General features: G+C 32.5%; 121 protein-coding genes and 3 tRNA genes (2 of these 124 running past the window's edge). 44 read left to right on the forward strand and 80 right to left on the reverse strand.

What is annotated here, in order from left to right; all coding sequences use genetic code 11:
• The 3 genes from OIU80_RS03300 to OIU80_RS03310 all read right to left on the reverse strand — a co-directional run.
• Window positions 1-118, reverse strand: the start of a protein-coding gene (locus OIU80_RS03300; RefSeq protein WP_264285662.1) for a polysaccharide biosynthesis/export family protein. The gene continues 680 nt to the left of window position 1, outside the view; the window shows 118 of its 798 coding nt (coding positions 1-118); it begins with the start codon at window positions 116-118; its stop codon lies off the left edge, out of view.
• Window positions 119-191: 73 nt separating this feature from the next.
• A complete protein-coding gene (recR, locus tag OIU80_RS03305; protein ID WP_264285663.1) occupies window positions 192-812 on the reverse strand; it encodes a recombination mediator RecR in 621 nt (206 codons plus the stop codon).
• A gap of 282 nt (window positions 813-1,094) precedes the next feature.
• Window positions 1,095-1,460, reverse strand: a complete 366-nt coding sequence (locus OIU80_RS03310) for a CoA-binding protein (RefSeq protein ID WP_264285664.1) — start codon at window positions 1,458-1,460, stop codon at window positions 1,095-1,097.
• Between the two features lie 154 nt (window positions 1,461-1,614).
• Between OIU80_RS03310 and OIU80_RS03315 the strand changes: the two genes are divergently transcribed.
• Window positions 1,615-2,244 carry a MarC family NAAT transporter gene (locus OIU80_RS03315; protein ID WP_264285665.1) on the forward strand — a complete coding sequence of 210 codons (630 nt, stop codon included), beginning with the start codon at window positions 1,615-1,617 and terminating at the stop codon, window positions 2,242-2,244.
• A gap of 73 nt (window positions 2,245-2,317) precedes the next feature.
• On the opposite strand, the gene ctlX is transcribed toward OIU80_RS03315, so the two are convergent.
• From ctlX to rpsL, 37 genes are all read right to left on the reverse strand, one after another.
• The gene (ctlX, locus tag OIU80_RS03320; protein WP_264285886.1) at window positions 2,318-3,253 is read right to left on the reverse strand and encodes a citrulline utilization hydrolase CtlX; all 936 of its coding nucleotides are present in this window, start codon (window positions 3,251-3,253) and stop codon (window positions 2,318-2,320) included.
• Between the two features lie 15 nt (window positions 3,254-3,268).
• Window positions 3,269-4,183, reverse strand: coding sequence for a dimethylarginine dimethylaminohydrolase family protein (locus tag OIU80_RS03325; RefSeq protein WP_264285666.1), 915 nt, complete (start codon window positions 4,181-4,183; stop codon window positions 3,269-3,271).
• A gap of 68 nt (window positions 4,184-4,251) precedes the next feature.
• Window positions 4,252-5,529 (reverse strand): citrate synthase, encoded by a 1,278-nt coding sequence (locus tag OIU80_RS03330; RefSeq protein WP_264285667.1) that lies wholly within the window; start codon window positions 5,527-5,529, stop codon window positions 4,252-4,254.
• Between the two features lie 154 nt (window positions 5,530-5,683).
• Window positions 5,684-6,976 carry a phosphopyruvate hydratase gene (gene eno / locus OIU80_RS03335; protein ID WP_264285668.1) on the reverse strand — a complete coding sequence of 431 codons (1,293 nt, stop codon included), beginning with the start codon at window positions 6,974-6,976 and terminating at the stop codon, window positions 5,684-5,686.
• Between the two features lie 116 nt (window positions 6,977-7,092).
• Entirely contained in the window at window positions 7,093-8,196 is a 1,104-nt protein-coding gene (gene carA, locus OIU80_RS03340; protein WP_264285669.1) for a glutamine-hydrolyzing carbamoyl-phosphate synthase small subunit, read from the reverse strand.
• A 196-nt stretch (window positions 8,197-8,392) separates the two neighbouring features.
• Window positions 8,393-8,881, reverse strand: a complete 489-nt coding sequence (gene rplQ, locus OIU80_RS03345) for a 50S ribosomal protein L17 (protein WP_035619618.1) — start codon at window positions 8,879-8,881, stop codon at window positions 8,393-8,395.
• Window positions 8,882-8,917: 36 nt separating this feature from the next.
• Window positions 8,918-9,910, reverse strand: coding sequence for a DNA-directed RNA polymerase subunit alpha (locus OIU80_RS03350; RefSeq protein ID WP_026109818.1), 993 nt, complete (start codon window positions 9,908-9,910; stop codon window positions 8,918-8,920).
• Between the two features lie 21 nt (window positions 9,911-9,931).
• Window positions 9,932-10,537, reverse strand: coding sequence for a 30S ribosomal protein S4 (gene rpsD, locus OIU80_RS03355; protein ID WP_035619621.1), 606 nt, complete (start codon window positions 10,535-10,537; stop codon window positions 9,932-9,934).
• A gap of 89 nt (window positions 10,538-10,626) precedes the next feature.
• Complete coding sequence (rpsK, locus tag OIU80_RS03360; protein ID WP_007803677.1) at window positions 10,627-11,010, reverse strand: 30S ribosomal protein S11; 384 nt, start codon at window positions 11,008-11,010, stop codon at window positions 10,627-10,629.
• Between the two features lie 8 nt (window positions 11,011-11,018).
• Window positions 11,019-11,393: a 30S ribosomal protein S13 gene (gene rpsM / locus OIU80_RS03365; RefSeq protein WP_229988490.1), complete on the reverse strand. Its 375-nt coding sequence runs from the start codon at window positions 11,391-11,393 to the stop codon at window positions 11,019-11,021.
• A gap of 2 nt (window positions 11,394-11,395) precedes the next feature.
• Complete coding sequence (gene ykgO / locus OIU80_RS03370; RefSeq protein WP_072945378.1) at window positions 11,396-11,512, reverse strand: type B 50S ribosomal protein L36; 117 nt, start codon at window positions 11,510-11,512, stop codon at window positions 11,396-11,398.
• Window positions 11,513-11,524: 12 nt separating this feature from the next.
• Complete coding sequence (gene infA, locus OIU80_RS03375) at window positions 11,525-11,740, reverse strand: translation initiation factor IF-1 (RefSeq protein WP_007136545.1); 216 nt, start codon at window positions 11,738-11,740, stop codon at window positions 11,525-11,527.
• 7 nt (window positions 11,741-11,747) lie between these two features.
• Complete coding sequence (gene secY, locus OIU80_RS03380; RefSeq protein WP_229988491.1) at window positions 11,748-13,094, reverse strand: preprotein translocase subunit SecY; 1,347 nt, start codon at window positions 13,092-13,094, stop codon at window positions 11,748-11,750.
• Between the two features lie 12 nt (window positions 13,095-13,106).
• On the reverse strand, window positions 13,107-13,559 hold the full coding sequence (gene rplO, locus OIU80_RS03385) for a 50S ribosomal protein L15 (RefSeq protein WP_264285670.1): 453 nt from the start codon (window positions 13,557-13,559) through the stop codon (window positions 13,107-13,109).
• An 11-nt stretch (window positions 13,560-13,570) separates the two neighbouring features.
• A complete protein-coding gene (gene rpmD / locus OIU80_RS03390; RefSeq protein WP_017495010.1) occupies window positions 13,571-13,753 on the reverse strand; it encodes a 50S ribosomal protein L30 in 183 nt (60 codons plus the stop codon).
• A gap of 12 nt (window positions 13,754-13,765) precedes the next feature.
• Window positions 13,766-14,290 (reverse strand): 30S ribosomal protein S5, encoded by a 525-nt coding sequence (gene rpsE, locus OIU80_RS03395; RefSeq protein WP_085950271.1) that lies wholly within the window; start codon window positions 14,288-14,290, stop codon window positions 13,766-13,768.
• Between the two features lie 3 nt (window positions 14,291-14,293).
• Window positions 14,294-14,644 (reverse strand): 50S ribosomal protein L18, encoded by a 351-nt coding sequence (gene rplR / locus OIU80_RS03400; protein ID WP_229988493.1) that lies wholly within the window; start codon window positions 14,642-14,644, stop codon window positions 14,294-14,296.
• A gap of 11 nt (window positions 14,645-14,655) precedes the next feature.
• Window positions 14,656-15,198: a 50S ribosomal protein L6 gene (gene rplF, locus OIU80_RS03405; protein WP_195735571.1), complete on the reverse strand. Its 543-nt coding sequence runs from the start codon at window positions 15,196-15,198 to the stop codon at window positions 14,656-14,658.
• 18 nt (window positions 15,199-15,216) lie between these two features.
• Complete coding sequence (rpsH, locus tag OIU80_RS03410) at window positions 15,217-15,615, reverse strand: 30S ribosomal protein S8 (RefSeq protein WP_195735572.1); 399 nt, start codon at window positions 15,613-15,615, stop codon at window positions 15,217-15,219.
• A gap of 104 nt (window positions 15,616-15,719) precedes the next feature.
• Window positions 15,720-15,989: a 30S ribosomal protein S14 gene (gene rpsN / locus OIU80_RS03415; protein WP_007803655.1), complete on the reverse strand. Its 270-nt coding sequence runs from the start codon at window positions 15,987-15,989 to the stop codon at window positions 15,720-15,722.
• A gap of 3 nt (window positions 15,990-15,992) precedes the next feature.
• Window positions 15,993-16,544, reverse strand: a complete 552-nt coding sequence (rplE, locus tag OIU80_RS03420) for a 50S ribosomal protein L5 (protein ID WP_035619635.1) — start codon at window positions 16,542-16,544, stop codon at window positions 15,993-15,995.
• 2 nt (window positions 16,545-16,546) lie between these two features.
• Complete coding sequence (rplX, locus tag OIU80_RS03425; protein ID WP_195735573.1) at window positions 16,547-16,861, reverse strand: 50S ribosomal protein L24; 315 nt, start codon at window positions 16,859-16,861, stop codon at window positions 16,547-16,549.
• 11 nt (window positions 16,862-16,872) lie between these two features.
• Window positions 16,873-17,241, reverse strand: a complete 369-nt coding sequence (gene rplN / locus OIU80_RS03430) for a 50S ribosomal protein L14 (protein WP_007803649.1) — start codon at window positions 17,239-17,241, stop codon at window positions 16,873-16,875.
• A 2-nt stretch (window positions 17,242-17,243) separates the two neighbouring features.
• Entirely contained in the window at window positions 17,244-17,504 is a 261-nt protein-coding gene (gene rpsQ, locus OIU80_RS03435; RefSeq protein ID WP_129539790.1) for a 30S ribosomal protein S17, read from the reverse strand.
• A 17-nt stretch (window positions 17,505-17,521) separates the two neighbouring features.
• On the reverse strand, window positions 17,522-17,713 hold the full coding sequence (rpmC, locus tag OIU80_RS03440; protein ID WP_007803639.1) for a 50S ribosomal protein L29: 192 nt from the start codon (window positions 17,711-17,713) through the stop codon (window positions 17,522-17,524).
• A 13-nt stretch (window positions 17,714-17,726) separates the two neighbouring features.
• On the reverse strand, window positions 17,727-18,152 hold the full coding sequence (gene rplP, locus OIU80_RS03445) for a 50S ribosomal protein L16 (RefSeq protein ID WP_039111738.1): 426 nt from the start codon (window positions 18,150-18,152) through the stop codon (window positions 17,727-17,729).
• Window positions 18,153-18,171: 19 nt separating this feature from the next.
• Window positions 18,172-18,924, reverse strand: coding sequence for a 30S ribosomal protein S3 (gene rpsC / locus OIU80_RS03450; protein ID WP_035619639.1), 753 nt, complete (start codon window positions 18,922-18,924; stop codon window positions 18,172-18,174).
• Window positions 18,925-18,929: 5 nt separating this feature from the next.
• Complete coding sequence (gene rplV, locus OIU80_RS03455) at window positions 18,930-19,343, reverse strand: 50S ribosomal protein L22 (RefSeq protein ID WP_007803631.1); 414 nt, start codon at window positions 19,341-19,343, stop codon at window positions 18,930-18,932.
• Between the two features lie 6 nt (window positions 19,344-19,349).
• Window positions 19,350-19,628, reverse strand: coding sequence for a 30S ribosomal protein S19 (gene rpsS / locus OIU80_RS03460; protein WP_008464288.1), 279 nt, complete (start codon window positions 19,626-19,628; stop codon window positions 19,350-19,352).
• 7 nt (window positions 19,629-19,635) lie between these two features.
• Complete coding sequence (rplB, locus tag OIU80_RS03465; protein ID WP_007136563.1) at window positions 19,636-20,460, reverse strand: 50S ribosomal protein L2; 825 nt, start codon at window positions 20,458-20,460, stop codon at window positions 19,636-19,638.
• A 9-nt stretch (window positions 20,461-20,469) separates the two neighbouring features.
• A complete protein-coding gene (gene rplW / locus OIU80_RS03470; RefSeq protein WP_039111739.1) occupies window positions 20,470-20,760 on the reverse strand; it encodes a 50S ribosomal protein L23 in 291 nt (96 codons plus the stop codon).
• Window positions 20,761-20,767: 7 nt separating this feature from the next.
• Window positions 20,768-21,397: a 50S ribosomal protein L4 gene (gene rplD, locus OIU80_RS03475; RefSeq protein WP_035619641.1), complete on the reverse strand. Its 630-nt coding sequence runs from the start codon at window positions 21,395-21,397 to the stop codon at window positions 20,768-20,770.
• The gene (gene rplC / locus OIU80_RS03480; RefSeq protein WP_035619642.1) at window positions 21,397-22,014 is read right to left on the reverse strand and encodes a 50S ribosomal protein L3; all 618 of its coding nucleotides are present in this window, start codon (window positions 22,012-22,014) and stop codon (window positions 21,397-21,399) included. Before rplC ends, rplD begins: the two co-directional genes overlap by 1 nt.
• 154 nt (window positions 22,015-22,168) lie before the next feature.
• Window positions 22,169-22,474 carry a 30S ribosomal protein S10 gene (gene rpsJ, locus OIU80_RS03485; protein WP_011963470.1) on the reverse strand — a complete coding sequence of 102 codons (306 nt, stop codon included), beginning with the start codon at window positions 22,472-22,474 and terminating at the stop codon, window positions 22,169-22,171.
• An 11-nt stretch (window positions 22,475-22,485) separates the two neighbouring features.
• Complete coding sequence (fusA, locus tag OIU80_RS03490) at window positions 22,486-24,642, reverse strand: elongation factor G (RefSeq protein WP_264285671.1); 2,157 nt, start codon at window positions 24,640-24,642, stop codon at window positions 22,486-22,488.
• A 10-nt stretch (window positions 24,643-24,652) separates the two neighbouring features.
• A complete protein-coding gene (rpsG, locus tag OIU80_RS03495; protein ID WP_007803600.1) occupies window positions 24,653-25,129 on the reverse strand; it encodes a 30S ribosomal protein S7 in 477 nt (158 codons plus the stop codon).
• Window positions 25,130-25,151: 22 nt separating this feature from the next.
• Window positions 25,152-25,535: a 30S ribosomal protein S12 gene (rpsL, locus tag OIU80_RS03500; protein ID WP_022828353.1), complete on the reverse strand. Its 384-nt coding sequence runs from the start codon at window positions 25,533-25,535 to the stop codon at window positions 25,152-25,154.
• A 427-nt stretch (window positions 25,536-25,962) separates the two neighbouring features.
• On the opposite strand from rpsL, the gene OIU80_RS03505 reads away from it, so the two are divergent.
• The 4 genes from OIU80_RS03505 to rlmB all read left to right on the forward strand — a co-directional run bounded on the left by OIU80_RS03505 (window position 25,963) and on the right by rlmB (window position 33,373).
• On the forward strand, window positions 25,963-27,675 hold the full coding sequence (locus OIU80_RS03505; protein WP_264285672.1) for a BamA/TamA family outer membrane protein: 1,713 nt from the start codon (window positions 25,963-25,965) through the stop codon (window positions 27,673-27,675).
• A gap of 206 nt (window positions 27,676-27,881) precedes the next feature.
• Window positions 27,882-31,082, forward strand: coding sequence for a SusC/RagA family TonB-linked outer membrane protein (locus OIU80_RS03510; protein ID WP_264285673.1), 3,201 nt, complete (start codon window positions 27,882-27,884; stop codon window positions 31,080-31,082).
• 12 nt (window positions 31,083-31,094) lie between these two features.
• Window positions 31,095-32,552 carry a SusD/RagB family nutrient-binding outer membrane lipoprotein gene (locus OIU80_RS03515; RefSeq protein ID WP_264285674.1) on the forward strand — a complete coding sequence of 486 codons (1,458 nt, stop codon included), beginning with the start codon at window positions 31,095-31,097 and terminating at the stop codon, window positions 32,550-32,552.
• A gap of 86 nt (window positions 32,553-32,638) precedes the next feature.
• The gene (gene rlmB / locus OIU80_RS03520; RefSeq protein WP_264285675.1) at window positions 32,639-33,373 is read left to right on the forward strand and encodes a 23S rRNA (guanosine(2251)-2'-O)-methyltransferase RlmB; all 735 of its coding nucleotides are present in this window, start codon (window positions 32,639-32,641) and stop codon (window positions 33,371-33,373) included.
• Window positions 33,374-33,403: 30 nt separating this feature from the next.
• On the opposite strand, the gene OIU80_RS03525 is transcribed toward rlmB, so the two are convergent.
• Window positions 33,404-34,189: a rhomboid family intramembrane serine protease gene (locus OIU80_RS03525; protein ID WP_404827351.1), complete on the reverse strand. Its 786-nt coding sequence runs from the start codon at window positions 34,187-34,189 to the stop codon at window positions 33,404-33,406.
• 204 nt (window positions 34,190-34,393) lie between these two features.
• On the opposite strand from OIU80_RS03525, the gene OIU80_RS03530 reads away from it, so the two are divergent.
• Window positions 34,394-35,671 carry a replication-associated recombination protein A gene (locus OIU80_RS03530; RefSeq protein WP_264285676.1) on the forward strand — a complete coding sequence of 426 codons (1,278 nt, stop codon included), beginning with the start codon at window positions 34,394-34,396 and terminating at the stop codon, window positions 35,669-35,671.
• A 16-nt stretch (window positions 35,672-35,687) separates the two neighbouring features.
• Here the strand turns inward: OIU80_RS03530 and OIU80_RS03535 are convergent, their stop codons facing one another.
• Genes OIU80_RS03535 through radC form a run of 3 tightly spaced genes read right to left on the reverse strand, consistent with a single transcriptional unit; the run spans window position 35,688 to window position 37,813 of the window.
• On the reverse strand, window positions 35,688-36,428 hold the full coding sequence (locus OIU80_RS03535) for a hypothetical protein (protein WP_264285677.1): 741 nt from the start codon (window positions 36,426-36,428) through the stop codon (window positions 35,688-35,690).
• 3 nt (window positions 36,429-36,431) lie between these two features.
• Window positions 36,432-37,118 (reverse strand): YjjG family noncanonical pyrimidine nucleotidase, encoded by a 687-nt coding sequence (locus OIU80_RS03540; protein WP_264285678.1) that lies wholly within the window; start codon window positions 37,116-37,118, stop codon window positions 36,432-36,434.
• Window positions 37,115-37,813 (reverse strand): RadC family protein, encoded by a 699-nt coding sequence (gene radC, locus OIU80_RS03545; RefSeq protein ID WP_264285679.1) that lies wholly within the window; start codon window positions 37,811-37,813, stop codon window positions 37,115-37,117. The genes OIU80_RS03540 and radC overlap by 4 nt, the downstream gene beginning before the upstream one ends.
• Before the next feature lie 181 nt (window positions 37,814-37,994).
• Here radC and OIU80_RS03550 point away from each other — a divergent pair, with 181 nt between their 5' ends.
• The gene (locus OIU80_RS03550) at window positions 37,995-38,618 is read left to right on the forward strand and encodes a DUF1287 domain-containing protein (RefSeq protein WP_264285680.1); all 624 of its coding nucleotides are present in this window, start codon (window positions 37,995-37,997) and stop codon (window positions 38,616-38,618) included.
• Between the two features lie 57 nt (window positions 38,619-38,675).
• Here the strand turns inward: OIU80_RS03550 and OIU80_RS03555 are convergent, their stop codons facing one another.
• The 3 genes from OIU80_RS03555 to OIU80_RS03565 form a co-directional block, all read right to left on the reverse strand.
• Entirely contained in the window at window positions 38,676-40,031 is a 1,356-nt protein-coding gene (locus tag OIU80_RS03555) for a UDP-N-acetylmuramate--L-alanine ligase (RefSeq protein ID WP_264285888.1), read from the reverse strand.
• Between the two features lie 40 nt (window positions 40,032-40,071).
• Entirely contained in the window at window positions 40,072-40,785 is a 714-nt protein-coding gene (locus OIU80_RS03560) for a tetratricopeptide repeat protein (RefSeq protein ID WP_264285681.1), read from the reverse strand.
• Window positions 40,786-40,966: 181 nt separating this feature from the next.
• The gene (locus tag OIU80_RS03565; RefSeq protein WP_264285682.1) at window positions 40,967-43,111 is read right to left on the reverse strand and encodes a S46 family peptidase; all 2,145 of its coding nucleotides are present in this window, start codon (window positions 43,109-43,111) and stop codon (window positions 40,967-40,969) included.
• Window positions 43,112-43,370: 259 nt separating this feature from the next.
• On the opposite strand from OIU80_RS03565, the gene OIU80_RS03570 reads away from it, so the two are divergent.
• A complete protein-coding gene (locus tag OIU80_RS03570) occupies window positions 43,371-43,901 on the forward strand; it encodes a BamA/TamA family outer membrane protein (RefSeq protein ID WP_264285683.1) in 531 nt (176 codons plus the stop codon).
• A 76-nt stretch (window positions 43,902-43,977) separates the two neighbouring features.
• On the opposite strand, the gene obgE is transcribed toward OIU80_RS03570, so the two are convergent.
• The 4 genes from obgE to hpt form a co-directional block, all read right to left on the reverse strand.
• Window positions 43,978-44,979 carry a GTPase ObgE gene (obgE, locus tag OIU80_RS03575; RefSeq protein WP_264285684.1) on the reverse strand — a complete coding sequence of 334 codons (1,002 nt, stop codon included), beginning with the start codon at window positions 44,977-44,979 and terminating at the stop codon, window positions 43,978-43,980.
• Window positions 44,980-45,056: 77 nt separating this feature from the next.
• Complete coding sequence (locus tag OIU80_RS03580) at window positions 45,057-46,331, reverse strand: hemolysin family protein (RefSeq protein WP_264285685.1); 1,275 nt, start codon at window positions 46,329-46,331, stop codon at window positions 45,057-45,059.
• Window positions 46,332-46,430: 99 nt separating this feature from the next.
• On the reverse strand, window positions 46,431-47,003 hold the full coding sequence (locus tag OIU80_RS03585) for an adenylate kinase (protein ID WP_264285686.1): 573 nt from the start codon (window positions 47,001-47,003) through the stop codon (window positions 46,431-46,433).
• A gap of 89 nt (window positions 47,004-47,092) precedes the next feature.
• Window positions 47,093-47,623 carry a hypoxanthine phosphoribosyltransferase gene (hpt, locus tag OIU80_RS03590; RefSeq protein ID WP_264285687.1) on the reverse strand — a complete coding sequence of 177 codons (531 nt, stop codon included), beginning with the start codon at window positions 47,621-47,623 and terminating at the stop codon, window positions 47,093-47,095.
• Window positions 47,624-47,722: 99 nt separating this feature from the next.
• Here hpt and OIU80_RS03595 point away from each other — a divergent pair, with 99 nt between their 5' ends.
• From OIU80_RS03595 to purE, 3 genes are all read left to right on the forward strand, one after another.
• On the forward strand, window positions 47,723-48,274 hold the full coding sequence (locus OIU80_RS03595; protein WP_264285688.1) for a hypothetical protein: 552 nt from the start codon (window positions 47,723-47,725) through the stop codon (window positions 48,272-48,274).
• Between the two features lie 54 nt (window positions 48,275-48,328).
• Window positions 48,329-49,486: a 5-(carboxyamino)imidazole ribonucleotide synthase gene (locus OIU80_RS03600; protein ID WP_264285689.1), complete on the forward strand. Its 1,158-nt coding sequence runs from the start codon at window positions 48,329-48,331 to the stop codon at window positions 49,484-49,486.
• A gap of 104 nt (window positions 49,487-49,590) precedes the next feature.
• Window positions 49,591-50,073, forward strand: a complete 483-nt coding sequence (gene purE, locus OIU80_RS03605) for a 5-(carboxyamino)imidazole ribonucleotide mutase (RefSeq protein ID WP_264285690.1) — start codon at window positions 49,591-49,593, stop codon at window positions 50,071-50,073.
• A 52-nt stretch (window positions 50,074-50,125) separates the two neighbouring features.
• Here the strand turns inward: purE and OIU80_RS03610 are convergent, their stop codons facing one another.
• Entirely contained in the window at window positions 50,126-50,797 is a 672-nt protein-coding gene (locus tag OIU80_RS03610; protein ID WP_264285691.1) for a hypothetical protein, read from the reverse strand.
• A gap of 218 nt (window positions 50,798-51,015) precedes the next feature.
• Between OIU80_RS03610 and OIU80_RS03615 the strand changes: the two genes are divergently transcribed.
• Window positions 51,016-53,043 (forward strand): M3 family metallopeptidase, encoded by a 2,028-nt coding sequence (locus OIU80_RS03615; protein ID WP_264285692.1) that lies wholly within the window; start codon window positions 51,016-51,018, stop codon window positions 53,041-53,043.
• A gap of 62 nt (window positions 53,044-53,105) precedes the next feature.
• On the opposite strand, the gene OIU80_RS03620 is transcribed toward OIU80_RS03615, so the two are convergent.
• Both OIU80_RS03620 and OIU80_RS03625 read right to left on the reverse strand, forming a co-directional pair.
• Window positions 53,106-54,920, reverse strand: a complete 1,815-nt coding sequence (locus OIU80_RS03620) for a hypothetical protein (RefSeq protein ID WP_264285693.1) — start codon at window positions 54,918-54,920, stop codon at window positions 53,106-53,108.
• 182 nt (window positions 54,921-55,102) lie between these two features.
• Window positions 55,103-55,339 (reverse strand): hypothetical protein, encoded by a 237-nt coding sequence (locus OIU80_RS03625; protein WP_264285694.1) that lies wholly within the window; start codon window positions 55,337-55,339, stop codon window positions 55,103-55,105.
• Between the two features lie 219 nt (window positions 55,340-55,558).
• On the opposite strand from OIU80_RS03625, the gene OIU80_RS03630 reads away from it, so the two are divergent.
• The 7 genes from OIU80_RS03630 (at window position 55,559) to OIU80_RS03660 (ending at window position 59,809) form a co-directional block, all read left to right on the forward strand.
• Window positions 55,559-56,062: a GbsR/MarR family transcriptional regulator gene (locus OIU80_RS03630; RefSeq protein ID WP_264285695.1), complete on the forward strand. Its 504-nt coding sequence runs from the start codon at window positions 55,559-55,561 to the stop codon at window positions 56,060-56,062.
• Between the two features lie 68 nt (window positions 56,063-56,130).
• Entirely contained in the window at window positions 56,131-57,177 is a 1,047-nt protein-coding gene (locus OIU80_RS03635; protein WP_319004954.1) for a YqjF family protein, read from the forward strand.
• Window positions 57,174-57,530, forward strand: a complete 357-nt coding sequence (locus OIU80_RS03640) for a hypothetical protein (protein ID WP_264285696.1) — start codon at window positions 57,174-57,176, stop codon at window positions 57,528-57,530. The genes OIU80_RS03635 and OIU80_RS03640 overlap by 4 nt, the downstream gene beginning before the upstream one ends.
• Before the next feature lie 13 nt (window positions 57,531-57,543).
• A complete protein-coding gene (locus OIU80_RS03645) occupies window positions 57,544-57,915 on the forward strand; it encodes a hypothetical protein (RefSeq protein ID WP_264285697.1) in 372 nt (123 codons plus the stop codon).
• A 40-nt stretch (window positions 57,916-57,955) separates the two neighbouring features.
• The gene (locus OIU80_RS03650; protein ID WP_264285698.1) at window positions 57,956-58,867 is read left to right on the forward strand and encodes a TIGR01777 family oxidoreductase; all 912 of its coding nucleotides are present in this window, start codon (window positions 57,956-57,958) and stop codon (window positions 58,865-58,867) included.
• Window positions 58,868-58,897: 30 nt separating this feature from the next.
• Window positions 58,898-59,374 (forward strand): SRPBCC family protein, encoded by a 477-nt coding sequence (locus tag OIU80_RS03655; protein WP_264285699.1) that lies wholly within the window; start codon window positions 58,898-58,900, stop codon window positions 59,372-59,374.
• A gap of 36 nt (window positions 59,375-59,410) precedes the next feature.
• Window positions 59,411-59,809 carry a DUF1090 domain-containing protein gene (locus OIU80_RS03660; RefSeq protein WP_264285700.1) on the forward strand — a complete coding sequence of 133 codons (399 nt, stop codon included), beginning with the start codon at window positions 59,411-59,413 and terminating at the stop codon, window positions 59,807-59,809.
• A 63-nt stretch (window positions 59,810-59,872) separates the two neighbouring features.
• Here the strand turns inward: OIU80_RS03660 and OIU80_RS03665 are convergent, their stop codons facing one another.
• A complete protein-coding gene (locus OIU80_RS03665; protein WP_264285701.1) occupies window positions 59,873-60,688 on the reverse strand; it encodes a hypothetical protein in 816 nt (271 codons plus the stop codon).
• Between the two features lie 135 nt (window positions 60,689-60,823).
• On the opposite strand from OIU80_RS03665, the gene gcvP reads away from it, so the two are divergent.
• From gcvP to OIU80_RS03700, 7 genes are all read left to right on the forward strand, one after another.
• The gene (gene gcvP / locus OIU80_RS03670; protein ID WP_264285702.1) at window positions 60,824-63,673 is read left to right on the forward strand and encodes an aminomethyl-transferring glycine dehydrogenase; all 2,850 of its coding nucleotides are present in this window, start codon (window positions 60,824-60,826) and stop codon (window positions 63,671-63,673) included.
• A gap of 168 nt (window positions 63,674-63,841) precedes the next feature.
• The gene (locus OIU80_RS03675) at window positions 63,842-65,146 is read left to right on the forward strand and encodes a hypothetical protein (RefSeq protein ID WP_264285703.1); all 1,305 of its coding nucleotides are present in this window, start codon (window positions 63,842-63,844) and stop codon (window positions 65,144-65,146) included.
• A 287-nt stretch (window positions 65,147-65,433) separates the two neighbouring features.
• A complete protein-coding gene (locus OIU80_RS03680; protein WP_264285704.1) occupies window positions 65,434-66,492 on the forward strand; it encodes a 3-oxoacyl-ACP synthase III family protein in 1,059 nt (352 codons plus the stop codon).
• A 160-nt stretch (window positions 66,493-66,652) separates the two neighbouring features.
• Window positions 66,653-67,174, forward strand: coding sequence for a class I SAM-dependent methyltransferase (locus OIU80_RS03685; protein ID WP_264285705.1), 522 nt, complete (start codon window positions 66,653-66,655; stop codon window positions 67,172-67,174).
• 30 nt (window positions 67,175-67,204) lie between these two features.
• Window positions 67,205-68,053, forward strand: a complete 849-nt coding sequence (locus OIU80_RS03690) for a glycosyltransferase (protein WP_264285706.1) — start codon at window positions 67,205-67,207, stop codon at window positions 68,051-68,053.
• An 81-nt stretch (window positions 68,054-68,134) separates the two neighbouring features.
• Complete coding sequence (locus tag OIU80_RS03695; RefSeq protein ID WP_035619715.1) at window positions 68,135-68,884, forward strand: MlaE family ABC transporter permease; 750 nt, start codon at window positions 68,135-68,137, stop codon at window positions 68,882-68,884.
• A complete protein-coding gene (locus OIU80_RS03700) occupies window positions 68,881-69,642 on the forward strand; it encodes an ABC transporter ATP-binding protein (RefSeq protein ID WP_264285707.1) in 762 nt (253 codons plus the stop codon). The genes OIU80_RS03695 and OIU80_RS03700 overlap by 4 nt, the downstream gene beginning before the upstream one ends.
• 89 nt (window positions 69,643-69,731) lie before the next feature.
• On the opposite strand, the gene OIU80_RS03705 is transcribed toward OIU80_RS03700, so the two are convergent.
• The 5 genes from OIU80_RS03705 to OIU80_RS03725 form a co-directional block, all read right to left on the reverse strand.
• Complete coding sequence (locus OIU80_RS03705) at window positions 69,732-70,337, reverse strand: SprT-like domain-containing protein (RefSeq protein WP_264285708.1); 606 nt, start codon at window positions 70,335-70,337, stop codon at window positions 69,732-69,734.
• Between the two features lie 26 nt (window positions 70,338-70,363).
• Complete coding sequence (locus OIU80_RS03710; protein WP_264285709.1) at window positions 70,364-70,657, reverse strand: four helix bundle protein; 294 nt, start codon at window positions 70,655-70,657, stop codon at window positions 70,364-70,366.
• A gap of 31 nt (window positions 70,658-70,688) precedes the next feature.
• Complete coding sequence (locus OIU80_RS03715) at window positions 70,689-71,366, reverse strand: SDR family NAD(P)-dependent oxidoreductase (RefSeq protein ID WP_264285710.1); 678 nt, start codon at window positions 71,364-71,366, stop codon at window positions 70,689-70,691.
• A gap of 37 nt (window positions 71,367-71,403) precedes the next feature.
• Complete coding sequence (locus OIU80_RS03720) at window positions 71,404-72,384, reverse strand: M20/M25/M40 family metallo-hydrolase (protein ID WP_264285711.1); 981 nt, start codon at window positions 72,382-72,384, stop codon at window positions 71,404-71,406.
• A gap of 181 nt (window positions 72,385-72,565) precedes the next feature.
• Entirely contained in the window at window positions 72,566-73,708 is a 1,143-nt protein-coding gene (locus OIU80_RS03725) for an acyl-CoA dehydrogenase family protein (protein WP_195735617.1), read from the reverse strand.
• 654 nt (window positions 73,709-74,362) lie between these two features.
• Here OIU80_RS03725 and OIU80_RS03730 point away from each other — a divergent pair.
• From OIU80_RS03730 to OIU80_RS03750, 5 genes are all read left to right on the forward strand, one after another.
• On the forward strand, window positions 74,363-74,938 hold the full coding sequence (locus OIU80_RS03730; RefSeq protein ID WP_264285712.1) for a chalcone isomerase family protein: 576 nt from the start codon (window positions 74,363-74,365) through the stop codon (window positions 74,936-74,938).
• Window positions 74,939-75,589: 651 nt separating this feature from the next.
• Window positions 75,590-76,165, forward strand: coding sequence for a chalcone isomerase family protein (locus OIU80_RS03735; RefSeq protein ID WP_264285713.1), 576 nt, complete (start codon window positions 75,590-75,592; stop codon window positions 76,163-76,165).
• Between the two features lie 267 nt (window positions 76,166-76,432).
• On the forward strand, window positions 76,433-77,008 hold the full coding sequence (locus tag OIU80_RS03740) for a chalcone isomerase family protein (RefSeq protein WP_264285714.1): 576 nt from the start codon (window positions 76,433-76,435) through the stop codon (window positions 77,006-77,008).
• A gap of 123 nt (window positions 77,009-77,131) precedes the next feature.
• Complete coding sequence (locus tag OIU80_RS03745) at window positions 77,132-78,358, forward strand: Glu/Leu/Phe/Val dehydrogenase dimerization domain-containing protein (protein WP_264285715.1); 1,227 nt, start codon at window positions 77,132-77,134, stop codon at window positions 78,356-78,358.
• Between the two features lie 261 nt (window positions 78,359-78,619).
• Window positions 78,620-79,576 (forward strand): energy transducer TonB, encoded by a 957-nt coding sequence (locus tag OIU80_RS03750; RefSeq protein WP_264285716.1) that lies wholly within the window; start codon window positions 78,620-78,622, stop codon window positions 79,574-79,576.
• Window positions 79,577-79,650: 74 nt separating this feature from the next.
• Here the strand turns inward: OIU80_RS03750 and OIU80_RS03755 are convergent, their stop codons facing one another.
• Both OIU80_RS03755 and OIU80_RS03760 read right to left on the reverse strand, forming a co-directional pair.
• A complete protein-coding gene (locus OIU80_RS03755) occupies window positions 79,651-80,046 on the reverse strand; it encodes an ExbD/TolR family protein (protein WP_264285717.1) in 396 nt (131 codons plus the stop codon).
• Between the two features lie 3 nt (window positions 80,047-80,049).
• Window positions 80,050-80,745 (reverse strand): MotA/TolQ/ExbB proton channel family protein, encoded by a 696-nt coding sequence (locus OIU80_RS03760; protein ID WP_264285718.1) that lies wholly within the window; start codon window positions 80,743-80,745, stop codon window positions 80,050-80,052.
• A gap of 131 nt (window positions 80,746-80,876) precedes the next feature.
• Between OIU80_RS03760 and OIU80_RS03765 the strand changes: the two genes are divergently transcribed.
• The 3 genes from OIU80_RS03765 to OIU80_RS03775 all read left to right on the forward strand — a co-directional run bounded on the left by OIU80_RS03765 (window position 80,877) and on the right by OIU80_RS03775 (window position 83,708).
• A complete protein-coding gene (locus OIU80_RS03765; protein WP_264285719.1) occupies window positions 80,877-82,115 on the forward strand; it encodes a bifunctional folylpolyglutamate synthase/dihydrofolate synthase in 1,239 nt (412 codons plus the stop codon).
• Window positions 82,116-82,326: 211 nt separating this feature from the next.
• Window positions 82,327-82,404, forward strand: a tRNA-Val gene (locus tag OIU80_RS03770).
• Between the two features lie 263 nt (window positions 82,405-82,667).
• Entirely contained in the window at window positions 82,668-83,708 is a 1,041-nt protein-coding gene (locus OIU80_RS03775; RefSeq protein ID WP_264285720.1) for a ligand-binding sensor domain-containing protein, read from the forward strand.
• A gap of 203 nt (window positions 83,709-83,911) precedes the next feature.
• Here the strand turns inward: OIU80_RS03775 and OIU80_RS03780 are convergent, their stop codons facing one another.
• Window positions 83,912-84,352, reverse strand: coding sequence for a hypothetical protein (locus tag OIU80_RS03780; protein WP_264285721.1), 441 nt, complete (start codon window positions 84,350-84,352; stop codon window positions 83,912-83,914).
• A gap of 388 nt (window positions 84,353-84,740) precedes the next feature.
• Here OIU80_RS03780 and OIU80_RS03785 point away from each other — a divergent pair.
• Both OIU80_RS03785 and OIU80_RS03790 read left to right on the forward strand, forming a co-directional pair.
• Window positions 84,741-84,815, forward strand: a tRNA-Val gene (locus OIU80_RS03785).
• A gap of 79 nt (window positions 84,816-84,894) precedes the next feature.
• Window positions 84,895-84,975, forward strand: a tRNA-Tyr gene (locus tag OIU80_RS03790).
• 538 nt (window positions 84,976-85,513) lie between these two features.
• Here OIU80_RS03790 and OIU80_RS03795 read toward each other — a convergent pair.
• From OIU80_RS03795 to OIU80_RS03815, 5 genes are all read right to left on the reverse strand, one after another.
• The gene (locus tag OIU80_RS03795) at window positions 85,514-86,341 is read right to left on the reverse strand and encodes a hypothetical protein (protein ID WP_264285722.1); all 828 of its coding nucleotides are present in this window, start codon (window positions 86,339-86,341) and stop codon (window positions 85,514-85,516) included.
• 9 nt (window positions 86,342-86,350) lie between these two features.
• A complete protein-coding gene (locus OIU80_RS03800) occupies window positions 86,351-87,193 on the reverse strand; it encodes a hypothetical protein (RefSeq protein ID WP_264285723.1) in 843 nt (280 codons plus the stop codon).
• A gap of 1 nt (window position 87,194) precedes the next feature.
• A complete protein-coding gene (locus OIU80_RS03805) occupies window positions 87,195-88,037 on the reverse strand; it encodes a hypothetical protein (protein WP_264285724.1) in 843 nt (280 codons plus the stop codon).
• A gap of 607 nt (window positions 88,038-88,644) precedes the next feature.
• Window positions 88,645-89,634, reverse strand: coding sequence for a helix-turn-helix domain-containing protein (locus tag OIU80_RS03810; RefSeq protein ID WP_264285725.1), 990 nt, complete (start codon window positions 89,632-89,634; stop codon window positions 88,645-88,647).
• Between the two features lie 7 nt (window positions 89,635-89,641).
• Window positions 89,642-90,622, reverse strand: coding sequence for a helix-turn-helix transcriptional regulator (locus OIU80_RS03815; RefSeq protein ID WP_264285726.1), 981 nt, complete (start codon window positions 90,620-90,622; stop codon window positions 89,642-89,644).
• 1,181 nt (window positions 90,623-91,803) lie between these two features.
• Between OIU80_RS03815 and OIU80_RS03820 the strand changes: the two genes are divergently transcribed.
• A complete protein-coding gene (locus OIU80_RS03820; RefSeq protein ID WP_264285727.1) occupies window positions 91,804-92,940 on the forward strand; it encodes a helix-turn-helix domain-containing protein in 1,137 nt (378 codons plus the stop codon).
• A 142-nt stretch (window positions 92,941-93,082) separates the two neighbouring features.
• Here OIU80_RS03820 and OIU80_RS03825 read toward each other — a convergent pair whose 3' ends face one another.
• Window positions 93,083-94,882 carry a glycoside hydrolase family 10 protein gene (locus OIU80_RS03825; RefSeq protein ID WP_264285728.1) on the reverse strand — a complete coding sequence of 600 codons (1,800 nt, stop codon included), beginning with the start codon at window positions 94,880-94,882 and terminating at the stop codon, window positions 93,083-93,085.
• A 466-nt stretch (window positions 94,883-95,348) separates the two neighbouring features.
• Between OIU80_RS03825 and OIU80_RS03830 the strand changes: the two genes are divergently transcribed.
• Entirely contained in the window at window positions 95,349-95,903 is a 555-nt protein-coding gene (locus OIU80_RS03830) for a porin family protein (protein ID WP_264285729.1), read from the forward strand.
• Window positions 95,904-96,302: 399 nt separating this feature from the next.
• Here OIU80_RS03830 and OIU80_RS03835 read toward each other — a convergent pair whose 3' ends face one another.
• From OIU80_RS03835 to OIU80_RS03845, 3 genes are all read right to left on the reverse strand, one after another.
• Window positions 96,303-96,794, reverse strand: a complete 492-nt coding sequence (locus OIU80_RS03835; RefSeq protein ID WP_264285730.1) for a hypothetical protein — start codon at window positions 96,792-96,794, stop codon at window positions 96,303-96,305.
• Window positions 96,779-98,584, reverse strand: coding sequence for a T6SS effector amidase Tae4 family protein (locus OIU80_RS03840; protein ID WP_264285731.1), 1,806 nt, complete (start codon window positions 98,582-98,584; stop codon window positions 96,779-96,781). The genes OIU80_RS03835 and OIU80_RS03840 overlap by 16 nt, the downstream gene beginning before the upstream one ends.
• Window positions 98,585-98,839: 255 nt before the next feature.
• Window positions 98,840-99,181, reverse strand: a complete 342-nt coding sequence (locus OIU80_RS03845; RefSeq protein WP_264285732.1) for a hypothetical protein — start codon at window positions 99,179-99,181, stop codon at window positions 98,840-98,842.
• A 172-nt stretch (window positions 99,182-99,353) separates the two neighbouring features.
• On the opposite strand from OIU80_RS03845, the gene OIU80_RS03850 reads away from it, so the two are divergent.
• Window positions 99,354-99,749: a helix-turn-helix domain-containing protein gene (locus OIU80_RS03850; protein ID WP_264285733.1), complete on the forward strand. Its 396-nt coding sequence runs from the start codon at window positions 99,354-99,356 to the stop codon at window positions 99,747-99,749.
• A 61-nt stretch (window positions 99,750-99,810) separates the two neighbouring features.
• On the opposite strand, the gene OIU80_RS03855 is transcribed toward OIU80_RS03850, so the two are convergent.
• Window positions 99,811-100,968, reverse strand: a complete 1,158-nt coding sequence (locus tag OIU80_RS03855) for a sensor histidine kinase (protein WP_319004955.1) — start codon at window positions 100,966-100,968, stop codon at window positions 99,811-99,813.
• Between the two features lie 178 nt (window positions 100,969-101,146).
• Window positions 101,147-102,496 carry a sigma-54-dependent transcriptional regulator gene (locus OIU80_RS03860; protein ID WP_264285735.1) on the reverse strand — a complete coding sequence of 450 codons (1,350 nt, stop codon included), beginning with the start codon at window positions 102,494-102,496 and terminating at the stop codon, window positions 101,147-101,149.
• Window positions 102,497-102,770: 274 nt separating this feature from the next.
• Here OIU80_RS03860 and OIU80_RS03865 point away from each other — a divergent pair, with 274 nt between their 5' ends.
• Window positions 102,771-103,496 carry an ABC transporter ATP-binding protein gene (locus OIU80_RS03865; RefSeq protein WP_264285736.1) on the forward strand — a complete coding sequence of 242 codons (726 nt, stop codon included), beginning with the start codon at window positions 102,771-102,773 and terminating at the stop codon, window positions 103,494-103,496.
• On the forward strand, window positions 103,490-105,901 hold the full coding sequence (locus tag OIU80_RS03870; protein WP_264285737.1) for an ABC transporter permease: 2,412 nt from the start codon (window positions 103,490-103,492) through the stop codon (window positions 105,899-105,901). Before OIU80_RS03865 ends, OIU80_RS03870 begins: the two co-directional genes overlap by 7 nt.
• Window positions 105,902-105,996: 95 nt before the next feature.
• On the opposite strand, the gene OIU80_RS03875 is transcribed toward OIU80_RS03870, so the two are convergent.
• Together OIU80_RS03875 and OIU80_RS03880 are read right to left on the reverse strand one after the other, a co-directional pair.
• Window positions 105,997-106,986 carry a phosphotransferase gene (locus OIU80_RS03875; RefSeq protein ID WP_264285738.1) on the reverse strand — a complete coding sequence of 330 codons (990 nt, stop codon included), beginning with the start codon at window positions 106,984-106,986 and terminating at the stop codon, window positions 105,997-105,999.
• A 188-nt stretch (window positions 106,987-107,174) separates the two neighbouring features.
• Window positions 107,175-108,251 (reverse strand): calcium:proton antiporter, encoded by a 1,077-nt coding sequence (locus tag OIU80_RS03880; RefSeq protein WP_264285739.1) that lies wholly within the window; start codon window positions 108,249-108,251, stop codon window positions 107,175-107,177.
• A gap of 405 nt (window positions 108,252-108,656) precedes the next feature.
• Here OIU80_RS03880 and OIU80_RS03885 point away from each other — a divergent pair, with 405 nt between their 5' ends.
• Window positions 108,657-109,205, forward strand: coding sequence for an AAA family ATPase (locus OIU80_RS03885; protein WP_264285740.1), 549 nt, complete (start codon window positions 108,657-108,659; stop codon window positions 109,203-109,205).
• A 32-nt stretch (window positions 109,206-109,237) separates the two neighbouring features.
• Here the strand turns inward: OIU80_RS03885 and OIU80_RS03890 are convergent, their stop codons facing one another.
• From OIU80_RS03890 to rplU, 3 genes are all read right to left on the reverse strand, one after another.
• The gene (locus tag OIU80_RS03890) at window positions 109,238-110,536 is read right to left on the reverse strand and encodes a hypothetical protein (RefSeq protein ID WP_264285741.1); all 1,299 of its coding nucleotides are present in this window, start codon (window positions 110,534-110,536) and stop codon (window positions 109,238-109,240) included.
• A gap of 175 nt (window positions 110,537-110,711) precedes the next feature.
• Window positions 110,712-110,972 carry a 50S ribosomal protein L27 gene (gene rpmA, locus OIU80_RS03895; protein ID WP_007805051.1) on the reverse strand — a complete coding sequence of 87 codons (261 nt, stop codon included), beginning with the start codon at window positions 110,970-110,972 and terminating at the stop codon, window positions 110,712-110,714.
• A 24-nt stretch (window positions 110,973-110,996) separates the two neighbouring features.
• Window positions 110,997-111,434, reverse strand: a complete 438-nt coding sequence (gene rplU / locus OIU80_RS03900) for a 50S ribosomal protein L21 (protein ID WP_264285742.1) — start codon at window positions 111,432-111,434, stop codon at window positions 110,997-110,999.
• Between the two features lie 272 nt (window positions 111,435-111,706).
• Between rplU and OIU80_RS03905 the strand changes: the two genes are divergently transcribed.
• Together OIU80_RS03905 and OIU80_RS03910 are read left to right on the forward strand one after the other, a co-directional pair.
• Window positions 111,707-113,029, forward strand: coding sequence for a M16 family metallopeptidase (locus OIU80_RS03905; protein ID WP_264285743.1), 1,323 nt, complete (start codon window positions 111,707-111,709; stop codon window positions 113,027-113,029).
• Window positions 113,030-113,042: 13 nt separating this feature from the next.
• Window positions 113,043-115,091 carry an insulinase family protein gene (locus OIU80_RS03910; protein WP_404827352.1) on the forward strand — a complete coding sequence of 683 codons (2,049 nt, stop codon included), beginning with the start codon at window positions 113,043-113,045 and terminating at the stop codon, window positions 115,089-115,091.
• 134 nt (window positions 115,092-115,225) lie between these two features.
• Here OIU80_RS03910 and OIU80_RS03915 read toward each other — a convergent pair whose 3' ends face one another.
• Window positions 115,226-115,343 carry the 3' end of a DMT family transporter gene (locus tag OIU80_RS03915; protein ID WP_264285744.1) on the reverse strand. The gene runs 749 nt beyond the window's last position, so 118 of the gene's 867 nt are visible here — the last part of the coding sequence; its start codon lies off the right edge, out of view; it ends in the stop codon at window positions 115,226-115,228.

Below are 115,343 nucleotides of genomic sequence, written 5' to 3' on the forward strand. Positions count from 1 at the left end.
TATTACTTTCCGTACCTGTTGCTCCTTTATCTTGTAAATAAACCAAATCATTTAATGGAATACAAGATGTAAAAAGGATGCCAATAAGTAGCAACAGATAAAAAGAGTTTTTGTTCATTTGTAGAATTTTAACAGCAAATATAGCTTTTCATTTATTATTTAGAAAATATCGATTCTTATTATAGACTCAGTTAATTATTCTTGAACGTTTTCTCAAACGGAACTCTGTGCAATATACTTCGTCCAAGGGTAACTTCATCTGCATATTCTAACTCGTCACCTACCGCAATTCCGCGTGCGATAGTTGAGATTATAATTTCGACATCCGCTATTTGCTTGTAGATATAAAAATTGGTAGTATCACCTTCCATAGTTGAACTCAAAGCAAATATAATTTCGTTTACTCCACCTAACTTAACCTTTTCGACTAAAGTAGTGATATTCAACTGACTTGGTCCGACACCTTCTATAGGAGAAATTTTCCCGCCTAAAACATGATAAATCCCTTTATATTGCCCTGTGTTTTCAATAGCCATTACATCGCGAATATCTTCTACTACGCAAATAGTTTGGTGATTTCTTGACGTATTGGCACAAATCTCGCAAACTGCTACATCAGAAATATTATGACAGCTTTCACAAAATTTAATATCAGCGCGCATAGTCATCAACGCTTCGGCTAAAAAACCAGTTTGTTCTTTGGGTTGTTTTAATAAATGTAAAACCAATCGCAAAGCTGTACGCTTACCAATACCCGGTAATTGTGACATTTCGTTGACTGCTTTTTCAATTAATTTTGAAGAAAATTCCATGAAGACAAAAATACTAAATTTGTGGGCTTACTCGACTTTTGTTTATGGAAATATAGAAGTCTAAAATACTCTAAGCAGTATATTTTAAAACTAATTATCATTATTGCTTGTTACTTGACCTACAGCAGATTACTTTATCATACTTTTACATTCTTTAGAACATAAGTAAACTTCATTTAAAGCAACATCTTTTTTCTGACTTTTACTGCCAGAAAAAGATATAACAAATTAAGTCCCGATTGCTATAGGTACAGTTCCTTAGAAACAAATTATTCTAAAGAATTAATATTGATTTGTAGTAAGTAAAACCAATGTACAAGCAACTTGAGCTTTGATATTATTAAGCTCTAATAATTGATATAATTCTGGATTTTCGGTTCCTGGATTAAAAATTACTCGCTTAGGTTTCGCTTCTACAATGTAATTATAATAATCACGCTGACGTGATGGATTCAAATATAAAGTAATTGTATCGATATTTTTAAGCGGAATAGCTTTTGTATAAATTTTTACTCCTGCAACTTCTCCAGCATTTTGACCAATTGCCAAAACTGTATGTCCTTTTTCTACTAATTTATTTATAGCTAAAAAAGCATATCTATCAGGCTTGGTAGTTGCTCCAAGCACTACTGTTTTTTTATTTTTCATTGTCTTTAATATATACCACAAAAGTAATCAAAAAGGTTTAGCTCTTCGATTATTTAAAAAGTTTAGTTATTTTTCAATAAAATCAACAACCTACTGATTAAACTGCAATCATATCTTTTAAAAAGACTATTTTTACAGTACTAAACCAGACTTTATGGATCTATTTATTTACTTATTTGCCGCTCTTTTCTCGGTATTAAACCCAATTGGGACAGTTCCAATCTTTGTAGGATTAACACAACACGACTCCAAGAAAGAGCGTTCCAGAATTTCTTTATGGACTGCAATAAATGTTTTTCTAATCTTAATTGTTTCGTTTTTTGTTGGGCAATACATGTTAACTTTCTTCGGAATTAGTATAGATGCTCTTCGAATTGCCGGAGGAATTATAATTGTAAATTCAGGATTCTCTCTACTTTCAGGCAAATTCAACAAGAAAAGAGGGATAAACAAAAAGATAGAAACAGATGCGCAACAAAGAAATGACATTGCTCTTACACCATTGGCAATCCCAATGCTTGCAGGTCCCGGGTCGATATCTTTATTAATTGCTTTTTATCAAGAACACCACCAAACTAGCGAAGTTGTAATAGGTTCATTTGCTATTTTAGCAATTGCTATTGTAATTTTTATTATTCTTAGAAGCGCACATTATCTTGCCAAGATACTTGGAGCATCTGGAATTGTTGCGATATCTAGGATAGTTGGTTTTATTGTAATTGCAATTGGGATACAGTATATAGTGAGTGCAATTATCAATATAATTAAAGTGAATTTAATGTAATTTAAATTCCACTAAAAACAAAAAATGGATAAATATTAAAATTTATCCATTTTTTTTATAACTCTATTTTAGTTTATGCTCTTGGCAAAAACACTTCTGCCATCATACATCTCGCGCTTCCACCACCACAAGCTTCGATAGTGTCTAAACTTGAGCTTAAAATTTCAGCATGATTTTCTAACTGCGAAATTTGTTTTGCAGTTAGGCTCTGATGTGCTGAAGCACTCATCACAATATATTTTTTATCATTTGTACCACGAACTTCGAGCATATTTCCTGCAAAATTATTCACTTGAGCTTCTGTAATTAAGATAACTTCTTTTTTATCAGCTTTTAGATTTTCAAGAACCATTTTACGCTCTTTTTTATCATCAATACAATCTGCACAAATCACCGCAAAAGTTTCTCCTAAGCACATCATAACATTAGTATGATAAATTAGTTTTCGCTCTCCATTAACAGTTTGAAATGCTTCAAAAATAACAGGTGCATAATCAAAATCTTCACAGAATTCTATAAATAATTCTTCATCAGCTCTTGGTGACAAGGCACAATATGCTTTCCCATTAGCTCTATCCAAAAGTAAACTTCCAGTTCCTTCTAAGAAAAAACCATCTTCTTCTGCTGAAGTATAATCTACAATATTATTGATTTCGAACCCTTTTTCTTCTAGAATATCCAAGATATCTTCACGACGTTCCTTACGGCGATTCTCAGCAAACATAGGATATAATGCTACATCTCCATTTCCATGAAAAGAAACCCAGTTGTTTGGAAATATACTATCAGGCGTATCTGGATTTATAGTATCTTCTACAACGGTTACATCTACTCCAACTGCTCTTAACTTCTCAACAAAAGTATCAAACTCTTGTTGTGCTTTTGCATTTACTGTAGCTGGTAAAAGTCCGTCCAACACTTTTTGATAATAATTATTTACAGCCGTTTGTTCATTCATACGAAATGCCACTGGGCGAATCATCACTATTGCGTTTGTAGTTTGTTTCATCATTATGATATAAAATTAATCTCGAATTAAAGGTAATGTTGAACATCTCAATAATCCTTCTTGTTTGGCTATTTCGGCATATGGAATTTCTTCTACAACAAACCCATTACTTCTTAACCAATTATTTAATCTAGTAAAATTTTTCTCAGACACAACAACATTTGTATCAATCGAAAAAACATTCGAATTCATATAATACATTTCTTCTCTCTCGATATGAAATAAATTTTCTTTGCCAAAAAGATTCACTAAGTACATATAATCGGCTTCTTCACGAAATCCTCTTCTATAAATAATTCCTTTATCTTTTCCTACTGGTTGAAAACAGCAATCTAGATGCAAGGCGTTATCACGAGCTTCGATTTTAGATTTAACTAAATCAAACTCTTTTACTATTTTATTGGGAAACAAATTTCGGATGAACTCAACTCCCTCCATATTTGTTCTTGCAGTAATATAATCTTTATAATCGCTTCCTTTGTAAGTCCCTATAAATATATGATCATTCCAGAGCATAACATCTCCTCCTTCAATATGTACTTCTTCGGGTGGGCGAACTACTTTGTTAGGATCCATTTGATCAATTACATACTGAATCGCGTCCAACTCACGTTCTCTATCTGGTAAAATATTTGATTTTACAAAAATATCATCTATTACGAAACCAATATCTCTAGCAAAAATTTGGTTATAGTTTTCAATCATTTCTGGGCGAAAAACTGTCACATCGTATTTTTGAAGCACTGTATTAAAAGCATCCATTTCGGCAACCATATCAGACTCTACTGGATAAGTCCCTGCCTTAATATGCTCCAATGATTTCGGATCATACGCTTCCTCAATAGTTGGCGTAGGCCCGTTATTAACTGCAGATCCCAAAACTACTGCCCGTAATCTTGATGTTTCGTTCTTTACATTTAATTGTAACATATTCTATTATTTGATTTCAACAAAGATAAAAAAAAGCTTCACAGTTAAGTGAAGCTTTAAATTGAATTTTATTTATTCGATTTGAATTCTCTTAAAGGATGACCTGTATATATTTGTCTAGGTCGACCGATTGGTTCTTTATTTTCACGCATTTCTTTCCATTGCGCAATCCAACCTGGTAATCTTCCAATAGCAAACATAACAGTAAACATATCAGTAGGAATTCCTAATGCTCTGTAAATGATTCCTGAATAAAAATCTACGTTAGGATATAAACTTCTTGATTTAAAGTATTCATCTTCAAGAGCTGCTGCTTCAAGTTTTTTAGCTATAGCCAAAATTGGATCATCAACACCTAATGTATTTAAAACTTCATCTGCAGCTTTCTTAATAATTCTAGCTCTTGGATCAAAGTTTTTATAAACTCTATGACCAAATCCCATTAAACGGAATGGATCATTTTTATCTTTGGCTTTCGCCATGAATTTATCTGTATCTCCACCGTCTTTATTAATCTCTTCTAGCATCTCAAGAACAGCTTGATTTGCACCTCCATGAAGTGGTCCCCAAAGTGCAGAAACTCCAGCAGAAATTGAAGCAAATAAACCAGCATGAGAAGAACCAACCATTCTTACTGTAGATGTAGAACAATTTTGCTCATGATCGCCATGTAAAATGAATAATTTATCTAATGCATTAACAACGATAGGGTTTGCTGCGTAAGGTCCTGTAGGCAATTTAAACATTAATTGCATAAAGTTCTCTACATATCCTATTGTATTGTCATAATAGTTTAATGGATAACCCATCGTTTTTCTATAAGTCCATGTAGCAATAACAAGAAACTTAGCTATTGTTTTACAAACAGCATCATACATTTCTTTTTCATTTTCTACGTTTACCGACTTAGGATTAAAAGCCGTCAAGGCACTTGTCAATGCAGACAATACGCCCATAGGATGAGCCGTTTTTGGAAAACCATCAATGATGTTTTTCATTTCTTCATTTACCAAAGTATGCTTTTTAATATCAGCATCAAATTGTGCTAATTGTTGAGCAGTTGGTAATTCTCCAAAAATTAATAAATAAGATACTTCAGGAAAACTTGCTTGTTCAGCTAAATCTTCAATTGAGTATCCTCTGTAACGTAAAATTCCTAATTCACCATCAAGAAAAGTAATTTCACTTGTACAAGAACCTGAATTTTTATATCCTGGATCAAGTGTAATGAAACCAGTTAAATCACGTAATTTGTTAATATCGACAGCAGATTCATTTTCGCTTCCAGTTATAACAGGAAGTTCAATCTTCTTACCATCTACTTCTAGGGTAGCTATTTTTGACATAATATAATCGGAAATAAATCTTTTAAATAATAATTTATCAAATCTAAGGAATTTAAGACTAACTAAAAAAGGAATATTGCTATGAATTTGTTAAAACTCAAAAAAAAAGCCATTCGTTTTCACGAATGGCTCAAAGCAATATATAATCTTACAATTATTTTATTTTAAATGCATTTAATCCAGGGAAGTAAGCTGTACTTCCTAATTCTTCTTCAATTCTTAGTAATTGATTGTATTTTGCCATACGATCCGAACGTGAAGCTGAACCTGTTTTAATTTGACCACAGTTTAATGCTACTGCTAAATCTGCAATTGTATTATCTTCAGTTTCTCCTGAACGATGAGACATTACTGAAGTATAACCTGCATTTTTAGCCATGTTTACTGCTGCAATAGTCTCTGTTAAAGTACCAATCTGGTTTACTTTTATAAGAATAGAATTTGCAATTCCTTTCTCAATTCCGGTAGACAAACGCTCAACATTAGTTACAAACAAATCATCACCTACTAATTGCACTTTATGTCCAATTTTTTCAGTCAGCAATTTCCATCCATCCCAGTCATTTTCATCCATTCCATCTTCAATAGATATAATTGGATATTTAGCTACTAATTCAGCCAAATAATCAACTTGCTCTGCAGAAGTTCTTACTTTACCAGTTTCTCCTTCAAATTTAGAGTAATCGTATTTACCGTTTACATAAAATTCAGCAGAAGCGCAATCAAGAGCAATCATAATTTCGTCACCGAAAGTATATCCTGCATTTTCAACTGCTTTTTTAATAGTATCCAAAGCATCTTCAGTACCACCTGGCAAATTTGGAGCAAAGCCTCCTTCATCACCAACAGCTGTACTTAATCCTCTGTCATGTAAAACTTTTTTCAAGCTATGGAAAATTTCAGTTCCCATTTGCATAGAGTGAGAAAAAGAAGTTGCTTTTACAGGGAAAATCATAAATTCCTGAAAAGCAATCGGAGCATCAGAGTGTGAACCTCCGTTAATGATATTCATCATAGGTACTGGCAAAGTATTTGCCGAAACACCACCTACATATCTATATAAAGGCAATCCTAATTCATTAGCAGCTGCTTTTGCAACCGCAAGAGAAACACCTAAAATAGCATTTGCTCCTAATTTAGATTTATTTGGAGTTCCATCTAAATCAATCATTGCCTGATCGATTACATTTTGTTCAAAAACAGAAACACCAACTAATTCTTCAGCAATAATAGTATTTACATTTTTCACTGCATTTAAAACTCCTTTACCTAGAAAAGCTTTACCACCATCACGTAATTCAACCGCTTCATGCTCTCCAGTAGAAGCTCCAGATGGAACCGCTGCTCTTCCTAAAACCCCGTTGTCTGTAATTACATCAACTTCAATAGTAGGATTACCTCTAGAATCAAAAATTTGTCTTGCGTGAATTTTTATTATAATACTCATTATTTTTGTTTTTTATTATTAAATTATAAATATTTTCCGAATTTATAAAAATATTTGACACTAATTAAGTTCCTTAGTAATAAAATACTTTTATTTATTAACTCAATCGTTTTAGTTTAATTCCCTTTTATATTCTCAATAAATTGATCAAACAAATAAGAAGAATCATGAGGCCCTGGACTTGCTTCTGGATGATATTGTACTGAAAAACAATTTTTATTTTTCATACGCATACCTGCTACAGTTTCATCATTAAGATGTAAATGTGTAATCTCCAAATCAGGGTGATTATCTAATTGCTCTTTATTAACCGCAAAACCATGATTTTGAGATGTAATCTCACCTTTTCCTGTAATAATATTTTTAACAGGATGGTTTATTCCACGATGTCCATTAAACATTTTATAAGTAGAAACTCCATTTGCCAAAGCAATAACTTGATGCCCTAAACAGATACCAAATAAAGGTTTATCGTTAGCTAAAATCTCTTTAGCCATTTCGATTGCGCCAAATAATGGATCTGGATCGCCAGGACCATTTGACAAGAAATATCCATCTGGATTAAATGCTGATAAGTCTTTAAAAGTTGAATTATATGGAAACACTTTTATATAACAATCTCTTTTAGCCAAATTACGCAAAATATTCTTCTTAATCCCTAAATCTAATGCTGAGATTTTATACGTTGCGTTTTCATCTCCATAAAAATATGGTTCGGTTGTCGAAACTTTTGAAGCAAGTTCCAATCCTTCCATATTTGGAACATTTGCCAAAGCAATCTTCAAATCTTCGATCGAAGTTCCATCTGTACATATCACAGCATTCATCGCTCCGTTATCACGTATATAACTAACCAAAGCTCTTGTATCAACATCAGAGATACAAATAAGATTTTCTTTTATAAAATAAGACTCTAAACTCTCTGAAGCATCCTCGCGAGAATAATTAAAGCTAAAATTTTTACAAACTAATCCTGATATTTTGATGCTATCAGATTCTACTTCTGAATCATTTACACCATAATTTCCAATATGTGCATTAGTAGCAACCATAATCTGACCAAAATAAGAAGGATCTGTAAAGATTTCTTGATATCCTGTCATTCCTGTATTAAAGCAAACTTCGCCAAAAGTTGTACCACTAATTCCGATTGATTTTCCGTGAAAAATTGTTCCATCGCTTAGCAAAAGAATGGCGCTTTGTCGTGTTGTGTATTTCATTTGTAATTAGATATTTTGCAAATTTAATTTTTTAAAAGAGTGGGTGCAAGGTTTTTTAAAAAATTCATCTTTAAAAATAAAACCCTAAGAAGGGAAAGTGTTAGATTATTGTATTTTTAGTTTCAAAAAAACAAAAAAAAAGGATAAACTAGTAACTAGTTTATCCTTAATTCTTATTGAATGATTATTTTCATAATTATTCAGAAGCTTCAGTTGTCGTTTCTGTATCAGCAGCAGGAGCTTCAGAAGTCTCTTCAGCTTTCTTTGCTTTTCCACCACGACGGCTTTTTGCTTTTTTAACTTCTTTTTTACCTCCATTGTAAAGTTCATTGAAATCAACAAGTTCGATCATCGCCATATCAGCGTTATCTCCCAAACGATTTCCAACTTTAATGATACGAGTGTATCCACCTGGACGGTCTCCTACTTTAGCAGCTACATCTCTGAACAAGTCAGTTACAGCATATTTGCTACGTAAGTATGCAAAAACAATACGACGATTGTGAGTCGTATCTTCTTTTGATTTTGTGATTAAAGGCTCAACGAATTGTTTAAGCGCTTTAGCTTTAGCAACAGTAGTGTTAATACGTTTGTGCTCAATAAGAGAACAAGCCATATTAGCCAACATAGCTTTTCTATGTCCAGTCTGTCTGCTTAAGTGATTGAATTTTTTTCCGTGTCTCATTGCTATGTTAAATTTAACTCGCCTAAGCGAATTAGATTATTCTTTATCTAGTTTGTATTTAGCTAAATCCATTCCGAAAGTTAAATTCTTAACTGCAACAAGTTCATCAAGTTCAGTTAAAGATTTTTTACCAAAATTACGGAATTTCATTAGGTCATTTTTATTGAACGATACTAAATCACCAAGTGTATCAACTTCAGCCGCTTTCAAGCAATTTAATGCTCTCACAGATAAATCCATATCAACAAGCTTAGTTTTAAGCAATTGTCTCATATGTAATGACTCTTCATCATACGATTCTGTTTGTGCAATTTCGTCAGCCTCGAGTGTAATTCTTTCGTCAGAGAATAACATGAAGTGGTGAATTAAAACTTTAGCAGCTTCAGTAAGAGCATCTTTAGGATTAATAGATCCATCAGTTTTAATTTCAAAAACTAATTTTTCATAATCTGTCTTTTGCTCAACACGGAAGTTTTCAATTGCATATTTTACATTTTTTACCGGAGTAAAAATTGAATCTGTAAAAATAGTTCCAATTGCAGCATTCTGTTTTTTGTTCTCCTCAGCAGGAACGTATCCTCTACCTTTTTCGATTGTTAAATCGAAATTCAGTTTAATTTTACTATCTAAATTACAGATAACAAGGTCTGGATTCAGCACTTGGAAACCTGAAATAAATTTTTGAAAATCACCTGCTGTTAATTGATCTTTACCAGAAACAGAAATAGTAACTGCTTCATTATCGATATCTTCAATTTGACGTTTGAAACGAACTTGTTTAAGATTAAGGATAATTTCGGTAACATCTTCAACAACACCTGAGATAGTAGAAAACTCATGATCTACACCTTCAATGCGAACAGATGTAATTGCATAACCTTCTAATGCTGAAAGCAAAACTCTTCTAAGTGCATTACCAACAGTCAATCCATAACCAGGTTCTAAAGGTCTAAATTCGAATTTACCTTCAAAATCGGTTGAATCGATCATGATAACTTTATCGGGCTTTTGAAAATTAAATATTGCCATAAATTTCGACTAAGTCAATTATTATTTGTTGTACAACTCTACGATTAATTGTTCTTTAATGTTTTCTGGAATTTGAAGTCTTGCAGGTACAGAAACGAAAGTTCCTTCTTTAAGATCATTGTTCCAAGTAATCCATTCATAAACATGACTTGAATTTGATAAAGAACGTTCGATAGCTTCTAAAGATTTAGATTTTTCACGAACAGCAACTTTATCACCAGGCTTAAGGTGGTAAGAAGGAATATTAACAACTTCACCGTTTACAGTAACGTGTCTGTGAGATACGATTTGACGTGCACCTCTTCTAGAAGGAGCGATACCCATTCTAAAAACTACGTTATCTAATCTTGCTTCACATAATTGTAATAAAACTTCACCAGTAACTCCTTTAGTTGCTGATGCTTTTTCGAATAAATTTCTGAATTGTTTTTCTAAAATTCCGTAAGAATATTTAGCTTTTTGCTTTTCCATTAACTGAACAGCGTACTCAGATTTTTTTCCTCTTTTTTTAGCCATCCCGTGTTGTCCAGGTGGGTAATTTCTTTTTTCGAAAGATTTATCATCTCCGAAGATTGCTTCGCCAAATTTACGAGCGATTCTTGTGCTAGGACCAGTATATCTTGCCATTTTAAATTGTTTAAGATTGAGATTATGAATTCAGGTCTTATCCTTCGATAATCTATTTTCAATCTAGGTTATACTATATTTTTTGAGTATTAAACTCTACGTCTTTTAGGAGGACGACATCCGTTGTGAGGCATTGGAGTAACATCGATAATCTCTGTAACTTCAATTCCACCGTTATGAATAGAACGGATAGCAGACTCACGTCCGTTTCCTGGTCCTTTTACATAAACCTTAACTTTTTTAAGTCCTGCCTCAAGAGCTACTTTACTACAATCTTCTGCTGCCATTTGAGCTGCGTACGGAGTGTTCTTTTTAGAACCTCTGAAACCCATCTTACCAGCTGAAGACCAAGAAATAACTTCACCTTTCTTATTTGTCAAAGAAATGATAATGTTGTTGAAAGTGGCAGAAATATGAGCTTCACCCGTTGATTCAACTATAACTTTACGTTTTTTTGCAGTTGCTTTAGCCATATTACTTATTATTTAGTTGCTTTTTTCTTGTTAGCAACAGTTTTTCTTTTACCTTTTCTTGTTCTAGAGTTATTTTTAGTTCTTTGTCCTCTTAACGGAAGACCAGATCTATGACGGATACCTCTGTAACAACCAATATCCATTAAACGTTTGATGTTTAAAGAAACCTCAGAACGTAATTCTCCTTCAATTTTGAAAGTTGATACTGCTTCACGAATTGCTCCGATCTCATCATCATTCCACTCTTGAACTTTTTTATCTTGGCTAACTTGAGCTTTTTCTAAAATCTCAATAGCTCTACTTCTTCCTAATCCAAAGATATAGGTAAGTGCTATAACACCTCTCTTATTTTTTGGGATATCTACCCCTGCTATTCTTGCCATAATTATCCTTGTCTTTGTTTAAATCTAGGATTCTTTTTGTTTATTACGTACAATCTCCCTTTTCTACGCACAATGATGCACTCGGGACTTCTCTTTTTTACTGATGCTCTAACTTTCATAGTGAATATCCTTTAATATCTATAAGTAATTCTTGCTTTTGACAAGTCGTAAGGACTCATTTCTAGTTTCACTTTATCACCAGGTAATAATTTGATGTAATGCATACGCATTTTACCAGAAATATGAGCGATTACAATATGTCCATTTTCTAATTCTACACGGAACATCGCATTTGATAATGCTTCAATGATTGATCCGTCTTGTTCTATTGCTGATTGTTTTGCCATATAAAAATTAAGCTACTGCTTTTCTATTTTTACCAGTCTTCATTAAACCATCATAATGTTTGTTTAACAAGTACGAGTTGATTTGTTGAATAGTATCTATTGCAACTCCAACCATAATTATTAACGAGGTACCTCCAAAAAACATTGCCCAAGATTGTTGTACATCCATAAAACTTACAACAATGGCTGGGAACACAGCAATCAAAGCAAGGAATAAAGATCCTGGGAAAGTTATTAAAGACATCACTTTGTCAAGAAAATCCGAAGTCTCAACTCCTGGTCTAACACCTGGAATAAAACCACCGCTTCTCTTTAAATCATCAGACATCTTATTAGTAGGAACTGTAATTGCAGTATAAAAGAAAGTAAATACAACAATTAAAGTTGCAAATACAAAGTTATACCAGAATCCAAACATATTACTAAAAGCACCTACAATTGATTGTGATGTATCTGATTTTGACAATCCAGCTACAGCTGCAGGAATAAACATAATTGCTTGTGCAAAAATAATTGGCATAACCCCAGAAGCATTAAGCTTAAGTGGAATCCATTGTCTATTACCTCCCATCAAATCTTGCTCATAATCACCTGAAGTCGTACGACGAGCGTATTGAACAGGGATCTTACGAACTGCCATAATTAACAGTACACAAGAAATAATAACTAATAACCAAATAATAATTTCGATAACTAATAACATTGGTCCTCCATTGTTATTGGTAACTCTGGTTGTAAATTCTTGAATAAAAGCTTGTGGAAAACGAGCTAATATACCAACCATAATCAACAATGAAATTCCATTTCCAATACCTTTATCTGTGATTTTCTCTCCTAACCACATGGCAAAAATAGTACCTGTAACCAAAATTATCACAGAAGAAAATAAAAACTCAAAAGAATTAAAACCTAGTAAAAATGCACTACTAGGTAATGTTCTATATAAATTATAGATGTAAGTCGGTCCTTGAACTAGTGTAATAACAATAGTCAACCAACGTGTTATCTGATTAATTTTTTTTCTACCGCTCTCTCCATCATTTTGAAGTTTTTGTAAATACGGAATCGCAATTCCCATTAACTGTACAACAATAGACGCAGAAATATAAGGCATAATACCTAAAGCAAAAACTGAAGCTTTAGAGAATGCACCTCCGGTGAACATGTCTAGAATAGATCCTAAACCATTTTTTGTTTGTCCCGCTAAACCAGTCAATTGCGTTGCATCAATTCCAGGAAGCGTAACGTGTGCTCCAAAACGATATACTAAAAGAAGTCCTAAAGTAATTAAGATTCTATTTTTCAGTTCTTCGATTTTCCAAACATTACTTATTGATTCAATAAATTTCTTCATACAATAGAAAAATTATATTGTTACAGCCTCTCCACCAGCAGCTTCAATAGCAGCTTTTGCAGTAGCAGTAAATTTGTGAGCAGTTACTTTTAATTTTGCTTTCAATTCTCCTCTACCTAAAATCTTAACGATTTCATTTTTGGTAGCTAGACGATTTGCTACATAAACTGTCATGTCAACAGAATCTGTAATAACACCATTGTCTACTAATAATTGAAGCGTATCTAAATTTACACCTTCGTATTCTTTACGGTTGATGTTTGTGAAACCGAACTTAGGTACACGTCTTTGAAGTGGCATTTGCCCTCCTTCAAATCCAATCTTTTTAGAATAACCAGAACGAGATTTTGCTCCTTTGTGACCTCTTGCAGAAGTACCACCTTTTCCAGAACCTTCTCCTCTACCTAATCTTTTATTTTGATTGTGCGTTGACCCTTCAGCTGGTTGTAAGTTACTTAAATTCATAACAGTATTTGTTATTTAGCTTCTTCAACAGAAACTAAGTGTTTAACTTTGTTTATCATCCCAAGGATAGCAGGATTTGAATCATGCTCTACAACTTGTCCCATTTTACGTAGACCTAAAGCTTCCAAACCTCTTTTTTGAGAAAGAGGACAGTTGATTTTGCTTCTTACTTGTTTTACTAATAATTTAGCCATAATTTCCTTGAATTAACCTTTAAAAACTTTTTCTAAAGAAACACCTCTTTGTTTTGCAACAGTATAAGCGCTTCTCATTTGTAATAAAGCATCAAAAGTTGCTTTAACTACGTTATGAGGATTTGATGATCCTTGAGATTTAGATAATACATCGTGAATACCTACTGATTCAAGAACTGAACGAACAGCTCCACCAGCAATAACTCCTGTACCATGAGAGGCAGGAATTAAGAATACACGTGCACCACCAAATTTACCTTTTTGTTCGTGAGGAACTGATTGTCCATTCAAAGGAATTTTTACTAAATTTTTCTTAGCATCCTCTACTGCTTTCGCAATTGCTTCAGAAACATCTTTAGATTTTCCTAATCCATGTCCAACAACTCCATTTTCATCACCTACAACTACAATAGCAGAAAAACCGAAAGCTCTACCACCTTTTGTAACTTTAGTAACACGATTAACACTTACCAGACGATCTTTAAGTTCAAGACCACTTGGTTTTACCAATTCTACATTTTTGTATTTAGACATAATATATTAGAATTTAAGTCCAGCCGCTCTTGCGCCTTCTGCTAATGATTTAATACGACCGTGATATAAGTATCCTCCTCTATCGAAAGTTACTGCATCAATTCCAGCTTTTAACGCTTTTTCTGCAACTAGTTTTCCAACTGCGTTAGCAATTTCTACGTTCGTACCTTTACCTATTTCTTTTTCTCTTGAAGAGGCAGCTAATAAAGTAACTCCATTTACATCATCAATAAGTTGTGCGTAAATTTCTTTGTTACTTCTAAATACAGATAGTCTTGGTTTAGTAGCGTAACCACTAATCGTTTTTCTAATTCTGAATTTAATTCTCTGTCTTCTATCAGATTTTGTTAATGACATAATCTTATTTTTTAAGCTGATTTACCTGCTTTTCTTCTTAATACTTCACCTACAAATTTAACACCTTTTCCTTTATATGGTTCTGGCTTACGGAAACCTCTAATTTTTGCCGCAACCTGACCTAAAAGTTGTTTATCAATTGATGTTAATTTTACGATAGGGTTTTTACCTTTTTCAGATATTGTCTCTAAAACTACTTCTGGAGCAATTTCTAAAACAATATTGTGAGAATATCCAAGAGCTAAATCTAACTTTTGTCCTTGATTTGAAGCTCTATAACCAACTCCTACCAATTCTAAAGATTTAGTAAACCCTTCGTTTACACCAACAATCATGTTACTGATTAATGATCTGTAAAGTCCGTGTTTTGCTCTGTGATCTTTGTGATCAGACGATCTATCTACTTGAACTTGATCGCCTTCAACCGTTACAGTTACGTCCGAAAACTCCTGTGTAAGTTGACCATTCTTTCCTTTTACTGTAATAATACCGTCTTTAACTTCTACAGTTGTACCAGCAGGGATTACAATTGGATTTTTACCTATTCTTGACATCTTATATAGTCTTTATAATTAGTATACGTAACAAATTACTTCACCACCTACATTTAATTGCTTAGCTTGTTTTCCTGTCATTAAACCTTTTGACGTAGAAACAATAGCAATCCCTAATCCGTTAAGGATTCTAGGTAGGTTAGCAGCACCTGCATATTTACGCAAACCTGGTTTACTAATTCTTTGGATATCTTTAATTACCGGCTCTTTAGTATCTTTATCATACTTCAAAGCGATTTTGATTGAACCCTGAACAGCGTTGTCCTCAAATTTGTAACTCAAGATATAACCTTGATCAAATAAGATCTTGGTTATTTCTTTTTTTAGATTAGATGCTGGAATTTCAACAACTTTGTGGTTTGCAGCCACAGCGTTACGAACTCTAGTCAAATAATCTGCAATAGGATCTGTATACATATGTATTTGATTGCGATTATGGTTTTCGGGAGACACTCGTCTCCCGAACCTTTAATCAATTAAAATTATTTTTTGGTTTGCAAAAGTAATAACTTATTGCGAGATTACCAAGACGCCTTTTTAACTCCAGGAATTAATCCATTATTAGCCATCTCACGGAAAGTTACACGTGAAATACCAAATTGACGAATATAACCTCTTGGTCTACCTGTTAATTTACAACGGTTGTGCAAACGAACTGGTGAAGCATTTTTAGGTAATTTTTGTAAACCTTCAAAATCTCCAGCTTCTTTCAAAGCTTTTCTTTTCTCAGCATACTTAGCTACCGTTTTCTCTCTTTTCACCTCACGGGCTTTCATTGATTCTTTAGCCATGTCTTAATTCTTTTTAAAAGGTAAACCTAATTCAGCCAATAATGACTTTGCTTCTTTGTCTGTTTGAGCAGTTGTAACAAAAGTAATATCCATTCCTGAAATTTTGTTTACTTTATCAATATCAATTTCTGGGAAAATGATTTGCTCTAAAACTCCAAGGTTGTAATTACCTCTTCCGTCAAAACCAGTAGCCTTGATACCACTAAAATCTCTAACACGCGGTAAAGCAGAAGTAATAAGTCTATCTAAAAACTCATACATTCTTTCACCACGCAAAGTAACTTTTGCACCAATCGGCATTCCTTTTCTCAATTTGAATGACGCAACGTCTTTCTTTGAAATAGTAGATACTGCTTTCTGTCCAGTGATCTTTGTTAACTCATCAACTGCATAGTCAATAAGTTTTTTATCAGATACAGCTGCACCAACTCCACGGCTCAAAACGATTTTTTCCAATTTAGGAACTTGCATTACGTTTGTATATCCGAATTCCTCTTTAAGAGCAGAGATTACTCTACTCTTATATTCTTCTTTTAGTCTAGGTGTATATGCCATTACTATAGTACTTGATTAGATTTTTTTGAAAATCTTACTTTCTTATCTCCTTCTACTCTAATACCAACTCTAGTTGTTTCCTTAGTTTTAGGATCAATTAGTGAAATGTTAGATATTTGTATAGAAGCTTCTTTCTTAACGATACCACCTTGAGGGTTTTTAGCACTTGGTTTTGTATGTTTCGAAACCATGTTTACACCTTCAACTATCGCTTTATTTTTCTCACGGTAAACACGTAGAACTTTACCTTCTGAACCTTTATGGTCTCCAGCAATTACTCTTACGATATCTCCTGATTTTATTTTTAGCTTTATCATCTTAAAACGAATTAAAGCACTTCTGGTGCTAATGATACAATTTTCATGAATTGTTTTTCACGAAGTTCTCTTGCTACCGGACCAAAAACACGAGTTCCTCTCATTTCTCCTGCAGCATTCAAAAGAACACATGCATTGTCATCGAAACGGATATAAGAACCATCAGCTCTTCTCACTTCTTTTTTGGTACGTACAACAACTGCAGTTGAAACAGCTCCTTTTTTAACGTTTCCGTTTGGAGTTGCATCTTTGATAGAAACTACAATCTTGTCACCAACAGAGGCATACCTTCTTTTGGTACCTCCTAAAACACGGATAGTTAAAACTTCTTTTGCTCCCGTGTTATCTGCTACTTTTAGTCTTGATTCTTGTTGTACCATAATTATTTAGCTCTTTCTAAGATTTCAACTAATCTCCAACATTTTGATTTACTTAAAGGACGCGTTTCGCTAATTCTTACAGTATCTCCAATGTTACAGTCGTTTGTTTCGTCGTGTGCAACGTATTTCTTTGTTTTCAACACGAACTTACCGTATAATGGGTGTTTTACTTTTCTTACTTCGGCAATAACAATAGACTTATCCATTTTATTTGAAGTAACAACACCAATTCTTTCTTTTCTTAAATTTCTTTTTTCTTCCATCTTTCAGCAGAATACAATTATTGTAACTCTCTTTTAGTTAACTCTGTAGCCAATCTTGCAACTGTTCTTCTTACACTTCTAATTTGAAGTGGATTCTCAATTGGAGAAATAGCGTGGGCCATTTTTAGGTCAGCATATATCTTCTTAGTTTGACTAAGTTTTTCTTGCAACTCCGCTGCAGAAAGATCTTTTATTTCTGATTGTTTCATAATATATTATAAATTATGCTTCGAAATCTCTAGCAACAACGAACTTAGTTTTTACTGGAAGCTTTTGTGCTGCAAGACGTAAAGCCTCTTTTGCAACTGACAATGGAACTCCTCCAACTTCAAACATTATTCTTCCGGGTTTAACAACTGCAGCCCAATATTCTACTGCACCTTTACCTTTACCCATACGTACTTCAAGAGGTTTCTTAGTAATTGGTTTGTCTGGAAATATTTTGATCCATAATTGTCCTTCTCTTTTCATAAAACGAGTTGCAGCGATACGCGCAGCTTCGATTTGACGAGAGGTTAAGAACATTCCATCTTCATGTACAGATTTAATACCAAACATTCCATTAGAAAGCTCAAATCCTCTTTGAGAATTTCCTTTCATTTTACCTTTTTGTACCTTACGGTATTTTGTTCTTTTAGGCTGTAACATTTTTCTTTAGTTTAAAAATTTACTTTCTTTTACGAGCGTCTGGTTTTGAACCTTTATTAAAGTTAGATTTGCCACGAGGAGCATCTCCACCTTTTCCACCACCAGCTTGTTTTTTATCCATTCCAGCAAGTGGAGAAAGATCTCTCTTTCCATAAACTTCACCTTTCATGATCCACACTTTGATTCCCATTCTACCATAAGTAGTATGAGCCTCTGCAAGTGCATAATCAATATCAGCTCTGAAAGTTGATAGAGGAATTCTACCTTCTTTGAAACCTTCTGAACGTGCCATTTCAGCACCATTCAAACGACCAGAAATCAAAACTTTGATACCTTCAGCGTTCATACGCATAGAAGCAGCAATAGCCATTTTGATTGCACGTCTGTAAGAAATACGACTTTCTATTTGACGTGCGATGCTTGTCGCCACAAGATAAGCATCTAATTCAGGTCTTTTAATTTCAAAGATGTTAATTTGAACCTCTTTGTCTGTAATTTTCTTAAGTTCTTCTTTTAACTTGTCTACCTCTTGACCACCTTTTCCGATAATAATACCAGGTCTAGCAGTAGTGATAGTAACGGTTACAAGTTTCAAAGTTCTCTCGATGATTACTTTTGATACACTAGCTTTTGATAAACGAGCGTGGATATACTTTCTGATTTTGTGATCTTCGGCAAGTTTGTCACCGTAATCATTTCCACCATACCAGTTTGAGTCCCACCCTCTGATGATACCAAGTCTATTTCCAATTGGATTTGTCTTTTGTCCCATGCTGCTTAAGAATTGCTTTGTGTGTTATTGATAGCTCCAAGCACGATTGTTACGTGATTAGAACGTTTTCTTATTCTGTGTGCACGACCTTGTGGAGCTGGACGAAGTCTTTTCAACATCATTCCACCATCTACTCTGATCTCCTTAACAAATAATCCAGCTTCTTCTAAATTACCTTCACTATTTTTTTGCTCCCAGTTGTTGATTGCAGATAATAATAGTTTCTCTAATTTTCTTGAAGCTTCTTTAGAACTAAATCTTAAAATGTTAAGTGCTCTTTCTACCTTCTGACCTCTTACCAAGTCCGCTACTAAGCGCATTTTTCTAGGTGAAGTAGGGCAGTTATTCAATTTTGCGAAAGCAATAGACTTATTAGCCTCTTTTCTCGCATCTGCTGTTTCTCTTTTACGAACTCCCATTGCTTCTTATTTTTTACCTTTATTTTTTGCTCCAGCATGACCTCTAAAAGATCTAGTTGGTGAAAATTCTCCTAATTTGTGACCTACCATGTTTTCTGTTACGTAAACTGGTACAAATTGACGACCGTTATGAACTGCGATAGTTTGTCCAACGAAATCCGGAGTAATCATTGAAGCTCTAGACCAAGTCTTTACAACTGCATTTTTACCACTTTCTACGTTTTCTTGAACTTTCTTGTCTAACTTATAATGAACGAAAGGTCCTTTTTTTAATGAACGTGCCATATCTTAATTATTTCTTTCTACGTTCTACGATATACTTGTTACTCGGGTTTTTCTTAGAACGAGTTCTATAACCTTTAGCTGGTATTCCATTTCTTGAACGTGGATGTCCACCAGAAGAACGTCCTTCTCCACCACCCATTGGGTGATCAACAGGGTTCATTGCAACAGGTCTTGTTCTAGGTCTTCTTCCTAACCATCTTGTTCTACCTGCTTTACCAGATACAACTAATTGGTGGTCTGAATTAGATACTGCTCCAATTGTAGCTGCACAAGTCAACAAAATTAATCTTGTTTCACCTGATGGCATTTTAATTGTAGCATATTTTCCATCTCTTGCCATCAATTGAGCAAATGTTCCAGCTGAACGAGCGATTACAGCTCCTTGACCTGGTCTCAATTCGATACAAGAAATAACAGTTCCTAAAGGAATTCTGCTTAAAGGCAATGTATTACCGATTTCTGGTTGAGATTCTGGTCCAGAAACTAATTTCTGTCCTACTTTCAATCCGTTTTGAGCGATAATATAAGTTTTCTCTCCATCAGCATAAGCTAATAAAGCGATAAATGCAGTACGATTTGGATCATATTCGATTGATTTCACTGTAGCTGGAATTCCTTCTTTTGTACGTTTGAAATCAATAATACGATATCTCTGCTTGTGACCACCACCCGTATAACGCATGGTCATCTTTCCTTGACTATTTCTACCTCCAGAGTTTTTTATCGGCGCTATCAAAGAGCGTTCCGGCTTATCAGTTGTAATGGCGTCATAACCATTCACAACTCTAAATCGCTGACCTGGGGTAATAGGTTTTAATTTTCTTACTGACATTTTTCTATCTTAGATATTGTTGTAAAAATCAATTGTTTCTCCTTCTTGTACTTGAACAATTGCTTTTTTGATTGCATTTGTCTTTCCGCTGATCAAACCACTTTTTGTGTATTTTGTAGTTCTATCCGGTCTTACATTCATTGTGTTAACACTCAAAATAGTTACTCCATAAGCAGCTTCAACAGCTTTCTTAATCTGAACTTTATTTGCTTTTTTGTCAACAACAAAACCGAAGCGATTCAAAACTTCACTTTCCTTGGTTACTTTTTCAGTTACTATAGGTCTAATTATGATACTCATATTCCTATTATTTGCTTAAATTTTCTTCAATTACCTCTAAAGAACTCTCTAAAAGCACTAAATTATTAGCGTTCAGAATAGCATAAGTGCTTAATTCATAGCTACTTACAACATTAGAAGCCTTTAAATTGCGTGACGACAAATATACATTTTTATTTGACTCTCCCAACACAAATAGAGATTTTTTATTTTCTAACCCTAAAGCTTTCAAAACGTTAATGAAATTTTTAGTGTTTGGCGTTTCAAAATTAAAGTCTTCCAAAACAACAATACTTGCTTCTTTTGCTTTAATCGAGAACGCTGATTTTCTTGCCAATCTCTTTAAGTTTTTATTCAATTTAAATGAATAACTTCTTGGTCTTGGTCCGAAAACTGTTCCACCACCTTTAAACAAAGGGTTTTTAATACTACCCGCACGAGCAGTACCAGTTCCTTTTTGTTTTTTAATCTTACGTGTACTTCCCGCTACTTCAGCTCTTTCTTTAGCCTTATGAGTACCTTGTCTTTGATTTGCTAAATATTGTTTAACATCAAGATATACAGCGTGATTATTTGGTTCAATTGCGAATACTGAATCAGAAAGTTGAACTTTTCTTCCAGTATCTTTTCCGTTGAAATCTAATACTTTTACTTCCATTACTTCTGAATGATTACATAAGAGTTGTTATGACCAGGAACACATCCTTTGATAACTAGTAGGTTCTTTTCAGCAACCACTTTTAAAACTCTAAGGTTTTGAACTTTTACATTGTCTCCTCCCATTCTTCCAGCCATACGCATTCCTTTGAATACTCTAGATGGATAAGAAGAAGCTCCCACAGAACCTGGCGCTCTTAAACGGTTGTGTTGACCGTGAGTTGCTTGACCAACACCACCAAAACCGTGACGTTTTACAACCCCTTGAAAACCTTTACCTTTAGACACACCTTGTACATCTACAAATTCTCCTTCAGAAAAAATAGAAACATCAATAAGATCTCCTAATTTTTGCTCTGTTGCGAAATCTTGGAATTCAACGACTTTTTTCTTAGCTACAGTTCCAGCTTTCTTAAAGTGACCTAAAGCCGCTTTTGTGGAATGTTTCTCGTTTTTGTCATCGAAACCAAGTTGCAACGCTTCGTACCCGTCAACACCTTTGGTTCTGACTTGGGTAACAACGCATGGACCAGCCTCGATTACTGTACAAGGAATATTTTTCCCGTTTTCATCAAAAATACTAGTCATGCCGATTTTTCTACCAATTAACCCAGACATAAATATTAATTATTAATTATTAAATATAAATATAGAACGCAGCTTTTAACCGAATCCTATTTTTTAAGAGGTGCAAAAGTATAACTTATTTACACACAAACCAAAAAAAATATTTTTCGCCTAAAAACAGCGTCCTTTTTTACTCTTGAACTACTTAAACTTTGATTTCAACTTCTACTCCACTTGGCAATTCAAGTTTCATTAAAGCATCAATAGTTTTAGATGAAGATGAATAAATATCAATTAATCTCTTATATGACATTACTTCAAATTGCTCTCTCGCTTTTTTATTAACGTGCGGAGAACGTAGTACAGTGAAAAGTTTTTTATGTGTTGGCAACGGAATTGGACCTGTTACAACAGCACCGGTACTCTTAACTGTTTTTACAATCTTTTCAGCAGATTTATCTACCAACATGTGATCGTAAGATTTTAGTTTTATTCTGATTTTTTGACTCATTTTCTTAAAGATTAAGCGTTTCCTTTTGCTTTTTTGATAACTGCTTCTGAAATATTAGAAGGTGTTTCAGCGTAGTGTGAAAATTCCATTGTAGATGTTGCTCTACCAGATGAAAGTGTTCTTAATGTTGTTACATAACCAAACATCTCTGACAAAGGCACATCAGCCTTGATAGTTTTAGCACCATTTCTATCACCCATGTCATTAACCTGACCTCTACGACGGTTAATATCACCTACGATATCTCCCATGTTTTCTTCTGGTGTAATAACCTCCATTTTCATGATTGGCTCAAGAATGATTGCTCCAGCAGCTTTAGCCACTTCTCTATACCCCATTCTAGCTGCTAACTCAAAAGAAAGCGCATCTGAATCGACAGGGTGGAAAGATCCGTCAGTTAAAGTTACTTTCAAACTATCTACCTGGTATCCTGCTAAAGGACCAGTTTTCATAGCTTCACGGAAACCTTTTTCTACAGATGGAATATATTCCTTAGGAACATTACCACCTTTTACAGCATTAATAAACTGCAATCCTACAGGAACCTTACCATCAACCTCGTCAGCTGGCCCAAGTGTAAATACGATATCTCCGAATTTACCACGACCTCCTGATTGTTTTTTGTATGTTTCTCTATGTGTAGCTGTTTTTGTAAACGCTTCTTTATATTCAACTTGAGGCTCACCTTGGTTCACTTCAACTTTAAATTCACGTTTCATACGATCTACCAAGATATCCAAATGAAGCTCACCCATACCAGAAATAATAGTCTGCCCTGAAGCCTCATCTGTTCTAACTGTAAACGTTGGATCTTCTTCAGCTAATTTAGCCAAAGCCATACCCATTTTATCTACGTCAGCCTTAGTTTTAGGCTCAATTGCAATACCAATTACCGGTGCAGGAAATTTCATTGACTCAAGAATAATTGGGTGTTTTTCATCACACATTGTATCCCCAGTCTTGATATCTTTAAATCCAACTGCCGCTCCAATATCCCCAGCTTCGATATATTCGATAGGGTTTTGTTTATTAGCATGCATTTGATAGATACGAGAAATTCTTTCTTTGTTTCCTGAACGAGTGTTCAAAATATATGATCCCGCATCCAAACGACCTGAATAAGCACGGAAAAAAGCTAAACGCCCCACGAATGGATCTGTAGCAATCTTAAACGCTAAAGCAGCGAATGGCTCTTTCACATCTGGACGACGAAGGATTTTTGTTTGATCTTCTTCTAATAAATCAACATCATCAGGATGAATCCCTTCAATACCTTCTTTATCCATTGGAGATGGCAAGTACTTACATACAGCATCTAACATAAACTGAACTCCTTTATTTTTAAAAGAAGAACCAGCAAGCATAGGAATGATTGCCATATCTATAGTAGCCGCTCTTAAAGCCTTGTTTATTTCGTCTTCTGTAATAGAATCCTCATCTTCCATGAATTTCTCCAACAAGTTCTCATCATAATCAGCAACTGCTTCGATAAGTATAGATCTAAATTCTTTTACTTCCGCAAGCATATCCTCAGGGATAGGCACAATATCAAAAGTAGCCCCTAATGTTTCATCATGCCATACAATAGCTTGATTCTTCACTAAATCAACTACACCTTTGAAATCATTCTCTTCACCAATTGGCAAAGTGATTGCAACTGCATTAGATTTCAACATATCTCTAACTTGCTGACATACATTCAAAAAGTTAGAACCTTGTCTATCCATTTTATTAACAAATCCCATACGAGGAACTCTATACTGATCAGCAAGTCTCCAGTTAGTTTCTGACTGAGGCTCTACACCATCAACAGCACTAAACAAGAAAACCAACCCATCAAGCACACGTAATGAACGATTTACCTCTACAGTAAAATCAACGTGTCCCGGAGTATCAATAATATTAAAATGATATGGTTTTGATTCTGGTAAAGCTTTACCTTGCTCCGTTGGAAAACTCCACTCACAAGTTGTAGCCGCTGAAGTAATTGTAATACCTCTTTCTGCTTCCTGCTCCATCCAGTCCATTGTAGAAGCACCATTATGCACTTCTCCAATTTTATGTGTTTTCCCTGTATAAAAAAGAATACGCTCAGTTGTAGTTGTTTTACCAGCATCAATATGAGCAGCAATCCCAATATTTCTTGTATATTTTAAATCTCTAGCCATTTCTTATGAATTAAAATCTAAAGTGAGAGAATGCTTTATTAGCTTCAGCCATCTTATGAGTATCCATTCTCTTTTTAACAGCCGCTCCTTCTTCTTTAGCCGCAGCTAAACACTCTGAAGCTAACCTTTGAGCCATAGATTTTTCATTTCTTCTTCTAGAATAAAGTATTAACCACTTCATTGCCATAGAAATCTTACGATCTGGTCTGATTTGCATTGGAATTTGGAATGTAGCTCCACCAACTCTACGACTACGTACTTCTACGTGAGGCATAACATTAGTTAAAGCATCTTTCCAGATTTCTAATGATGATTTTTCTGAATCTTGCTTTTTAGATTCAATGATGTCAATTGCATCATAAAATACTTTAAAAGCTGTAGATTTCTTACCGTCCCACATTAAGTTGTTCACAAAACGCGTTACCAATTGGTCATTAAACCTCGGATCTGGTAAAAGTGGTCTTTTCTTTGCCGCTCTTTTTCTCATGTCTTTTTTTTAAAAGTTTAAATTACTTTTTTGCTTCTTTTGGGCGTTTAGCACCGTACTTAGATCTTCTTTGCGTTCTTCCTGCAACTCCTGACGTGTCAAGCGCTCCACGAACGATATGATATCTAACACCTGGTAAATCTTTTACCCTTCCGCCTCTAACTAATACTATCGAGTGCTCTTGTAAATTGTGTCCTTCTCCAGGGATGTAAGCATTTACTTCGTTACCATTTGTCAAACGTACACGCGCTACTTTACGCATTGCAGAGTTTGGTTTTTTTGGTGTAGTAGTGTAAACACGCGTACAAACCCCTCTTCTTTGAGGACAAGAATCTAAAGCAACCGATTTACTCTTCTTAGTCATCTGAGTTCTTCCTGTTCTTACTAATTGTTGAATTGTTGGCATAATTAATACTAAAAATTTATTATGTATATTAAATTCCCGCTTTTTACGGGGTTGCAAATGTATAAAATATTTTTCACTATACAAACGTTAATGCATTAATTTTCAATAAGATTATTTAACCTTATGTTTTCTACCTCAGCCCTCTGAAAGTTTAAAATAAAAAATAACCAAAAATCCTATGCTTCAGATTTCACGAAACAAACAACACTTAACAAAACTCTTCAAGCAAAACAAAAACATCAAAAAAGACAGAATTATTTTCAATTATAACAAAACTCTACAAATCTCAAATTTCACAAAAACAACATTTACAAGAAAGGAATTCAAATAATTTTATTTCAGATTAAGCAAAAGTTTCAAATAGCTTCATTATTTTTATCTTAAAGATTGGATATTTGCATTACATTTAACAAACACTTTTTAAGACTTGAAAACACTCCTGTATCTTTTTTTAACAATCATCATAAGCTCGCAATGTCATGCACAACATTTTGAATTAAAGATAACTGGAGAAAACAATCCGGAAGACAAAACCATAGACTCCATACCCTATTTAAAAAAACACAAAACAACAAAATCCATCAATGATGAGATACAGTCATTCTCAGACAAACTATCTGCAAGAGGCTACATTGACAACAGAATAACTTCTAATACCCGCACAAACGACAGCCTATTTACAATTAAATTCAACTTAAAAGAAAAAACAAACTCCATACATATATATATAAGTAATAAAAATCTAATTCTCAAAACCATATTTCCAAACCTAAAAAATGATACACTAATAACTCCGTTCGAAGAAATAGAATCCCTCTTGAACAAAAAACTAAATCAGCTTGAAAATCTAGGGTACGCTTTTACAAAATTAAAACTCACAAACATTCATCGAAAAAAAAACACCCTTTATGCAGATTTAGACTTTAAAAGCGAAAAGAAGAGAGAAATAAATTCAATTATACTGAACTACACACAAAGTAATCAATCAAGCATTTTCCCTAAAGGACACTTAAAACAAATTGAAAAAAAATATACTGGAAAAACATTCAACCAAGAAACAGCAACAGAAATCTACAATGATTTTGAAAAATTCTCATTCATAAAACAAAGTAAATTTCCTGAAATACTTTTCACAAAAGACTCAACAAAAATATACATCTACCTCGAAAAAAGAAAAGCCAACACTTTCGATGGCTACATCGGATTCTCAAATGACGATAGTAAAAAAATAACTCTAAATGGATATCTTGATATCAACCTAGAAAACACTCTTCATAGCGGAGAGGAGTTCTCTTTATATTGGAAAAGCGACGGAAACAAACAAACCACATTCAGAACAAAACTAGAAATCCCTTATCTATTTAAAACCTCTACAAGCCTAAGAGCTGAGTTAGAAATTTTCAAACAAGACAGTATTTTTCAAAACACAAAAACCGCAATAGCTTTAGGCTATTACATAAAATACAATTCTCATTTATACCTAGGATACCAATCTACCGAATCAAGCGACATACAAAACACGAATAGCAAATCAATTCAAGATTACAAAAACCACTTTACAACAGCTACCTTTGAATATAAAAAAATAACACCTGAAAACTTCACATCTCCAAACAAAACGAATATAATCATCACTGCCGGCCTCGGAAAAAGAACAAATACAAACAGTATAACTGACGAATCTAACGAAAACAAGCAATACTATACCAACATCGACTTGTCCAATATTTTTTACCTGAACACCAAAAATAGCCTATACATAAGAAGTAAAAACTACTATTTATTAAGTGATTCTTACTTAACAAATGAATTATATCGATTTGGTGGTATAAACTCCATACGTGGATTTGCAGAAAACATCCTTCAAGGGAATAGTGCGAATTTACTTATAACCGAATACAGGTATCTCGCCTCTTCAAACCTTTACCTACACACCATACTTGATTACGGCATATATCAAGACAAAACCTCTATAGGAAACAATAAAAAAACAAACAACTTAATAAGTGTTGGCCTAGGACTAGGAGCACTAACAAGAAACGGACTGTTAAAAATAATTCTCGCAAATGGAAGTACAACAGAAGATAAAATAAAATTCTACAATAGCATCCTTAACATATCCTATAATGTTAAATTTTAATATTAAAGTTAAAAAATTACAAAAATAACTTAATATAAAATAAAAAAAATAGCCAATAAAGCATAATTATAAACAGTAATACAACACTTTAGTTGAAATATGTTAAAACGTTAAATTTTTAACTAAGTAAAAAAATCGTTAACATAATATTAGGATAAATAATAAATTATTATGAATATTGTATCACTAATTCAAAATAATTAAAAATGAAACTAAAGTTCAATGGATTCTTAGTAGTACTATTACTACTTTTAGCGCAACTAACCTTCGCGCAAGAAAGAGTTGTTTCGGGAATTGTTTCTGACAATGAAGGAATGCCCTTACCAGGTGTGAGTGTATTAGTCAAAGGCACGAAAAGCGGAACACAAACTGATTTCGATGGTAAATATACCATCAAAGCATCCCCAACCCAAGTCTTGGTATTTAGCTATATCGGTATGAAAACCCAAGAAATAACAGCGAGTTCAGCTGTGATAAATGCTAAACTAGCTGGAGACGCACTAGAACTTGAAGGTGTTGTGGTAACAACAGCCCTAGGAATAAAGAGAGAGAAAAAATCTCTAGGTTATGCTACACAAGAAGTTAGCGGAGAGGACTTAACAAAAGTTAACACTGGAAACGTTTCAAACTCAATTGCTGGTAAAGTAGCTGGTATCGAAATTAAAAGAAGTGGTAACATTGGAGGATCAACAAATGTTGTTATTCGTGGTTCTAAATCAATCACTGGGAACAACCAAGCCCTTTGGGTAGTTGACGGAATTCCATTAAACAATGACAATTCAAACACAAAAGATCAAAAAGCAGGTCGTTCAGGTTATGATTATGGAAATGCTGCATCAGACATTAACCCCGATGACATCGAAACAATCAACGTGCTAAAAGGAGCCGCGGCATCAGCTTTATATGGTTCAAGAGCTGGTAACGGTGTAATCATTGTAACTACTAAAAAAGGAAGAAAAGGAAAAGGTCTAGGAATTTCTTTTAGCTCAGGAATCACAACTGGTACTGCTGACAAGAAAACACTTCCTGAATATCAAAAACAATATGGAGGAGGAGATAGCTCTATATTCAGTTCAAATGTAGATTTAGGTCAAGGATCATTCCCAACTATAGTATCAGAAGATGCCTCTTGGGGACCTGCGTTCAATTCAAACCAAAGAGTATACAATTGGAATTCATATTATCCAGAATTAACAGACACCTACGGAAAGACATCAACTTGGCAAGCGGCAAAAAATGATCCAAACTCATTTTATAATCACTCTACTACTTATACAAACAACATAGCAATAAGTAACGGAAATGAAAACGGAACTTTTAGATTTGGTTACACTAAATTTGACCAAACAGGAATCCTACCTAATAGCAACCTAAAGAAAGATAATTTCAATTTTTCTGGCAGCTACAAATTAACTAGCAAAACGGAAATTGCTGCAACTGCAAATTACATCACTTCTCAGGGTACCGGATTGAATGATACTGGATATACAGATAATATTATTGGTGGCTTCAGACAATGGTGGCATACTGATGTAGACATTAAAGAACAACAACGCGCTTATCAATCAACAGGCAAAAACATCACCTGGAATCCAAGATCTCCTACAGATACAAATCCTTTATATTGGGATAATCCATATTTCGGACGCTATGAAAATTACAATAATTTCGACAGAGACCGTTTCTTTGGTAACTTTACAGTTAATACAGAAATTACAAACTGGCTTTCAGTAACAGGAAGAGGTGCAATGGATACTTATGCCGAAACTCAAGAAGAAAGAATTGCTGTAGGATCATCATCTAATAACCATACTTCTAGATACAGTAGATTCGACAAAAGATTCCGAGAAATCAATCTTGACTTAATACTTAATTTCAAAACTAAAATTGGAGAAGATATCAACTTTAGAGGACTACTTGGGGGATCTAGCAGAAGATCTAGACTTAGCACTGTTCTTGCATCAACAAACGGCGGATTATTAATCCCAAAAATGTATGCACTTTCAAATTCTGTTAGCGCTATTGAAACCCCAACAGAAATACTAGAGGAAGTAGGTGTAAACAGTGTTTATGCTAGTGCCTCTTTTGACTACAAAGACACATTTTTTATTGAAGGAACATTTAGAATTGATGAATCATCAACTTTACCATCGGCATCAGCTAAATATAACTACCCTTCAATTACTGGTACTTATATCTTTAGTAAACATTTGAATGTACCTTGGCTTGACTTTGGTAAGCTTAGACTTAACTATGCTCAAACTGGAAATGATGCTGCACCACACGTAATCATCCCAGTTTACACTAAAGACACTAACTTTGGTCGCAATCCATTATTTTCAAATGAAAACATTCGTAAAAATCCAAACTTAAAATCCGAAAGAATTTACGGACAAGAAGCTGGTATCGAATTACAATTATTTAAACGAAGAATTGGTCTTGAGGCTTCTGTATACAAAAGCACAACTAAGGATTTGATTATGGATATTACTACTGGCGCTGAGACTGGTTACACAGGAACAACAACTAATGCCGGAGAGTTAACTAACAAAGGTGTCGAATTAACACTTACTTTAGTTCCTATAAAAACACAAAATTTCTCTTGGACATCAAAAATAAACTGGAACCAAAACAAGAGCGAAGTCGTATCTTTAGCTGATGGTCTTCCTCAAGTCGTTATCGGCACATTCAACCAAGGAACAAGCTTAAATGCAGTCCCTGGTCAACCACTAGGAGTAATCAAAGGTTCAGGATATAAATACCTAAACGGAGAAAGAGTAGTATTACCAAATGGTAACTACGAAAAAGTTAGTAATTCTGTTATCGGAAACATAGCTCCAGATTGGACAGGTGGTCTCAACAACATTTTTAATTACAAAAACTTAACTTTAAGCTTTTTAATTGACTTTAAAAAAGGTGGAGATGTATTTTCTTTAGATCAAGCTTACGGACAAGCTAGTGGACTTTACCAAAATACAGTTGGAACAAATGAATTAGGCAACCCTATTCGTAACCAACTTACTGACCCAAAGCCAGGAGGAGTAATCTTACCAGGTGTCCAAGCAGATGGAAGCCCTAACACGGTGAGAGCGGCAGTTACAACTGATACTGGAGAATCCAACTTAGGTTATAAATCTTTCCCAAATCAATCATTTGTTTATGATGCTTCTTATGTAAAACTAAGAGAAGTTACAATAGCATACCAATTACCAGCAAGATTATTAGAAGGTACATTTATGAATAATGTTACTTTTGCAGCAAATGGTAGTAACTTATGGATTATCCACAAAAACTTACCATACGCAGATCCTGAAGCTGGTTTCAGCTCTGGAAACTTCCAAGGATTCCAAACAGGGGTTATGCCTTCAGTTAGAGAAATTAGCTTTAATGTAAAAGTTCAATTCTAAAAATTAAAAAAAATGAAAAAATTAAAACACCCTATACTTTTCGCATTTTTAGCATTATGTTTCAATTCTTGCGACAATGTTGAAAGTTTAAATGAGGACACCAAAGCATACGTAACACCTATACCGGAAGCACTAATGTCTTCAGCACAGGAACAGTATGCAATCTTTCTAAACAATGCTTCTTCAAACAGAAATAATTTTAGATTATACGCACAACAATGGACCGCAATTGCTTATCCCGATGAATCTAGATACGAAATGGCTGCACGATCATTAGGAAACGCAAACTGGGTTTTACTGTACAGAGACGTATTAAAAGACTTAGTCGATTCTAAGAATCGAATTTCAGCTACATCTGCAGCAGGTACTGAAGCTATTGCCATAAAGCAAAATAAGATTGCAATTATCGAAATTCAAATCGTACAAGTATATCAAACCCTGGTAGATCTTTACGGTAACGTACCATACTTTGAAGCATTAGACCCTAGCAATTTTATGCCAAAATATGATGATGGACTCACAATTTATAAAGATTTAGGGACTCGCATAACTAAAGCCATAAGCCAATTAGACACATCTAATAAAAGTTTTGGCACTGCTGATTTAATTTTCAATGGAGACGTAGAAAGCTGGAAAAAATACGGAAATTCTATACAAATTAGATTAGGTATGCAATTATCTGACGTGGATCCAGCTACTGCTAAAACATTAGTTGAAACAGCTTATAGTTCTGGAGCGATGACTAGTAATGCAGATAATGCAATTTTCAGATATACATCAGCTAAACCTCACTTCAATCCTAACTTTGAGGATTTCAATAGTAGAGCAGATTTTGCTATATCAAGTTTATTCGTAGATGCATTAACAACTCTTAACGACCCAAGAAGAGACTTCTATTTTAATCCAGCAACTAAAAAAGGAGGAGTATATGTCGGTGCTCCTTATGGCTTTAAAGCTGATATTGCAACAGTATCTTTATTCAATCCTCTTTTAAAAGAAGTCGACTACATCGGAGATCTTTTTGACTATGCTGAAACATCTTTCTTATTAGCAGATGCAGCAAATAGAGGTTGGGCAGTTGGAAGCTCTGCAAGCACACACTATACAAATGGTATTACTGCAAGTATGGATTTTTGGGGTGTAGCAAGTTCAGATATTAGCACTTATCTTGCACAACCTAACGTTGCTTTTCCAACTGCAATAGGAAGCAATCCTAAAGAAAGAATTGCATATCAGATGTGGATTGCATACTACAACAGAGGTTTTGAAAGTTGGACTGCATACAGAAGACTTGACTTTCCAAAACTTGTAGCACCGTCTACAGCTGTACCAGAAGCAGAAGGTAAAGTACCTGTAAGAATGATATATTCTCACTTAGCTCCTTCTACAAATGGCGCAAATTACGCTGCAGCTTCAGCTGCTATTGGTGGTGATAAAATGACAACTAAACTTTTCTGGGATAAATTCTAATTTTTGTCTTATTTAATTATATCTAAAACCACTCTGTTCATTCAGAGTGGTTTTTTTTATATAAACATTATATATATATTTGCAACATGGAAAAAGAACATCAAATATTCGGAATAAGAGCAATCATAGAGGCAATTCAATCTGGCAAAGAAGTAGATAAAGTCTTTATACAAAAGGAGATTTCAGGTGAATTAATGAAAGATTTGATGAAAGTGATGAAAAGAGCCAACATCAACTTTTCTTATGTTCCAGTTGAAAAACTTAACAGACTTACCCCTAATAATCATCAAGGTGCAGTTGCAACAATATCGCCTATTGGATTTATTGAACTAGAACATCTAGTAGACTCAACTGTTGCATCTGGAACAACTCCCCTATTTTTAATATTGGATCAAATATCTGATGCAAGAAACTTTGGTGCAATTATTAGAACAGCTGAATGTACAGGTGTAAATGGAATTATTGTTCAGAAATCTGGCTCTGCCCCAGTAAACGGAGATACTGTTAAAACATCTGCTGGAGCAGTATTTAATGTTCCAATCTGCAAAGTAGAACACATAAAAGATGCTATCTTTTACTTACAAGGTTCAGGTATAAAAACTGTCGCTGCAACAGAAAAAACAGATCAAAATATTTATGACATTTCTCTAAACGAACCAGTTGCAATCATCATGGGTTCAGAAGATAGAGGTATTAATCCGTCAGTGTTAAAAATTGTAGACGAAAAAGCAAAGCTTCCAATGTTTGGTACAATTGGCTCATTAAATGTATCTGTAGCTTGTGGTGCTTTTTTATACGAAGCAGTTCGCCAACGAAATTAGAATAACAATACTTAATACATAAAAAATGAATTAAAGCTCCGGTTTTGATTCATTTTTTGTTTTTATAGAACTTTCATTTGCTACAAAATCATAAACGACGTTTGTATTAGAAGTAAAAAAAGACTCGCTTTCTAGAATAATTTCTTCTGGTTCTGGTAAATTAACAAAATTCCCATTTTTATCAAAACGTTTCATAAAAGCGTCTTCTTCAGGATTAAAATCAGGATGTTGCCAATCGTATAAAATTGGCTTCTGATATTCGGGTGTCTTGTATTTGAGTGACATCAAAAAACCCGTTATTAATCCCGCCAAATGACCTTCCCAAGAGATTGAAGTATCTACTTCTGGAAAGATATACCAAATCATTCCGCCATAAAGCAAAACAACCGATAAAGACAAAGCTACCAATCGGTAATATTGAGTTTGAATTCCTTTAAAAAAAATAAAGCTTACCAGAACATAAATCAACCCACTCGCCCCTATATGATAATTAGGCCTTGCAATAATCCAAGTTATTAATCCTGAAAACAATATTCCATAAATAATTACAGGAACAGTCTGCTTTGGATAGAAGAACTGAAGAGCAGCAAGCAAAACCAATAATGGTATTGAGTTATTATACAAATGACTTATATCCCCGTGAATAAAAGGGCTAAAGATTATACCTTGTAAACCCGAAAATGTTCTCGGGTAAATACCATTTTCATAAAAATCGAAATCATAACGAATCTGTAGCCAATAAACAATCCATAAAAACAATACAGAGAATAATGGCAATACGATAACCGAATTGGTGAATTTAAAATGATTTTCCACTATTGTTTATAATTATGATTGATGACTAAATCAATGTCAAAAATTTGTCCAAAATAAATATAATGCTATTTTGTCAGATATAAACACAACAACAAGGCCCTATTTTTAACCTATCCCAATAGATCTCAAACTGGCAAACCAAATTGCTCCTAAAAAAAGTTAAATGAGGTAACAAATCAAAATGGAAAATAGTAATTTTACAAAATGGAAGCACCATTAGCAGAACGCATAAGACCTCAGAAACTAGAAGACTACATTAGCCAGAGTCACTTGGTTGGACCAAATGGTTCATTAACACAACAAATCACAAAAGGAATCATTCCATCATTATTACTCTGGGGTCCACCTGGAACAGGAAAGACAACTTTAGCGCAGATCATTGCACAAGAGTCTAAGCGTCCTTTTTACATTTTGAGTGCTATTAATTCTGGTGTAAAAGACATTCGTGATGTTATAGAAAAAGCGAAGCAAAGTGGCGGTTTATTTACAGCCAAAAACCCGATCCTATTTATTGATGAAATTCATCGTTTTAGCAAATCACAACAGGATTCACTTTTGGCTGCTGTCGAAAAAGGATGGATTACTCTCATTGGAGCAACAACCGAAAACCCGAGTTTTGAGGTAATCCCAGCATTATTATCTAGGTGTCAAGTTTATATCTTAAATGCTTTTACAAAAAACGATTTAGAATTATTATTACATCGTGCCATGAAAACCGATGTTATCCTAGCTTCTAAAAAAATTAATTTAAAAGAGACTGAAGCCCTGTTAAGACTTTCGGGAGGGGATGGAAGAAAACTATTAAACATTTTTGAATTAGTCATAAATGCATCTCCTAACGACGAAATAACCATAACCAATGACCGTGTATTTGAATTAGTACAGCAGAATACTGTCTTGTATGACAAAAGTGGTGAACAACATTATGACATCGTTTCTGCGTTTATAAAATCCATCCGCGGAAGCGACCCTAACGGAGCCGTTTACTGGTTGGCCAGAATGATTGAAGGAGGTGAAGATGTAAAATTCATTGCTAGAAGAATGCTTATCCTATCAAGTGAAGACATAGGAAATGCAAATCCTACAGCATTTATTATGGCTAACAATACTTTCCAAGCAGTTACAACAATTGGTTACCCTGAAAGCAGAATAATATTAAGTCAATGCGCCATTTATCTAGCAACTTCCCCTAAAAGTAATGCTTCTTATATGGCTATAGGCAGTGCACAACAATTAGTAAAACAAACAGGAGATTTGCCTGTTCCGATACATTTACGCAATGCTCCAACAAAATTAATGAAAGAATTGGGCTATGGTGATGACTACAAATATTCGCACGACTATGCAAATAACTTTGCCGAACAGGAGTTTTTGCCCGATGCACTATCTGAAACTGTATTATATAATCCCGGCAACAACTCTAGAGAGAATAGCAACCGGGAATTTTTGAGAAATCGTTGGAAAGATAAATACGGATATTAAATTCGTATAAATGAACTTAAAACTTAACGACTACTTTTTCTGAAACTAATTTATCATTTTGATAATATTCAAAGTACCACTCGTTATCTTTTGCATTTAGAGACCCCTGAATATCACCTTTTATTGCTATAAATGAATCAGGACGTGAAGTTTTCATCAATTTCATAACTACTTTTGGAGTTTTATCAATTAACTGATAGCCTGTTTCAGTAGGTTGTGCATACAACAAATTAGGGTCGTTATTATTTACAACTGTATTCACAACTGCATTAGAAGTTACAGCAACAGGAGCTACTGAAACTGAAGATTGATTATTTTTAGTTACTGATGCTTTTGTTCCATTATATTTATAATTCAAAGCGTTAACTGATACAAAGGCCTGATTTAAAGCTTCGGAATATGCTAAATCATATTCTTTTGTTTTACTTTTTCCTATTGCAGATGTAAAAACTATTTTCCCATAACAATCTTTGAATGTTATATACAGCTTTGTCACCAAAAATGCATTGTCTTTTACTACATCTACATACAATAAATCGCATCTATTATAATCATCCGTAACTGTTTCATTGACATAAAAAGCTTCAAAACCAGCTTTATTTAAATTAAACTTCGTAAGTGTAGCTAATCTGTATTGATTTTCTGTTTTCATGAAATCATATTTCAATGGAACAACAACTGCTTTGTAGTCGTTAACAGATTGAGAAAAACCATAGCTTGAGATAAATATAAGCAATAATAAGATTCTTGTTTTCATAGTTTATAAGTATTTTTTTAGTTCTAGTAAATGATTAATTTGTTTTATATTTTGTTGCGCTTCAATTTTTTTCTCATTAAAGAAAATTGCATCAAGTCCAGCACTCAGAGCTCCCTGAACATCGGCATCAAGACAATCTCCAATCATTATGCTATTCTCTTTTTTAGAATTAGCAGAATTTAAGGCATATTCAAAAATAATAGGATTAGGTTTCTTTACCCCTGCCATTTCTGAATTTGTAACTGTTTGAAAATAGTCTCCAATATTTGAGTTGATTATTTTTCTATGTTGAACATCTGCAAATCCATTAGTAATGATATGCAATCTGTATTTATTTTTTAGATATTCTAAAATCTCAATTGCCCCATCAAAAAGATAATTATTATCTGGTAGTACCCTAATATACTCATCCGCCATTTCATTAACTGACTCATCTGAAACTGCATAATTCAAAGCATCAAAAGTATGTTTCAATCTATTATAACGCAACTCAACGTGCGAAATTTTATCGTTTTGATACAATTTCCAGCAAGCCTGATTTATAGGGATATACTTTTCTATGAAAGTGTTAATCTCAATTGTTGGGTGACGCTGATTTAAGATAGCTTCAAATGCTAATTCTGAATTTTTATCAAAATCCCAAAGCGTATGATCTAAATCAAAAAAAATGTCGGTAATAGTAGTATTCATAAGTTAAAAATTCCTTCATCTACAAAACTATAATATTTTGAATCAGTTATAATCAAATGATCTAAAACTTTAACATCTAAACTTTCTCCTGCCATCTTTATTTTCTTTGTAATTTCTTTATCTGCACCACTTGGCTGCAAATTGCCCGAAGGATGATTATGGCATAATATCAAGCTCGTAGCTCTAGTTTCAAGTGCTAATTTAAAAACAAGGCGCACATCAACAACTGTTCCTGTAATACCTCCTTTACTCAATTGCGATTTAGAAATTATTTTATTAGAATTATTTAGAAAAAGTACCCAAAACTCTTCATGTGATAACTCTCCAATAATAGGCTGCATCATCTCAAAAACTATTTTACTGGAGGTAATTTCGTCTAATTTAGAAGCAGCCTCTAATCTTCGGCGACGGCCTAATTCTAAAGCAGCTATAATTGTAATAGCCTTCACCTCTCCTATTCCTTTAAATTTAGTTAATTGCAAAATTGACATTTTACCTAATGCATTCAGATTATTATCTACACTTAATAAAATTCTTTTACCCAAATCAACTGCCGATTCGCTCTTACTACCAGAACCAATCAAAATAGCAATTAATTCAGCATCACTCAAAGTATCTTTACCTTTAAGTCTCAATTTTTCACGAGGCTGATCATCCTCAGACCAATCTGTAATAGGAAAATGTGTTGATTCCATAAATACCTTTCCGTTTTTTTATTTAAAACATAAAATCAATATTCTCACTAGTTATTTTCATAGCTTGAATTATAACTTTTACTTAAAATATCTCAACTGGCTAAACTACATAAAAAAGAAGAAAATTCAGTCAAATAATTTTAAATCCTATTGTAAAGATGCCTAAATTTATAAAAAAAACATGAAATATATTTCAATACTACTAATCACAATCTTGCTTTATTCTTGTAAACAGGAAGATAAAACCAAGATTACGTCTTATAATTCTCAAACATCTAAAACATTTGAAGAGAAACTGTCAGATGCAGCGATATCTATTATTGATCCAACAATAGATTATGATCCCGCTTACTTATCAATTAGATACCCAAATGGAGACGTCCCTAAAAATAAGGGAGTCTGCACAGATGTTATTATTAGATCTTATAGAATATTAGATATTGATTTACAAAAAGAGGTACATGAAGATATGGTTGCTAATTTTTCTAAATATCCAAATTTAGAAAAATGGGGAATGACAAAAACTGACACTAATATAGATCATAGAAGAGTTCCTAATTTGGAAATTTTCTTTGAAAGAAAAGGACAAAAATTAGCCGTAAATCAAAATCCATCAACATATAAAACTGGTGAAATAGTAACTTGGATAATTAACGAAAAACTTCCTCATATTGGAATTATTACCAATAAAAAATCACGAGATGGGAAACGGAATCTAATCGTTCATAATGTTGGTGGAGGACAAGTTATGGAAGACTGTCTATTTGACTATAAAATTGTAGGACATTATAAATTCGGGAAATAAACTTTAAAAAAAGTGCCAATCACAAAAATGTAATTGGCACATAATCTAATTTCTTAATTAAGAAATTAATTCCTTCACTTCATCAAAGTTCAAGCCACCATAATTCCCTGAACTCATTAATAGCAATGCCGAATTTTCTAAATTCAAATTGAATAGATACTCTTTAAAATCTTTCGGATTCGTATAAATAATCAAATCTTTACGATTAAAAGCTATCGCAATTTGCTCATAGGTAACCTCTTCTAGTTGCTTAATTTTTACAGCATCTGGAGAATAAAAAACAACAGCGACATCTGCATATTCTAATGCTCCTTCATATTCTTTAAGAAACGCCGCATTCAAGCTACTATAAGTATGTAATTCCAAACAAGCAACTAAAGTGCGATTTGGATATTGTTCTTTTACAGCTTTAGTCGTTGCTGCTACCTTACTTGGCGAATGTGCGAAATCCTTATATGCTACTTTTCCTTTACCTTCTCCAATTTTCTCAAGTCGTTTAGAAGCTCCTTTAAAGCTAGCTATAGCTTCATAAAAATCGGCTTCATCTACACCCATATTCTGGCAAATCCATTTTGCTCCAGCAAGATTGTTCAAGTTATGCGCTCCAAAAACCTCAATTGGCATATTCCCTTCTGGAGTTTCAAGAAGCGTTACCCCATCACTTACTGTATAATTTGGTGTATGATACGCCAATTTCCTAATTGGGTTCGTAGCTGCTTCTGCCACACGTTTTACCTCAGGGTCATTTTCATTGTAAACCAATATCCCCCCATTTGTAATCTTTTCAATAAAAATCTCAAACTGTTCTACATAATTCTCATAAGTAGGAAAAACATTAATGTGATCCCAAGCAATTCCCGAAATTAAAGCAATATTAGGCTGATACAAATGAAACTTAGGTCTTCTATCTATCGGTGAAGATAAATACTCATCTCCTTCCAAAACCATAAAATCATTCTCTTCGGTTAGATGTACCATAGTTTCAAACCCTTCTAATTGTGCTCCAACCATATAATCTACTTCGATATTATGATAATGCATTACATGCAAAATCATCGAAGTAATTGTTGTTTTACCATGAGAACCACCAATAACAACTCTAGTTTTATTTTTTGATTGTTCATATAAAAACTCTGGATAAGAATATATTTTCAATCCTAATTCCTGCGCCTTTAATAATTCAGGATTATCTGCCTTAGCATGCATTCCTAAAATTACTGCCTCGATATCTGAAGTTATTTTTTCAGGAAACCATCCCATTTCCAGAGGTAAAATCCCTTTTTTTTCTAATCTTGATTTCGAAGGTTCAAAAATGGCATCATCGCTTCCTGTAACTTGATATCCTTTATTATGTAATGCTAGTGCCAAATTGTGCATGGCGCTTCCGCCAATTGCTATAAAATGTGTTTTCATTTTAGTTTGCTCGGTTATTCGTTTATTAATCTTGATTAAATCAATTTTGTTTATTTTTATACTCATCCAAAACTGCTTTTGCCTTCACAGGTTGATTCATTTTCTTCTGGTATAAGTTAGCAAGCATTTGATAACTTACTTTAGATTTGCTTACTATAATTGCATGTTTATATTGTCGCTCTGCATCTGAATACCTTTTAAAATACTCATCAATATGCCCTCTAGACAAATATCCGTCTATTGGTGATAAATCCAATAATTCATCCGAATATTTAATTGCTTTAGCTTGACTACCACCTACAATTCCTGGTAATTTTAAATTTAATTCTATAAGAGCCCATCGCGCTTCTATATGTTTTGGATTAAGTACAATTGCCTGCTCAAATGCCCCTCTCACTTCATCAATCATTCCAAGAGCCTTAAACTTATTTACTTCAAGAGCTTTCATACCCAAAGCTCCTCCATATTTATAAAAATAATTAGCCCCTGATGGTTTTACCATTTTTAATTTTTTATAATAACCTACAGCATCATCCCATCTTTTATTACGACTAGCAATATCACCCAAATATTCTAAAGATTTAAAATCAGAAGGATTTTCTTTTAAAGCAGATTTAAAAAGAACTTCTGCCTTATCAAAATTTTCAGCTTCAAATAATTTTTGAGCTTCAAATAATTTTTGAGCTTTCTCAAAAATTGTCTGCGACCAAAATAAGGTCGGAAATAAAAGAAAGATTATTATTATTTGTTTCATACTCCAAAAATAGTGGAAATATAAAACGTATCATTTCTTTTTAAGTATAAATTAGTAATTTGCAAAGAAAATATCTCTGGCTACTTTAACTATTCTATCTTTTAAAATTTAATAATAAATAAAACAAGAAACCCGACAAGTTTTAAAAACTTGTCGGGTTTAATTTTATTATAAAATCGAATTACTTCACAATTGTCATTTCATCAACAATGTGTTTAGCTCCAGCATATTTATCGATAATCCAAAGCACATAACGAATATCAACATTGATAGTTCTTTGTAATTTAGGATCAAAGATAACATCTCCAGCCATTGCTTCGATATTTCCATCAAAAGCAACTCCAATTAATTCTCCTTTTCCGTTAAGAACCGGCGAACCTGAATTTCCTCCTGTGATATCATTATCTGTTAAGAAATTCACTGGCATGTATCCAGCTTTATCTGCATATTGTCCAAAATCTTTTGCTTTGTTTAATTCTAATAATCTTGCTGGTAAATCAAATTCCTGATCTCCTGCTTTATACTTTTTAACCATTCCGGCCATTGTAGTATAATTATTAACTTTAGCATCATTTCTCTTATCTTCTGGCAAAGCACGAACTTTTCCATAAGTCAATCTCAAAGTAGAGTTTGCATCTGGATATTTAATAGTATTTAATTTAGACTCTCTTAAACCTTCTACCAATTCGCGGTAAGCAATCGCAAAGCCATCATCAGCTTTTAATTGTCCTTCAGTTTTTGTACGGTATTTTGTTAGCAAATCATTAGAAATAATATACAATGGATCATGTACAATAGCTAATGGTTTAGGATCTGCCATAAACGCTAACACTTTATCTTTAGATGTGAAATAGCTTATCTCAGTTGCCTTTGCAACATCTGCAGTAAAATCACCATTATTCTCTGATTTCATTTTAGCTATTTGTGGAGCTAAACCATACTCAACAGCTTTAGAAGCATATAAATTTAATTGAGCAGTTAGCACATCTTTTTCAAGCGGCGCATAAAATTCACCATAAATATTATCAATCAGGGCGTTAATCTTAGGCAACATCTCTGCTTTTTTAGCGTCATTTTCTCTATAATAAGCTATCAATGCATTCCCCAAATTTGCTGGTCCAGTTGCATAACTTGAAGTACGCAAAAGCTGTGTTAAGTAATTATCATGAGTCGCTTTTAAATTAGTTTCTCTATAATAACCGTTAATAGTTGGAATTACATTTTCGTATTTTTCTTTATTAGCTGGCAAAGAAGCCCATTCGTAAAACTTATCTTCTTGTTCTGTTTTAGTAGCTACTGTTCCCGCTTTTGTTAAAGCATCGATCATACCTTGACGGTTTTTCCAGTAGTTTGCTGTTGAAGCATATTTAGACGCATATTGCAAACGAACTGTTGCATCTTTATCCATATACTTTTTCATTTGGTCCATTCCTGTTTTTGCACCTTCAACCCAAGCAGGATAAGCAAACTTTATGTTTTGCTCAATTCCACCAGCTGGCATCCAACGGTTTGTTCTTCCGGGATAACCTAATATCATAGCAAAATCATTCTCTTTAACTCCTTTTAAGCTTACTGGCAAATGGTGTTTTGGCTGTAAAGGCACATTGTCTTTAGAATATTCTGCAGGATTTCCATTTTTATCGGCATATACTCTAAACATAGAGAAATCTCCAGTATGACGCGGCCATTCCCAGTTATCCGTATCCCCTCCAAATTTTCCAACACTCTCTGGTGGTGTCCCTACTAAACGTACATCTGTATAATCCTGATACACGAAATAGTAATACTCATTCCCTTGAAAGAAAGGACGAACAGAAACTGTATATTTTCCACCCTCATTATTTTCTTTCTCAATCAGAGCCATTTCTTGTTGAATAGCTTTGTTTCTTTCTGATTCTGTCATTTTATCATTTACTTTTGATAAAATTCTTTTAGAAACATCATCCATACGTACGAAGAAACGAACGTATAATGATTTTGGTTTCATTTCGGCACTTTTGTCTTTTGCCCAAAAACCGTTTTTTAAGTAATTCTGCTCTTCACTAGAAAGCTCTGCGATAGCATCGTAACCACAGTGATGATTCGTTAAAACCAAACCGTTTTTAGAAACCATTTCGGCAGTACATCCACCATTAAACTGGACTATTGCATCTTTCAAACTATGATTATTGATACTATAGATTTCTTCAGATGTAAGCTGTAAGCCCATTTTCTGCATATCTCTATGATTCAATCTCTCGATAAACATCAAAAACCACATTCCTTCATCTGCTTTCACAGGAAAAGCCATAAGGCACATTGTCAAAAATAAAATTATTTTTTTCATACGTATTAAATATTTTTAGTTGTGCGAATATAGTTCATTTTCGCAATTAAACATCTAAGCGCAATCCCCAAATTAAACATATCTATAAATTTTCACCTAATACCTGTTAATTCCTCACATTCAAAATAAAATATATTCCATAGAATGCATTTTATTTCATAAATAAATATGTAATAAATAATTTATTAAAAAATAACAATACATAATTAATTTCTTATGAAAATTATCATACTTTTGTAAAAAATAAAATTAAAATCACATGAAAAAATTATTACTATGTATTGCTTTAGTTGTTTCTACAATGGCTACAGCACAAAAAGGTTCAATCCTTGTAGGAGGAAATGTTGAATATTCTTCTGATAAAATTGGAGATATTAAAAACGAATCATTTGATTTTTCACCAACATTCGGTTATCAATTTTCAGAAAACTGGACTGCAGGGGTAAATGCTACTGTTGGTAACATCAAAAAAGACAACGGTCAAAACTCAAACAATCAAAAAATTGGTGGATTTGTTCGTTACTCAAGACCTCTTAACGAAACTTTTGCAGTTTTTGCAGATATAGGATCAGGTTACCAACAGAATTCTATAAATGATGCAAAAGGAATGTATGCTTATATTACACCTGCTTTATTCATAAACATGAACAAAGGCTTTGGTTTAAACTTTTCAATAGGTGGACTTAACTATGATAACATAGATGGTAAAAACGACTTAAGACAAGAGCACATTAAATTCAATTTTGGAAAAACATTAAACATTGGTATTTCTAAAAACTTTAGTTTGTAAAAATACGTTCTTTATTGAAACAAAAAAAACCACCAATTGGTGGTTTTTTTGTTTATATATAATATCTATTCAGACATTAATCATTCAACATTTTCCACAATTTATCTTTCAACTCAGACAAGCCTTGTTGGGCTACAGATGAAATGAACATATAAGGAGTATCTTTAAAAGCCACATCAAGCTCAACTTTTAACTCTGCTTTAAGCTCATCGTCTAACATATCACATTTGGATATTACTAATAGACGTTCTTTATCCAACATCTCTGGATTGTACTTTGTTAATTCATTTACCAAAATATCATACTCGGCCTTAATATCTGGTGTATCGACTGGAACAAGAAATAACAAAGTCGAATTACGTTCTATATGACGTAAGAAATAATGACCTAAACCTTTTCCTTCGGCTGCCCCTTCAATAATTCCTGGAATATCAGCAATTACAAAAGATTGAAAATCTCTATAAGCTACAATCCCTAAATTAGGTTTTAATGTCGTAAATGGATAATCTGCAATTTTAGGCTTCGCAGAAGTCAAAACTGACAACAATGTAGATTTACCTGCATTTGGAAAACCAACCAATCCAACATCAGCAAGAACTTTAAGCTCCAAGATCACATCCATTTCTACTCCAGGCAAACCTGGCTGCGCATATCTTGGTGTTTGATTTGTTGAACTTCTAAAATGCCAGTTTCCCAAACCACCTTTTCCTCCTCTTGAAAGAATTTGTTTTTCTCCGTGCTCAGTAATTTCAAACAAGGTTTCACCTGTTTCTTTATCTTTTACAACTGTTCCTAATGGCACTTCAATAAACTTATCATCACCATCAGCTCCAGTACTTCTATCTCCTCCACCGTCTCCTCCATGTCCAGCTTTAATGTGACGAGCAAATTTTAAATGAAACAAAGTCCAAAGTCCTTTATTACCAACTAAAAAAACATGCCCACCACGTCCACCATCTCCACCATCAGGACCGCCTTTTTCAATAAATTTCTCTCTATGTAAATGCGTAGAACCTTTTCCTCCTTTTCCGGAAGAAACAAATATTTTAACGTAGTCTACAAAATTTCCCTCTGTCATATTTCTCAGTATTCAGTTGCAGCTGCAGTTTACAGCGCAAGTTGCGACTGAAAACTGTAACCAAAACTATTTTAATGTTAACCTTTTAATGCTTTTATTAATACTTTATCAATCTTTACGCCATCCATATCGATGACCTCTAATTCAAATTTTTGCCAAATTAATTTCTCCCCTTCTTTTGGAATGCGAGATAATTCGGTCATTATTAAACCACTTACAGTGGTAACTTCATAATCATTAATTAATTCATCTAACTCAAAATAAGTTAAGAAATCATGCAATGAATAATGTCCATCAACCAACCAGGTTCCATCTTCTCTTTCTACTAACTGAAACTCGTCTTTATAAAAATCCGCTGCATCTCCTACAAGAGCTTCGAGAATATCATTTAATGTTATAATTCCTTGAAAAATTCCATATTCATCAGAAACGAAAGCATAATGTATTCCCGTTTTCTTAAAATTCTCTAATGCTTTATAAGCCGTTGTTTGCTCCATTATAAAAGGAGCTTCGGTCATTATAGAGGCCAAACTGAAATCTTCTTTTTCTATATTGGCAAAAATTGTTTTCAAATTAACAACTCCCGAAATATCATCATAGTTCTCTGTATAAACAGGATAAATGGAGTGTAAATCTTCTAAAATCAATTCTTTTACACGCTGTTTATCTGAATTTAACGGTAAGAAAACTACCGATTTTCTGTGTGTCATTAACGAGTTAACTTTTCTATCACCGATATGAAAAACACGTTCCACAATATCTTGTTCTATCTCTTGTACCTCACCACCTTCAGTACCTTCTTTAATAATAGCTTTTATTTCTTCTTCGGTAACTTTACCATCGGCAGTTGGTTTTATTTGCAAAACGTTCAACAAAAAATCTGTTGAATTAGTTAATAACCAAATAAACGGAGCTGTAATAATCGAGACAATCTTCATTGGCAAAGCCACAGCTTTAGCAATAGCTTCAGGGTGATTTAAACCAATTCTCTTAGGTAACAACTCACCCAAAACAAGAGAAAAGAAAGTTAAAACCACAACTACAATCCCTACAGCAACAGAATGCGCATAAGGTTGAAAAACTTCAAATTTACCTACAAAAGCTTCAACATCCATCGTGATTTTATCACCACTATAAATACCCGTCAAAATCCCTATTAAGGTAATTCCGATTTGTACAGTCGATAAAAACTTATTTGGTGAGTTGGCTAAATCTAAAGCAATTTTAGCACTTTTATTACCTTTCTTGGCAGCTGTCTCTAATCTATTCTTCCTTGCCGAAATCAATGCGATTTCCGACATAGAGAAAACCCCATTTAAAATTATTAGAAAAAATATTATTAGTATTTCCATTTTTATGTTTAAATATTTAAAGTTTAAAGCCTAAAATTTACCCCGAATAAACACTATTTAGGTAAATCTTAAACCTTAAACTTTAAACTATTTTTTTTATTACAAATTATCAATTACACTAGTCAAACGCTCAGTTATTTCTTCAATAGACCCGATGCCATTTACTGCGTAAAATTTATTTTGCTCTTTATAGTATCCAATTAATGGAGCTGTTTTTTCATTATATTCCTGATATCTCACACGAATTTTTTCTTCGTCCTGATCATCTGCTCTTCCACTTGTTTTTCCTCTTTCTAATAAACGAGCTACTAGAATTTCATCATCAGCCTCTAAAGCAATTGTTGCCGTAACACTTGTGCCAATAGTCGGTAAAAACTTATCTAATGCTGCTGCCTGATCTAGTGTTCTTGGATAACCATCAAACAAAAACCCTGCTGTATCTGGATGTTTTTTTACTTCATCAATTAACATTGCAGTAGTTACTTCGCATGGGACTAATTCCCCATTATCCATAAAAACTCTAGCTTTCTTACCTAAATCTGTATCATTTTTTAAATTAAAACGAAAGATATCTCCAGTTGAAAGATGTGTTAACTTATATTTTTCTTTTAAAAATTCTGCCTGAGTCCCTTTTCCTGCACCCGGTTTTCCAAATAAAACAATATTAATCATAGTTTGTGTGTTGTGTCGTACTTCCTTATTCTTTTAAAGAAGTTTAAAGTGAATAGCTAATTTATAATTCTTTGATTTTGGTTCTAAATTTATTCTGCCAATTGGTATATTTCAGACAAATTTCTTCCCAAACCATCGTAGTCTAAACCGTAACCAACAATAAATTTGTTTGGAATTCGAATTCCGATATAATCAATTTTAACATCTTTTTTATAAGCCTCAGGTTTAAAGAACAAAGTAGCTATTTTTAAATGCTTAACATTTTGTTTTTTAAACATTTCTTTAAGTTCAACTACAGTATTTCCTGTGTCAACAATATCTTCAATAATAACCACTGATCTTCCGGTTAAATCTTGATTCAATCCTATCAGTTGTTTAACATCGTGAGATGTTTCTGTCCCTTCGTAAGATGCCATTTTAATAAATGAAACCTCGCAGTGTTTTTTATATTTTTTTAAAAAATCGGCAACAACCATAAAAGAACCATTAAGAACACCGATAAAAATTGGAATTTCATCTCCAAAATCATCTTGTACCTGGGCTACCATTTTAGTAATTGCAAAATCGATTTCTTTAGCCGAAATAAACGGAACAAATTGTTTATCGTGAAGTTGTATCATTATTTTTTACATTTAAAATAATGGGCAAAGATACAGAATTCGAGTTTTAGAATTGAATATTGACCCTAAATTTGTATTTTTAAATCAAAAAAAAAATTGATGGCCTCTGAATTACAAAAAACCCTTGATTATGTAAGTGCTTACAGAGAAAATAGAGTTAAAGGTGCGCAAACTGTTTTGGAAAATCCTGATTGTTTTCCGGAATTAATTGCAATTTGCTTCGACATTTCTGACAAAAACACGCATAAAGCCTGTTGGATTCTAGAATTTGTATCTTATGAAAAGCTAGAATGGTTACAACCTCATCTTGATTTTTTTTGCGCCAATCTTAAACATTTAAAAGACGAAAGTTCTATTAGACCCATTGCAAAAATCTGCCAACTTCTCGTCAAAGCTCATTACAAAAAATCAGAAATAAATAGCACACTTTCAGAAACTCAGCTTCAAGACATCATCGAAACCAGTTTTGATTGGTTAATAACCGATACTAAAGTCGCAGCAAAAGCCTACTCTATTAGAACCTTACATATATTAGGCAAACATTACGATTGGATTCATCCCGAATTACAAATCATACTAACCAAGGATTACGGAAATCATACTGCTGCTTATAAAGCTGTTGCAAGAGAAGTTCTTAAGAAAATAAAATAGGATTTTCCTATTCAATCATTATAAAGTATCTTTGCGCATCACAAACACACAACAATGAATTATTTTTCTTCTGATTTTAAATTAGGAATATTAGGCGGTGGACAATTAGGCAAAATGCTTCTTTTTGACACACGTAAATTTGACATACAAACTTATGTTTTAGACCCAAGCGATGAAGCTCCAAGCAAAATCGCCTGTAATAAATTCTTTCAAGGTGATTTAATGGACTTTGAAACTGTTTACAATTTCGGGAAACAAGTAGATGTTTTAACTTTCGAAATCGAACTTGTAAACCTTGAAGCCCTTGAAAAACTAGAAAACGAAGGCATAAAAGTATATCCTTCGCCAAAAACCTTAAGAGGAATTCAGAATAAAGGAATCCAAAAAGATTTTTACATCAAAAACAATATTCCAACTGCTCCTTTTGAAAGATTTGAAAATCTGGAAAGCCTAAAAGCTGCTGTCACATCGAGCAGAGTCGAGATGCCTTTTGTATGGAAATGTACGGAGTTTGGTTATGACGGAAATGGCGTAAAAGTTATTCGCCAAGCTTCAGATTTAGATAATCTCCCAAATGTAGAGTGTATTGCTGAAACAATGGTTCCGTTCAAGAATGAACTTGCTGTAATTGTTTGTCGCACACCATCGGGAGAAATAAAAACATATCCTGTTGTTGAAATGGAATTTCATCCAGAGGCAAATCAGGTAGAATATGTAATTTGTCCTGCAAGAATTGATGAAAAAGTAGCTCAAAAAGCAAGAGCGATTGCGCTTAATGTTTCAGAGAAATTTAATCATGTTGGTCTTTTGGCAGTTGAAATGTTCCAAACTCAAGATGATGAAATTTTGGTAAACGAAGTTGCTCCTCGCCCACACAATTCTGGTCATTATTCTATCGAAGCCAGTTATACTTCACAATTCGAAAACCACTTACGTGCTATTTTGGATCTTCCGCTAGGAAATACCGATAGTAAAGTAGCTGGCGTTATGGTAAACTTAGTTGGAGCCGAAGGATTCTCTGGCGATGTAATTTACCAAAACATCGAAACTATTTTAGGATGGAATGGCGTTACGCCACATATTTATGGTAAAAAGCAAACCCGTCCTTTCAGAAAAATGGGTCACGTTACAATCGTAAATGAAGATATGAATGAGGCAAGAAGAATTGCTGAAGATGTTAAGAACACTATTAAAGTGATTAGTGCTCAGTAACAGTTTTCAACCTTAAAGTTTAAACAGATTTAAAATCAATATAAGTGACAGTTTTCAGTTGTAGTTTGCAACTTTAAACCTTTAACTTTAAACAAAAAAATAAAATGAGCAAAGTAGCCGTAATCATGGGGAGCATCTCCGACATGCCAGTAATGCAAGATGCCATCGATATATTAAAAGGATTTGATATCGAAGTTGAAGTAGATATCGTTTCGGCACATAGAACGCCAGAAAAACTATTCGATTTCAGTAAAAACGCTCATACCCGCGGAATTTCGGTAATTATTGCTGGAGCTGGTGGAGCAGCACATTTACCTGGAATGGTTGCTTCCATGTCGCCACTTCCTGTAATTGGAGTTCCTGTAAAATCAAGCAATTCTATCGATGGTTGGGATTCGGTTTTATCGATTCTACAAATGCCAGGCGGAGTTCCTGTTGCAACTGTAGCGTTAAACGGAGCTAAAAATGCTGGAATCCTTGCTGCACAAATCATAGGAAGTCATGATAAAGTCGTTTTAGACAAAATCATAGCGTATAAAGAAAGCTTAAAAGAAGCCGTTTACAAATCTTCTGAAGGCTTGAAATAATTTTCAGTTTTCAGTCGCAGTTTATACTCAAAACTGCGACTGAAAACTGAAATCATGCTTCATCTTCAATTTCCTCCAGAACAGATTCAAATTCATATTCAGTTATGTCTTCTTTATTTATCCAATTCTCTGAAGTAACCAAGCTGTAATTTATATCATCATTTGTTATCAATTCCCAAACAATACCTTGAGCTTCTGGAAACGGAATATTTTGAGACATTTGATCTTCAAACAATCTTTTTATAAGATTTCTGTCCGACAAGCCATTATTTAATAATTTTAGTACGTTTTCGGCTGTCAATTTTTGTACTGCACCATCAGTTGGTGTCATCGAAAAATGAACAACCGAAGCTTTTGCATTTGGAAATTTTCCGTTATATGCTTTAAAAAGTAATTGATTGACATGAAATAAAGTTCCTTGCATATCTATTTCGGGATATTCCTCACAAACCTTATCAATTAACATATTGTGCGCTATTTGCTCAATTTGCCCTTCATTTAATTTATCTCCCAATTTGTATTTTAATACTATCTCAGCAGCTTCATTAGGCTCATAATCTGAAATAGCCATTTCTAATAATTCTGGCAAATTCTTTTTCTCGGCTGTTGCTCCATCAGGATAGTTAAATCTTTCTAATAACTGAATAAGGTCTTCATCTGACCAATATCCTTCTACTTCGTTTACAGTATCAATACGTTTTATTATAATTTGGTAGTTCATCATTTTTATTTACAATTGTTTATAATAAGAATTTTATAATCCTTCTATTTTTACAATTTAAGATTTTTAAACCGGCTGCAGCAATAAATAACATATCTATAACACAATTTAAGAGGATTTTATGCTGAGAATCAAGCTTGTTTAGGTCGCTAGATTTTCATAAATTGCTATCTTTGGAATTCAAAAATATCGACTTCAATTAATAAAATAATTACATCATAATGAACGTTTTACTTTCAAAATTTACAACCAAACATAATACAGCACCTTTTTCGCAAATTAAAATCGAAGACTACGTTCCTGCATTTCAGGAAGGAATTGCTTTGGCAAAAGCCGAAATTGATGCAATTGTAAACAATCCCGAAACACCAAATTTTGAAAATACTGTTGTAGCAATGGATTTTTCAGGGGATATTTTAGATCGCCTTTCGAGTGTTTTTTTCAACTTAAATTCTGCTGAAACGAATGACGAAATGCAAAAAATCGCTCAGGAAGTTTCTCCATTACTATCTGAATTTGGAAATGACATTACATTAAACGCTGCTTTATTTGCAAAAATAAAAGCCGTTTACGACCAAAAAGAGCGTTTAAATCTTAATCCGGAACAAACAACTCTTCTTGACAAAAAATATAAAAGTTTTTCAAGAAACGGGGCTAATCTTCCAGAAGATAAAAAAGATAAACTTCGTGAAATCGACAAAGAATTATCAAAATTAAGTTTGCAATTTGGCGAGAATGTTTTAGCCGAAACTAATGCTTTCGAATTACATCTTATTGATGAAAAAGATTTAGCCGGATTACCCGAAGGAACTATCGAAGCAGCTCGTTCATTGGCTAAAAGCCAAGAAAAAGAAGGATGGATTTTTACTTTAGACCATCCAAGCTATGTTCCGTTTATGACCTATGCTGACAATCGTGAATTGCGTAAAAAATTAGCAATCGCTTTTGGAGCAAAAGCATTTCAGAACAATGAATTTGACAATCAGGAAATTGTACTTAAAATCGTGAAATTACGTTTTGAAAGAGCCAATTTATTAGGATATAAAACTCACGCTCATTTTGTTCTAGAGGAGCGCATGGCCGAAAACCCTGAGAAAGTATTTTCTTTCTCGAATGATTTATTGGCAAAAGCAAAACCTGCTGCCAAAAAAGAATTTGCTCAACTTACTGCTTTCGCAAAAGAATTAGACGGAATAGAACAATTAGAAAAATGGGATGGTGCTTATTATTCAGAAAAATTAAAGCAACAACTTTTTAATCTGGATGATGAAAAATTAAAGCCTTATTTTCAATTAGAGAAAGTACTTAACGGTGCTTTTACAATTGCAGGAAAACTATACGGACTTACTTTTACTGAAGTATTTGACATTGATAAATACCATGAAGAAGTGATGACTTACGAAGTTACGAATGATAAAAATGAATTAGTTTCTATTTTCTATGCTGATTTTTTCCCAAGAAAAGGAAAGAGAAATGGTGCTTGGATGACATCATTTAAATCGCAATATAGAAAAGATGGAACAAACGAAAGACCACACATTTCGAACGTATGCAACTTTACAAAACCAACTGAAACAAAACCGTCATTACTAACTTTTAATGAAGTAACAACGTTGTTTCACGAATTTGGTCATGGCTTACACGGAATGTTAGCCGATACAACTTACCCAAGTTTATCTGGAACATCCGTTTATTGGGATTTTGTAGAATTACCAAGTCAGATTATGGAAAACTGGTGTTATGAGCCTGAAGCTCTAGCATTGTTTGCAAACCATTACGAAACTGGCGAAATCATTCCGATGGAATATGTAAATAAAATCAAAGAAAGTGCTAGTTTCCAAGAAGGCTTAGCAACATTACGTCAATTAAGCTTTGGATTATTAGATATGGCTTGGCACGGGCAAGACCCAACCGCAATCACTGATTTAAAAACATTCGAAACCGAACAATTTAAAGACACCCAATTATATCCAGACGTGAAAGAAAATGCTATGAGTACTGCTTTCTCACACATTTTTCAAGGAGGATATTCTTCTGGATATTACAGCTACAAATGGGCTGAAGTCCTAGATGCTGACGCATTTGAATACTTTCAGGAAAAAGGAATTTTCAATAAAGAGGTTGCAACTAAGTTTAAAGACAATGTACTTTCAAAAGGAGGAACAGAGCATCCTATGATTTTATACAAACGTTTTAGAGGTCAAGAACCAAAACCTGAAGCTTTATTAAAAAGAGCAGGATTGATTTAAACTGAATACCCTATAAAAGCAAAAAGCCAGTACTTATACTGGCTTTTTATTTTAGTAAGCTTTTATTTAGGCAATATTTTTTTACTGTATGGAGGTAATGAAATTATTGAACCAAACACATGACTCAATCCATTTGGATTTAGTGTATAGCCATGGCAATAAAAACAAGATCTGGAATCACCTGCATTACTTGCTGAACTTGGAGATTGAAAATAGGTCTCCATAGTAGTATTTGCTAATTGCCCTGTCCCAATTGCATCTCCTTTATGAATAGAATCTGTTGCTGATCCATATGGATAAGATTTACCATTTGGCACCGAACCACCAAATGTCCATGTAGCACCTATTAATAAATAATTTCTCCTAATATCTTTTACATCAAGCATTTTTCGTACTACATTATTAATAGAAATAATTTCACTATTAGAATCTGCCGGAGTTTTATCCTCTCCATTTGGAACTGTATTTGATGCCACTCCCCAAGCCATAATTCTTCTAGCTGTGGGGCTATTAACCGCAGGATTCTTAATATTAATTATATTAGAATTAGTTGTATCAACAGTCATATTCTGGATATTTTGCGCTCCTACAGTATCATTTGCATTAGCATTAAAAAGCCATCCTGTACCAGTATCTGCTTTTACCTGTTTTATTTTATCATTTACATCTCTGTAGGCATAAGCAGCATTAGGTGAATTTTTTTCATGTTCAAAAGTAGCCCAAATCATTTCAGGATGCCCAGCTACACTTCCTACAACGTGCATTCCTACCAGAGCTAATGTTGTAGTTGTTTGCCCATTTATAACCCATTTATTCGGATTAGATTTATCATAAGTTGGAATCTTTGCTTGGATAGTAATATAACTAGCTGCATTAGGCAAATCTTTAACTTCAATCCATGACGTTTTTAATTCCATTGCCAAAGCATCTGGATCTGGAGGAGTAGCCCAGCCTTTGGTTTTTGCATAAGCCAGAATACTATCTCTCGCACTAGCAGTTGTTGGAAATTGATTGCCTTTTAATTTTCCTTCATTAACTCCTGTTAAAAAATAAGCATACACATCATTAACCATTGTGATATAATATACTAATGACTTATTTTCTCCCATTAAGGCACCATGAGATCCTGCCTGTCCTTGTTCTGTTTGGACTTCTTCTCCTTTAGAATTTAAGAAGACTGATTTTTTCCCCACTTTAAATTCTTGTAAAACATTCGCTGGATCTACTTTACTTTCAATAACTGGTTTTGCATTTTTAATAACTTTTCCTTTAATATCTATAAACGAAAGCAATCCTTTAGTATCTGTTGTAATACGACTTACTTGTACTAATTTATTACTTTCATCCTTAACCTTTTCATTACTTTTCGGAGGTTCTACCTCGAATATCCTTCCTGATTTATCTCTTACAAGTGGCAAACGGTTTGGCCCATTTTGGTTAATATTTCCTACTGCACTAAGTATTTCATTTGGATTATGCTGCGTCATAGTTCGTTTTCCTTTAGCATCTGGAGGTGACACATTATAAAATACCGCAGATTCTAAAACTGTACCTTTTCCGCTATATGTCCCTGAAGCTGGAGACGTAATCCATAAGAACATCTGCTCCGACCATTTATAGAAATCGCAATTATTATTATGAGGAAACGTAACACTATTTGCTGGCATTACTAATCCATTTTCTGACACTTTTCCTGTCTTAAACCAAGAATTAAATTCTGACTCAGAAACTGTACAGGATTGTTTTACATCTTGTGGTAAATATTCACCATCACTAGAAACTGATGCCGCTAATTCCTTCTTTTTATTACATCCTACAAATAGGACTATTGCTACAGTAAACAATACTGCCGCAATTTTAATGGCTGTTTTTTTCATTTTCTTTATTTTTTAAATTGGTTGATTTTTTTTGCAAACGCATTCTGTCTTTATACGATAGATTTTCTAACATTTAATTTTGCAGTGGGCATAGGTATAATTTAGTTCCTCTATTGCGCAACAGTAACTTCTAGTTTCAAGGATAGAATCTTTCATAGCCTATCGTTTTAAATAATTCTCGATTAATTAGACAAAAGACTAACTGTTACTGAGTTTTTAAGCCGCAATGTAGCTTGTTTGCTATGTAAAAAAGTTTCATTAAAATTAGGCAACCTCCTATTATTATATCCTAAGGTTTCTATTTGTAAATTCTCTTTTTTACGTTTAAGAAGATTCGAATCAATACATAAATTTGAATGATTGCCAAGACTCTGATAAGTCCATATACCAGGATCTAAATTTGGGGGAATGTGTAACATATTTAATTATTTAACAGGTTAAGTAGTAAAGAATTTTGGGGGATTATTATCTCTTAATTAAAACCATTCAGTTATTCAATAATAAAGGAACAATAATCCAACAAACTAAGACAACGTATAAATACCTGATTTTCAAATTAAAATAATTTCATTTAACATTTCTCAAAATAACTTTCATTTATTTTTGAAAGTTTAAAAACTTTTACTTACATTTGAACTATGGAATTCAAAGAAGCAAAAAATAAATTCGTTCAAACATGGGGAGCTTTAGGTTCACAATGGGGAATTAATAAAACCATGGCACAAATCCATGCTTTATTGATGATTTCTAACGAACCTGTTTCTATGGAAGATGTAATGGAAGAGTTGCAAATTTCCCGAGGTAATGCCAGTATGAATTTGAGAGCTTTGATGGATTGGGGAATTGTTTACAAAGAATACAAATCGGGAGAAAGAAGAGAATTCTTTACAGCTGAAAAAGACTTAGACGAACTTGCTGTAAAAATTGCAAGAGAAAGAAGCAAACGCGAAATTAAACCTGCTCTTAAAATATTAAAAGAAGTTTCCTCGATTGACTCGAAAGATTCTGCAGAAGAAAAACACTTTGTTGAGCAAACCACCAAGTTGTATGATTTTGTATTAAAAGCAGATAATATGCTAGATAAAATGACTGAATTTAATGAAAACTGGTTGGGACGTTTGGTTCTGAAAATCATGAAATAATACATCAGACTAAAAAAATTTAATTAAAACTTTCATTTTTTTCTGAAAGTTTAAAACAATAAATAACTATGACACTATTTGATAAACTACACAAAATCAATAAAGTTTTTTATTTCACAACTCTTGGGCTTTATCTTTTCATATATTTTGGAATGCTATTCCAAATCATCTTAGGGATTGTACAAATAACAATCGGAGTTATTCTTCTGGTGAAAATGAAAGAACTCAGTAAAGAAAAAAAGAAACAAATTTATATCTATTGGATATTAGTTGCGATAGCTGGATTCTTAATCTTAACCTATTCAATGCTTGGAAATGACAAAGCTAATTTCATTACCCTTTTTTTAATTCCAATGTTAATAGCAACCTATTTCTACTTTCTAACCGCAAATATTAATTCTGATTCATTTCTAACCGCCGAATGGAAAAATTTAGCATTATTTAATTACGAAGTCGATCCTAAAATACTAGAAAAATATGTTCCTCTAGGAACTGAAATAGATTTATGGAACAACAGATGTTATGTGAGTCTTGTCGGTTTTATGTTCGAGAATACAAAAGTATTAGGCATCAAAGTCCCTTTTCATATTGACTTTGAAGAAGTAAATCTTCGTTTTTATGTTAAACGATTTGAAAATGGAGAATGGAAACGTGGAGTTGTTTTTATTAAAGAAACTGTACCTAAAACTGCTATTACATTTATAGCAAACACTTTATACAATGAGCATTACCAAACCAATGAAATGATGCATTATGTCTCTGATAATAAAGAAACTAATTCTTTTGTTTATCAATGGAAAAATCACAACAAGTGGAATACAATTAAAGTAAAAACAGGAAAAGAGGAATTAGAAATAGACTTAAACTCTGAAGCCGAATTCATTACCGAACATTATTTTGGATATACCAAATACAACAAAGACACCACTTTCGAATATGAAGTAACCCATCCCAGATGGGAACAACTAGCAATAATTGATTATAAAATAGATGTCGATTTTGAAGATAACTATGGGAAAGATTTTGCATTCCTGAATGAATCAAAACCAGTTTCGACTTTTTTAGCAATCGGCTCTAAGATTACTGTTGAGAACAAGAAAAAAATAAAATTATGAATGTAAATCTTAATATTATTGGGTATTTCATTTACTTAATGATTACCATTTTCATTATTGTACGAGTTGGGAAAACTTGCTATAGAAATGGTAACATCTTCGTTTCAGAGCTTATCCCTAACCACGAAGATTTATGCCAACGAATAAATCAAATGCTGCTTCTGGGGTATTACTTATTGAATATTGGGTATTGCGCAATGACTTTAATTTCGTGGGAAAAAATAATAGCTATCAATCAGCTCATCGAGGTAATAGCAACCAAAACTGCAATTATCATCTTTATCATTTCAGGATTACATTATATAAACATCATCATAATAACTAAATACATTCAGAAATTAATCAATAACTAATAAATCAAACATCATGGAAACTACAAAAATTTTAGTCGGTTATGCAATCTATTTACCAATAGCACTTTTCCTAACGTATTATGTTTCTAAAACTTTATTCGCAAACGGAAAAATATACATGCTGGACATCTTTAGAGGAAGAGAAGAAATTGCCGATGCAACCAACAAACTTTTCGAAACAGGATTTTACCTTCTTAATCTTGGCTTTGCATTAATGATATTAAGAATAAGCGAAGACATTAATAATTATCAAATTTTAATTGAAGCTTTGAGTTATAAAATAGGAAGTTTTTCTATTTACTTAGGATTAATGTTATTCCTTAATTTGTATTTCTTCTTTAGAGGAAAAAGAAAAGTAAGTGAAAGAAATAATGCAATTGCATAAACTCCGATTCTAAACTAATTTTAAGATTTAAAAAAATATCATGCAAAACAAACTCGTAATCGCAGCCGGAACAGGATTTTTAGGTCAGGTATTAGTCAATCATTTCAAAGATAAATTTGAAAAAATCATTATTCTCACTCGAGGACAGTCTAAAACAATTGACTCCATTAAATACGTTAATTGGGATGCAAAAACTTTTTCTGGCTGGGAAAACGAATTGGAAAATGCAACAGTTTTAATAAATCTGGCAGGGAAATCTGTAGATTGCCGCTATAGCAAAGAAAACAAAAGAGAAATTTTATTATCTCGAATTGAAAGCACCAAGATTTTAAACAAAGCTGTATTAAATTGTGTAAATCCGCCTAAACATTGGCTGAATTCATCAACAGCTACAATTTATCGCTTTTCGTTGGATAAAGAAATGGATGAAGTTAAAGGAGAAATTGGAAATGACTTTTCTATTAACGTCGCTTTATCTTGGGAAAAAGCATTCTTTAAAACCGAAACTCCTAATACACTAAAAACCGCTTTAAGAACTTCGATAGTTTTAGGAAAGAAAGGAGGCGCTTTTATTCCTCTAAAAACCTTAGCCAAAATTGGTTTCGGAGGAAAACAAGGAAAAGGAAATCAATTTATTAGTTGGATTCACGAAGATGATTTTGCGAATGCAATAGAATTCATACTTCAAAAAGAAATGATTGGAGTTGTTAATGTTGTTTCTCCTAAACCCATCCGTAATGCCGACTTTATGAAGAAACTTCAAAAAGCAGTTGGTTTCCCTTTAGGAATTCCGATAAATGCTTTTCTGCTTAAAATTGGAGCTTTCTTTATTCGAACAGAACCCGAATTGGTTTTAAAAAGTCGAAATGTAATTCCGAAAAAGCTTTTAGAAAATGGATTTAAATTTAAGTTTGATGATGTAGAGAATGCTTTCAAAAATTTATTGAAGTAAAATCTTTAACAAAGATAACGCCTATTAATTATGACAACAATTCATCTTACAACAAAAATAAATGCACCAAATAAAATCGTCTTTGATAATTCTAGAGATATTGATGTTCATAAACAATCTGCAAGCAAATCAAAAGAAGTTGTAATTGCTGGTACAACAACTGGATTAATAAATTATAACGAAACGGTAACTTGGCGTGGTAAACACTTCGGAATTTATTTAACTCATAAAAGTCGAATTACAGCTATGGATTTTTGCAATTATTTTGTAGATGAAATGGAACAAGGGAAATTTAAATCATTTAAACACGAGCATTTTTTTGAAGAAATAAACGGACAAACAATCATGACTGATAAATTACAATATGAAACTCCATTTGGAATATTTGGAAGTTTGTTTGATTATTTATTTTTAAAGAAGCATTTAACTCTATTCCTTTTAGAAAGAAACAAAATTCTAAAACAAGTATCAGAGAAGACAAGTAAAGTAAATTCCTTATCTTTATAATTACTATACCTAATAAATCATTTTAAAAAAAAACATATGTCATTAAAAACAAAAATTTTATCAATCGCCTTTTTTACAATTTCTTTGATGGGTTTTGCACAAAGTAATTGTAAAGAATTAAAAGGATGCGAAAGAAAATTATGCGAATTAAACACAAAATTAGTAGCTGCTAAAAAAGCTGGCAATCAAAGTCAGGTAAAAGGAGTTGAAGAAGCTATATCCCAAACCAAAAAGAACTGTACCACAAAAACAGTTAACAATGACCTTGACAAGAAAGTAAAAGAAAAACAAAAAGAAGTTAAGGAAAGAACTGATGATCTAAACAAAGCGATTAAAGATCAAGAGGGGAAAGAAAAAATAAACAAGAAAAGAAAGAAGTTAGAAGAAGCCAAAGCAGAATTAGCTAAAGCTGTTGCTTCTCAAAAAGCAAAATAAAGTTTACTTTCTCATATACAAAAACCGGTGTTAATGCATCGGTTTTTTGTATTTACACCTATTTTATCCATAAAACACAACCATCAGCCACCAAAAAATCGGAATACTTTCTACCCAAAAAGAAGTATAATATTTAGATCGTTTTTCATTTGCGAAAGCGATAAAAAGCGATAATACAAGAACCATAATTAAATTTATCACCAATTGATTTTTATCAAAATTAGATTTTAAAAACTCCAAAAAATAAAATGGAATCAAAAGTAATAATCCTAAAATTTTAGTTCGCTTTACTCCTATTTGCTGTGGAACAGTTTGCAAGTGAGGATCGTCATTTGCTAAATCGATAATCTCAAAAATTAATATGAGTACAAAAACCAAAATAAAACGCTGCACACATTTTAAATAAAAATCAGAAGTAAAAGCAATTTCAGCATTTATTAATGGTAAAACCAATGTAGCTCCAACCCAACAAAGTGCTACTATATAAATTTTAACTCCCGCCCAATTTCGGGCATTTTTTCTATTCGGAAAGAAAGGAAGTGTATAAAGTGCCGTAATCGCAAAGATCCCTACAGAAACTACTTGAGTTATTCGTTTCAACTGAAAAAAATAATAACCAACCAATAAAAGAGAACAAAAACTAAAAACAGCAATAATTTTTAATTGCCTCCCGATTGTTAGTTTGTTCACACGAACCAATGCATCATATTTTACAAAATTATATCCTACAATTGTTCCAAAAAAAACAAATAAAGACATTGATTCATCATACTCAATACCAAACATATGGAATGTTAAACGCACCAAAGCATAACATGATAAAGCTACATGAATGCTACTAATGATATAAAAATTAAATACCTGCGTAATTACCTTCATACAACAAAAATAATCAATTATTAAGAAATCAACCCTTTAGTTGTAAATTTCACAAAAAATGATACAAAAAATAGCAATTAGATTATTATTAATACTTAATTTTGCACCACAAAAAAACAACACTTTTACTACTATATGAAAACAGATGCTTTTGCTTTAAGACACATTGGTCCAAGAGAAACCGACCATCAACAAATGTTGAAAACAATTGGAGTTGAATCTATTGAACAACTCGTTTATGAAACGCTTCCAGATGACATTCGTTTAAAAGCACCATTAAACTTAGATCCTGCAATGACAGAATATGAGTTTTCAAATCACATACACCAACTAGGAAATAAAAATAAGGTTTTTAAATCATATATTGGTTTAGGATATAACCAAGCTATCGTTCCCGCAGTTATTCAAAGAAATGTCTTTGAAAATCCAGGATGGTACACAGCATATACACCTTATCAAGCAGAAATTGCTCAAGGTCGTTTAGAGGCAATCCTTAATTTCCAAACTACAGTTATAGAATTAACTGGAATGGAGATTGCCAATGCTTCTTTATTAGATGAAGCAACTGCCGCTGCTGAAGCAATGGCACTTTTATTTGATGTAAGATCAAGAGATCAAAAGAAAAACGAAATCAATAAGTTTTTTGTTTCTGAAGAAATCTTACCACAAACATTATCAGTATTACAAACTCGTGCAACACCTATCGGAGTTGAATTAGTTATAGGAAATCACGAAACATTTGATTTCTCAACAGCTTATTTTGGAGCAATCCTTCAATATCCTGGGAAATACGGACAAGTTCATGATTATGCAGCTTTTATTGCTAAAGCAAAAGACAACGAAATAAAAGTTGCTGTTGCTGCTGATATTTTAAGTTTAGCAAAATTAACTCCTCCAGGAGAAATGGGTGCTGCTGTTGTTGTAGGAACTACACAACGTTTTGGTATTCCGTTAGGATACGGTGGACCACACGCTGCTTATTTTGCAACAAAAGACGAATACAAACGAAGTATGCCAGGACGTATCATTGGAGTAACAATTGATACTAATGGAAACCGTGCTTTACGTATGGCATTACAAACACGTGAGCAGCATATAAAACGTGATAAAGCAACTTCAAACATTTGTACAGCACAGGTATTATTATCAGTAATGGCAGGAATGTATGCAGTATATCACGGACCAAGAGGATTGCAATATATCGCAGATAAAGTTCACGCTGCAACTGCAACACTTGCAAACGAATTAAAAAAATTAGGCGTAGAACAAACCAACACTGCATTCTTTGATACAATCGTTGTAAAAGCCGATGCTAAAAAAGTACGCGCAATTGCAGAACAAAACGAAATTAACTTTTACTATATCGACGAAAACACAATTTCTATTTCATTAAACGAAACAGTAAGTGTTGCCGAAGTAAACGAAATCATTTCAGTTTTTGCTACAGCTACAAATCAACAAGCTACAACAATCGATAGCTTAACAAATACAAACCATTTCCCTGAACATTTAAAAAGAACATCATCATTTTTAGAGCACGATGTTTTCAATAAATACCATTCAGAAACAGCTTTAATGCGTTATATCAAAATGTTAGAACGCAAAGATTTAGCTTTAAATCACTCGATGATTTCACTAGGTTCTTGTACAATGAAACTAAATGCTGCTTCAGAAATGTTACCATTAAGCAGCCCGCAATGGAATAACATTCACCCTTTTGCTCCGCTTGATCAAGCACAAGGATATCAGGAAATGTTGAAAAAACTAGAACAGCAATTAAATGTTATCACAGGTTTTGCAGGAACAACTTTGCAACCAAACTCTGGTGCACAAGGAGAATATGCAGGACTTATGGTTATACGTGCGTATCACCAATCAAAAGGAGATCACCACAGAAACATTGCTTTAATTCCATCATCAGCACACGGAACAAATCCTGCTTCGGCTGCAATGGCTGGAATGAAAGTTATTGTTACAAAAACTTTAGAAAACGGAAACATCGACGTAGAAGATTTACGTGAGAAAGCAATTCTACATAAAGACAACCTTTCTTGTTTAATGGTGACTTATCCATCTACTCATGGAGTTTATGAAAGTGCTATTAAAGAAATAACACAATTGATCCACGACAACGGAGGTCAGGTTTATATGGATGGTGCAAACATGAATGCTCAGGTAGGTTTAACAAATCCTGCTACAATTGGAGCCGACGTTTGTCACCTAAACTTACACAAAACATTTGCAATCCCTCACGGTGGTGGTGGACCAGGAGTTGGACCAATTTGCGTTGCTCCACAATTAGTTCCATTTTTACCAGGAAACCCAGTTATTGCAACTGGAGGAGATAACGCAATTACTGCTATTTCTGCAGCTCCATGGGGTTCAGCTTTAGTTTGTTTGATTTCTTACGGATACATTTCTATGTTAGGAGCCGAAGGTTTAAAAAGCGCTACACAACATGCAATTTTAAATGCTAACTATATCAAAGAAAAATTAAGCGGTCATTATGACACTTTATATTCTGGAGAAATGGGTCGTGCAGCTCACGAAATGATTTTAGAATGTCGTCCTTTTAAACAAAAAGGGATTGAAGTTACTGATATCGCAAAACGTTTAATGGATTACGGTTTCCACGCGCCAACAGTTTCTTTCCCAGTTGCAGGAACTTTAATGATTGAACCTACTGAAAGTGAAAACTTAAAAGAATTAGATCGTTTTTGTGAAGCTATGATTTCTATTCGTAAAGAAATTGAGGCTTCAACAATCGAAGATAAAAATAATGTCTTAAAAAATTCTCCACATACATTAGCAATGCTTACTACCGATGTTTGGGATTTCCCATACACAAGAGAGCAAGCAGCTTTCCCATTAGATTACATTGCTGAAAACAAATTCTGGCCAACTGTACGCAGAGCTGATGATGCTTTTGGAGATAGAAATTTAGTTTGCAGCTGTGCTCCTATTGAAGCTTATATGGAAGAATAAAAAATAAGTTTTACAATTATATAATTTACCCCGATCCGGAATTCCGGAATCGGGGTATTTTTTTTTTAACACATTCTTTTTTAATAAAATAAAAATATTTCAACTAATTGAAAAGCATTTTTTTTCTTACTTTAGCTACAAAAATACCTTAACTTAAAACCCCCTCATATGAAAAAAACTTTACAAGCATTATGTGCTCTTTTAGTAGTATTATTCATTGGTTGCTCAAGTGATAAAGAAGATGGAAACGTCAACCAATCTCAGAAAACAATCTTAAATATTTCAGACGCTAAAAGTCTTGTTATACTTGAAGAATCTTCAACCGGCAAAAACCTTGCGACTGAGACAAATTTATTTAAAATCACTGCTGATGGTAAATACCAGCCAGTAAATTTCACAAAAGAAGATAACTCATCAACTAACTCTAAACCAATAGTACGAAGCATAAAAAACTTAAATTCAACTTATGTTTTACTTTCAGGAAGTTTTAATTATACTGACGAAAAAGGAGTTTCACAAAGCTACTCTAGTATACTGGTAAGAAAAACTGATGGCGCAATTTTTAATTCTTCATCTGTAGATTTTTCATTTGAAAGTAGAAAATTAGGGGAAATTTTACCTAAACCTGATTCTGAAGGAAATATATATTATTACAAAGGATATAATTCAATTGGAAAATTATCATTAAATAACCCCGATAATATAAATGTAATAGATTATTTACCTACTGGACAAACTCCCATGTTTTTTGAAGTTGATCCTAAAGGAAATTGCATGTATCAATATAGTATAAGTAGTGGCCTTAATAAATATGGTTTACGCATAAAAAAAGCAAACGGTGGAATTCATGAAGTTAAAATAGAGGGAAGAGAGAACAAAGAATTTTGGTTAGGCAATAATGGTAAATTTTATTTTATTACTTATATATGGAACGAAGGCTACATCCCACAAATTCATAAAATAAACATCGATGGTGATACTATTACTACTAGTGTAGTATGGCCACTTAATGGAGTCCCAGTTCCTGATGGTGTTGGACAGATGTTTCGAACATCTAGTCAAGGGTCATTTATGATAAAAAAAGAAAATTCTGTTGTATTTATAGATACTTATTATACTTGGGGAGATATGAATTGGGAATTTTTTGAAAATAGTAATTCCGTTGAAAGTATAGAATTGCCCCATGTAGATCAATATGCCAAAATCGTATATTCAAAAGAAAACTATTACATCGCAACAAAAACAGATTTATACAAAGTTAATTTAGATACTCATGAATATATTAAATTACTTAATTCTGGTGAATATGAAGTTTATACCATTAGTGTTGATGCCAATGATAAATTACAATTTAGTGCTTTAAGATTAAAAGATGGGAAAAAGATTTTTGCAGAAATTAACAAAGAAGGAGCCTTAAAAACTACCAATGAAGAAATCAACAGAAAAGCGACTGTTCTTGAAAGAATCAACTAACAAAATAACACACAACAATAGCCTATAAAACAAAAGCTATTCTTACAAATGCCTCGATTAATCGAGGCATTTTTTTTGACATGATAAAATATTTTCAAAATAAATTTTCGAAAAGATTCAATTTACTTAATAAAAAACTCAAAAATCGTTAATATTAATTAACAAATAACCAGTTATTCCCGCAAAACAGAAATTATTTCATAATTATATGCACGCATAGTAAATATTATGGTTGTAATTATAATATTATTTCTAAATTAGCCTAAATTATTAGGAAAAACTGTGTAATGAAAATAAAAATAACTGGAATAGGAAGCTATATTCCACAAAAAGAAATAAGGAATACAGATTTTAACGAACATGTATTTTTAAATGAAGACGGAACTCCTTTTGGCTATCCAAATGAAGTTGTCATCAATAAGTTCAAAGGAATAACAGGTATTGAAAACAGACGTTATGCAGAAGATCAATATACATCTTCTGATTTAGCATACTTTGCTGCACAAAGAGCAATAGAAAACGCTAAGATTGATCCAGAAACTCTTGATTATATTATTTTCGCTCACAATTTTGGCGATGTAAAATACGGAACAACACAATCTGATATATTACCGAGTTTAGCAACACGTGTAAAAAACAAATTAGGTATTAAAAACCCTAAATGTGTTGCATATGATATTCTTTTTGGATGTCCTGGATGGATCGAAGGAGTGCTACAGGCAAATGCTTTCATCAAATCAGGCATGGCAAAACGTTGCTTAGTAATTGGAGCCGAAACACTTTCGAGAGTTGTAGATGACCATGATAGAGATTCTATGATTTATTCAGACGGAGCAGGAGCATCAGTTATTGAAGCTTCTGATGATGAAACAGGTTTATTATCATACGAAAGTGCCACTTTTGCAAGTGATGAAGCTGGATATTTATACTTCGGAAAATCATACAATCCCGATTTAGATCCTGACACGAAATACATAAAAATGTATGGACGAAAAATATATGAATTTGCTTTAAGTCAAGTTCCAGCAGCTATGAAAAGCTGTTTAGACAAAAGCGGTATTGCAATTGATGATGTCAAAAAAATTCTGATTCATCAAGCAAACGAAAAAATGGACGAAGCTATAATCCATCGTTTTTACAAACTGCATGGTAAAACTCCTCCAGAAAACATCATGCCTATGTCTATTCACGATTTAGGAAATAGCAGTGTAGCAACAGTTCCAACGCTTTATGATTTACTATTACAAGGAAAAATAGAAAATCACGAAATCAACAAAGGTGATGTTATTATATTTGCATCAGTTGGAGCAGGAATGAACGTTAACGCATTTGTCTACAGACATTAATTCGTTTTCAGCAATTATTCATTCGCAGTTTACAGTATGCTAAACTAATCACTGCGACTGAAAACTAAAAAAGTCCGCATTTTAAAATGCGGACTTTTTAGTATATTTGCACCCTAATTAAAACTAAGAACGAGAGATTCTTTCGTTCCTCGCAATAACTATGTACGAAAAAACATTTCCGAATAAACGATTCAAACATACTTTAGAATTTCTAAAAAAGCACATCACAACATCCGAAACCGTTTTGGATTTAGGAGTTGAAAATCCGTTTTCAAAAATAATGAAAGCAGAAGGTTTTAAAGTAAAAAATACTACAGGAGAAGATTTAGATACCGACCAAACAGTATTTGCTACCGAAAAACAAGATGTGGTTACCGCTTTCGAAATCTTCGAACATTTGCTAAACCCATTCACTATTTTAAACGAAATAAAATCAGATAAACTATTCATCTCGATTCCTATGCGTTTATGGTTCTCACCAGCATATCGTAGTAAAACAGATATGTGGGACAGGCACTATCACGAATTTGAAGATTGGCAATTAGACTGGCTTCTTGAAAAAACAGGTTGGAAAATCATCGACAGACAAAAATGGACCAATCCTGTAAAAAAATTCGGAATACGTCCTTTATTGCGAAGCTTTACAAATAGATACTATATTGTTTACGCAGAGAGAAAATAGTTTTAAGCATCAGTTTTCAGTTTATTAAATATGAAATATTATATTGTCATACCGGCACATAACGAACAAGAATTAATTGGCTTAACATTGCAATCTTTGATTTCGCAAACCGTTTTACCAAAAAAAATTGTTGTAGTCAATGACAATTCGACCGATAAAACGGGAGAAATTGTACTGGATTATGCCAAAGAAAATCCATATATATCATTGGTTAACAAAACCTCGAGTGCTATACATTTGCCAGGAAGCAAAGTAATCCAAGCATTTCATAAAGGATTTGAAACACTCGATGATGATTATGATATCATTGTAAAAATAGATGGAGATTTAATCTTTCCCCCAAACTATTTCGAAACTATTATTGCACACTTTCAATCTGATCCAAAAATCGGAATGGCAGGAGGATTTTGCTACATAGAAAAAAATGGGGATTGGATATTAGAAAATCTAACCGACAAAGATCATATTCGTGGCGCGCTAAAAGCCTACCGAAAAGAAACGTTTCAACAAATTGGTGGATTAAAACCCTCAATGGGCTGGGATACTGTAGATGAATTACTTTGTAAATATTATGATTGGAAAATAGTTACCGATTCTTCTTTACACGTAAAACATCTTAAACCCACTGGTGCTAATTATAGCAAAACAGCACGTTATAAACAAGGTGAAGCTTTTTATACTTTAGGATATGGTTTTTGGATCACAGCAATTGCATCTGCAAAGTTGGCAATGATGAAGAAAAAACCATTTCTATTCTTTGATTACATTAAAGGATTCTTAAAAGCAAAAAGAGCAAAAACACCATTATTGGTAACCGATGCACAAGCAAAATTCATTCGAAATTATCGTTTGAAAAAAATGAAAGAAAAGCTTTTTTAGTTCAAGCAATCAAAAAAACTATAAAATCTAAACCGTAAACTGGCAACTATTTTCGTAATTTAGCCCATATTCGTAAAAACTATGATGCTCATTCGTTATTTATCCCAAATAGGAAGATACTTCTTGATGCTTAAAGAAATTTTCAATAAACAAACCAAGTGGTCTGTTATGAAAAAACTAATCTTTAAAGAAATTGATGACTTAATTATTGATTCCCTTGGTATTGTTTGTTTCATTTCATTCTTCGTAGGAGGAGTTGTTGCAATTCAAACCGCATTAAACTTAACAAATCCATTAATTCCTAAATACTTAATTGGTTTCGCGACCAGACAATCAGTAATTTTAGAATTTGCTCCAACATTTATCTCTGTTATTATGGCAGGAAAAATGGGATCCTTCATTACATCAAGTATAGGAACCATGAGAGTTACTGAGCAAATCGATGCACTAGAAGTTATGGGTGTTAACTCATTAAACTATCTGGTTTTTCCAAAAATAATCGCTTTACTATTGTATCCTTTTGTAATCGGAATTAGTATGTTCTTGGGTATTTTTGGAGGTTGGCTAGCTGGTGTTTACGGTGGGTTTACAACTAGTGATGATTTTATAATGGGAGCACAAATGGAATTTATTCCGTTTCACATTACTTATGCTTTTATTAAAACAATAATATTTGCCATGCTATTGGCAACTATTCCATCATTTCATGGCTATTATATGAAAGGTGGGGCTCTAGAAGTAGGAAAAGCAAGTACAGTAGCATTCGTTTGGACATCTGTATCTATTATCCTTTTTAATTATATATTAACACAATTGTTATTAGGCTCATGATAGAAGTAAAAAATATAGAAAAATCATTTGGCGACAGCAAAGTACTTAAAGGCGTTTCGACCGTATTTGAAACTGGAAAAACAAACCTAATTATTGGGCAAAGTGGATCTGGAAAAACGGTGTTATTAAAAAGCCTATTGGGTATTCATGCTCCAGATTCTGGAACAATTGAGTTTGACGGTAGAGTTTATTCAGAACTAGATCCTGATGAAAAAAGAGAATTACGTACCGAAATCGGAATGGTATTTCAAGGAAGTGCATTATTTGATTCCATGACTGTTGCCGAAAACGTTGCTTTCCCTCTTAAAATGTTCACCACAGATACAGGCTCTAAAATTCAGGATCGTGTAGATTTCGTTTTAAAAAGAGTAAATCTAATTGATGCCCATAAAAAATTACCATCGGAAATCTCTGGGGGGATGCAAAAACGTGTGGCAATTGCCCGCGCTATTGTTAATAATCCAAAATACTTATTTTGTGATGAACCAAATTCAGGTTTAGATCCAAATACATCGACTTTAATTGATAATTTAATTAAAGAAATCACTGAAGAATATAATATTACCACCGTAATTAACACGCACGATATGAACTCGGTGATGGAAATTGGTGAAAATATTTTATTCTTAAAAAACGGAGTAAAAGAGTGGCAAGGTACCAAAGAAGAAATCTTTGTAACCGATAATAAAGCTATTGTTGAGTTTGTTTATTCTTCAAATTTATTCAAGAAAGTAAGAGAAGCTTATTTAAAAGGATAGCCTCATATATACACCATATTAAAAACCCCAAATTTCAATTTTATTTAAATTGAAATTTGGGGTTTTTATATTTGCTTTTAAGTCTAAATTTAGTCTCTGGTAAGCAACAACTCGACTTCTGCATTTGGATTAAAAAGATAAGTCCTTCCTGAGCTTATTTCGAGACATTCAAAACGTTTCGTTCTTACTGCTATTTTCTTAAAGACTTTTCCGTTTTGGATTCTGAAAACACTTCCATAAGGGATTTCAAAAATATAATTCTTATCGTTTTCTTTGTCATATTGCTTTAAAGCCAATGATAAAGTAGTATCAGTATCGCTACTTGCCGTAGGGTTCTTAAAATGCCTCGCTAGCAGTGGCAATAAGTGGCTAGGAAATATTTCTGGTCGAATAAAAGGAACCATTAACCGCTGAAAAGAATATTTCCATTCGTTTCCGTGAGGCTTAATATTTCTTCCAAATTTCTCGAATGCTACTAAATGCGAAATTTCATGAATTAACGTAATCAAAAACTTGTATTTATTCAAGCTAGAATTTACTGTAATCTCATGTTTGCCGCTCGGCCCTTTTCTATAATCCCCATGACGTGTTTGTCTTTCGTTTACAATCTTAAGATGCACACGATTATCAACAATAAGATCAAAAACTGGTCTTACCGCGTGTTCAGGGATATATTTTGCTAAAGTTTGGCTCAAAACTGAAAAAAATTATGAGTTATGAATTAAAAAATTTTCTTCGAGGTAATTATTATACTTCTTATAATTTTCAGAACCTCGTTACACTGTTGATGTATTGATTCAACGCATTCTTTTTGAGCAATTGATAATTTATGAATAAAATCTGTTTTACTTTGAGCATTAACAGCTTCACGAACATTTGCCCCAACTGAAGTAATAGAACGTAAAAACTGTTTACTCATTATAAATTCTTTCTTTTCAGAAACCATCCATTTATAAAAATTAACTCCTCTTATAGCTAACTCAAAACTTTTAGTTGTTACGATACTTTCACTCATAATTCAGAACTTAAAATTCATAATTATTTTTTTACGGATTAGTAGAAGAAACTTCTAATACTTTTCCGTTAAAATATTTATTTCCATTAAGGGTGAAATCATAAATATAAGTAGCCATTCCACTTGCCGAAATTGGTGCTTGATATCCTGGAAAAGCTTCCTGTAACATTTCTGTCTGAACAGACCCTAGTGCTAAAACATTAAATGAGATTCCTTTTTCTTTATATTCTTCGGCCAATAATTCAGACAATGTAATTACAGCGCCTTTACTAGAACTATACGCTGCAAGCCCCGCAAACTTAAGACTTCCGCGAACTCCACCTATAGAACTAATAGTTACCACATGACTCCCTTTTTCAAGGTAGGGCAAGCAAACTCTAGTAAGATTTGCTACTGCAAAAACATTTACTTTATAAATACTTTCAAAATCTGCCTGAGTAGTTTCTGCAAAAGGCTTTAAAAGCAAAGCTCCTGCATTATGTACCAATGCATCTACTTTTTTCCAAGTTGAAGAAAGAAATTCATCTACTTTATGTAGTTCAGCTTCATTAGATAAATCAACAGAAAGACAAGTAACATTAGAATGTTCTAAAAGCAATTGAGGGATTTTTCTTGAAATAGCTAATACCTGATGTCCTGCATTTGCAAATTGCAAAGCCAGCTCATAACCTATCCCTCTACTCGTCCCTGTAATAATAATATTTTTCATATCGCAAAAATAAGGAAAACCTATAAAAAAGCATAGCTTATTTAGTCATCAAAATCTCTTTTGTTGGAGAGCTAGCCATATGTGTTACTGCAGGCAATAATTCTTGAATAAATGAAGTCATATGTGGCACATCCATCACTTTAAATTCATCTGAAACATGATGGTAAAACTCAAAGTTTTCAAAATCGAACGTACTTATTGATTGACAAGGTACTCCGAATGCTTCGAAAAAAGGATAATTATCTGACCTGAAAAACAATTGATATTCTGCTTCTTTTGGTAAGAATCCTATAGTTTTATCTCCAGTATATTCATTAATTTTTGTTGCCATATTCGTTTTATCAAAACCTGTAATATAGGCCAAAAAATCTCGTTTCATTGGAACTCCAATCATTTCAATATTCAATTGAGCATATAGATTAAAGTTTTTGCTTTTTAGCTTTTTAGCCAAATGTTTCGACCCCAAGAGCCCTTTTTCTTCTCCTGCAAAAAACACAAACAGCACACTTCTTTTATTCAGTTTTGTTTGACTAAAATATTTTGCTATTTCTGCAACTGCAACAACACCAGATGCATCATCGTTTGCTCCATTATTTATAAAATCGCCATTAAGTCCTTTTTTATCAATACCAATATGATCGTAATGCGCACTTAAAATTATAAACTCATTTTTCAGCGTAGGATCTGTTCCTTCTAAATACCCAACTATGTTATATGCTGGAGTTTTAAATGTAGATAAAGTATCTCGATAAGAAGAAAAATAAGGTTTTACTTTATTGGTTTTGAAAAAATCTTCCAAATAAACAGCTGCTTTTTCAATCCCTTTTGTTCCAGTTTCTCTACCTTCTAATTCATCCGAAGAAAGATATTTTAAAGTCGAAGACACTTCATCCTCCTTTACTTTATAATCAATTGCTAACTTTAAACTTGACTGCGTTGCATCGGTTGTAATTTGTGTATTGGTTTTACACCCAAAAAAAATAAAAGGGAATAAAATTAAAAGGAATAGTTTTTTCATCATAAAAATCTTTTGGGTTTGGTTTGTTCTGTTTATCATTTCTATCATAAACGTATAAAATTGATTAACTACTAAATAATCGTTAATCGCAAGCTGTAAATATAATTAATTTTTATTGCAAAAATAAAACCCTTTCAATACCAAAGGCCGAAAGGGTTTTATTAAAATTAATTTAAAATGATTATCCTGCAATAACCGCTCTTGAAATTACTATTTTTTGAATTTCTGAAGTTCCTTCATAAATCTGAGTAATTTTTGCGTCACGCATAAAACGCTCTACATGATATTCTTTTACGTACCCGTTTCCACCATGAATTTGAACAGCCTCTACAGCAGTATCCATTGCTACTTGCGAAGCAAACAATTTAGCCATAGCACCACTTACATCATAATTATTATGTTGGTCTTTATCCCAAGCGGCTTTCATACAAAGATGACGTGCTGCTTCGATATTTACCGCCATATCTGCCAATTTAAAAGCAATAGCTTGGTGATTGCAAATTTCAGTTCCAAAAGCCTTACGTTCTTTCGAATATTTAAGCGCTAATTCATAAGCACCAGAAGCAATTCCCAAAGCTTGAGAAGCGATACCAATTCTTCCACCTGCTAATGTTTTCATGGCAAATTTGAATCCAAATCCATCCTCACCAATTCGGTTTTCTTTTGGTACTTTTACATCACTAAACATTAATGAATGTGTATCAGAACCACGAATTCCCATTTTCTGTTCCTTAGGTCCGACAGAAAAACCAGGCATATCTTTAGTCATGATTAAAGCATTAATTCCTTTATGCTTTTTCTCAGCATGAGTTTGTACAATTACAATATATACAGAAGCAGTATTACCATTAGTAATCCAGTTTTTAGTTCCGTTTACCAAATAATGATCTCCCATATCGATACCAGAAGTTTTTTGTGATGTAGCATCGCTACCTGCTTCTGGCTCACTCAAACAAAATGCTCCATGGATTTCTCCAGATGCCAATCCTGGTAAGTATTTTTGCTTTTGTTCTTCGGTACCAAAAGCCTGAAGTCCCCAACAAACTAATGAATTGTTTACCGACATCACTACAGAAGCCGAAGCATCAACTTTCGAAATCTCTTCCATAGCTATTACGTATGAAGTCGTATCTAAACCACTTCCTCCATATTTAGGATCAACCATCATTCCCATGAATCCTAGTTGTCCCATTTTTTTTATTTGTTCCGTAGGGAAAATTTGCTTTTCGTCTCTTTCTATCACACCTGGTAACAATTCATTTTGAGCAAAATCTCTAGCAGCTTGTTGAATCATTAAGTGCTCTTCGGTAAGATTAAAATCCATAGTATTATAAAATAAAAGTTGCTTTTTGTTAAATATATATATCCAAAGGTACTTTTTTATACTGAAATTTTCAATTTTGACTTGCTTTTTTGACTAAAGAAAAATGACCACTATATCGTTATCGTAATAATATCAAGAACTTCGCTTAATGTTGTCAGCTTGGCAACCATCGAAAATTCATTAAAGAATGAAGAAATAGCAATCAAAAATTCTAAAAACTGAGATAATTGAATATAAAATTTTATCAAAAAAAACACAAAAAGACTTCTCAAAACTATAAAACCAGTTAACCTAAACACATCCTATTATAGATTAAAATAATTTTAGTTTTCATCCTAAAAGATAAAATCGAAATCATGATTAAGGTTAATAAATTGTAACCGGAAAAATTAAAAAATATGTTTTTTGAAGAAAAAAACGAATGGATGACTGTAAATTCCTTCCCGAAAATATAATTTTTAATCAAATTACAACCATCAAAAAATAAGATAATTCAGCAAATATTTACATTTCATAAACACTTAAATACCAAAACAATAACTTTCAAATAGACGTTTTCTTATATAAGCAGTTTTCGTAAAAAACACAACACTTTTATGATAAAAATATAGAAATTAAAAGTATTTTTGTAAAAATCATATAAATAACGAGAATATGAAAAACTTATTACTATTACTTACTGTAATTTTAACTTTGCAATTCACAGAGGCAACTGCTCAAAAATCTTTCGATATTGATGGTGTTACTGTCCCAAGAACAATTCAATTTCAGAACAAAACTTTATCCTTAAATGGAGCTGGTGGAAGATCAAAAATGTGGTTAGAAGTATATGTTCAGGCATTATATTTATCACAATTAAGCCAGGATCCAAAATTTATTATTGATAGTGATACCGAAATGGCTATTCGTATTGAAATAACCTCTTCGATGGTATCTTCAAACAAATTAACAAAAGCCATGAATAATGGTTTCGAAAAATCTGCTGGAGATAATCTGCAAGCATTACGCCCAAGAATCGAAGAATTTAAAAGTTTTTTAAGTGATGAAATCACCCAAAAAGATGTTTTTAAACTTATATATTCTCCTATTGATTCATCAGTCTGGGTATATAAAAATGATGTTTTAAAAGGAAAAGTTCAAGGCTTTGATTTCAAAAAAGCACTTTTCGGAATTTGGCTATCTGATAAACCTGCCGATGAAAAATTAAAAAATCAATTATTAGGTAAGTAATTATTTTGCTGTTTCTAGTTTAAAAACATTAAACAAAGCGCAACACTAAATACATAGTTAAGAATACTTTTACTACAAAAAAGAAACCACGCAATAGCATTAAACGAGCTGAATTCTTATATTTTTCATCCAAATAAACTTCTAAAAAGTATCGATTTATATTTTTGAAAGATAATTCGTCTTATTAATAACCAAATATTGAACTATTTATACTACAAATTAATTGTTAATTTTTTACAATTTCTGTACCTTAAAATTACCACTGCCTATTGCCTGCGAAAACGAGTGCTTTATAGAGCTAGTGAAATCGTAACTACTACTTTTTTTATTGCAAGAAATCAAAATTAACTCATTTTAAAAACTAATAATACCCACTGATAATAAACCACTTATAAGAAACAAGCTATTATTTTTATATTATTTAAGAACTAAAAACTACAAAGCAATATAGACTTTTTATGCACTATAACTGAGATAGAAAAGCACTATATCATCAACAAATCAGAATCACACAACAGGTTGATTACATGTAAAATAACTTAAACTAAAAACATTCTTAAATAAAGCCTTTCTATTAAAAAGTGAGCATAATCACTCAAAAAAGACAGAAAATAGGCCTATTTTTGTAAAAATTACAAAATTTACAAAAAGATGAAAAAAATTTTATTATTACTTACAGTAATTTCAACTTTGCAATTCACTAATGTTTCCGCACAAAAAACGTTCACAGTAGATGGTGTTGTTCTACCAAGAACAATCCAATTTCAGAACAAAACTTTATCATTAAATGGCGCAGGCGGAAGATCAAAATTATGGTTAGGGTCATGTGTACAATCCTTATACTTATCTCAATTAACACAAGATTCTGAATATATCCTGGATAGTGCCACTGAAATGGCAATTCGTATCAATATAACCACTTCAATAATACCAGCTAGTAAATTAACCCAACTTATACATGAACGCTTCGAAAAATCGGCAGCAAACAATATGGAACCCTTAAGGTACCGATTAGAAGATTTTAAAAATATGTTAGGTAACCAGATCAATGAAAAAGATATCTTTAAAATTGTCTATTCTCCTATTGATTCATCTGTCTGGGTATATAAAAACAATGTTTTAAAAGGAAAAATTAAAGGAAATGATTTCAAAAAAGCTCTTTTTGGAATCTGGTTATCTAACAAACCTGCCGATCAAAAATTGAAAGATCAATTATTAGGTAAATAAATTTTAATATACTACTTCAGCTAAAGATATCAAAACAAGTTAAATATACTAAAATCTTTACCTAAATGAATCCGAGAAAATCATTTAAACTCGGACTAATAAAAAATCAAACTACCTATACAAATAAACACTTACTAGTTAATTGTAACCAATTAACTAGTAAGTAAAAACTCATTCCTAATGTATTTTTTAGAAAAGTCGGCGTAACTGTCTCTAAAATACAAAAATTAGAAGTATTTTTGCGAAAAACTTAAAAATACAATAAGAATGAATAATTTTTTATTTTCACTTACAGTACTTATGACTTTGCAATTTTCGACCACTACAGCTCAGAAAGTTTTTAATATTGAAGGTGTAATGGTTCCAAGAACTATAGAATTCCAAAACAAAACTTTATCATTAAATGGAGCTGGTGGACGATCTATGATGTGGTCAGATATATATGTGCAAGCTTTGTACTTATCTCAATTAAGTCAAGATGCAAAATTCATTATTGATAGTGACACAGAAATGGCAATTCGGATAGAAATTACCTCCTCGATGGTATCTTCTAAAAAATTGACAAAAGCAATGGATGACAATTTCAAGAAAACTGCTGGAGATAATTTAAATGTATTACAGCCTCGAATCGAAGAATTAAAATACTACTTAAGTGATGATATCACCAAAAAAGATGTCTTTAAACTTATTTACTCTCCTAATGACTCTTCTGTTTGGGTATACAAAAACAACCAATTAAAAGGAAAAATTCAAGGGTTTGATTTCAAAAAAGCTCTTTTTAGCATTTGGTTAGCTGAGAAACCTACGGACGAGAAATTAAAAAATCAGTTATTAGGTAAATAAGCATTCTTAGGTAATTTGGTTAAAAAATCATCATTATACGAACTATTTGAAATATTTAGTATAATACACATTTCGCATTATCCTATTTTTTATATTTGTCTAAATTAAACTAATCGCAGTAAAATGAAAGATTTATTAAAGAAATTTGAAAATAAGGAACCTGAGATCGTATTCAATTGGAAAGATTCTGAAACTGAAGCCGAAGGATGGACAGTAATTAATTCCCTTCGAGGTGGAGCTGCTGGTGGTGGTACCCGAATGCGAAAGGGTTTAGATGTAAACGAAGTTTTATCATTGGCAAAAACAATGGAAGTAAAATTTTCAGTTTCTGGACCTGCGATTGGTGGTGCTAAATCTGGTATTAATTTTGATCCAAACGATCCAAGAAAAAAAGGAGTTTTACAACGTTGGTACAAAGCAGTATCGCCATTACTAAAAAGTTATTATGGAACTGGTGGTGATTTAAATGTTGATGAAATTCACGAAGTAATTCCAATGACTGAAGAATGTGGTGTTTGGCATCCACAAGAAGGAGTTTTTAACGGTCACTTTAAACCTACGGAAGCTGATAAAATTAACCGAATTGGGCAATTACGCCAAGGAGTTATCAAAGTAATTGAAAATCCAAAGTTCTCACCTGATGTAACAAGAAAATATACTGTTGCTGATATGATTACTGGTTTTGGTGTTGCCCAAGCAGTACGCCATTTTTATTCTACTTATGGTGGCGATGTAAAAGGGAAGAAAGCAATCGTGCAAGGTTTTGGTAACGTAGGATCTGCTGCCGCTTTCTATTTGGCAGACATGGGAGTTAAAATTATCGGAATTATTGACAGAGATGGTGGATTAATCAAAGAAGAAGGTTTTTCTTTTGAAGAAATCAAAGCATTATTTTTAGCAAAAGATGGCAATAAACTTGTTGCTGATAATATGATTCCATTTGAAGAAATAAATGAAAAAATATGGACAATTGGAGCTGAAATTTTCACGCCTTGTGCAGCTTCTAGATTGGTAACTCAAAATCAAATTGATGCTTTAATTACTAATGGTCTTGAAGTAATTTCTTGTGGAGCAAATGTACCTTTTGCTGATAAAGAAATTTTCTTTGGTTCTATTATGGAACAAGTAGATAGCAAAGTGAGTTTAATTCCTGACTTTATCTCTAACTGCGGAATGGCTCGTGTTTTTGCCTATTTCATGGAAAAGAAAGTTCAAATGACTGATGAAGCTATTTTTAATGATACTTCGGATACTATAAAAAATGCAATACAAAAAGCACATGCTTTAAGTGCATCAAAAACAAATATCAGCGCAACAGCTTTTGAAATTGCACTGAAACAATTAGTATAATTTTTTTATACAATATTCTAAACGAATCAAACTAGTATTTCACCTGTTTGATTCGTTTTTTTATTTTTTATTCCCACATAAATTTAGCAGATCGAGCGAATAATATTTAACTCTTTAAATATTTGCAATGACACAATATAAATCTGCGTGTTAGAAACAGATACTAAAAACTAGCATTTCATAAAATCCGTCCCTGCCTTTGATTGTAAACAATTTTTAGTACTTTTAAACGTTTAAATTTAAAACTAATTTGATAAAAATATGGCAATCCCTATTGGCTTAATATCGAGACTACTAGGCAAAGCTAGTGATTCGTTTGCAAATGCTCCAGGCTCTGATAGAAAGAAATCAATCATTGTTTCTGTGCTTTTGTATGGGCTAATTGTACTTCTTTTATTCTTCATCCGTTTTTGGCCTCCTGCAAATGGTCTGAACGAATTAGCTGGCGGTGGTGGTGGAGGTGGCGTTACTGTAAACTTTGGCGATAGCGATTTGGGCTCAGGTGCAAATTACAAAAGTGAAGTTTTGGAGGTGAAAAACCATGCTAAACAAACTCCTGTAAAATCGACTCCTGAAGAAGCTATACTGTCACAAGAGAATTCGACCGAAGAGAGTGTTGTAATTCCTCAAAAAGAGAAAACAAAAAAACCTATAACAGTTACAAAACCGGACCCAAAACCTGTAGTCGAGAAACCTAAAGTTTCAAACACCACAAATGATGCATTATCAAGTATTTTAAAAGGCTCTAACAAAGGAGGCGATGGTGATGATAAAGTTGCTGGTAACAAAGGAAAATCAAACGGAAGCTTGAATTCTAATGGCTATTATGGAACTGGTGGTTCTGGCGGTGGAACTGGTGGAGGAAACGGAACTGGTAACGGAATAGGAACAGGAAGCGGATACGGCTCTGGAAGTGGAGGCGGATCAGGAAGCGGTTCTGGTGGCGGATCAGGTTATTCTCTTGGAAACAGAAAAGCATTATCTAAACCAGCTCCAAACTATACTTGTAATGAAGTTGGAAGAGTAGTTGTAGAAGTTTCTGTAGACAGAAACGGAAGAACCATAAGTGCAGTTGCAGGAATTAAAGGAACCACAAACACAGCAAAATGTTTATTGGATCAAGCCAAAATAGCTGCTATGAATACAAAATGGGCAGCTAGTAACGATGCTCCCGAAAAACAAGTTGGTAAAATTATCTACAATTTCGATTTGAATTAAAATAATAAGAAAATAAAAAAGGCTTTCAGATTTTACACTGAAAGCCTTTTTTATTTGTAGCCTTTACTTTTTTATTACTTAGGACTTGTTGCAATAACAAACTTAAGATTATTCCTCACTCCTATTTGAAGCACATCTACCAAATCTTGCACTTGTAGATTAAACGGAATCCTTACGACTACTGTTTGTTCTTTATCTGTACCTAATTTCGACATTAACGTTGTTTCTAACTCTTCAAAATCTACTGGCTGTTTATCGATATAGAATTTTTTATCTTCTGTAACTGATAAGCTTATAAATTGTTTGTTTGTTTTTTCGTTTGCTTTGGCTTTTGGTAATGTCATTTTTATAACATTAGGATTTGCCAATGTCGATATAATCAAGAAAAACAAAAGCAAGAAAAACATAATGTCACTTAGTGATGAAGTTGCCACCTCGGCATGAAATCTTCTTTTTCTTTTAATTGACATAGCTTATGATCTTTGAATAATATTTACAAACTCAAGAATTTGCTTCTGAATTTTTAATGCAAAATCATCGATTTTACCATTCAAAAGGTGGTATGCACTGTAAGCAATAATACCTACAATTAACCCTGAACCACTACTAATCATTTTTTCATATAATCCACCAGAAATATTACCAATACTAATATTTTCAGTAACCGAAATACTATAAAATATTTTGATAACTCCTGAAATAGTTCCAATAAAACCTAAAGTTGGTGCAATACCAGCAATAAGACCTAAATGTCCTAAACGTCTTTCCATCTCCCCTATTTCAATATCGGCAGCACGATCCATATTCGATTCAATTTCAGCAATTGGTCTTCCTATGACAAGTACACCTTCTTTAAGAATATTTCCTGCAGCTGTATCACTTCTCTCTACAATACTTCTGGCCATATCTAAATTACCTGAATTTAGATTTACACTAACATCCATCATTAATCTATTATCGATTTTAGAAGCTTTACTTATGTATAAATAACGTTCGATAATTACGTAAAAAGTGTAAAATAACAATATGGCAATTGGAATCAGGAAAACCCCTCCTTTTAAGATAAATCCTAAAACAGAAATCTCTGCATTTGGTGCAATTTTTTCGATAACTACGTTAGATGCGGCGTTTGCAATAGTATCCGCTTGTAATTGAATGAAGCTAAACATATATTAATTCTTGTTTTTAATAATTAATTCTAAAAAATATTCCAATTTTGCAATAAAGATACTTTTCGTTGTAATATTAAACTAAAAAAAACGGAAATTATTTCAATCAGCAACTATTTTACTCAAAATAAATGAACTATCAAGAAACTACAAACTGGATGTTTAATCAACTCCCGATGTACCAATTACAAGGAGCTTCGGCTTATAAAGAAGACTTAACTAACATTAAGCTGCTGGCTTCTCATCTTGATAATCCCGAAAATCAATTAAAATGCATTCATGTTGCCGGAACAAACGGAAAAGGTTCCACCTCGCATATGCTTGCTTCAGTATTACAAGAAGCAGGATATAAAGTTGGATTATATACTTCACCACATTTAAAAGACTTTCGAGAACGCATTAAAATTAATGGTAAAGAAATTTCAGAAGATTTTGTCTGCGAGTTTATAAGTAAACACAAATCTTTTTTTGAATCTAACGATATGAGTTTTTTCGAAATGTCAGTTGGTCTGGCTTTTGATTATTTTGCTACAGAAAAAGTAGACATTGCTATTATAGAAGTTGGTTTAGGCGGAAGATTAGATGCTACTAATATTATTACACCTTTAATTTCGGTAATTACCAATATCGATCTAGATCATACACAATTTTTAGGAACTACTCCAGCAGCAATTGCAGGTGAAAAAGCGGGAATAATAAAACCAAACGTTCCTGTTGTAATTGGAGAATACACTCCTGAAACACAGCCAGTTTTTTTAGCTAAAGCTATAGAAAACAATGCTCCAATTTATTTTGCTTCTGATTTGATTACCGAAGTTTACCCTTCGGACTTATTGGGAGATTACCAACAGCATAATAAAAAAACGGTACAGCAAACAATTCATATTTTAAATACTCTAAAGGAATTTAAAGTAACCAATGAAAATCTCAAAACTGGCTTACTAAATGTTTCAACCAATACTGGTCTACAAGGAAGATGGCAACAACTTGGTGCGGATCCAAAAATAATTTGCGATACCGCCCATAATAAACATGGCTTAGCAATTGTCATGAATCAGATTAAAAAAGAAACTTTCGACAACTTACATATTGTTCTTGGTGTTGTAAATGATAAAGATCTAGATTCGATCTTGCCATTATTTCCTAAACAAGCGCACTACTATTTCTGCAGTCCTAACTCCAGTCGTGGCTTAGCCACTTCTATTTTACAAGAAAATGCAAAAAAATACGATTTAATAGGTAAAACTTACGATTCAGTTTCTGAAGCTTTCTCAGCTGCAAAGGAAAAAGCTACTAAAAATGATTTCATTTATGCAGGCGGAAGTACATTTGTAGTAGCCGAGTTGCCTTTATCTGATGAAAAGAAATAAAAAAGTGAAACAAATTTGCAGCAAAAGAGAATAAACATTGAAATAATTGATTCTTTCATTAAAAATCAGTAATTCCAAACAACTAAATATCAAGAAGCTAAAAATTAAATACAAATTACCATTACATTTTCTTTAAAAATATTTTGGAGATACGAAAAACAGTTCTATATTTGCACTCGCAATCAGAAAATGATAGCAACCTAGTAAAATAGGGCGATTAGCTCAGCTGGTTCAGAGCACCTCGTTTACACCGAGGGGGTCGGGGGTTCGAACCCCTCATCGCCCACCAAGAAACTCCTTAAGAAATTAAGGAGTTTTTTTATGCCTTTTTTTGAAATATTTTGGATCAACACGAAACGGATCAATACGAAAACGGGATCAACACGAAAACCTGTGGAGCAGCAAAAATTAAGCATAAATATTGGTTAGTCTAAAAAGGAAGAATCTATATTTCTTACCTCTCTGAATACTAACATGAATACTTTTATTTCCGCATTGAAGAATTGTTTCTATATTAGTATAAAATAAAATCTGAATTAATAGCAAGATACAATGAATAAGTACTTACAGATTTACACAATGTTATTAATGCTTTTTCTCTACACCTCCTGTCAACAAAAACAAAAAGAGGGAAAAAAAATTATTATCAACTCCGAAACCAAAGGCGAAATTACCTCCCACGGACCTCAATGGATAAGTCGAACTATAATACAAGATAGAAAAAACAACATTTGGATTGCCTCATTTACTGGTGTTTTTCGGTACAATGGAAGGTCTTTTACCAATATTACAAGTAAAGTAATTCCCGCTCGCTTTTTTTCAGTTTTAGAAGATAAAAAAGGTAACTTTTGGCTAGGCACTATCGGCTCAGGCACTTATTATTACGATGGAAAATCCTTTCAAAATTTCACAACTAAAGAAGGCCTTCTTAATAATGAAGTAACCAGTATTTATGAAGACAGAAAAGGCAATATCTGGTTCGGTGTTTCTGGAGGAGTAAGTAGTTACGACGGAAAGTCCTTTCGGAATTTTATCATAGATGGGAATGAGATGAATGAGGACCAAACAGGAAAAACCTTTCCAAATAGACGTCCTTATGAAACCAATTCTATTATTGAAGACAAAAAGGGCAATTTTTGGTTTGCTACAAGAGGCAACACCTTTATCTATGATGGAAAAACATTTTCTATTTTTACCCATAACGACAAACCCTATAAAAATGTTCGTTCTATAATCGAAGATAAAAAAGGTAACATCTGGCTTGGCGGACCTGATGGTCTTTGGCGCTATGATGGCAGTGCGCATACTAATTTCACAAAGAATTTTGTCGGCCATATAATCGAAGATAAAAAAGGTAATATTTGGACTAATTCACAAAGAGATAATAGTCAAGTTTGGGCACTTTTTCGCTATGACGGAAACTCGTTGTCTGATAAAAAGCCTACTGTAACCGAAATTAAGTCAGGAGGAAAAGGGCTTTTTGGCATTTTAGAAACTCGTGATGGGAATATTTGGTTTGGATCGATGAATGGAGTACATCGTTATAACGGAAAGACCATCACAGACTTTAAAAGCAAAGATGGTCAGAAATAGCATTTTTAGTTTACTATTTTAAGATCGAAATGTGATACAACCAAAAACACACGTTTTCTAATTTTCTCAACTACAAATTCTAAGGCAGATCAAATAAAAAACATCCTACTTAATAAAAACACCTCTAAATTCCGCAAAAAAAAACAGTTCATGAATAGGCTCGTTTGAATCACCAAATACTTCATCAATATTTAAAAACCTTTTTACCTCTCAACTTTATTAGCCTTTAAAATATTTAATAATTCATCCATCTTCTTCGAATTCTCCCCAAAATCCGTTAAATTATTAAAATCTATAGTTAAAGATTTATTGTTATTAAAGTATATCTTTAATCTATCCGCAACACGCCCATCATACACTTTCCAACTTTTAACTTCAGATAAATTAATTGTTTGATTTTCTATTTTAGTGTATATAGGTTTTTTATCCCACTCAATTACAATTGCATCTTTTTCATTTTGAAAATCAATAACCAATGTACCTGTAGCCATATATCCTAATAAAATAACAAAAGTGAAATGAAAAATTAATACCCATAAATACGGAAGACCGAATCTTACAATTACCTCGACAAGTATCTGTATTAATATAAAAAGCACATACGACAATACTAAAAACGAAGTGCTTAAGGTTTTAATTTTCATTTATTAATTTAATTTTTATTGTTTTTTTTCGAACAGAAATAACCTACCGCACATTTACAAAACGCCTTTTATTCCAACTCGCACTAAAATAACCAAAAATTTCGGATTGTAATACTAATCATCAACTTTTGAAAATTAAAACAAGAACATACTCTTATTGCTCTCCTATAAAGATTTTACTCAACCCGCATACAGGAATAGGACTACAAATAGCTCACCTGAAATTATTTTTTCATCTCCTATTTCATTAAAACAATACTATGCGTCAAATGGTTGCAAGTACAAATTAAAAATTCATCTTATCAAAATTAAAAAAAATTTAGGATATCCAGAAAACAATCTTATATTTGCACTCGCAATCACAAAATGATAGCAACCTAGTAAAATAGGGCGATTAGCTCAGCTGGTTCAGAGCACCTCGTTTACACCGAGGGGGTCGGGGGTTCGAACCCCTCATCGCCCACAAAAAACTCCTTAAAATTAAGGAGTTTTTTTATGGCTTACCGAGTAACGACAGATTTCAAATCTGCTCTATCGGATATGGGGAGATACTCAAGCGGCCAACGAGGGCAGACTGTAAATCTGCTGTGTGAACTTCGCAGGTTCGAATCCTGCTCTCCCCACAAAAGGGAAAAAGAAGTGAAAAGGCAACTTTGTCAATCTTTTCAAAACCCGAAACATTAAAAAAACCTGCAAATCCAAGGATTCGCAGGTTTTTTGTTTTTAAAGCACTTTTCAATCTTTATAAAAACACTCAAAAATTTAACGACTTGTTTATTTGATGCTACAATTCTACATTTATTAATCTAAAAAGTTGAATTATTTTAGAAAGCAGCTTTGGGTTGGTTTTCTTTTTGAAAATCCCCCGCAATGACAGTAAAATTAGAGCAACCTATCTTAGTATAACTATAGATAGAGTTCCGAAAGAAACATTCTACCAAACGCAAATGGAATAGCGCCCGCTGGGACCAGAAAATCTAAAGAGCTATCGGTACAAAAGAAGCTGTGAGATCCCTTAATTTTTTTTAGATGCACTGATTTTAAAAGTCAATGAATACAAAACAGAGATTATGTTTAGCGGGAAACCAATAACTTCTGAAAAAGTTATGGATTACGTTCTTGGAAAAATTACACCAAGAGTGAAGCTACTATAATAGATAACTATTGCTCTTCAATCACGATAAAAGTTCCTTCTTTTTGAGTAGTTACTTCTCCAGCTATAAACGTTTTTCTACCATCCTCCGGACTTCTAGCCATAAGTGATAATTTTAGACCACTATTTCCCGTATATACATAACAAATAGGATAAGTCCCTACTCCTTTAGGTTCATTGAGAGAGTTTGACTCTACAGCTCCTAATGTCGACATATAAATCTTTGCTCCATCAATAAGAGGCTCAGAGGGAGTAATTTTAGTCCTTAAATAGGTGGCAACTGAACTTGTTCCTATTCCAACAACGGCTGTGATTCTAAAAGATTTCCCTGGGGCTAATTCGATAATAGCTTTATCAATATCATTAAGTTTCACTACATCATTATTAATACCTGAAATACTACTCCAAACCACTGGAGTATCAGTGGTTCCTATTAACTGTTCGGTAACTGATCGTTTTATTTGCACTATAGTTTTACCAGCAGCGACATTTAAATAACGGTCAATTTTATACCATTTTGCTTTTGTAGCATCGTAATAATAATATCCTTTTTCGACTACAAATTCAGTTTTTCTAGTTGTATCTTCAGCATTCAAAGGAAAATCTACAAAAACCATAATACCGTCATGACTACTTTGATATATTGGATCTTTAGACTTTAACTCGGTACCTGATATTTTGGGTATAATTAAACCGTCTGGAATTTCAATATTTAAATTATTTCCTATCTCTAATGCAACTCTTGGACTACGGGTATTCATACCTGTTTTTTGAGCATTAATACTCCAAGTAATTAACATTATTAATACATGAATAAATGTATTTTTTATCATCATTTTTTTTATTTATAATTCTTCTACTACCAAATAACTTGTGTAAAAAGGATCATCAGCCTCAGAACCTCCAAGTACAAATCCTCTATTCCCAGCCGAATGCCCGTATACTGGTGCATTTAATTTAATTGTCATTTCCTGATTTACAGTATTGATTACTGTTGTAGCATAAATAACTCCACCTTCTTGATATGCTTCACTAGTTGTTTCTATATAGCCCCAAGTACTTAACAGCAAGGGTACTGCTGTATGAGACTCAAATTTTGTTACCACATATCCAGGTTTTGTAGCCGATACAATACTTATCATTGCCGTAACACGAAACAAATGTCCCTTAGGAAAAATTAAAAGCGAAGGATCATTGGAATCAATTTTTATTTGACTTGACCCAGGTGTTCCTTCGATGGAATTCCAAGGCAAATAATTATTTGCAAAATTCGTATTGTTGTTATTGCTAGGATAATTAAGTTTAAATGTACCAGTTCTTGATACCTGCGCATAAATCAAATTAGAACTTTCAATTATATTATTATATTTTTTACCTATTGCCATCCAGGAATTTTGTACCTTATCGTAATAATAATATCCTTTACTATCTACCTGTAAAGTAGTTCCTATAGGATCAGAAGCAGGTTCGGTTACATATACAATTACTCCATCGTATTGAGAACTTACATCTGCAGCTAATTCATTACCTGTTATTTTCGGGAAAAGTACTCCAACCACTATATCTGGATTCGATTGCCTGTTGACCTGTAAAGAAGTCTTCGGAGATTGCACATTAATTCCTGTTTGCGATCTAACACTACTGATTAAAAAAAATAATAAGCCTACTATGATAATTCTTTTTTTCATATTATATCTCTTCTATTATTAAATAACAACCCGCCGTATTATGGGCTGCAGCACCAGCTATATTAGTTCTTACACCATTTTGCCTAGTAGCATCTACTTTTATAGTAGATCCCGATATCCCAGTATTTATAAGCATCATTGGTGAAATTGCCCCTCCACCATTAGAAGCTTGATAATTCGATGAACGAGCAAATCCAGGACTATTGGAATATACAATCCCTGTGCCACCAGCAACTAATTTAATACTACTGCTCAAGGTAGATGCAGTTTTCTTTTGTGAATCTGTTCCTGTACCATATCCAACAGGAATCATTCCTTGAACTTTTATAGTTCTATTAGCTGGTAAAGTGATCTCAGTTTGATTTCCACTTATAATTATAAGATTATTATTTGGACCTTCTTTTATCCCATCCCATATAATACTTTCGACATTACTACCCATTAATCTGGTGCTTTTTCTATTAACAACTACAAATATTTTATCGTCGCTAATAGCTGCCTTACCACTAAAAGTAGGAATCCATTGTTGTTTAGGAGTATTATGATAAACATACATCCCACGTTTAGTAACATCTTTTGTCTTTGAAGTAACTTTACTTTCAGAAACTGCCTCGGTAACAAAAATCATCGTACCATCCTGGTCTTTTCCATATTTTGAGTCTTTATTGGCTAAATCATTCCCTGTAATACTTGGTAACATAACACCATTCTCTGGAGATACATTGTTCCCTGCAACGATTTGTAATGTTACATTTGATGTTTGTAAATTAACACCTGTTTGAGCAAACATCGTAGTTGTTATTTGAAACAGGAAAACACAAAATAAAATACATGTTTTTTTCATATCTAAGTAAAATTATTAGTAACTAATGCATTTGCTTTCATAATGACTATTCCATTGCTTATTCTGTCAATGGTCGTAACCTAACTTTATTATAGTTCTAGGTTCTCTTGTCGTAATTATGGTATCGTCCATATTGAGAATGTCATTACCAGCATTAAAACATTAGCTTTTATTATTAATATTATGTTTAAGTAAATAATTTCTAGTTCATTTAAGATTTCTAGCCTATTACTAGAATAGTACTTTATTTTTTATGACTATTATTTTAATAATCCCTACTAGCTCGTGTTTTCTAGTTAAAATTACATTTATAAGCATATCATTTTCTAGCTATCATTTATGTTTAAAAATCAGCTCTGTTCTCCTTATAACTTGTAATGTTACCGATAGCTATCTCAGATTTTTTAGGGAAAAATTCTTAAAAAAGATATTGTAAAAATATAAAGCAATGGCATTTTTGAACTACCACATACAGCCATAAAAGGAGCATTAAAAGTCACACCCGACTACAGGATTTACTGATTATAATAATTTTTGCAAAAAAAATCCCGATTTACATACTGTAATCGGGAAAATATTTAAATCCTAAATAATCAATTTAGCTAAGCTATACAATTACGGTTTTAGGCAAAACACCATAATAATCTTTGTAAATAGAAGAAAAATAAGCTGTCTTTTTATAGCCTAACTCAAAAGCAACATCACTAATTAATTTAAACTTACCGCTTTCTAACAATTCTTTTGCAAGTAATAATTTTTCATTTTTAAAAAATAATGCCGGACTTATTCCGAATATGTCATTATATAGATTTTTATATTTTGCAGAAGACATATTGGCAATACTTGCAAGAAAATCTATTCCCGGAAAAGGAATAGAAAGATTGGATAATAAATGCTGCTGGCTAAGCATAATGGCATCTATATCTTTCTCTAGGTGCGTTCCCATATTGGGTATGTTGATGCTTAACCTTTCTATTAAATAACTTAACAAATTGAAAGCAGCTCCTTTTAATAAAAATTCATAATTGTGATTTCTAATACTTTGTTGCTTTAAACTATGTAACACCACTTTACTTCGACTATCGATATGACCATAAAAGAACATTTTCTTTTTTTTAACATCAAAAACATCTTTAAAATCTTTCTCAAATTCCGCATCACTAAAAAATGTTTTCATATACGATTTACGAATAAACAATCTTAAGGCAAAAAAGCGTTCCCCAACAATCGACAGATAAGTACTTCTGATTTTATTATCTACAATAGCAAAATTTAATTTAGACTTATATCCTGTTTTATGATTTACATCGGCTACAGTATGTTTACTAAAGCTTTCGCTCAAGTCATAATATACAATCCAGAAATCATCTTCAGATGGCATTCGCGTAATCCGAATGGGTATGTTTAAAACAGAATCGATAATAACCACCGATACATCGGGAAGGATTTCTAAAAAACAACTAGAACCACTAACTGTTTCTCTAGTAAAATACATATTTTTATCTTCTATTTTACCTCCTAAATCATCGACAAATTTTTGTCGCCATTCGGGCGTTAAAGAATAAATATGTTTAAATTCTGGAGTTGATTCGATCATAAGTAGGTTATAATAAATTTTGATATTCTTTAGGGGAAATTCCGTACATATCATTAAAGCGTTTTGCTAAATGAGAAATACTGACATAATTTAATTTATCTGACACTTCGCTTACTGTATATTGTCCGGTTTCTAATAATTCTTTGGCTCGTTTCAATTTATTGCTGTAAAAAAAAGAACCTGGGCTTAATCCGGAAATTTTAGTAAATATTTTTTTGTATTTAGAAGTTGACATAAATACTTGTTCTGCCAAAAAATCTACCCCTGGAAAAGCGCCATCGATAGATTCTAACAACATCGCTTTGGAAGCAATAATACTTTTTACATCCTCTCCCATTACTTTACTAATGATGATTTTTTTTGTTACTAATTGATTCAGATAATTACCAATTAGATTATACACAAGTCCTCTAAAATAGAATTCGAATAAAGGACTATCATAAGCTCTTTTTCTAAAATCATTTATCAAAATTGAACTCTCTATATTCATCCGATCCATACAGATAATCGTATTCTTTTCGGCATTAAAAACATCTTTTGGTAAAGATTTTAATTTTGGGATTTTGTGCATATATTCTTTTAATGCCGTTTTATCAATAAATATACATACAACATAGGTACCTGTTCCTTTATCTACAATATAATCCAAATCTAACTCACTATCAACAATTGATAAATTATAATCTTGTTTTCCTATTAATGTAGATTCATCATTGATAATAAAATTAACTTCATGATTCAGAATATAAAAATACACTCCTATAAAATGGCCAACATCATTTCGATATTCTAATAAAGCTTTCTCTTTATAAGTAACATCTATTAACATCGCTGATATTCTGCTATCCAAAAACGAAATAAAATGAGTGCCAGAATATAATGCATTATTACCTTTAATGAAATTTCCATCAATTGTACCGCCCATGGCTTCTGCTAATACGTCAATCCAGTTTAATTTTGTACCGTAACGATGCGTTATTGTTTTCATAGTGAGAGTTTAATATAAAAGTAATCGTAATCAATTATTTTAAAAAAAAGCTACAACGCATTTGTTATTATACTCTGTTTTAGAAAAGTAAATACTATATCAATACTTAAAATTTCATTAAACAAAAACGAAATGTAGTCTTTGGAATCATTACAAAATCACAAACCAAAACATAAATAACAATAATTCAAAACTTTTTACTAATAAAATTTTATTTTTTTACTGTTTTTTCTTTCAAAAGACACTGTCCCATTTTTATAGTTTCGTAACATACAATTACAAAACACATAACTAATACAAGATAAATCATTGTCTCTATTTATTATTGTTTTTGTCTACTGTAAACTATAATTAAAACATAATGAAGCTCTTAAGGCTTGCAATGAATTTAGAATTTCAAAGCTAAACAACTCCTATAAATCAATACATTAAAAGAAACACAATAAGATTCAATTTTGAAATAATGCAAAAATTATTATTATGCTGGGATTTCAAGTTATTGATAAAAATAATTTAATAATTGCAAAGAATAATTCCAAATAAAAACAATTATGCATCAAATAAAATTACATGTTTTTGCAAATAGTAATTATAACACTTATCAAAACAACACAAACAATTAAAAATGAATAAATTAAAGCTTAAAAATTGATTACTTAAATTTTTGTGGCAACATCCTGTCACAGTACCTTTTCAAAATTGACAAATGTAGCATAAGCAGGCTCTGGCGAGCTTAGGTTCGAATCCGGCTCCCCAAAAAAGAAAAAAAAGAGGCAACTTTCTCTATCTTTTCAATATCCGGAACATTAAAAAACCTGTAAATCGAAAGATTCACAGGTTTTTTGTTTTATAGCACTTTACCATCTTGCGAGCACAAATTTCAAATTCTATGCTATTGGGATATTTCTAGAAAATATACAATTTACAACAACATAAAAAAATTGCACAAAGTCTGATACATTAACACGACTTTTCATCAGGAACTCTTCGGTGAGCTAGGGTTATTTTTTATACAAATTAATAAATCATTTTAGTTAATCATTTCTTAATCCATTAAGAAAGTCATTAGTATTAACATAATTTCGTCCTATCAATTAGTATGAAATAGCCTATGTTTTAAAAATAACTAATTACCATGATATCCTAAAGCAAATCATAAAAACAACTTTTATATTAAAAAATTGATTTACACAACACTTTTAAATATTGCGATTTTTCAAGGAATAGTCTTAGGCTTAGTTATTTTAAAGTCTTCCCTATTCAATAGTAATTCAAATAAATATTTAGCATACTTACTATTTACACTTTCAATTATTTTACTAAATCATGTTTTTGAGATTGAAGACGCATTTACCCCTTATCCTTTTCTACGCTTTATTGACCACATCGAATGGATATTTCTAATACCTGTTTTCATTTTTCTATTTATTATAAACAGGATTGATGATACTGTAAAAAGCAAACAAAAAATTTATTTGTGTTTTATTCCATTTGCCTATTCCGCTGTCCTTAATATCGCACAAGATCTTGATAATGTTGCAGGAATCTATACTATTCCTGAGTCAGGTATTGTTCTAATAAAAATACTTGGTCTGATTCACCTTGCTTTAGCCCTTACATTCATCCCATTCCTGCTGCTTTACTCTTATTTTATGATAAGACATTTAAAAGATTCACAGGAAAAAAAATGGATAATTACCTTATTAACAATTGTATCTTCATTGGTATTCGCTTTTCTTATTATCTATATAACCAGCTTATTTCTACAATTTGACCTTTCTTCTACTATGAGCGTCTTGGCTTTATCTGCAACATTCATCATTCATTGGACATCTTATATAGGCATTTACAAATACAAACTGGCCAAAAACAAAGATGCTGTTTATAATTTTCTAAATACAGATTTAGCTATTTCGTATAACAATCTGCAAATTGTAGAAAATAGCACACCAGAAGAATATAGAGAATCTATCACGGCAGATAATCTTTATTTTCAAAAACTAGAACTTCTTTGCAAAGATCAGCACATTTATACCGACAGTACATTAAACAGAGAAAAAGTCGCTGAAAAACTAGGCATTAGTGCGGGATATGTTTCACAAATTATAAACACAGTAACAGGAGATAACTTTGCCAATTACATTAATCAATACCGTATAGAAGCTGTCAAGGAAATGATCTCTAATTCTGAATACGAAAACTATAATTTGTTAACGATGGGATTAGAATCTGGATTTACTTCTAAAACGACTTTTTATAAAACCTTTAAAAAAGTTACTGGTCAGACACCGAATGAATATAAAAATACCAACAAATAAGTAGCACTTTATACATTTTTAAGTTTTTTTGAAATCTATTCCGATCTTTTTTTATGCAATAGCAACTTAAATATCTATTAGCATTAATAAAAGAGAGCCTCTTTTATTAATGCTAAATTTTCCATTTTATACAATTTTGTTATTACTGTTTAATTATCTTGAAACTTTCACTAGCTCCATTTTCAAAACTAATTTTTACAAAATAAATTCCACTATCAATATTTATTGGAGTTACCGATATTTTAGAATTTGTGCTAACATAATCTTGTTCTAGAACTTGTTTTCCGTTTGCATCAAAAATGGACACTTTTACATAATCGGAAAAAGCAGTTTGAAACTCAATCTCAAAATAATCGTTAAATGGGTTTGGATAAACCACGTATGATTTATTTATCATTAAATCAAAATCTGGATTACCTAAAGTAGAACTAAAATTTCCTCCTTCATTATTATTTTTATCCAATGAAGTAACTACAAAATACTTCGTGTCTTTTAAGGCTTGCGAAACAACCAATTCATTACCCACAACAATATCGATTATCTTAGAACCATCATCTTTATTGGTTATGGCCTCAGCAGAGTTATTAAAAGCATAGACAACATATTTTACAGGCAAATCACCATCTGAAGCGGCTGCGGGAGTATCCCATGTTAGTGTTGAATTAACAAATCGGATGTTTTCTGGAACATTAGGACAAATAGCATCTTTACCTGCAATTGGTGGTGCAAATGACTTGTATTTGTATTGATTGTTATTTAAGACATCATTAATAGTTTTTGAATTGCTTTTTATACTAGTGTAATTGTATCCAATTTGTCCAAAAGTAGCGTCCATAGAAATGGCTCTATTTTGAATAAATTGATTTTGTATTTCACTTGCTGCCCAATTATTTGAATCGGTCATTTTGTAGTAAGCCTGACTAATATACAATTGTTTTCCACTAGCTTTGGCTTGATCATTCCACCATTTTGATAGAGCCACATAATCTTGAGATCCAGTAATTTTCCAATACAATTGAGGAGCTAAATAATCTACCTTACCCGAATTCAACCACGCTATTGCATCACAATAAAGAGCTGAATATGCTGAATTTCCAGAAATTCCTGCGGGTATTCCACTTTTCCAAATTCCTGCAGGACTAACACCAAAAACGATATTTTTATTTAAATTGGCATTTATAATCTGTATCGCATCGTAGGTTCCCGCGATCATCTGGTTTACATTATCTCTTCTCCAATCAGCAATTGTAGCAATGTTGTTTGGATTATTATCAATATAGGTTTGAGCATCTTGGTTTGTAGCCATTCCTCCATTGGGATAGAAATAATCATCAAAATGAATTCCATCTACATCATATCGTGTAGCAATATCTTGTACAATACTAATGACATAATTTTTTACTGCAGGCAAGCCAGGATTTAATATTTTTTGTGAATCAGCAGATGATGTAAACCACCAAGTGGGTTGGGTAACTGTAATATGATTGGCAGAATTAGTGTATGCAGAGGCTGTTTTTGCTCGATATGGATTTAACCAAGCATGTAAATCGAGCCCTCTCTTATGAGCTTCGCTTATAGCAAATGACAAAGGATCCCATAAAGGATTTGGCGCTAAACCTTGTGTTCCTGTCAAATAATATCCCCAAGGCTCAATACTTGAGTTATATAAGGCATCACACTCTGAACGAACTTGAAGAAAAACGGTATTGTAGCCATTAGCTTTTAGATTATCTAAAATTGCAATTAATTCTGCTTGCTGTACTGCTGGTGTAGCTAATCGGTTTGTAGGCCAATTTAAGCTGTAAACTGAAGCTAAAAAAATACCTCTCAAATCGCGCTTTGGATTACTTTTGTTAAACTCGGCATCCATTGAACATTGTGCAGTACCACTGGTTAGCACTCCAATAAAAAAAAGTAAAATCATTAAATAGTTTTTTTTCATAATTAGTTGGTTTTAATTTGGTTATTTAACACAAAAAAACAACAATACTTTTAATAAATACGTTTTTTTGCGTTTTACCAAATATACAAAACTAAATAATGCAAAATAATGCAGATTCATAAATAAGCATCAATCCCTTTTTTTCGTCATTAAACACTGAAAACACGCTATTTTAATAGCATTTTAGGTCTTTCCTACTTCTGCAAAGATCAGCACACTTATACTAAAAACACATTAAACAAGGAAAAAGACGCTAAAAAACCAGGCACAAGTGCAGGAGATTAGAGTCTGGATTTACTTCTAAAACCACTTTTTATAAAATCTTTAAAAAAAATCACTGCTCAGACACCGAATGAATATAAAAATACAAGCAAATAAGTACCACTTTATACATTTTTAAGCTTTTGAAACCTTTTCTAATCTTTCTTATGCGAATTTTGGATTCAAATAATTCAAATCACTTTTTATGAAAAAGATTTTATTGCTAGCTGTTGTTACAGTTTTAGGTTTTACAAATGTTAATGCCCAAAAAATTAAATTTGGTGCTAAAGGAGGTTTAAACTTTGCAAATATTAGCGGAGATAATACCAAAGGTATGGATGTCGTAACATCATTTAATTTTGGTGTTTTGTCAGAAATTCCTGTTTCTGATAAATTTTCTTTCCAACCCGAATTAATGTATTCTGGTCAGGGATATAGTTTCGATGATAATACAGTTGCCTTAAGTTATCTGAACATTCCTTTAATGGGTAAATATTATTTAACAAAAGGATTGAGTGTTGAAGCCGGACCGCAAATAGGTTTTTTACTTTCTGCCAAAAATGAGAAGATAGATGTAAAAGATTCGTTTAAAACTTTTGATTTTGGTGTTAATTTTGGCTTAGGCTATAAACTTGACAACGGACTTAATTTTGGCGCAAGATATAATCTGGGATTAACCAATATTAATAATGAAGAGGGTTCTTCTAGCAAAAACAAAAACGGAGTATTTCAATTATCTGTTGGCTATTTCTTTTTCTAAAACTTAATAATTTCAACACTTTTATACCCTAACATTGTATAGAAAAATAGTCGCTTTCTTTGCCAGTTTGATTTCTACCCGTTTTACTATTACAGGTTTTAACATGGTTGGGGTAAATAATTAAATTAAAAGCTTTTTAAAACGTAGCTTATAATTATTTTTAAACGAAAATGTTTTCATTTCATGATTTCAAAGAACTCAAAATTGGTATTAAATATTCTATTACGAATCCTAAAACTCCTTAAGAAATTAAGGAGTTTTTTAGCTTACCGAGTGCCACGGATTGTAAATCCACTTTATCGGAATAAATAATTTAATCCCTTTAAAACATGAAATAATTATTCTTTCGTATTATTCTGTTTTTTTGATACTTTTTATATGCCAGAGATAATCAATTGGCTATTCGAAAAACTCTTTATTGTTTTTATCTTTCCTGAATAATTTATATTCTTCTTTCGCAATAGAATCCAATTCTCTACTAGCAAAATAACATAGGCATGTTGCTGAAATGTATTTTTTCTTTTTATATAATTCGTCATCATAGTGACTCTCAACCACTGGCATATTATCTGCTATTTTTTTACTGTCAGCTCTAATCTTATCCCATTTATCAATAGGAATAATAGTTTCAAAGAATAAATCTTCTTTTTTTGCTAATTTATAAATAGAGTCATTTTTATATCCTTGGAAGAGGCAGTCATAAAACGCTCCCATTTTATAAGAGTTAACCCATCCATTAATGGATTTTTTTTTGCTATCTAAAGATCCGGGATAATAGAAATTATCTCCATAATAGGCATTAAGATTATCAGTTCCTTTAATACTTGTGCAAGAGAACACTGTTACTAGTAGTAACAGTGTTGCAATTCTGATTATTAATTTAATATCCATATGTCTATTCTTTCTATTGGTCTCTCAAAAAAGCATCCATATACACAATTTCCCAAATTATTACTACCAGTAAACATAAGATCAGAGTGCCCAGACATTCCAGTTTTTTCACTATAATCCTTGGTAGTTACCATCGAATAAATTCCCTTAATATCTTTAAGTAATTCTGGAAAATTTTCCCCATTTGTACCACCTTCACTCCCTAAATAAGATATGTGATTAGTATTTGAAGGATTTGTTCCAAAAGTTTTTCTCATCCAAATGTTTAACTCCCTAGCATTTAAAAAAAAGTATTTCCCTGTAAATTCTGTGCCTCCACCTTCAATTGTTTTACCTGGTAAATTAGGAATTACAATACCTGATCTGTTTAATGCTATCGAAACTTTTGCAGCACAGGTGTTTTCGGTTATTCTCGGATATGCAGTTCGTATTTCTTGTACTTTGCCACCTATTAAACCATATACATTATCTGCTCCTACCATAAGTTTTCCATCTGTAGAGCGAGCCATTCCATTATAATAATCATTATAACTAGGTAAATCTTGTTTAGGAAAAGTTAAATTTGGATTTTCCCAATAAGCAACATCATAATTCCAATCTTGCCCTTCGGAAACACTCATAAACCAATTATTAAATTGGTCAAATGTTGTATCAGGATTATTCTTGAAATAATCCAATGCCCAAGGTACAAAAGTTAAAGTTTCTGGAACATAACCTCCTTCTAATGTTTTATTTCTTTCTATATAAAAATCAATACTTTTTCGAGCTTCCTTATATTCAACTCTTAACAATAGGTCAATTTCTTCGCGGTTCAATACAGTAGTATAGTAATTATAAGGATCATACATAGGTATTGTTAGAATAGGCGTATAGGGCACCATTTTAGTGCACTTTCCTCCAGAACCTTGCTCAATACAAATAAATTCCGGTGTCCAATCTGGACTTGGACTCGTTGGAGGAAAATAGGCACCTGATCCTTGACTCGGAGTTGAAGGTGCTGTTACACAACCCGTACATCCACCAGGATATGGGCTAGGGCCAGGATTAGTAGGACGAGGAATAGGAGTACAACTTTCAGAGACAATCCAACCAGGTTGTTGCCCAGATGTACCAGTGCATGGCTGCCCTGGAGAATGATTCCCTCCTGCAGTACATTGTTTAGGGCTGTAGGTTGTTACGCAAATAGTTAGAGGTTCATCTATTACTCCATCTGAACCTATTTCAATTGTACCTTTACTTGTATTAGCAGTTGCTGTTGCTTTGTCAATATTTACTTTTCGTTTATAGTATAAATATTCAATAGTTTTACTTCCTGTGAAATCAATATTATCATCTGGTTTTACAAGATGTTTTCGTATCGATTCTTTATAATTTTCATCGGGATAGTATGTCACAAGATAGGCTGCATCTCTTAGCGCATCTTTTTCAATTACAAGATTTTGAAAAATATAAGAATTTCCAGAATCATTAATTATTGGTATTGTATAAGAAGTATAATCGTTTAGTATATATTTTTTTACTCGGTTTGATAAATCTAAATTAAATAAATTTTGATTTGTGTTTTTTAAATTGTTCGCATTTTGTTTAAGTTTTTTTGAAGTCTTCTGTAAAATTGGGCTTAAATAATTATCTTTTTCAATTTCATCGAGACTTATATTTTCTTCTTTTATCCCAGACAGCAATTTTGTTGTCGCGCTTACCTCTTGCGGATTTTCAAATGTTTCATCATTACAGTTCGAAAACAAAAATAAAACTGAAACAAAGGCAATCCCTAATTTAATTTTTCTCATTTATTTATGGTTATTGGTTACTAGAATTAGATGCTTTAAGCTTTTTAAATTAAAAGTTATCAGCATTTTAACTCAAGTAAATATATAACAAGAAATCTTACAAATATGTATTACTTATCTTTTATTAAAAAAATGTACCGATTTGTATCACAACCATCTGAATACAAAAAAGCTAAAAAACCATATAAAAGTAGAACTAAAGAAACAGGAAGTTTTTATACCTTATTTCACTCGTTCCTTATTATTGAGCACAGATTACAAATCTTTGGATTTCATATCGGTAATAAGCATTTTATTAATCTCATCTAGAAATTCGATTTCGTCTAGAGGAAGCAACTGCATAACTACTTTTAATATTAATGCAATATCGATAGATGAATCTCTAGCTGTATTTGAAACTTCAAGAGTTTCGTGATCTAATGCCAGAGTACATAATTTCAACATATTAGTAATAACGTATGAAAGTTCACAGTAATTTGACACCCTGATTTCTGCAGTATAACTACCCGTTTTATCGTTTACGGGTTTTATTGTCGTGAAATATCTAGCAATTAATTGCCTAAAGTCCTCAGTGTTTACAATTCCTTGTGCTTCCATAATTTTGATTTTTGCACGTTAAACATTATTTATATTTTCTATTTTTGCTTCTTTCCTACAAAAGAAAGACGACTTAGTACTGTACCCAACCATTAAGGATTGTATCTTACCAAGCGGTACTTGTTTTTTACTAAAACCTATTTTTTAAGAGAATTTTAAATATCTTTGAGCTATGAGCACAGCAACTAAACCAAAACATATAGGCAGAAATATTAGCCGAATAAGAGAGCTACGCGGAATGAAACAAGACGCTTTAGCCTCTGCAATTGGAGTAAGCCAACAATCTATATCTAATATTGAAGCAAGTGAAACTGTTGACGAAGAAAAGCTACAAGCTATTGCCACAATTTTAGGTGTTTCTGTAGAAGCAATTAAAAATTATAGCGACGAAACAGTTTTAAATAATATTCAAAATAACTATGAAGGAGCGGTAATTAACAGCGGTCCAACGATGAATAACAATTGTTCTTTCAATCCATTAGATAAGGTAATTGAACTTTACGAACGTTTGGTTCAAGTCGAAAAAGAAAAGATTGAATATTTAGAGAAATTATTAAAAGAAAAATAAGCTTTTTAAAATTGCAAAAACTCCATTAGAAATAATGGAGTTTTTTTATGCCAACAACGAATCAACCCTCAATCAAGCAAATCACAAAAGTGGTTTTTCCGTCTAGATTCTTAAAATCCAGATAACCGCCATGAGCCTCGACAATGCTTTTGGAGAGTGTTAATCCAATTCCTGCTCCTTCTTTTCGTGTGGTAAAAAAGGGTAAGAATACTTTGTTTTCTATTTCTTCATCAATTCCGCTTCCATTATCTGTAATCTTTATGAAAATTCGGTTTTCTTTAATTTCAGCAACAATTAAAATCTGTTTGTTTTCAATATTTTCTAGAGCATGCATACTATTGGTTAAAAGATTAATTAACACTTGCTCTATTTGTTGCTGATCGACAAATAACCAATATTTAAAAGTAATTGCATTTATGACTTCAATTCCTTTTTCTTTGAATAATGGATTCATAACCTGAAGACAATATTCTATAAGTTGCAACAAATCAATTTTTTCTTTTTGTGGAGAAGGCAGCATGGATAATTTTCGATATCCTTCTACAAATTTCTGCAAAAGATCGCTCCTTCTTAACATCGTTCCAACTCCATTTTTGATATCTTCTAAATCATCCGAAGAAATAGAATCCTGCTCTACCAATTCTTGAAGATTTTGAGAAATCGAACGTATTGGCGTTATCGAATTTAAAAGCTCATGAGAGATCACTTTCATTAAATTCACCCAAGCTTCTTTCTCTTTTTTCTCGACTACATTCTGAATCGAATCAAGCAAAACAATAAAATAATCTAAATCGCAAATCTCTGTCCTAGATGTTTGCATGACAAATGTTTGTACATTTTCCTGATTTACACGTATTTCTATCGAAGTTTTGATTTCCTGAAAACCCTGTTCTTCAATAACATCACATAAAGCTGGCAGATGATTTTTTAAATACTTCCATTTGGTGATTTTTGGTACATCAAAATATTTAGAAAAATAATCATTCATCAAAAAAATATTCCAGTCATCTCCTTCCTTTTGTAAAATAAAAATTCCTGTTTCAATATTATTTAATATCGAACGATAAACAATATCTCGCGAAACTTCTTCTTTTTGTTTCGTCTTTAACGTATCATACAAATTGAATAAATCATCATAATTCTTATTGAATCTATGTTTAGAAAAATCCGAAGAAAAATCATCTTGCAATATTGAAGCTATGGTTTTATTATAAAGCAAAACGAAATTTTTGACATAAAAATACATTTCACGAATAAGTAAAAAAACAACAAACAAGCTAAATATGGTTGTAAAAAACAAATCCTTTTTAAAAAATAAAATAGTGATTTCAATACCCGCTAATATAAAAATCAACCTTAAAAAAAGGAGATTGTATATTTTTAATGATTTAAACATATTAGTTAATGCTAATGTTATATTTTTCTAAACGTCGATATAAAGATCCTCTTGATAATCCTAATTCTTCGGCTGTTTTACTAATGTTATTATTGTTTTTAAGCAATGCTTTTTCTACAGTCGCCTTCTCTACTGTTGAAAGCTGAATGTCATCTGAATTTTCATCATATGCTGTTATCTGATCTAGATCCAAATCTGAAACTGTAATCAGATTGTTTTCACAAAGAATAATTGCGCGTTCAATTTTATTCTCCATTTCACGGATATTGCCTTTCCAAGCATGTCTCTCAATTTGCTCAAATACTTTTTTATCAAAAGCAACAGCATCTCTTCCATATTTTCGACTCATTTTTTCCAACAGATATTCAGCAAGCGGAATTTTGTCTTCGTTTCGTTCTCGCAAAGGCGGTAAAACAATTTCCATTGTATTGATACGATAATATAAATCTTCTCTAAAGTTCTTATCCTCAACCTCTAATTTAAGATTTAAATTAGTCGCAGTGATGATACGTACATTAAGCGGTCTGGCTTTTGTTTCTCCCAATCTTGTTACTGTTTTTGTTTGAATAACCTGTAACAGCTTAGATTGCAAATGCAAAGGAACATTTCCTATTTCATCTAAAAAGATGGTTCCGTTTTGAGCCATTTCAAAACGTCCCGGAGTATCCATTTTCGCATCCGTAAAAGCACCTTTTGCGTAACCAAATAATTCACTCTCAAAAATATTAGAATTTAAAGATCCTAAATCAACTGCTACAAAGGGAGCCCTTTTTCTTTCTGATTGACTATAAATATGATGTGCTAAGACAAATTTACCTGTTCCGTTTTCACCAAGTATCAAAACATTAGCATCCGTTTTGGCTACTTTATCCGCCAGCGAATATGCCTTTTTTATAATCTCTGAATTCCCTACAAAAAAGTCATCATTAATAGTAATATCTTTAGCTTTTCTTTGGTTTTTACGACTTTTATCAACGGCTTGTTTTACCGATTCTAGTAATTTCTTATTCTCCCAAGGCTTTAAAATATAATCAAAAGCACCCGACTTTAATCCCTCAACTGCTGTTTCTACTTTACCAAAAGCGGTCATTAAAATAACTACCGTTTTTGGCGAGAGCGCATTTATTTCTTTGAGCAAATACAAACCTTCTCTTCCGTCCTCAAAACCTATCCGATAATTCATATCGAGCAAAACGACATCAATTGTATTTTTTGCTAATAATTCGACAATGTTTTTTGGATTATTGAGTGTGTAAATATTCTCAAAATACTTTTTTAGGTACAATTTTGAGGCAAAAAGGATGTCTTCTTGATCGTCTATGATTAATATTGAAGCAATTGTCTTTTTCATTTTTGTTCAGTTTTGGACGAAAGGTGTCCAATTATGGACAGTATGGATTTTATTTAAAAAATAAAAACTTAAAAACAAGGTAGTTACAGTGTTTAAAATTTTGGCATAAAAATCACATTAGAGTTTGTAAATCACTAATTACTAACACCTTTCGAAAGTAAAAATAACAAAATAAACATCTATAAATTGCATTGTGAAATATCTTAATTTTCAGACGTGTTTCTTTTGCTTCGATGATAAAAAAATAAAGAACTTAAACACTAAAAAAACAACCATGATTACTATTAAAAAGCTATCAAAAATATTTAGAACTGAGGAATTAGAAACCAACGCGTTAAGTGAAATTTCATTAACGATTAACCAAGGCGATTTTGTTTCGATCATGGGACCATCGGGAAGCGGAAAGTCAACTTTATTAAATATTGTTGGTTTACTAGACAGTGCTTCTGGCGGAAGTTATTTGCTTCTTGACCAAGAAATGGTAGGATTAAAAGAAAAATTGAGATCTAAAGTCAGAAAAGAAAATATTGGTTTCATTTTTCAGAATTTTAATTTAATTGATGAAATATCCGTTTATGACAATATCGAATTACCATTAATTTACAACAATATCCCAGCAGCCGAAAGAAAAACAAAAGTTCAAGAAATCGCCAATAAATTAAACATCGCACATCGATTAAAGCATTATCCACAACAACTTTCCGGAGGTCAACAGCAACGTGTTGCAGTGGCAAGAGCCTTAATAAATAATCCGAAAATAATTCTTGCCGATGAACCTACAGGAAATTTAGACAGTAAAAACGGGAATGAAGTAATGGAACTGCTTACCGATTTACATGCCAACGGCGCAACAATCTTAATGGTAACTCATTCTGATTACGACGCGTCTTTTTCTCAAAAAACAATTTTAATGAAAGATGGAATTATACTTTCGGAAAAAATAAATAATAGAAATGTTGATGTATTTGTAGCTAACCCTAAAAAACTAGAATCATGCTAAAAAATTGGATCAACATATTTATCTACCATATCAAAACCAACAAACTCTTTACTGCTTTGAATGTTTTGGGATTAAGCATTGGAATTTCTGGGTTAATTTTTGCCATACTATATTGGAACAACGAACATTCATACGACCAATGGAATCCCGATAAGAATAAAATATTTTCGGTCATGAACGATATTGGAGAAGGAAACATCTGGTCAGTAAACCCTGCAACGAGCGCACCAATATTAAAAATGATTTCGCCAGCTTTAGACAGTTATTGCTACACCCAAGTTGAATACTACAAAGAGACAATTACTTATAAAGAGAAACGGGAATTACTAGACAAAATTTATACTGCACAAAGTACTTTTTTTACTTTTTTCCCTTATGAATTTATTCATGGTAACGGAAAAACTGCTCTTAAAGACCGTAATAGCATGGCTCTATCTGAAGAAACTGCTTCTCGATTATTTGGGAATGAAAATCCTATGGGCAAACAAGTAAAGTATTTAGATAAACTATTTGTCGTTAGAGGAGTATATCGATTAAACCATAAATCATCTGTAATGCCTTCAGCAGTAACTACCATAATCGAGGAAGATCTAGCGAAGAATAAAGATAAATGGAGCTACAATTTTGGATTGATGCTCAAATTAAAAAAAGAAAGCGATACTACTTCGATCATTAAAGATTTAAATACCATATTTATAGATAAATGCCTAAAGATACAAGCAAATCAAGAAGGCTTATCTGTTGAAAATTTTATAAAAAAATATGGAGAACCAGTTAAATCAAGTTTGCTTTCACTACCCAATACCAGACTATACAAAGGGAATGATCCTTTTCCAGGAGACAGTGGGAATTTACAATTCTTAAGAATATTGATGGGATTATCTATTCTAATTTTATTACTGTCGATTGTAAATTACATCAATTTAGCTACAGCCAATGCTGTAAAGAGAGCCAAAGAAGTAGGAATAAGAAAGATTGTTGGTGCAGGTAAACCACAAATCATTGTTCAATTTGTATTTGAGACAGCATTAATTACTCTTTTTTCTCTTTTATTGGCATTAGTAATAGTAGAGCTCACCTTACCTTTTTATAATTCTTTTTTAAACAAAGACCTTATACTTGAAGGTTCCCAATTTTACATTCAATTAATACTAATTTTTATAATTGTAATTATTGTTGCTGGAGTTTTACCTGCCATATATGTATCTAATTTTGAGCCATTAAAAGTTTTAAAAGGGAATTTTTCTCGCAGTAAAAACGGAATATGGCTGCGAAACGGAATGCTGGTCTTACAATTTACTATCGCTACATTTTTTATTATTGGCTCATTTATAGTTTACCAACAAGTAAAATATATGACCGAGAAAGATTTGGGCTTTAAAGGCTCACAAGTCATAGATGTAATTTTTAAGAGTAAAGAAGGCAAAGACCAATATGACAGATATAAAATAATTAAACAGCAAGCACTAAATATTAAAGGTATTGAAGCTGTTTCAACAGGATTATTTTCTATTGGTAGTGATGAAAATTCTTGGGATAGTTTTTCATATAAAAACAATAAAGGAGTTTTAATTCAGCGTATGGGAATTGATTTTGGAATACTGAATATATTGGGTATCAAAATAACAAAAGGAAGAGACTTAACCGATAAATTTTCTTCGGATACAATATCGAACGTTTTATTGAATGAGACAGCTGTTAAAGCAATGCAAGAAGCCAACCCAATAGACAAAGTAATTAATTGGAGAGGAAAAAACTATAAAATAGTAGGCGTTGTAAAAGACTTCAATTATTTTGGACTTGAGAACAAAATAAGCCCAATGATTTTTATGCATTTAACAACCAACGCTATAAAAAAAGAAATCCTACATAATATTTCTTTTAAAATAGCTCCACAGGATATGTCTAAAACGATTGCTGATCTTGATAAATTTTGGAGAGCAAACGTAGATGCAGAATATCCATTTGAATACAATTTTGTAGATAAAAATTTTGCTAGAAAGTACAAACAATATGAGAATCAAAGTCTTTTATTCTCTTTACTAAACATCATTGTTATTGGTATTGCAGTATTCGGATTATTTGCTTTAGCCTCTTTCTCAATGGAACGAAGATTACGAGAAATTGCGATTAGAAAAACACTCGGTGCTGAAACCAATGTTTTACTTCAGGAATTATCAAAACAATATATTCTTTTTTGCGTGATTGGTTTTGTAATCGGAATCATTCCTGCCTATTTCTTATTGGAAAAATGGCTTGAAAATTTCGCCTATCGCATCAACATTCCTATCCTGCCATTTATAATCGCTTTTGTATCATTATTGTTTCTGACACTAACAATTGTTTTAGCCAAAGCATATCAAGTAACAAAAGTCGATGTTTTAAAATATTTAAAATACGAATAAAACCAACCCATTATTAACTACAAAAACTCCTTAATTTCTTAAGGAGTTTTTAATTTTTATATAATTCTTCTTATCGTTAATACTACCGGAAAACCTTATTGAATTTTAATTTTATTGTAATCAATCCATCGTTTTAAATTCCCTGTAAATCGTTTTAAATGATCCTCATTCAAAAAGATATTTGTCCAAGTATCAAATCTGTCGCATTGCATACTAATATAATACAACATAACTCCCAGACAAACCAATGGCAATATTCGCTTTTCCTCTACACTTATTTCAATTACAGATTCATATCCTTTAAGAAAACTTTCTGCTTTTACTTCATAATCCTTCTCATCAGGATTTGTAACGTATAGCTGAAATAAAAAGTATGAAATATCCAAACATAGCCATCCATTACCACAGAAATCAAAATCAAAAAACGTTATTTTATTTTCTTCATTAAAATGCATATTATCAAACCACACATCTAGATGAACTGCTCCAAATCTAACTTCATTGTTTTTGATTTTGGCAAATTCACCTTGAAGAAAATTAGCTAGATTTTTCAAAAAAAGGATTTCGTTAGTTTCTTTTTTAAAAAACATCTGTGTTCGCTTAATCGAATCTATCAGCAAAACACTATCGTTATATGTCACTCTTTTTAATTCAAAATTTTGAGTTGACTTATGAACTTTGGCTAAAGCTTGACCAATAAAAAAACTTGTTTCTGCGTTAAATCTTGCTGATTTTACACCATCAGCAAACGAAAACAATACCCCGAATCTTTTTCCTTCGGGAGCATTTAATTCTTGTATATATTCATTTGAGTTGTCTGCAATAGGATATGAAACAGAAGTTTTATTTTCCCACAGATAAATCAAAAGTCTCAACTCTTCAGTAATTTCTGCTTTAGTTCTCCAATCAAAATTATAGACACGAAAAACATACTTTTTATCAACATCAGTAACCATATAAACATGGTTCATTGCTGCTCTAAAAAGAGTACACTCAGTATATTTACTTAAGCCATACTCCCGTTGCAATAATTCCCCCAGTTTGCTAGCCGAAAGTATTGAGCTTATTACTGGAAATTGTTGCATCCTTTTATAATTTATCTGTCATTTTGGTACTTTGCCATTAACTAATTTATAAAGAGCGAATGAAAATAATTCACTGAATCATAGATTAGTTAAAGCGTAATGTTTGTTGGACGAATATAAGAAATATCTTTTTTTGCCTTAATTAACAATGCGCATTAAAACAAGGCAGATAACTATTTTATTTACCATCAAGGATATATCATAAGGAATACAAAAGCAAATAAATTAACTAGAAGCACTACTCCATAAACAATATTAGACTTTCCTTTACTTAATGACAGCATTACAGTAAACACCGATAATGCTAACAGAACAATCGACTTAATATCAAGCCCTAAAATAATAGGCATATCCATCATAATACAAACTGCTGCAACGCTAGGAATAGTTAATCCAATACTTGCCAAAGCAGAACCCAAGGCTAAATTTATACTAGTTTGGAGTCTGTTTTTTCTTGCTGCTATAATAGCTGCAATTGCTTCAGGCAATAAAATAATAGCCGCAATTACAACCCCAACCAAAGTTTTAGGCAAACTATAACTAACGATAATACTCTCGATTGTAGGTGAAAGAGTTTTTGCCAATAACACAACAATACCTAAACTTACAATAAGAAAAGTAAGACTAGTAAAAAAAACCTTATTGTTAATGATTATAGGCTGAGCTGCATCTTCATTTTCATCATCTCCAACTGTGAGGAAATATTGTCGGTATCTACTAGTTTGTGCAAATAGAAAAGAGGAATAGATAATAAGACAGGCCGCAGAAGCAAAAACCAATTGCGGTACTGAATAATAAGACCCCAAAACACTTTCGGTAAAAGTAGGAAACACTAATGTAAATACGATAATCGAAACCAACGATACTAATCCAATGGTTACAGAAGAAACAGAAAAATTCTGTTCATAATGTTTCAAACCACCGATTAAAAGGCACAATCCGATGATACCATTAAGAATAAGCATTGTCGCAGCAAATACAGTATCTCTAGCGAGCGAAGCTGCTGCTGCACCCTCTGACATCATTAGCGATATAATAATTGAAACCTCTATAACTGTTATTGATATAGCCAGAATAATGGTTCCATAGGGCTCTCCTACTCTTTCTGCAATTATCTCGGAATGATGTACTGCCGACATAACACTAAGGATAAGTAGTATACTTGCTACTATTTGAAAAACGCTACTATTCTCAACAAGTCCGCTAAAAAAGAGAACCCAGGATAGTATTGGAATAATAATTGTCCACTGAAGTAATTGTTTCATTTTTTTTATAAATACTAGTAAATTAATTTTTAACCAATAGATTCTATCATAAATTGGCTTTTTATTTTTTCCAATATAAAACTTTTTTACTGGAATTAGCGAGAAACCATATTATATTTAACGTTCTATTATTATAATAATCGCCACTTTAAATTAATATTTTAGAACAAATACCTATAAATCACTAACAAAATAGCTCATAAACAAGTTCTTAAGAATCATAATAGCATTAAAAAATTCAAGAAGCTTTTTTTATCTTTATATTCAAATCTCCCTCTTAAACAAAATTTCATTTTAACATTAACACGCTTCAAAGTGCATTAGTAAATAGCTAATAATTCTACAAAATCACTTTTCTTTTATCTCAAACAATAAAATTATTATATAAAAATTAAATAACTTAAAATGATTAAATCAATCCATCTATTTATCATTACTGGAGGACCGGGAGCTGGCAAAACAACTATTATCGAAGAATTAAAAAGAAGAGATTATAACTGTATAAATGAAGTTGCTCGTGAGATAATTAAAGAACAGGTAGAATCAAATGGAGAGGCCTTACCTTGGGCTGATAAAGAAAAATTCACATTATTAATGCTAAAACGCTCCATTGAAACTTATATCGAAAACAAAGAGAATTCAATCATTACTTTTTTTGACCGAGGAATTCCAGACGCTCTAGCATATACCGAACTAATCGAGTTACAACCTCCTTCACAACTCACAAAAGCAGTTAAAATGTATCGTTATAATCCAATTGTGTTTATCCTTCCACCTTGGAAAGAAATATACCAAACAGATTCTGAACGTAAACAAACTTATAAAGAAGCAATAGATACCTACACAGCAATAACAAATACTTACAATAATTGTGATTATCAATTAATCGAAGTACCAAAATTAGACACCAAAAAAAGGGTTGATTTTATCCTGTCTATAATCGAAAGCAGATAATCAACTCTCAAAAAAAATCAATTTATATAAACCTAAATTACATATAAATATTGATGCAGAATATACAAAATACCTTTAGCCAATCCCCATAACAATACTGCCATTCCTAAAAATCCCCAAGCCCACTTGCGATTTCGTCTGTTCCAACTAAAATAAAACATTACAATTTCCCAGTACTTAATAATCACAAACACACATACTCCAATCAATGAGACCCATATCATTTCTAAAGATTGATTGTAAAAACTGTATAGCAAAACTAAAAGGAAGAAAAAAACTGCTACAAATTGTAAGTAAATATAATTTTTATAATTATGCTTATAATTCACCTTTAGAGACAGAATCAGAAATGATACTATTAATAGCGATGTCAATGCCGTTACAAAATAAGACAAGATAATACCCGATTGATACAAGAATATTGCATCAATAAACAAAGCTAAAACTGTACAAGTTGCCAATGAATATATACTTCTTTCAACACGAACATCTTTATAAGGAATCAGAACTGGATATATATATCTTTCGATTGAACGCCAAATCGGCAAAGCATAAATAGCCACAAGACTCACTACAACAACCTCATAATAGTATATTTTATCTTCTGGAACTTTATATAACACGTACAAAATAGCAACGGTTACAATAATTGCAGGAAAACAAATTGTCTTTACCACTTTCCATTTATTTTTTTCCCAAAAGTTGCTTTGTATTTCATAAATATACTTCCTAACAAGATACTCTTTAGTAAACAATGCTGTTGATTGGCTCCATATCAAACAAAACCCAATATGTATAAGTACAGTACGCAGAACTATATCTTCGACATTGCCTCCTATAAAAACACAAACAATACCAATCAGCAATAGTTCATAAGTTAACAAGACTTCCGAAAACAACACTTTAAACAAAGGTTCAAATTGTTTCATAAGAATCTTAATAATCAAACTCCAATAATTACGAAGCAACCCCATTACCCCACATACAGCAATGAATGCAGCTAAATACAGCATCCAGTTTGTAATTGATTGTGCTTTTACCCACAATTCAATAGCCGTTTTTTTTATTGGAGTATATAATACCCGAGAATTTACAAAAACCTCATTGGCCATCTCGTCTCGCAAACTATCATTAAGCGCGGGAAACAAATTCTTATGTTTTTCCCAATAGATATTGGCATCGGAACCATTTTTCTGCAATACAGCAAATTCATATAGCACACTTTTTTGCGAATCATCAAGCAATACAACTTGGCTAACAACACTAACAGGCGGAGTTTTCGCATATATACTTACACAAAAAAATAACAGAAGTAATACTATTCTTTTCAAAACTTAAACAGATTTATTCAATCAAAAATACTAATAATAAATTCATGCAAACCAGAGCCTGATTATATTTAATGCAAAAGACTACAAAAACAACATCAAGGCAAAATTAATACCCTAAAACAAAAAACCCGTTCGCTAAGCGAACGGGTTTTTTAATAATATATAATCTTAGTTATTATGCTTCGAATGGAAGTATAGAAACGTATGATTTATTATCTCTTTTCTTTTGGAACTTTACAACTCCATCTACTCTTGCGTGTAGAGTGTGATCTTTACTAATGTAAACGTTTTCACCTGGATTATGTTTTGAACCTCTTTGTCTAACGATGATGTTCCCAGCAATAGCAGCTTGTCCTCCAAAAATCTTAACGCCTAAACGTTTTGATTCTGATTCTCTACCATTCTTCGAACTACCGACACCTTTCTTGTGAGCCATGACGTATGAGTTTAAATATTGTTATTATTCTTTAGTAGCTTCTTTTTTTGCTTTTGGAGCCGCTTTTTTCGCTTTAGGAGCTTCTACTTCTCCAGTAGTTACTTCTTCTGCTACAACTGCTTTTTTAGCTGCTGCTTTTTTAGTTCCTCCAGCTGCAGTAATACCTTCAATTACAATTTGAGTAAGATATTGTCTGTGACCATTTCTCTTTTTGTAACCTTTTCTTCTTTTCTTTTTGAAAACGATTACTTTGTCTCCTTTTAAGTGTTGTAACACTTTAGCTTCTACTGAAGCACCTTCTATAGCTGGGGCGCCTAAAGTAATATTCCCATTATCATCTAATAAAAGAACTTTGTCAAAAGAAATTTTTGAACCTTCTTCATTAGCTAATCTGTGAACATAAACCTTTAAGTCTTTGCTTACTTTGAATTGTTGCCCTGCTATCTCTACGATTGCATACATACCAAATTGATTTATTGATTTTTAAGGTTGCAAATATACAATTAATAATTTACTATGCAATTTCTTAAAGTAAAAATATTTAATACTTATTAAATCTTGTCATTCAGGAGTTTTCAATTAATTAAAAAACATCTTATAAAGTAAAAAGACTGTTAAAAAACAATCAAAAAGACCACTGCTTTGTTATTCTTAATCAAAAAAAGTTATTTTTGGTGTAACTATTTCTAATTAATCATTACTTATTAAGCGTAATAAAAAAATTATTAACCTTTATGAAAAATCCAATAATTATGCTAACTGCAGCACTTATGTTAGGTGGAGTAGCTTCAGCTCAAAAAGTAGCTTTTGAAGAATACGATTTAGATAACGGCATGCATGTTATTCTACACAATGATTCTTCCGCACCAGTTGTTGTAACCTCTGTAATGTACCATGTGGGATCAAAAGATGAAAATCCAGAAAGAACTGGTTTTGCTCATTTTTTCGAACATTTATTATTTGAAGGAACTGAAAATATTAAACGTGGCGAATGGATGAAAATTGTAACTGCCAATGGTGGTACTAATAACGCCAACACATCTGATGACAGAACTTATTATTATGAAGTTTTTCCTTCTAACAACTTAGAGTTAGCACTATGGATGGAATCAGAAAGATTAATGCATCCCGTAATAAACAAAATTGGAGTTGACACTCAAAATGAAGTTGTTAAAGAAGAAAAAAGAACTCGTTACGACAACCAACCTTACGGGAATATACTTCCAGAGGTAAAGAAAAACATGTTCAAGAACCATCCGTATCGCTGGACAACAATAGGATCTATGAAAGATCTAGATGCTGCAACTCTTGACGAATTTAAAGCCTTTAATAAAAAATTCTACACTCCAAACAATGCTGTTTTGGTAATTGCTGGAGATTTTGATAAAGCAAAAACTAAAGAATGGGTTCAAAAATACTTTGGACCAATCAAAAAAGGAGAAAAAATTCAAAAACAAACTTTTACAGAAGAACCTATTACCCAGCCTATAAAAGCTAAATATGAAGATCCAAACATCCAAATCCCGATGCTTGTTGCTTCTTACCGCACACCATCTATGAAAACAAGAGATGCTAGAGTTCTAGATTTGATCTCTTCTTATTTAAGTGATGGAAAAAGCTCTAAACTTTACAAAAAAATAGTTGACGATAAAAAAATGGCTTTACAAATTGGAGCTGTTGGTTTTAGTCAAGAAGATTACGGTATGTACATTTTATACGGTTTACCAATGAAGCCTTACACTTCTGACGATTTATTAAAAGAAATCGATGAAGAGATCGTAAAACTTCAAACTAATTTAATTTCTGAGAAAGATTACGAAAAACTACAAAACAAGTTCGACAATAATTACGTTAATTCTAACTCAAGCGTAGAAGGTATTGCCGAAAATCTAGCTTCTTACTACCTGCTTTATGGCGATGTAAATCTGATCAATACCGAAATTGACCTCTATCATTCTATCACCAGAGAAGAAATTAGAGATGTTGCCAAAAAATATCTAAATCCTAATCAACGTTTAATTTTAGACTACGTTCCTACTACAAAGGCACAAAATTAAGACTCTTAGAATCATGAAAAAAAGAAAAATTATTTTAATCCTATTATTCGTAACAGGAATTATGCAAGCACAAGATCGTCCGCAACCTAAACCAGGTAGCTCGCCAGTAGTAAACATCAAAAAACCACAAACTTTTGTTCTAGCAAACGGCATGAAAGTTTTGGTTGTCGAAAATCATAAACTACCAAGAGTAAGTTTTAATCTAACCCTTGACAATGCTCCATTTGCAGAAGGAAACAAAAAAGGTGTAGATGAGTTAACAAGCAGCATGATTGGTGACGGAACTAAAAAAACGACTAAAGAAGTTTTTAACGAAGAAATTGATTTTTACGGAGCAAATATCAACTTTAGTTCACACGGTGCTTTTGCAAGTTCACTTTCTAAATATTCAGGACGAATCCTAGAGCTTTTAGCTGAAGGTGCATTACAACCTAATTTTACCCAAGCTGAGTTTGACAAAGAAAAAGCTAAACTTACAGAAGGTCTTAAAGCTGAAGAAAAAAGTGTACCTGCAATCGAAAGAAGAGTTGTTGATGCATTAGCATTTGGAAAAAACCATCCTGCAGGAGAATTTATTACCGAAGAAACACTTAAAAACATAACACTAACTGATGTAGAAAATAATTACAAAAGTCATTTTGTTCCAGAAAATGCTTATTTAGTAGTTATTGGTGATATAAAATTTAAAGAAACCAAAGCAGCTGTAGAAAAACTTTTTGGAAAGTGGGAGAAAAAAACACAACAAAAAGACACATATCCTGCTCCTGTAAACGTAGCTAATCTTCAAATTAACTTTGTTGATGTTCCAAATGCTGTACAATCAGAAATAGCATTAGTCAACACAGTAAATTTAAAAATGAACGATCCTGATTTCTTTCCTGCAGTAATAGCAAATCAAATCTTAGGAGGTGATTTTAACAGTTACTTAAACATGAATCTACGTGAAGCTCACGGATGGACTTATGGCGCTAGCTCTGGTCTAGGAAGCGGTAAATACACAACCAAATTCAAAGCAGCTTCTGCAGTAAGAAACGCTGTAACTGATAGCGCTGTAACTGAATTTGTAAAAGAAATAAAAAGAATACGAACTGAAAAAGTTTCAGATGAAATTTTAAAAACAGTTAAAGCTGGATATATTGGTAGATTTGTTATGCAGGTCGAAAAACCTCAAACAGTAGCCAGATACGCATTGAATATAGAGACTGAAAATCTTCCAAAAGATTTTTACGAAAAATACATTCAAAACATCAACAACGTAACTCCTGACGAAATACTTAGAGTAGCCAACAAATATTTCCTAATTGACAATATGAGAATTGTAATTACCGGAAAAGGATCTGAAGTAATTCCAGGTTTAGAGAAACTAAATATTCCTATTAGTTATTTTGATAAGTATGCTAATCCTACTGAAAAACCATCATTAAAAAAAGAGGTTCCTAAAGGAGTAACTGCTAAAAACGTATTTGATAACTACATAAAAGCTATTGGTGGAGAAAAAGCTGTTGCTTCTGTAAAAACAATTGCAATGCTAGGATCAACAACCATTCCTCAAGCTCCATCACCATTAACATTCACTTCCAAAATGGATGCTAAAGGAAAAATGATGGTTTCATTAGCCATGGGACCTATGAACTTAATGAAACAGGTAGTCAATGAAAAAACAGCTTATATTGAACAACAAGGGCAACGAAAAAACCTTGAAGGCAATGATCTTGCAGAAATGAAATCTAGCGCTGTTCCTTTTGAAGAACTACAACTTTCTAAAAAAGATGGATTAGTAATTGACCATATCGAACCAATCAACAACAGCGATGCTTATGCTATAAAAGATGGCAAAACAACTTATTTTTTCGATACAAAATCTGGATTAAAAGTTGCAGAATCTAAAATATCTGAACAAGCTGGAAAGTCAATAACACAAATTACAAATTTTGGTGACTATAAAGAAGTAAAAGGAATCAAAGTTCCTTTTAACATTATTCAAAATGTAGGCTTTGAATTAAACATCAAAATGTCGGAAGTAAAAATTAACGAAGGAGTTTCTGACGCAGATTTTCTTTAGAAGATTCTAAGTTCCTGAGATACTAATATTTTTAAAAGCTTTGTCAAAGTAAAAACTTTGACAAAGCTTTTTTTATGTTTTACTTTTCGCAAAAACATCTTACTTTTCACGAATATCTGCTCACAATTAAAAACCTACTTCTTTGCCGACAGATAAACTCCTATTAAAACAATAAAAGCTCCCAGAAGCTGAATTGGTGTAAGCATTTCATTATCAAGAAACCCCCAGAAGAAAGCTATTATCGGAATCAAA

The sequence above is a fragment of the Flavobacterium frigoritolerans genome (genome assembly GCF_025847275.1).
In the GTDB taxonomy this organism is placed as follows: domain Bacteria; phylum Bacteroidota; class Bacteroidia; order Flavobacteriales; family Flavobacteriaceae; genus Flavobacterium; species Flavobacterium frigoritolerans.

What these genes read in the sequence shown, in the direction of transcription:
- recR (WP_264285663.1), bottom strand. Translation starts at nt 812, where the DNA reads ATGGAATTTTCTTCAAAATTAATTGAAAAAGCAGTCAACGAAATGTCA.
- OIU80_RS03310 (WP_264285664.1), bottom strand. Translation starts at nt 1,460, where the DNA reads ATGAAAAATAAAAAAACAGTAGTGCTTGGAGCAACTACCAAGCCTGAT.
- OIU80_RS03315 (WP_264285665.1), top strand. Translation starts at nt 1,615, where the DNA reads ATGGATCTATTTATTTACTTATTTGCCGCTCTTTTCTCGGTATTAAAC.
- ctlX (WP_264285886.1), bottom strand. Translation starts at nt 3,253, where the DNA reads ATGAAACAAACTACAAACGCAATAGTGATGATTCGCCCAGTGGCATTT.
- OIU80_RS03325 (WP_264285666.1), bottom strand. Translation starts at nt 4,183, where the DNA reads ATGTTACAATTAAATGTAAAGAACGAAACATCAAGATTACGGGCAGTA.
- OIU80_RS03330 (WP_264285667.1), bottom strand. Translation starts at nt 5,529, where the DNA reads ATGTCAAAAATAGCTACCCTAGAAGTAGATGGTAAGAAGATTGAACTT.
- eno (WP_264285668.1), bottom strand. Translation starts at nt 6,976, where the DNA reads ATGAGTATTATAATAAAAATTCACGCAAGACAAATTTTTGATTCTAGA.
- carA (WP_264285669.1), bottom strand. Translation starts at nt 8,196, where the DNA reads ATGAAATACACAACACGACAAAGCGCCATTCTTTTGCTAAGCGATGGA.
- rplQ (WP_035619618.1), bottom strand. Translation starts at nt 8,881, where the DNA reads ATGAGACACGGAAAAAAATTCAATCACTTAAGCAGACAGACTGGACAT.
- OIU80_RS03350 (WP_026109818.1), bottom strand. Translation starts at nt 9,910, where the DNA reads ATGGCAATATTTAATTTTCAAAAGCCCGATAAAGTTATCATGATCGAT.
- rpsD (WP_035619621.1), bottom strand. Translation starts at nt 10,537, where the DNA reads ATGGCAAGATATACTGGTCCTAGCACAAGAATCGCTCGTAAATTTGGC.
- rpsK (WP_007803677.1), bottom strand. Translation starts at nt 11,010, where the DNA reads ATGGCTAAAGCAACTGCAAAAAAACGTAAAGTTATAGTTGAATCAACG.
- rpsM (WP_229988490.1), bottom strand. Translation starts at nt 11,393, where the DNA reads ATGGCAAGAATAGCAGGGGTAGATATCCCAAAAAATAAGAGAGGTGTT.
- ykgO (WP_072945378.1), bottom strand. Translation starts at nt 11,512, where the DNA reads ATGAAAGTTAGAGCATCAGTAAAAAAGAGAAGTCCCGAGTGCATCATT.
- infA (WP_007136545.1), bottom strand. Translation starts at nt 11,740, where the DNA reads ATGGCAAAACAATCAGCAATAGAACAAGACGGATCAATCATTGAAGCA.
- secY (WP_229988491.1), bottom strand. Translation starts at nt 13,094, where the DNA reads ATGAAGAAATTTATTGAATCAATAAGTAATGTTTGGAAAATCGAAGAA.
- rplO (WP_264285670.1), bottom strand. Translation starts at nt 13,559, where the DNA reads ATGAATTTAAGTAACTTACAACCAGCTGAAGGGTCAACGCACAATCAA.
- rpmD (WP_017495010.1), bottom strand. Translation starts at nt 13,753, where the DNA reads ATGGCTAAATTATTAGTAAAACAAGTAAGAAGCAAAATCAACTGTCCT.
- rplR (WP_229988493.1), bottom strand. Translation starts at nt 14,644, where the DNA reads ATGTCATTAACAAAATCTGATAGAAGACAGAGAATTAAATTCAGAATT.
- rplF (WP_195735571.1), bottom strand. Translation starts at nt 15,198, where the DNA reads ATGTCAAGAATAGGTAAAAATCCAATTGTAATCCCTGCTGGTACAACT.
- rpsH (WP_195735572.1), bottom strand. Translation starts at nt 15,615, where the DNA reads ATGTATACAGATCCTATTGCAGATTATTTGACTAGAGTTCGTAACGCT.
- rpsN (WP_007803655.1), bottom strand. Translation starts at nt 15,989, where the DNA reads ATGGCTAAAGAATCAATGAAAGCCCGTGAGGTGAAAAGAGAGAAAACG.
- rplE (WP_035619635.1), bottom strand. Translation starts at nt 16,544, where the DNA reads ATGGCATATACACCTAGACTAAAAGAAGAATATAAGAGTAGAGTAATC.
- rplX (WP_195735573.1), bottom strand. Translation starts at nt 16,861, where the DNA reads ATGATAAAGCTAAAAATAAAATCAGGAGATATCGTAAGAGTAATTGCT.
- rplN (WP_007803649.1), bottom strand. Translation starts at nt 17,241, where the DNA reads ATGGTACAACAAGAATCAAGACTAAAAGTAGCAGATAACACGGGAGCA.
- rpsQ (WP_129539790.1), bottom strand. Translation starts at nt 17,504, where the DNA reads ATGGAAGAAAAAAGAAATTTAAGAAAAGAAAGAATTGGTGTTGTTACT.
- rpmC (WP_007803639.1), bottom strand. Translation starts at nt 17,713, where the DNA reads ATGAAACAATCAGAAATAAAAGATCTTTCTGCAGCGGAGTTGCAAGAA.
- rplP (WP_039111738.1), bottom strand. Translation starts at nt 18,152, where the DNA reads ATGTTACAGCCTAAAAGAACAAAATACCGTAAGGTACAAAAAGGTAAA.
- rpsC (WP_035619639.1), bottom strand. Translation starts at nt 18,924, where the DNA reads ATGGGACAAAAGACAAATCCAATTGGAAATAGACTTGGTATCATCAGA.
- rplV (WP_007803631.1), bottom strand. Translation starts at nt 19,343, where the DNA reads ATGGGAGTTCGTAAAAGAGAAACAGCAGATGCGAGAAAAGAGGCTAAT.
- rpsS (WP_008464288.1), bottom strand. Translation starts at nt 19,628, where the DNA reads ATGGCACGTTCATTAAAAAAAGGACCTTTCGTTCATTATAAGTTAGAC.
- rplB (WP_007136563.1), bottom strand. Translation starts at nt 20,460, where the DNA reads ATGTCAGTAAGAAAATTAAAACCTATTACCCCAGGTCAGCGATTTAGA.
- rplW (WP_039111739.1), bottom strand. Translation starts at nt 20,760, where the DNA reads ATGAGTATCATAATTAGACCTATAGTAACTGAAAAAGTAACCAAGGAA.
- rplD (WP_035619641.1), bottom strand. Translation starts at nt 21,397, where the DNA reads ATGGAAGTAAAAGTATTAGATTTCAACGGAAAAGATACTGGAAGAAAA.
- rplC (WP_035619642.1), bottom strand. Translation starts at nt 22,014, where the DNA reads ATGTCTGGGTTAATTGGTAGAAAAATCGGCATGACTAGTATTTTTGAT.
- rpsJ (WP_011963470.1), bottom strand. Translation starts at nt 22,474, where the DNA reads ATGAGTCAAAAAATCAGAATAAAACTAAAATCTTACGATCACATGTTG.
- fusA (WP_264285671.1), bottom strand. Translation starts at nt 24,642, where the DNA reads ATGGCTAGAGATTTAAAATATACAAGAAATATTGGGATTGCTGCTCAT.
- rpsG (WP_007803600.1), bottom strand. Translation starts at nt 25,129, where the DNA reads ATGAGAAAAAGAGCGGCAAAGAAAAGACCACTTTTACCAGATCCGAGG.
- rpsL (WP_022828353.1), bottom strand. Translation starts at nt 25,535, where the DNA reads ATGCCAACAATTCAACAATTAGTAAGAACAGGAAGAACTCAGATGACT.
- OIU80_RS03510 (WP_264285673.1), top strand. Translation starts at nt 27,882, where the DNA reads ATGAAACTAAAGTTCAATGGATTCTTAGTAGTACTATTACTACTTTTA.
- OIU80_RS03515 (WP_264285674.1), top strand. Translation starts at nt 31,095, where the DNA reads ATGAAAAAATTAAAACACCCTATACTTTTCGCATTTTTAGCATTATGT.
- rlmB (WP_264285675.1), top strand. Translation starts at nt 32,639, where the DNA reads ATGGAAAAAGAACATCAAATATTCGGAATAAGAGCAATCATAGAGGCA.
- OIU80_RS03530 (WP_264285676.1), top strand. Translation starts at nt 34,394, where the DNA reads ATGGAAGCACCATTAGCAGAACGCATAAGACCTCAGAAACTAGAAGAC.
- OIU80_RS03535 (WP_264285677.1), bottom strand. Translation starts at nt 36,428, where the DNA reads ATGAAAACAAGAATCTTATTATTGCTTATATTTATCTCAAGCTATGGT.
- OIU80_RS03540 (WP_264285678.1), bottom strand. Translation starts at nt 37,118, where the DNA reads ATGAATACTACTATTACCGACATTTTTTTTGATTTAGATCATACGCTT.
- radC (WP_264285679.1), bottom strand. Translation starts at nt 37,813, where the DNA reads ATGGAATCAACACATTTTCCTATTACAGATTGGTCTGAGGATGATCAG.
- OIU80_RS03550 (WP_264285680.1), top strand. Translation starts at nt 37,995, where the DNA reads ATGAAATATATTTCAATACTACTAATCACAATCTTGCTTTATTCTTGT.
- OIU80_RS03555 (WP_264285888.1), bottom strand. Translation starts at nt 40,031, where the DNA reads ATGAAAACACATTTTATAGCAATTGGCGGAAGCGCCATGCACAATTTG.
- OIU80_RS03560 (WP_264285681.1), bottom strand. Translation starts at nt 40,785, where the DNA reads ATGAAACAAATAATAATAATCTTTCTTTTATTTCCGACCTTATTTTGG.
- OIU80_RS03565 (WP_264285682.1), bottom strand. Translation starts at nt 43,111, where the DNA reads ATGAAAAAAATAATTTTATTTTTGACAATGTGCCTTATGGCTTTTCCT.
- OIU80_RS03570 (WP_264285683.1), top strand. Translation starts at nt 43,371, where the DNA reads ATGAAAAAATTATTACTATGTATTGCTTTAGTTGTTTCTACAATGGCT.
- obgE (WP_264285684.1), bottom strand. Translation starts at nt 44,979, where the DNA reads ATGACAGAGGGAAATTTTGTAGACTACGTTAAAATATTTGTTTCTTCC.
- OIU80_RS03580 (WP_264285685.1), bottom strand. Translation starts at nt 46,331, where the DNA reads ATGGAAATACTAATAATATTTTTTCTAATAATTTTAAATGGGGTTTTC.
- OIU80_RS03585 (WP_264285686.1), bottom strand. Translation starts at nt 47,003, where the DNA reads ATGATTAATATTGTTTTATTTGGAAAACCGGGTGCAGGAAAAGGGACT.
- hpt (WP_264285687.1), bottom strand. Translation starts at nt 47,623, where the DNA reads ATGATACAACTTCACGATAAACAATTTGTTCCGTTTATTTCGGCTAAA.
- OIU80_RS03595 (WP_264285688.1), top strand. Translation starts at nt 47,723, where the DNA reads ATGGCCTCTGAATTACAAAAAACCCTTGATTATGTAAGTGCTTACAGA.
- OIU80_RS03600 (WP_264285689.1), top strand. Translation starts at nt 48,329, where the DNA reads ATGAATTATTTTTCTTCTGATTTTAAATTAGGAATATTAGGCGGTGGA.
- purE (WP_264285690.1), top strand. Translation starts at nt 49,591, where the DNA reads ATGAGCAAAGTAGCCGTAATCATGGGGAGCATCTCCGACATGCCAGTA.
- OIU80_RS03610 (WP_264285691.1), bottom strand. Translation starts at nt 50,797, where the DNA reads ATGATGAACTACCAAATTATAATAAAACGTATTGATACTGTAAACGAA.
- OIU80_RS03615 (WP_264285692.1), top strand. Translation starts at nt 51,016, where the DNA reads ATGAACGTTTTACTTTCAAAATTTACAACCAAACATAATACAGCACCT.
- OIU80_RS03620 (WP_264285693.1), bottom strand. Translation starts at nt 54,920, where the DNA reads ATGAAAAAAACAGCCATTAAAATTGCGGCAGTATTGTTTACTGTAGCA.
- OIU80_RS03625 (WP_264285694.1), bottom strand. Translation starts at nt 55,339, where the DNA reads ATGTTACACATTCCCCCAAATTTAGATCCTGGTATATGGACTTATCAG.
- OIU80_RS03630 (WP_264285695.1), top strand. Translation starts at nt 55,559, where the DNA reads ATGGAATTCAAAGAAGCAAAAAATAAATTCGTTCAAACATGGGGAGCT.
- OIU80_RS03635 (WP_319004954.1), top strand. Translation starts at nt 56,131, where the DNA reads ATGACACTATTTGATAAACTACACAAAATCAATAAAGTTTTTTATTTC.
- OIU80_RS03640 (WP_264285696.1), top strand. Translation starts at nt 57,174, where the DNA reads ATGAATGTAAATCTTAATATTATTGGGTATTTCATTTACTTAATGATT.
- OIU80_RS03645 (WP_264285697.1), top strand. Translation starts at nt 57,544, where the DNA reads ATGGAAACTACAAAAATTTTAGTCGGTTATGCAATCTATTTACCAATA.
- OIU80_RS03650 (WP_264285698.1), top strand. Translation starts at nt 57,956, where the DNA reads ATGCAAAACAAACTCGTAATCGCAGCCGGAACAGGATTTTTAGGTCAG.
- OIU80_RS03655 (WP_264285699.1), top strand. Translation starts at nt 58,898, where the DNA reads ATGACAACAATTCATCTTACAACAAAAATAAATGCACCAAATAAAATC.
- OIU80_RS03660 (WP_264285700.1), top strand. Translation starts at nt 59,411, where the DNA reads ATGTCATTAAAAACAAAAATTTTATCAATCGCCTTTTTTACAATTTCT.
- OIU80_RS03665 (WP_264285701.1), bottom strand. Translation starts at nt 60,688, where the DNA reads ATGAAGGTAATTACGCAGGTATTTAATTTTTATATCATTAGTAGCATT.
- gcvP (WP_264285702.1), top strand. Translation starts at nt 60,824, where the DNA reads ATGAAAACAGATGCTTTTGCTTTAAGACACATTGGTCCAAGAGAAACC.
- OIU80_RS03675 (WP_264285703.1), top strand. Translation starts at nt 63,842, where the DNA reads ATGAAAAAAACTTTACAAGCATTATGTGCTCTTTTAGTAGTATTATTC.
- OIU80_RS03680 (WP_264285704.1), top strand. Translation starts at nt 65,434, where the DNA reads ATGAAAATAAAAATAACTGGAATAGGAAGCTATATTCCACAAAAAGAA.
- OIU80_RS03685 (WP_264285705.1), top strand. Translation starts at nt 66,653, where the DNA reads ATGTACGAAAAAACATTTCCGAATAAACGATTCAAACATACTTTAGAA.
- OIU80_RS03690 (WP_264285706.1), top strand. Translation starts at nt 67,205, where the DNA reads ATGAAATATTATATTGTCATACCGGCACATAACGAACAAGAATTAATT.
- OIU80_RS03695 (WP_035619715.1), top strand. Translation starts at nt 68,135, where the DNA reads ATGATGCTCATTCGTTATTTATCCCAAATAGGAAGATACTTCTTGATG.
- OIU80_RS03700 (WP_264285707.1), top strand. Translation starts at nt 68,881, where the DNA reads ATGATAGAAGTAAAAAATATAGAAAAATCATTTGGCGACAGCAAAGTA.
- OIU80_RS03710 (WP_264285709.1), bottom strand. Translation starts at nt 70,657, where the DNA reads ATGAGTGAAAGTATCGTAACAACTAAAAGTTTTGAGTTAGCTATAAGA.
- OIU80_RS03715 (WP_264285710.1), bottom strand. Translation starts at nt 71,366, where the DNA reads ATGAAAAATATTATTATTACAGGGACGAGTAGAGGGATAGGTTATGAG.
- OIU80_RS03720 (WP_264285711.1), bottom strand. Translation starts at nt 72,384, where the DNA reads ATGAAAAAACTATTCCTTTTAATTTTATTCCCTTTTATTTTTTTTGGG.
- OIU80_RS03725 (WP_195735617.1), bottom strand. Translation starts at nt 73,708, where the DNA reads ATGGATTTTAATCTTACCGAAGAGCACTTAATGATTCAACAAGCTGCT.
- OIU80_RS03730 (WP_264285712.1), top strand. Translation starts at nt 74,363, where the DNA reads ATGAAAAACTTATTACTATTACTTACTGTAATTTTAACTTTGCAATTC.
- OIU80_RS03735 (WP_264285713.1), top strand. Translation starts at nt 75,590, where the DNA reads ATGAAAAAAATTTTATTATTACTTACAGTAATTTCAACTTTGCAATTC.
- OIU80_RS03740 (WP_264285714.1), top strand. Translation starts at nt 76,433, where the DNA reads ATGAATAATTTTTTATTTTCACTTACAGTACTTATGACTTTGCAATTT.
- OIU80_RS03745 (WP_264285715.1), top strand. Translation starts at nt 77,132, where the DNA reads ATGAAAGATTTATTAAAGAAATTTGAAAATAAGGAACCTGAGATCGTA.
- OIU80_RS03750 (WP_264285716.1), top strand. Translation starts at nt 78,620, where the DNA reads ATGGCAATCCCTATTGGCTTAATATCGAGACTACTAGGCAAAGCTAGT.
- OIU80_RS03755 (WP_264285717.1), bottom strand. Translation starts at nt 80,046, where the DNA reads ATGTCAATTAAAAGAAAAAGAAGATTTCATGCCGAGGTGGCAACTTCA.
- OIU80_RS03760 (WP_264285718.1), bottom strand. Translation starts at nt 80,745, where the DNA reads ATGTTTAGCTTCATTCAATTACAAGCGGATACTATTGCAAACGCCGCA.
- OIU80_RS03765 (WP_264285719.1), top strand. Translation starts at nt 80,877, where the DNA reads ATGAACTATCAAGAAACTACAAACTGGATGTTTAATCAACTCCCGATG.
- OIU80_RS03775 (WP_264285720.1), top strand. Translation starts at nt 82,668, where the DNA reads ATGAATAAGTACTTACAGATTTACACAATGTTATTAATGCTTTTTCTC.
- OIU80_RS03780 (WP_264285721.1), bottom strand. Translation starts at nt 84,352, where the DNA reads ATGAAAATTAAAACCTTAAGCACTTCGTTTTTAGTATTGTCGTATGTG.
- OIU80_RS03795 (WP_264285722.1), bottom strand. Translation starts at nt 86,341, where the DNA reads ATGATGATAAAAAATACATTTATTCATGTATTAATAATGTTAATTACT.
- OIU80_RS03800 (WP_264285723.1), bottom strand. Translation starts at nt 87,193, where the DNA reads ATGAAAAAAAGAATTATCATAGTAGGCTTATTATTTTTTTTAATCAGT.
- OIU80_RS03805 (WP_264285724.1), bottom strand. Translation starts at nt 88,037, where the DNA reads ATGAAAAAAACATGTATTTTATTTTGTGTTTTCCTGTTTCAAATAACA.
- OIU80_RS03810 (WP_264285725.1), bottom strand. Translation starts at nt 89,634, where the DNA reads ATGATCGAATCAACTCCAGAATTTAAACATATTTATTCTTTAACGCCC.
- OIU80_RS03815 (WP_264285726.1), bottom strand. Translation starts at nt 90,622, where the DNA reads ATGAAAACAATAACGCATCGTTACGGTACAAAATTAAACTGGATTGAC.
- OIU80_RS03825 (WP_264285728.1), bottom strand. Translation starts at nt 94,882, where the DNA reads ATGAAAAAAAACTATTTAATGATTTTACTTTTTTTTATTGGAGTGCTA.
- OIU80_RS03830 (WP_264285729.1), top strand. Translation starts at nt 95,349, where the DNA reads ATGAAAAAGATTTTATTGCTAGCTGTTGTTACAGTTTTAGGTTTTACA.
- OIU80_RS03835 (WP_264285730.1), bottom strand. Translation starts at nt 96,794, where the DNA reads ATGGATATTAAATTAATAATCAGAATTGCAACACTGTTACTACTAGTA.
- OIU80_RS03840 (WP_264285731.1), bottom strand. Translation starts at nt 98,584, where the DNA reads ATGAGAAAAATTAAATTAGGGATTGCCTTTGTTTCAGTTTTATTTTTG.
- OIU80_RS03845 (WP_264285732.1), bottom strand. Translation starts at nt 99,181, where the DNA reads ATGGAAGCACAAGGAATTGTAAACACTGAGGACTTTAGGCAATTAATT.
- OIU80_RS03850 (WP_264285733.1), top strand. Translation starts at nt 99,354, where the DNA reads ATGAGCACAGCAACTAAACCAAAACATATAGGCAGAAATATTAGCCGA.
- OIU80_RS03860 (WP_264285735.1), bottom strand. Translation starts at nt 102,496, where the DNA reads ATGAAAAAGACAATTGCTTCAATATTAATCATAGACGATCAAGAAGAC.
- OIU80_RS03865 (WP_264285736.1), top strand. Translation starts at nt 102,771, where the DNA reads ATGATTACTATTAAAAAGCTATCAAAAATATTTAGAACTGAGGAATTA.
- OIU80_RS03870 (WP_264285737.1), top strand. Translation starts at nt 103,490, where the DNA reads ATGCTAAAAAATTGGATCAACATATTTATCTACCATATCAAAACCAAC.
- OIU80_RS03875 (WP_264285738.1), bottom strand. Translation starts at nt 106,986, where the DNA reads ATGCAACAATTTCCAGTAATAAGCTCAATACTTTCGGCTAGCAAACTG.
- OIU80_RS03880 (WP_264285739.1), bottom strand. Translation starts at nt 108,251, where the DNA reads ATGAAACAATTACTTCAGTGGACAATTATTATTCCAATACTATCCTGG.
- OIU80_RS03885 (WP_264285740.1), top strand. Translation starts at nt 108,657, where the DNA reads ATGATTAAATCAATCCATCTATTTATCATTACTGGAGGACCGGGAGCT.
- rpmA (WP_007805051.1), bottom strand. Translation starts at nt 110,972, where the DNA reads ATGGCTCACAAGAAAGGTGTCGGTAGTTCGAAGAATGGTAGAGAATCA.
- rplU (WP_264285742.1), bottom strand. Translation starts at nt 111,434, where the DNA reads ATGTATGCAATCGTAGAGATAGCAGGGCAACAATTCAAAGTAAGCAAA.
- OIU80_RS03905 (WP_264285743.1), top strand. Translation starts at nt 111,707, where the DNA reads ATGAAAAATCCAATAATTATGCTAACTGCAGCACTTATGTTAGGTGGA.
- OIU80_RS03910 (WP_404827352.1), top strand. Translation starts at nt 113,043, where the DNA reads ATGAAAAAAAGAAAAATTATTTTAATCCTATTATTCGTAACAGGAATT.